Annotated in this window: 104 protein-coding genes, 1 other RNA gene, 1 pseudogene and 1 riboswitch (1 of these 107 running past the window's edge); of the genes and pseudogenes, 17 read left to right on the plus strand and 89 right to left on the minus strand. The window is 43.4% G+C overall.

What is annotated here, in order from left to right; all coding sequences use genetic code 11:
* Window positions 1-447 precede the first annotated feature (447 nt).
* From rpe to coaBC, 8 genes are read right to left on the minus strand one after another with little or no spacing between them, the layout of a single operon-like run.
* Complete coding sequence (rpe, locus tag HCJ66_RS01460) at window positions 448-1,104, minus strand: ribulose-phosphate 3-epimerase (protein WP_187131560.1); 657 nt, start codon at window positions 1,102-1,104, stop codon at window positions 448-450.
* A 1-nt stretch (window position 1,105) separates the two neighbouring features.
* Window positions 1,106-1,993: a ribosome small subunit-dependent GTPase A gene (gene rsgA, locus HCJ66_RS01465; protein WP_187131561.1), complete on the minus strand. Its 888-nt coding sequence runs from the start codon at window positions 1,991-1,993 to the stop codon at window positions 1,106-1,108.
* A 3-nt stretch (window positions 1,994-1,996) separates the two neighbouring features.
* Window positions 1,997-3,955, minus strand: coding sequence for a Stk1 family PASTA domain-containing Ser/Thr kinase (gene pknB, locus HCJ66_RS01470; RefSeq protein ID WP_187131562.1), 1,959 nt, complete (start codon window positions 3,953-3,955; stop codon window positions 1,997-1,999).
* Window positions 3,952-4,710, minus strand: coding sequence for a Stp1/IreP family PP2C-type Ser/Thr phosphatase (locus tag HCJ66_RS01475; RefSeq protein ID WP_187131563.1), 759 nt, complete (start codon window positions 4,708-4,710; stop codon window positions 3,952-3,954). Before HCJ66_RS01475 ends, pknB begins: the two co-directional genes overlap by 4 nt.
* Window positions 4,711-4,770: 60 nt before the next feature.
* Window positions 4,771-6,108, minus strand: a complete 1,338-nt coding sequence (gene rsmB / locus HCJ66_RS01480) for a 16S rRNA (cytosine(967)-C(5))-methyltransferase RsmB (protein ID WP_187131564.1) — start codon at window positions 6,106-6,108, stop codon at window positions 4,771-4,773.
* Window positions 6,105-7,049, minus strand: a complete 945-nt coding sequence (gene fmt, locus HCJ66_RS01485; RefSeq protein ID WP_187131565.1) for a methionyl-tRNA formyltransferase — start codon at window positions 7,047-7,049, stop codon at window positions 6,105-6,107. Before fmt ends, rsmB begins: the two co-directional genes overlap by 4 nt.
* A gap of 13 nt (window positions 7,050-7,062) precedes the next feature.
* Entirely contained in the window at window positions 7,063-9,465 is a 2,403-nt protein-coding gene (priA, locus tag HCJ66_RS01490; protein WP_187131566.1) for a primosomal protein N', read from the minus strand.
* Window position 9,466: 1 nt separating this feature from the next.
* Window positions 9,467-10,669: a bifunctional phosphopantothenoylcysteine decarboxylase/phosphopantothenate--cysteine ligase CoaBC gene (coaBC, locus tag HCJ66_RS01495; RefSeq protein ID WP_187131770.1), complete on the minus strand. Its 1,203-nt coding sequence runs from the start codon at window positions 10,667-10,669 to the stop codon at window positions 9,467-9,469.
* 211 nt (window positions 10,670-10,880) lie between these two features.
* Between coaBC and HCJ66_RS01500 the strand changes: the two genes are divergently transcribed.
* Window positions 10,881-12,260, plus strand: coding sequence for a hypothetical protein (locus HCJ66_RS01500; RefSeq protein ID WP_187131567.1), 1,380 nt, complete (start codon window positions 10,881-10,883; stop codon window positions 12,258-12,260).
* A 175-nt stretch (window positions 12,261-12,435) separates the two neighbouring features.
* On the opposite strand, the gene HCJ66_RS01505 is transcribed toward HCJ66_RS01500, so the two are convergent.
* Both HCJ66_RS01505 and HCJ66_RS01510 read right to left on the minus strand, forming a co-directional pair.
* Complete coding sequence (locus tag HCJ66_RS01505) at window positions 12,436-13,065, minus strand: nitroreductase family protein (RefSeq protein ID WP_187131568.1); 630 nt, start codon at window positions 13,063-13,065, stop codon at window positions 12,436-12,438.
* A 4-nt stretch (window positions 13,066-13,069) separates the two neighbouring features.
* Window positions 13,070-13,363: a putative quinol monooxygenase gene (locus HCJ66_RS01510; protein ID WP_187131569.1), complete on the minus strand. Its 294-nt coding sequence runs from the start codon at window positions 13,361-13,363 to the stop codon at window positions 13,070-13,072.
* Window positions 13,364-13,473: 110 nt separating this feature from the next.
* On the opposite strand from HCJ66_RS01510, the gene HCJ66_RS01515 reads away from it, so the two are divergent.
* Entirely contained in the window at window positions 13,474-13,758 is a 285-nt protein-coding gene (locus tag HCJ66_RS01515; RefSeq protein ID WP_187131570.1) for an ArsR/SmtB family transcription factor, read from the plus strand.
* A 324-nt stretch (window positions 13,759-14,082) separates the two neighbouring features.
* Here the strand turns inward: HCJ66_RS01515 and HCJ66_RS01520 are convergent, their stop codons facing one another.
* The 5 genes from HCJ66_RS01520 to HCJ66_RS01540 all read right to left on the minus strand — a co-directional run bounded on the left by HCJ66_RS01520 (window position 14,083) and on the right by HCJ66_RS01540 (window position 17,584).
* Window positions 14,083-14,706, minus strand: a complete 624-nt coding sequence (locus HCJ66_RS01520; protein ID WP_187131571.1) for a HEPN domain-containing protein — start codon at window positions 14,704-14,706, stop codon at window positions 14,083-14,085.
* Complete coding sequence (locus tag HCJ66_RS01525; RefSeq protein WP_187131572.1) at window positions 14,703-15,728, minus strand: ParA family protein; 1,026 nt, start codon at window positions 15,726-15,728, stop codon at window positions 14,703-14,705. Before HCJ66_RS01525 ends, HCJ66_RS01520 begins: the two co-directional genes overlap by 4 nt.
* A 119-nt stretch (window positions 15,729-15,847) precedes the next feature.
* Entirely contained in the window at window positions 15,848-16,048 is a 201-nt protein-coding gene (gene rpoZ / locus HCJ66_RS01530) for a DNA-directed RNA polymerase subunit omega (RefSeq protein WP_187131573.1), read from the minus strand.
* Entirely contained in the window at window positions 16,049-16,666 is a 618-nt protein-coding gene (gene gmk / locus HCJ66_RS01535; RefSeq protein WP_187131574.1) for a guanylate kinase, read from the minus strand.
* Window positions 16,667-16,708: 42 nt separating this feature from the next.
* Window positions 16,709-17,584, minus strand: coding sequence for a YicC/YloC family endoribonuclease (locus HCJ66_RS01540; RefSeq protein WP_187131575.1), 876 nt, complete (start codon window positions 17,582-17,584; stop codon window positions 16,709-16,711).
* Between the two features lie 141 nt (window positions 17,585-17,725).
* On the opposite strand from HCJ66_RS01540, the gene HCJ66_RS01545 reads away from it, so the two are divergent.
* Together HCJ66_RS01545 and HCJ66_RS01550 are read left to right on the plus strand one after the other, a co-directional pair.
* On the plus strand, window positions 17,726-18,163 hold the full coding sequence (locus HCJ66_RS01545) for a hypothetical protein (protein WP_187131576.1): 438 nt from the start codon (window positions 17,726-17,728) through the stop codon (window positions 18,161-18,163).
* Window positions 18,164-18,193: 30 nt separating this feature from the next.
* A complete protein-coding gene (locus HCJ66_RS01550; RefSeq protein WP_187131577.1) occupies window positions 18,194-19,894 on the plus strand; it encodes an Rqc2 family fibronectin-binding protein in 1,701 nt (566 codons plus the stop codon).
* Window positions 19,895-20,204: 310 nt separating this feature from the next.
* Here the strand turns inward: HCJ66_RS01550 and HCJ66_RS01555 are convergent, their stop codons facing one another.
* The 13 genes from HCJ66_RS01555 to HCJ66_RS01615 all read right to left on the minus strand — a co-directional run bounded on the left by HCJ66_RS01555 (window position 20,205) and on the right by HCJ66_RS01615 (window position 33,598).
* Window positions 20,205-20,375 carry a hypothetical protein gene (locus HCJ66_RS01555; RefSeq protein ID WP_187131578.1) on the minus strand — a complete coding sequence of 57 codons (171 nt, stop codon included), beginning with the start codon at window positions 20,373-20,375 and terminating at the stop codon, window positions 20,205-20,207.
* A 34-nt stretch (window positions 20,376-20,409) separates the two neighbouring features.
* Window positions 20,410-21,156, minus strand: a complete 747-nt coding sequence (locus HCJ66_RS01560) for a hypothetical protein (protein ID WP_187131579.1) — start codon at window positions 21,154-21,156, stop codon at window positions 20,410-20,412.
* Window positions 21,157-22,156: 1,000 nt separating this feature from the next.
* Window positions 22,157-23,380, minus strand: coding sequence for an ISL3 family transposase (locus HCJ66_RS01565; protein WP_187131580.1), 1,224 nt, complete (start codon window positions 23,378-23,380; stop codon window positions 22,157-22,159).
* A gap of 146 nt (window positions 23,381-23,526) precedes the next feature.
* Window positions 23,527-23,892 (minus strand): membrane lipoprotein lipid attachment site-containing protein, encoded by a 366-nt coding sequence (locus HCJ66_RS01570; protein WP_187131581.1) that lies wholly within the window; start codon window positions 23,890-23,892, stop codon window positions 23,527-23,529.
* A gap of 9 nt (window positions 23,893-23,901) precedes the next feature.
* Complete coding sequence (locus HCJ66_RS01575) at window positions 23,902-24,834, minus strand: trypsin-like serine peptidase (RefSeq protein ID WP_187131582.1); 933 nt, start codon at window positions 24,832-24,834, stop codon at window positions 23,902-23,904.
* 145 nt (window positions 24,835-24,979) lie between these two features.
* On the minus strand, window positions 24,980-25,240 hold the full coding sequence (locus HCJ66_RS01580) for a TfoX/Sxy family DNA transformation protein (protein WP_187131583.1): 261 nt from the start codon (window positions 25,238-25,240) through the stop codon (window positions 24,980-24,982).
* A 96-nt stretch (window positions 25,241-25,336) separates the two neighbouring features.
* Window positions 25,337-27,028, minus strand: a complete 1,692-nt coding sequence (locus HCJ66_RS01585) for a phospho-sugar mutase (protein WP_187131584.1) — start codon at window positions 27,026-27,028, stop codon at window positions 25,337-25,339.
* On the minus strand, window positions 27,025-28,092 hold the full coding sequence (locus HCJ66_RS01590; protein ID WP_187131585.1) for a BtaManbiosPhlase: 1,068 nt from the start codon (window positions 28,090-28,092) through the stop codon (window positions 27,025-27,027). The genes HCJ66_RS01585 and HCJ66_RS01590 overlap by 4 nt, the downstream gene beginning before the upstream one ends.
* A gap of 14 nt (window positions 28,093-28,106) precedes the next feature.
* Entirely contained in the window at window positions 28,107-29,030 is a 924-nt protein-coding gene (locus HCJ66_RS01595; protein ID WP_187131586.1) for a DUF1861 family protein, read from the minus strand.
* A gap of 11 nt (window positions 29,031-29,041) precedes the next feature.
* Entirely contained in the window at window positions 29,042-30,565 is a 1,524-nt protein-coding gene (locus HCJ66_RS01600) for an alpha-amylase family glycosyl hydrolase (protein WP_425489598.1), read from the minus strand.
* Window positions 30,566-30,580: 15 nt separating this feature from the next.
* Window positions 30,581-31,414, minus strand: a complete 834-nt coding sequence (locus HCJ66_RS01605; RefSeq protein WP_036060062.1) for a carbohydrate ABC transporter permease — start codon at window positions 31,412-31,414, stop codon at window positions 30,581-30,583.
* A complete protein-coding gene (locus HCJ66_RS01610) occupies window positions 31,401-32,279 on the minus strand; it encodes a carbohydrate ABC transporter permease (RefSeq protein WP_036060061.1) in 879 nt (292 codons plus the stop codon). Before HCJ66_RS01610 ends, HCJ66_RS01605 begins: the two co-directional genes overlap by 14 nt.
* Window positions 32,276-33,598 (minus strand): ABC transporter substrate-binding protein, encoded by a 1,323-nt coding sequence (locus HCJ66_RS01615; protein ID WP_187131588.1) that lies wholly within the window; start codon window positions 33,596-33,598, stop codon window positions 32,276-32,278. The genes HCJ66_RS01610 and HCJ66_RS01615 overlap by 4 nt, the downstream gene beginning before the upstream one ends.
* A 244-nt stretch (window positions 33,599-33,842) precedes the next feature.
* Between HCJ66_RS01615 and HCJ66_RS01620 the strand changes: the two genes are divergently transcribed.
* Window positions 33,843-34,844 carry a LacI family DNA-binding transcriptional regulator gene (locus tag HCJ66_RS01620; protein WP_187131589.1) on the plus strand — a complete coding sequence of 334 codons (1,002 nt, stop codon included), beginning with the start codon at window positions 33,843-33,845 and terminating at the stop codon, window positions 34,842-34,844.
* Window positions 34,845-34,892: 48 nt separating this feature from the next.
* Here the strand turns inward: HCJ66_RS01620 and pyrE are convergent, their stop codons facing one another.
* The 13 genes from pyrE to HCJ66_RS01685 all read right to left on the minus strand — a co-directional run bounded on the left by pyrE (window position 34,893) and on the right by HCJ66_RS01685 (window position 50,216).
* Window positions 34,893-35,522: an orotate phosphoribosyltransferase gene (pyrE, locus tag HCJ66_RS01625; RefSeq protein WP_187131590.1), complete on the minus strand. Its 630-nt coding sequence runs from the start codon at window positions 35,520-35,522 to the stop codon at window positions 34,893-34,895.
* Window positions 35,519-36,223, minus strand: coding sequence for an orotidine-5'-phosphate decarboxylase (pyrF, locus tag HCJ66_RS01630; RefSeq protein ID WP_036060054.1), 705 nt, complete (start codon window positions 36,221-36,223; stop codon window positions 35,519-35,521). The genes pyrE and pyrF overlap by 4 nt, the downstream gene beginning before the upstream one ends.
* Complete coding sequence (locus tag HCJ66_RS01635; protein ID WP_187131591.1) at window positions 36,220-37,134, minus strand: dihydroorotate dehydrogenase; 915 nt, start codon at window positions 37,132-37,134, stop codon at window positions 36,220-36,222. The genes pyrF and HCJ66_RS01635 overlap by 4 nt, the downstream gene beginning before the upstream one ends.
* Entirely contained in the window at window positions 37,131-37,895 is a 765-nt protein-coding gene (locus HCJ66_RS01640; protein WP_187131592.1) for a dihydroorotate dehydrogenase electron transfer subunit, read from the minus strand. Before HCJ66_RS01640 ends, HCJ66_RS01635 begins: the two co-directional genes overlap by 4 nt.
* 18 nt (window positions 37,896-37,913) lie before the next feature.
* On the minus strand, window positions 37,914-41,117 hold the full coding sequence (carB, locus tag HCJ66_RS01645) for a carbamoyl-phosphate synthase large subunit (RefSeq protein WP_187131593.1): 3,204 nt from the start codon (window positions 41,115-41,117) through the stop codon (window positions 37,914-37,916).
* Complete coding sequence (locus HCJ66_RS01650; RefSeq protein WP_187131594.1) at window positions 41,110-42,198, minus strand: carbamoyl phosphate synthase small subunit; 1,089 nt, start codon at window positions 42,196-42,198, stop codon at window positions 41,110-41,112. The genes carB and HCJ66_RS01650 overlap by 8 nt, the downstream gene beginning before the upstream one ends.
* 3 nt (window positions 42,199-42,201) lie before the next feature.
* Entirely contained in the window at window positions 42,202-43,479 is a 1,278-nt protein-coding gene (locus HCJ66_RS01655; protein WP_187131595.1) for a dihydroorotase, read from the minus strand.
* A complete protein-coding gene (locus HCJ66_RS01660) occupies window positions 43,467-44,378 on the minus strand; it encodes an aspartate carbamoyltransferase catalytic subunit (RefSeq protein WP_036060049.1) in 912 nt (303 codons plus the stop codon). Before HCJ66_RS01660 ends, HCJ66_RS01655 begins: the two co-directional genes overlap by 13 nt.
* A gap of 89 nt (window positions 44,379-44,467) precedes the next feature.
* Entirely contained in the window at window positions 44,468-45,763 is a 1,296-nt protein-coding gene (locus HCJ66_RS01665) for a solute carrier family 23 protein (protein WP_187131596.1), read from the minus strand.
* Window positions 45,764-46,085: 322 nt separating this feature from the next.
* On the minus strand, window positions 46,086-46,628 hold the full coding sequence (gene pyrR / locus HCJ66_RS01670) for a bifunctional pyr operon transcriptional regulator/uracil phosphoribosyltransferase PyrR (RefSeq protein ID WP_181675290.1): 543 nt from the start codon (window positions 46,626-46,628) through the stop codon (window positions 46,086-46,088).
* Between the two features lie 860 nt (window positions 46,629-47,488).
* The gene (locus HCJ66_RS01675; protein WP_187131597.1) at window positions 47,489-48,391 is read right to left on the minus strand and encodes an RluA family pseudouridine synthase; all 903 of its coding nucleotides are present in this window, start codon (window positions 48,389-48,391) and stop codon (window positions 47,489-47,491) included.
* Window positions 48,388-48,855 (minus strand): signal peptidase II, encoded by a 468-nt coding sequence (gene lspA, locus HCJ66_RS01680; RefSeq protein WP_187131771.1) that lies wholly within the window; start codon window positions 48,853-48,855, stop codon window positions 48,388-48,390. The genes HCJ66_RS01675 and lspA overlap by 4 nt, the downstream gene beginning before the upstream one ends.
* 77 nt (window positions 48,856-48,932) lie before the next feature.
* Window positions 48,933-50,216, minus strand: a complete 1,284-nt coding sequence (locus HCJ66_RS01685) for an NCS2 family permease (protein ID WP_187131772.1) — start codon at window positions 50,214-50,216, stop codon at window positions 48,933-48,935.
* A 207-nt stretch (window positions 50,217-50,423) separates the two neighbouring features.
* Here HCJ66_RS01685 and HCJ66_RS01690 point away from each other — a divergent pair, with 207 nt between their 5' ends.
* The 3 genes from HCJ66_RS01690 (at window position 50,424) to HCJ66_RS01700 (ending at window position 53,663) form a co-directional block, all read left to right on the plus strand.
* Window positions 50,424-51,776: an MATE family efflux transporter gene (locus HCJ66_RS01690; protein ID WP_187131598.1), complete on the plus strand. Its 1,353-nt coding sequence runs from the start codon at window positions 50,424-50,426 to the stop codon at window positions 51,774-51,776.
* A 73-nt stretch (window positions 51,777-51,849) separates the two neighbouring features.
* On the plus strand, window positions 51,850-52,362 hold the full coding sequence (locus HCJ66_RS01695) for a hypothetical protein (protein ID WP_187131599.1): 513 nt from the start codon (window positions 51,850-51,852) through the stop codon (window positions 52,360-52,362).
* On the plus strand, window positions 52,359-53,663 hold the full coding sequence (locus tag HCJ66_RS01700; protein ID WP_187131600.1) for a glycosyltransferase family 2 protein: 1,305 nt from the start codon (window positions 52,359-52,361) through the stop codon (window positions 53,661-53,663). Before HCJ66_RS01695 ends, HCJ66_RS01700 begins: the two co-directional genes overlap by 4 nt.
* A gap of 76 nt (window positions 53,664-53,739) precedes the next feature.
* On the opposite strand, the gene HCJ66_RS01705 is transcribed toward HCJ66_RS01700, so the two are convergent.
* The 20 genes and pseudogenes from HCJ66_RS01705 to HCJ66_RS01800 all read right to left on the minus strand — a co-directional run bounded on the left by HCJ66_RS01705 (window position 53,740) and on the right by HCJ66_RS01800 (window position 74,295).
* The gene (locus HCJ66_RS01705) at window positions 53,740-54,648 is read right to left on the minus strand and encodes a metal ABC transporter substrate-binding protein (protein ID WP_187131601.1); all 909 of its coding nucleotides are present in this window, start codon (window positions 54,646-54,648) and stop codon (window positions 53,740-53,742) included.
* The gene (locus HCJ66_RS01710; RefSeq protein ID WP_187131602.1) at window positions 54,645-55,484 is read right to left on the minus strand and encodes a metal ABC transporter permease; all 840 of its coding nucleotides are present in this window, start codon (window positions 55,482-55,484) and stop codon (window positions 54,645-54,647) included. Before HCJ66_RS01710 ends, HCJ66_RS01705 begins: the two co-directional genes overlap by 4 nt.
* A pseudogene (locus HCJ66_RS01715) lies at window positions 55,484-56,202 on the minus strand (metal ABC transporter ATP-binding protein). Before HCJ66_RS01715 ends, HCJ66_RS01710 begins: the two are co-directional and overlap by 1 nt.
* A gap of 557 nt (window positions 56,203-56,759) precedes the next feature.
* The gene (locus tag HCJ66_RS01720) at window positions 56,760-57,167 is read right to left on the minus strand and encodes a MarR family winged helix-turn-helix transcriptional regulator (protein ID WP_187131603.1); all 408 of its coding nucleotides are present in this window, start codon (window positions 57,165-57,167) and stop codon (window positions 56,760-56,762) included.
* 12 nt (window positions 57,168-57,179) lie between these two features.
* Window positions 57,180-58,679, minus strand: coding sequence for a lmo1851 family serine protease (locus tag HCJ66_RS01725; RefSeq protein ID WP_187131604.1), 1,500 nt, complete (start codon window positions 58,677-58,679; stop codon window positions 57,180-57,182).
* Window positions 58,680-58,851: 172 nt separating this feature from the next.
* Entirely contained in the window at window positions 58,852-59,061 is a 210-nt protein-coding gene (locus tag HCJ66_RS01730; protein WP_187131605.1) for a heavy-metal-associated domain-containing protein, read from the minus strand.
* Between the two features lie 53 nt (window positions 59,062-59,114).
* Window positions 59,115-59,816 (minus strand): nicotinamide riboside transporter PnuC, encoded by a 702-nt coding sequence (gene pnuC, locus HCJ66_RS01735; protein WP_187131606.1) that lies wholly within the window; start codon window positions 59,814-59,816, stop codon window positions 59,115-59,117.
* The gene (gene nadR / locus HCJ66_RS01740; protein ID WP_187131607.1) at window positions 59,782-61,056 is read right to left on the minus strand and encodes a multifunctional transcriptional regulator/nicotinamide-nucleotide adenylyltransferase/ribosylnicotinamide kinase NadR; all 1,275 of its coding nucleotides are present in this window, start codon (window positions 61,054-61,056) and stop codon (window positions 59,782-59,784) included. The genes pnuC and nadR overlap by 35 nt, the downstream gene beginning before the upstream one ends.
* A gap of 183 nt (window positions 61,057-61,239) precedes the next feature.
* The gene (locus HCJ66_RS01745) at window positions 61,240-63,441 is read right to left on the minus strand and encodes a heavy metal translocating P-type ATPase (RefSeq protein ID WP_187131608.1); all 2,202 of its coding nucleotides are present in this window, start codon (window positions 63,439-63,441) and stop codon (window positions 61,240-61,242) included.
* Window positions 63,442-63,463: 22 nt separating this feature from the next.
* Window positions 63,464-63,760, minus strand: coding sequence for a metal-sensing transcriptional repressor (locus tag HCJ66_RS01750; protein ID WP_187131609.1), 297 nt, complete (start codon window positions 63,758-63,760; stop codon window positions 63,464-63,466).
* Between the two features lie 122 nt (window positions 63,761-63,882).
* Window positions 63,883-67,926, minus strand: a complete 4,044-nt coding sequence (locus tag HCJ66_RS01755; protein WP_187131610.1) for an immunoglobulin-like domain-containing protein — start codon at window positions 67,924-67,926, stop codon at window positions 63,883-63,885.
* 175 nt (window positions 67,927-68,101) lie between these two features.
* Window positions 68,102-68,914, minus strand: a complete 813-nt coding sequence (locus HCJ66_RS01760; protein WP_187131611.1) for a M15 family metallopeptidase — start codon at window positions 68,912-68,914, stop codon at window positions 68,102-68,104.
* A 33-nt stretch (window positions 68,915-68,947) separates the two neighbouring features.
* Window positions 68,948-69,649 (minus strand): purine-nucleoside phosphorylase, encoded by a 702-nt coding sequence (gene deoD / locus HCJ66_RS01765; protein ID WP_187131612.1) that lies wholly within the window; start codon window positions 69,647-69,649, stop codon window positions 68,948-68,950.
* Window positions 69,650-69,651: 2 nt separating this feature from the next.
* Window positions 69,652-69,888 (minus strand): YozE family protein, encoded by a 237-nt coding sequence (locus HCJ66_RS01770; protein WP_036093474.1) that lies wholly within the window; start codon window positions 69,886-69,888, stop codon window positions 69,652-69,654.
* Window positions 69,889-69,909: 21 nt separating this feature from the next.
* Window positions 69,910-70,815 carry a Gfo/Idh/MocA family protein gene (locus HCJ66_RS01775; protein WP_187131613.1) on the minus strand — a complete coding sequence of 302 codons (906 nt, stop codon included), beginning with the start codon at window positions 70,813-70,815 and terminating at the stop codon, window positions 69,910-69,912.
* A 161-nt stretch (window positions 70,816-70,976) separates the two neighbouring features.
* Complete coding sequence (gene msrB / locus HCJ66_RS01780) at window positions 70,977-71,414, minus strand: peptide-methionine (R)-S-oxide reductase MsrB (RefSeq protein WP_187131614.1); 438 nt, start codon at window positions 71,412-71,414, stop codon at window positions 70,977-70,979.
* Window positions 71,415-71,420: 6 nt separating this feature from the next.
* Window positions 71,421-71,942 carry a peptide-methionine (S)-S-oxide reductase MsrA gene (msrA, locus tag HCJ66_RS01785; RefSeq protein ID WP_187131615.1) on the minus strand — a complete coding sequence of 174 codons (522 nt, stop codon included), beginning with the start codon at window positions 71,940-71,942 and terminating at the stop codon, window positions 71,421-71,423.
* Window positions 71,943-72,031: 89 nt separating this feature from the next.
* A complete protein-coding gene (locus tag HCJ66_RS01790) occupies window positions 72,032-72,637 on the minus strand; it encodes a YpmS family protein (RefSeq protein ID WP_246438506.1) in 606 nt (201 codons plus the stop codon).
* 15 nt (window positions 72,638-72,652) lie between these two features.
* Window positions 72,653-73,447 carry an SGNH/GDSL hydrolase family protein gene (locus HCJ66_RS01795; RefSeq protein WP_187131616.1) on the minus strand — a complete coding sequence of 265 codons (795 nt, stop codon included), beginning with the start codon at window positions 73,445-73,447 and terminating at the stop codon, window positions 72,653-72,655.
* 11 nt (window positions 73,448-73,458) lie between these two features.
* The gene (locus tag HCJ66_RS01800; RefSeq protein ID WP_181675268.1) at window positions 73,459-74,295 is read right to left on the minus strand and encodes a DegV family protein; all 837 of its coding nucleotides are present in this window, start codon (window positions 74,293-74,295) and stop codon (window positions 73,459-73,461) included.
* Window positions 74,296-74,529: 234 nt separating this feature from the next.
* On the opposite strand from HCJ66_RS01800, the gene trhA reads away from it, so the two are divergent.
* Window positions 74,530-75,159, plus strand: coding sequence for a PAQR family membrane homeostasis protein TrhA (gene trhA, locus HCJ66_RS01805; RefSeq protein ID WP_222717378.1), 630 nt, complete (start codon window positions 74,530-74,532; stop codon window positions 75,157-75,159).
* 55 nt (window positions 75,160-75,214) lie between these two features.
* Here trhA and HCJ66_RS01810 read toward each other — a convergent pair whose 3' ends face one another.
* Window positions 75,215-76,303 carry a low temperature requirement protein A gene (locus HCJ66_RS01810; RefSeq protein ID WP_187131617.1) on the minus strand — a complete coding sequence of 363 codons (1,089 nt, stop codon included), beginning with the start codon at window positions 76,301-76,303 and terminating at the stop codon, window positions 75,215-75,217.
* A gap of 155 nt (window positions 76,304-76,458) precedes the next feature.
* Here HCJ66_RS01810 and ccpN point away from each other — a divergent pair, with 155 nt between their 5' ends.
* The 4 genes from ccpN (at window position 76,459) to HCJ66_RS01830 (ending at window position 82,646) form a co-directional block, all read left to right on the plus strand.
* Window positions 76,459-77,076 (plus strand): transcriptional regulator CcpN, encoded by a 618-nt coding sequence (gene ccpN, locus HCJ66_RS01815; RefSeq protein WP_187131618.1) that lies wholly within the window; start codon window positions 76,459-76,461, stop codon window positions 77,074-77,076.
* A gap of 13 nt (window positions 77,077-77,089) precedes the next feature.
* Complete coding sequence (locus HCJ66_RS01820; protein WP_187131775.1) at window positions 77,090-77,893, plus strand: pyruvate, water dikinase regulatory protein; 804 nt, start codon at window positions 77,090-77,092, stop codon at window positions 77,891-77,893.
* A 25-nt stretch (window positions 77,894-77,918) separates the two neighbouring features.
* The gene (gene ppdK / locus HCJ66_RS01825) at window positions 77,919-80,555 is read left to right on the plus strand and encodes a pyruvate, phosphate dikinase (RefSeq protein WP_187131619.1); all 2,637 of its coding nucleotides are present in this window, start codon (window positions 77,919-77,921) and stop codon (window positions 80,553-80,555) included.
* A gap of 720 nt (window positions 80,556-81,275) precedes the next feature.
* A complete protein-coding gene (locus tag HCJ66_RS01830) occupies window positions 81,276-82,646 on the plus strand; it encodes an L-cystine transporter (RefSeq protein WP_187131620.1) in 1,371 nt (456 codons plus the stop codon).
* Between the two features lie 200 nt (window positions 82,647-82,846).
* Here the strand turns inward: HCJ66_RS01830 and HCJ66_RS01835 are convergent, their stop codons facing one another.
* The 6 genes from HCJ66_RS01835 to mntR form a co-directional block, all read right to left on the minus strand.
* Window positions 82,847-83,059, minus strand: a complete 213-nt coding sequence (locus HCJ66_RS01835; RefSeq protein WP_187131621.1) for a hypothetical protein — start codon at window positions 83,057-83,059, stop codon at window positions 82,847-82,849.
* 11 nt (window positions 83,060-83,070) lie between these two features.
* On the minus strand, window positions 83,071-83,559 hold the full coding sequence (locus tag HCJ66_RS01840; protein WP_187131622.1) for a dihydrofolate reductase: 489 nt from the start codon (window positions 83,557-83,559) through the stop codon (window positions 83,071-83,073).
* A gap of 11 nt (window positions 83,560-83,570) precedes the next feature.
* On the minus strand, window positions 83,571-84,515 hold the full coding sequence (locus tag HCJ66_RS01845) for a thymidylate synthase (protein ID WP_187131623.1): 945 nt from the start codon (window positions 84,513-84,515) through the stop codon (window positions 83,571-83,573).
* 23 nt (window positions 84,516-84,538) lie between these two features.
* Window positions 84,539-86,425, minus strand: a complete 1,887-nt coding sequence (locus HCJ66_RS01850) for an ABC-F family ATP-binding cassette domain-containing protein (RefSeq protein ID WP_187131624.1) — start codon at window positions 86,423-86,425, stop codon at window positions 84,539-84,541.
* A gap of 132 nt (window positions 86,426-86,557) precedes the next feature.
* Window positions 86,558-88,237, minus strand: coding sequence for a formate--tetrahydrofolate ligase (locus HCJ66_RS01855; protein ID WP_187131625.1), 1,680 nt, complete (start codon window positions 88,235-88,237; stop codon window positions 86,558-86,560).
* A gap of 195 nt (window positions 88,238-88,432) precedes the next feature.
* Window positions 88,433-88,861, minus strand: coding sequence for a transcriptional regulator MntR (gene mntR / locus HCJ66_RS01860; RefSeq protein ID WP_187131626.1), 429 nt, complete (start codon window positions 88,859-88,861; stop codon window positions 88,433-88,435).
* A 259-nt stretch (window positions 88,862-89,120) separates the two neighbouring features.
* On the opposite strand from mntR, the gene HCJ66_RS01865 reads away from it, so the two are divergent.
* Both HCJ66_RS01865 and HCJ66_RS01870 read left to right on the plus strand, forming a co-directional pair.
* Complete coding sequence (locus HCJ66_RS01865; RefSeq protein WP_181675255.1) at window positions 89,121-89,321, plus strand: cold-shock protein; 201 nt, start codon at window positions 89,121-89,123, stop codon at window positions 89,319-89,321.
* A 369-nt stretch (window positions 89,322-89,690) separates the two neighbouring features.
* On the plus strand, window positions 89,691-90,089 hold the full coding sequence (locus HCJ66_RS01870) for an RNase H family protein (protein ID WP_187131627.1): 399 nt from the start codon (window positions 89,691-89,693) through the stop codon (window positions 90,087-90,089).
* An 8-nt stretch (window positions 90,090-90,097) separates the two neighbouring features.
* Here the strand turns inward: HCJ66_RS01870 and HCJ66_RS01875 are convergent, their stop codons facing one another.
* The 10 genes from HCJ66_RS01875 to HCJ66_RS01920 form a co-directional block, all read right to left on the minus strand.
* Complete coding sequence (locus tag HCJ66_RS01875) at window positions 90,098-92,605, minus strand: MSCRAMM family protein (protein ID WP_187131628.1); 2,508 nt, start codon at window positions 92,603-92,605, stop codon at window positions 90,098-90,100.
* A 379-nt stretch (window positions 92,606-92,984) separates the two neighbouring features.
* Complete coding sequence (locus HCJ66_RS01880) at window positions 92,985-93,863, minus strand: 5'-3' exonuclease (protein ID WP_187131629.1); 879 nt, start codon at window positions 93,861-93,863, stop codon at window positions 92,985-92,987.
* 64 nt (window positions 93,864-93,927) lie between these two features.
* Complete coding sequence (locus HCJ66_RS01885; protein ID WP_187131630.1) at window positions 93,928-95,232, minus strand: nucleobase:cation symporter-2 family protein; 1,305 nt, start codon at window positions 95,230-95,232, stop codon at window positions 93,928-93,930.
* A 4-nt stretch (window positions 95,233-95,236) separates the two neighbouring features.
* Window positions 95,237-95,815: a xanthine phosphoribosyltransferase gene (locus tag HCJ66_RS01890; RefSeq protein ID WP_187131631.1), complete on the minus strand. Its 579-nt coding sequence runs from the start codon at window positions 95,813-95,815 to the stop codon at window positions 95,237-95,239.
* A gap of 111 nt (window positions 95,816-95,926) precedes the next feature.
* Window positions 95,927-96,028, minus strand: a riboswitch (purine riboswitch).
* Between the two features lie 292 nt (window positions 96,029-96,320).
* Window positions 96,321-97,841: a carboxypeptidase M32 gene (locus HCJ66_RS01895; protein ID WP_187131632.1), complete on the minus strand. Its 1,521-nt coding sequence runs from the start codon at window positions 97,839-97,841 to the stop codon at window positions 96,321-96,323.
* 18 nt (window positions 97,842-97,859) lie between these two features.
* Complete coding sequence (locus HCJ66_RS01900; RefSeq protein ID WP_187131633.1) at window positions 97,860-98,999, minus strand: THUMP domain-containing class I SAM-dependent RNA methyltransferase; 1,140 nt, start codon at window positions 98,997-98,999, stop codon at window positions 97,860-97,862.
* Window positions 99,000-99,169: 170 nt separating this feature from the next.
* Window positions 99,170-99,554: RNase P RNA component class B (gene rnpB / locus HCJ66_RS01905), an RNA gene on the minus strand.
* Between the two features lie 22 nt (window positions 99,555-99,576).
* Complete coding sequence (gene gpsB, locus HCJ66_RS01910) at window positions 99,577-99,909, minus strand: cell division regulator GpsB (RefSeq protein ID WP_036078358.1); 333 nt, start codon at window positions 99,907-99,909, stop codon at window positions 99,577-99,579.
* Window positions 99,910-100,313: 404 nt separating this feature from the next.
* Window positions 100,314-100,862, minus strand: coding sequence for an SLOG family protein (locus HCJ66_RS01915; RefSeq protein WP_187131634.1), 549 nt, complete (start codon window positions 100,860-100,862; stop codon window positions 100,314-100,316).
* Complete coding sequence (locus HCJ66_RS01920; RefSeq protein ID WP_425489599.1) at window positions 100,859-101,200, minus strand: YppE family protein; 342 nt, start codon at window positions 101,198-101,200, stop codon at window positions 100,859-100,861. The genes HCJ66_RS01915 and HCJ66_RS01920 overlap by 4 nt, the downstream gene beginning before the upstream one ends.
* Before the next feature lie 329 nt (window positions 101,201-101,529).
* On the opposite strand from HCJ66_RS01920, the gene recU reads away from it, so the two are divergent.
* Both recU and HCJ66_RS01930 read left to right on the plus strand, forming a co-directional pair.
* Window positions 101,530-102,132, plus strand: coding sequence for a Holliday junction resolvase RecU (gene recU / locus HCJ66_RS01925; RefSeq protein WP_187131636.1), 603 nt, complete (start codon window positions 101,530-101,532; stop codon window positions 102,130-102,132).
* A gap of 39 nt (window positions 102,133-102,171) precedes the next feature.
* Window positions 102,172-104,784, plus strand: a complete 2,613-nt coding sequence (locus HCJ66_RS01930) for a transglycosylase domain-containing protein (protein ID WP_187131637.1) — start codon at window positions 102,172-102,174, stop codon at window positions 104,782-104,784.
* Between the two features lie 85 nt (window positions 104,785-104,869).
* Here HCJ66_RS01930 and HCJ66_RS01935 read toward each other — a convergent pair whose 3' ends face one another.
* The 11 genes from HCJ66_RS01935 to HCJ66_RS01985 form a co-directional block, all read right to left on the minus strand.
* Window positions 104,870-105,364 (minus strand): YpoC family protein, encoded by a 495-nt coding sequence (locus tag HCJ66_RS01935; RefSeq protein WP_187131638.1) that lies wholly within the window; start codon window positions 105,362-105,364, stop codon window positions 104,870-104,872.
* The gene (gene nth, locus HCJ66_RS01940) at window positions 105,357-106,016 is read right to left on the minus strand and encodes an endonuclease III (RefSeq protein WP_187131639.1); all 660 of its coding nucleotides are present in this window, start codon (window positions 106,014-106,016) and stop codon (window positions 105,357-105,359) included. The genes HCJ66_RS01935 and nth overlap by 8 nt, the downstream gene beginning before the upstream one ends.
* A gap of 4 nt (window positions 106,017-106,020) precedes the next feature.
* Window positions 106,021-106,746 (minus strand): DnaD domain-containing protein, encoded by a 726-nt coding sequence (locus tag HCJ66_RS01945; protein ID WP_187131776.1) that lies wholly within the window; start codon window positions 106,744-106,746, stop codon window positions 106,021-106,023.
* A 194-nt stretch (window positions 106,747-106,940) separates the two neighbouring features.
* Window positions 106,941-108,233 (minus strand): asparagine--tRNA ligase, encoded by a 1,293-nt coding sequence (gene asnS, locus HCJ66_RS01950; RefSeq protein ID WP_187131640.1) that lies wholly within the window; start codon window positions 108,231-108,233, stop codon window positions 106,941-106,943.
* Window positions 108,234-108,244: 11 nt separating this feature from the next.
* Window positions 108,245-109,429, minus strand: coding sequence for a pyridoxal phosphate-dependent aminotransferase (locus HCJ66_RS01955; RefSeq protein WP_187131641.1), 1,185 nt, complete (start codon window positions 109,427-109,429; stop codon window positions 108,245-108,247).
* 29 nt (window positions 109,430-109,458) lie between these two features.
* Window positions 109,459-110,016, minus strand: coding sequence for a cell wall elongation regulator TseB-like domain-containing protein (locus HCJ66_RS01960; RefSeq protein WP_425489591.1), 558 nt, complete (start codon window positions 110,014-110,016; stop codon window positions 109,459-109,461).
* A gap of 47 nt (window positions 110,017-110,063) precedes the next feature.
* A complete protein-coding gene (gene dinG / locus HCJ66_RS01965) occupies window positions 110,064-112,841 on the minus strand; it encodes an ATP-dependent DNA helicase DinG (protein ID WP_187131643.1) in 2,778 nt (925 codons plus the stop codon).
* A 57-nt stretch (window positions 112,842-112,898) separates the two neighbouring features.
* Window positions 112,899-113,282 (minus strand): aspartate 1-decarboxylase, encoded by a 384-nt coding sequence (gene panD / locus HCJ66_RS01970; RefSeq protein WP_187131644.1) that lies wholly within the window; start codon window positions 113,280-113,282, stop codon window positions 112,899-112,901.
* 1 nt (window position 113,283) lies between these two features.
* The gene (panC, locus tag HCJ66_RS01975) at window positions 113,284-114,129 is read right to left on the minus strand and encodes a pantoate--beta-alanine ligase (protein WP_187131645.1); all 846 of its coding nucleotides are present in this window, start codon (window positions 114,127-114,129) and stop codon (window positions 113,284-113,286) included.
* Between the two features lies 1 nt (window position 114,130).
* Window positions 114,131-114,964, minus strand: a complete 834-nt coding sequence (gene panB / locus HCJ66_RS01980; protein ID WP_187131646.1) for a 3-methyl-2-oxobutanoate hydroxymethyltransferase — start codon at window positions 114,962-114,964, stop codon at window positions 114,131-114,133.
* Window positions 114,965-115,190: 226 nt separating this feature from the next.
* On the minus strand, window positions 115,191-115,343 hold the 3' portion of the coding sequence (locus HCJ66_RS01985) for a thioredoxin family protein (RefSeq protein WP_187131647.1). 267 nt of this gene lie beyond the right edge of the window; only the last 153 of its 420 coding nucleotides appear in the window; its start codon lies beyond the right edge, outside the window — the gene reads right to left on this strand; it ends in the stop codon at window positions 115,191-115,193.

A 115,343-nucleotide genomic window follows, 5' to 3' on the forward strand; every position in this document is an offset into this window, starting at 1 on the left:
TGGCTAGAACTTCGGAAACTGGAGCTGACGTGGTGGACTGATAATAATTTGGTGGTTATTCATAGTTCAGCAATCCTATGTGCGGGAACGCTCCGGTTTTTGACGTATCGTCGTTTCCAGATCTAGCTTTGTTGTGGTTCTTGAAAAGCGTCGTTTGCTTTTTTAGAACCTCAATATGCAGTGGAATGCAATGAGACTGCCTTCCTTTTGGCTAGAACTTCGGAAACTGGAGCTGACGTGGTGGACTGATAATAATTTGGTGGTTATTCATAGTTCAGCAATCCTGTGTGCGGGAACGCTCCGGTTTTTGACGTATCATCGCTTCCAGATCTAGCTTCAACGGCCAACTCCTCGAAAACTTCACGCCCTCCATAAAAAGCAAGATCGGCTTTTTACTGCGGCCGCTCCAGTTTTTTTCGGAGCTGAACGGGCCGTTTCAGCTTTTCACTATTCCCCCACAATCTCTCTCAATTTATCCACAGCTTTCTCCCTATCCTTGTTCCCGTAAATATAAGATCCGGCAACAAAGACATCGGCGCCGGCTGCGACGCATAGTGGGGCGGTTTTATCATCCACGCCGCCGTCTACTTCAATCTCGATGTTCAGGCCTTTTTCTTCAATCATTTGTTTCGCGGCTGTAATTTTTGGTAGCACTTCTTTAATAAAACTCTGTCCGCCAAATCCTGGGTTCACCGTCATAAATAGGATCAAATCGACTTCTTCCAACACGTGTTTGATCATTTCAATCGGTGTTGCTGGATTTAAAACCACGCCTGCTTTCACGTCAAAGGAACGGATTAACTGCAATGTTCGGTGTAAATGCGTGCAGGCCTCTACATGTACGGAAATGTAGTCGGCGCCGGCTTTCGCGAATTCTGGAATATATAAATCTGGGTTTTCAATCATCAAATGCACGTCTAGTGGTAGCTTCGTAACTGGGCGAATCGCTTTGACAACGCTCGGCCCAAATGTAATGTTAGGCACGAAATGTCCGTCCATCACATCGACGTGAATGTAGTCTGCGCCATATCCTTCCACTTCCTTAATATCTGCTGCTAAATTGGCAAAGTCTGCACTAAGTATCGATGGAGCTATTTTTCCCATGTTAATACCTCTCTTTTTTGTTTTTGACTTCGGTTAAAATTTGAATGTAATGTTTGTACCGGAAAGCTGCAATTTCGCCGTTCTCGACAGCCGTTTTCACAGCGCATTTCGGCTCATTTTCATGAACGCAACCGCGGAACTTACATTCGCCACGACGTCGGTCTATTTCTGGAAAGCAAAATTGGAGATTTTCAGTCGTTAAGTCGTCCATTTCAATCGAGCTAAAACCTGGTGTATCGGCAATGAAACCGTCACCGATTGTCATCAGTTCCACATGACGTGTCGTATGTTTTCCGCGCCCTAATACGAAGGAAATGACACCTGTCTCAATATCTAAATTCGGATTGAGCGCGTTCAGTAACGTCGATTTCCCAACACCGGATTGGCCTGCTATCACAGCGATTTTCCCAGCAATAACGTCAAGAACCGCTTTTTTATCGATGTCCGTATTCGTTAACAACACCTGATACCCCGCTTCTTCATAGATCGCTTGGTACTGGGCGATCTCCGCTTTTCGCGCTTCATCAGCCAAGTCCATTTTGCTGATACAAATAACGGGTTCCACATCTTCCAACTCAATCGCTACGAGGAATCGGTCTGCTAAATTAGCTGAGAAATCCGGCTCTACGGCTGAAAAAACGAGCAGGGCTAAATCTACATTCGCGATTGGTGGACGTACTAGCGCATTTTTCCGAGGAAGTAGCTCTAGCACGTAGCCTTCTTTTAAATTATCTGCTTGAAAAACGACATGATCGCCGACGAGTGGTGTCAATCCACGCTTTCTAAAATTACCACGCGCGCGACATTGATAGGTTTTGCCCTCGCAATAAACGTAATAAAAACCGCTTAACGCCTTCATAATTTGTCCTTCCAGAAAAGTCACCTTCATTTCTTATGAATTTGGATAATCAATGGTTTCCTCTAAAATGACGGTATTATCGCGAACGACTTTATACCCGCCTTGTGTGCCTTCTTCAATTTCAAAAGATAGCGTCTCGGTTGTATCTTTCGTGATATCCATTTCTTTGTAAGCTGTCGTCATACTGTTGTTCTTGTCTTGGATATAGATTTGAATATGCTGTGGTACGAGCGGATTTGCAGCTGGATCTTCCGGCTCATACTTGATCGTAATTGTCCGCTTGACCGTCTTCACTTCTTTTTCTTTCGGGCCTTTACTCATTACAACTGTCACTTTGTCGCCTTTATTTAATGAGGCTCCTGCTTCTGGTTTTTGTGAGATGACTTGGCCAGCGCCGACCGTATCGGAATATTCTTCACTGCCAACAGAAATGGTAATATTGTTGGAGCTCGCATAGTCGTCTAAGCCGACTTGGTTAAATCCAGATAAGTCTTTTAACGTCAACGGCTGCGCGCCTTTACTCACTACAAATGAAAATTCTGTATCTGCGGCAACGATTTCGCTTCCCGATGATGGGTCTTGCGAAATAATCACGCCAGAATCAACGGAATCGCTATATTCTTCGGTGTAGCTGACTTTTTTATAGCCTTGCTGATCTAGCACTTGTTTCACTGTGTCATATGTCTTACCGGTATAATCTTCTACTGTAATTTTCTTCGCACCAATACTCATATATAGATTGACCGTCGAGCCTTTTTCTTCGCCTGTTCCGATTTCAGGGTCGGTTTCGATGATTTTATCTTCCTCCACTTTATCGCTGTTCTTCTCAAACGTTTCTCCAACGACAAAGCCCGCGTCTTGCAGTTTTTGCACGGCGGTTTCTTTCGTATCATTCGCCACGTTTGGAATTTTCACCGTAGCTGGTGGACGGCCCATGAGCCAGAGCGCAACAATGATAATCGCGAATAAAAGAACAACCGCGGATATAATCCAGATTTTCTTTTTGTTGTTTTTCTTCTTTTTCGGTGGTTCAGTAGGTTCTTCCGGCTTTTCTGCGGCGCTAACCACCGTATTATCGAGGTTTTGCATCGCGCTTTTCGTTGCAATAATGGGAATCGTTTTCGTTTCGCCATCATCCATCGGGAATACGTATTTCGGCTCATTGCGCCGCTCTGGATCGAGCGCTGTTTTTAAATCGGCTTTCATCTCTTCCGCAGTTTGATAGCGTAAAAATGGATCTTTGGCAGTCGCGCGAATCACGATATTTTCCAAGCTCTGTGGAACTGCTTCGTTCTCATCACGAATCGATGGGATACTGGCTTGTAAATGCTTGATTGCAATCGAAACCGGCGATTCACCATCATGCGGAACTTTTCCAACGAGCAGTTCGTAGAGCACTATTCCGAGCGAGTAAATGTCGGATTTTTGCGTTGCCATCCCGCCACGAGCTTGTTCTGGTGACAAATAATGCACCGAGCCAAGTAGCGAATTGGTCTGCGTAATCGAAGTTTCAGAGAGTGCCATCGCGATACCGAAATCGGTAATTTTCACAACGCCGTCATGGTCGATTAAAATATTTTGTGGCTTCAAATCACGATGGACGATATGTGCACTGTGGGCTACCGCAACAGCTGAAACGATTTGGAGCATGATATCCACAGCTTTTTCGAATGGAATTGGATGGTTTTCATGAATGTACTGCTTTAAATCCATTCCTTCTACGTATTCCATTACGATGTAGTGAAGATCGTTCTCCTCTCCTACATCGTAAATGCTAACAATGTTTGGATGCACCAAGCTTGTCGCTGATTGTGCTTCTCGTTGAAAACGGCGTATCAAGTTACTTTCATCTGCTAAATCAATACGCAACACTTTCACGGCCACATTACGATCAAGAATCATGTCATGTGCAAGAAAAACATTGGCCATTCCGCCGCCACCGATTGCGCTGACAACTTTGTAACGGTCATTAATTCGCTTGCCGATCATCATGATACATCCCTACCTTTCTTCCCTAGATTCCGTTCCAAAAGCAACACCGTGATGTTGTCTTCTCCCCCATTGGCATTCGCTTTCGTTATAAAAATGTCCGCTTTTTCTGCGAGCGTTCGTTTACTAGTTAATATCGCTTCCATTTCCTGTTTGGTCAACATATTGGATAAACCATCCGAACAAAGCAGCAACTGGTCCTTCGATTGAAATGGTAAAATAAAGACATCCGTATCCACATTTCCTTCGATCCCTAGCGCGCGTAACAAGATATTTTTGCGTGGATGGTTTTCCGCGTCTTCTTTCGTAATTTCCCCTTTACGAAGTAGCTCATTGACGAGCGAATGATCTTCTGTGAGCTGTTCTAGTACGCCATTTTTCATAATGTAGCCGCGACTATCGCCAACGTTTGCCACGATGATTTGACTATTGGCAAAAACGGCGGCAACAAGTGTTGTTCCCATACCTTGAAGTGTTGGGTCTTGTTTCGCATGCGCCAAAATTTGCTCGTTCACAGCTTGAATAGCCTCGCGGAACCATGAATCAATCTCCGCAGCAGACTTCATATCCGCCACATCTCGCCACTTCTCGCTAAGCAAACGAACAGCCATTTCACTAGCAACATCGCCAGCTCTGTGACCACCCATTCCATCTGCAACGATGACTAACGGATTTCCGAGTTGATTTTCGAAAATGCCGCCGTTATCTTCATTATGATTTCTGATTCTGCCTCGATCTGTTCTAAATTCTGCATGCATATTACTTACACCTCACATTGCCGGGAAAATTTCAAACGTTAAAAACGGTCTTCCCATTGCTTATTTGTTGGTTACTTTGCGGAATGCGGCGATGAAGAAACCGTCACTTCCGATATCTGTCGGCACTAATTCGAGGTAATCTCCTTGTACGTAAGGAATCATTTTTTCAGGGACGTGTACTTGTTCTAATTGGAATTCCGGATGATTTCTGAGGAAGTTCTCCACAACACCGCGGTTTTCCGTTTGGTCAATCGTACACGTACTATATATTAATATACCATTTTCTTTGAGCAATGCGCCAACCTCAGCTAAAATTGCTTGCTGAATCCGCGCTAAATTCTCGATATCTGACTCTGTTTTACTATACTTAATGTCCGGTTTACGACGCAAAACGCCAAATCCAGAACATGGAGCATCCACCAAAACACGATCAAAGCTTCCCGGTGCAAAAAGTTCACTCGCTTTTCTGGCATCCAATACTTCCGTTGTGATATTCGTCAAATCAAGACGTTTCGCCGCTTTATTCACAAGTTTCGTTTTATGCGGATGGATATCAAGCGCGACAATTTCACCCGTGTTATGCATTTTTTCAGCGATATGCGTCGTTTTCCCACCTGGCGCCGAACATGCATCGAGCACACGTAAACCATCTTCGAGTTGCAAAGCATGCGCGACAAGCATCGAACTCTCATCTTGAATCGTACAGCGACCGTTATGGTAAGCTTGCGTTTCGGCAATCGAGCCGCGTTCCATCATGAGAGCTTCTGGAATATAAGCGTTTTGCTCCGTTTCAATACCTTGCGCGGAAAGCTCGGCTTGTAGTTCCGCAACCGTCACTTTATTTTCATTAACACGAATACTCTGCGACGGCGCCTCTAAAAAGGACAACCCGATTTCGCGCGTTTTCTCAGCACCGAATTGTGCGATCCAACGCTTCACGAGCCATGTCGGCAAACTAGATTCCACGGCGATTTGCTCCGTTTCGTTGCTAATATCCTCGATTTTTGGCACACCTTTACGAATCACATTCCGCAACACACCATTCACGAATTTCGTCACGCCATCATGCCCACGTTCACGCGCAATTTCGCCCGCCTCATGTAAAATCGCATGCTCCGGAACTTTATCGAGAAACTCTAATTGATACACTGATAACCGCAACAAATTCAAAACCCAATTTTCAGGAGCTTGTCGCAAAAATGGCGCTAAGTAAAAATCGAGCGTGATGCGTCGTTGCGTCGTACCGTAAACGAGCTCGGTTAGAAGCCCACGGTCCATTTGATTTAAATCACTATTTTTAAGCGCGTCGTTGATTAGTAAATGACTAAACGACTGGTTATTTTCGATTTTCTCGATTAAGTCCAACGCTATTTCGCGGACTGTTTCTGGTTTTTTCATATGTCACCGAACCTTGTTTCTAGATTTAGATGTTGCCCGGCCCCCGCCATATAGTCAGCAACAGCCATTTTTTGCTTACCTGCTGGTTGCACGATTTCCGGCACGATGACCGTTTTGTCACCTGTCGCAATCGCAAAATCGTGTTTTGTCGTCCAGACAATTTGTCCCGCCAACGCTTGTTTATCCGTCTCTTCAATGCGCGCCTGCCAAATTTTAAAAGGATTCCCTGCAAGCGTCGTGTACGCGACTGGCCACGGCGACAACCCACGAATCTGGTTGAAAATCGCACGACCATCACGCGTCCAGTCGATTTTTTCCTGCTCCCGCTTAATGTTCGGCGCAAACGTCACAAGACTCGCGTCCTGCGGCTCCGGCGTCAATTTTCCAGCGAGCAAATCTGGCAGTGTATCCATCAACAGCGACGCACCAACCGCGCTCAGCTTCTCGAACATCGTCCCGACATTATCCGCGTCCGTAATCGGAATACTGCGGCGCGACAACATATCGCCAGCGTCCAACTTCTCGACCATGTACATAATCGTCACGCCCGTCTCCGTTTTCCCATCCAGAATCGCATAATGCACCGGCGCCCCGCCACGATACTCCGGCAACAGCGACGCATGCACGTTGATACAACCATGTTTCGGCGACTCCAACAACGCATTCGGTAAAATCTGTCCATATGCCGCCGTCACAATCAAATCCGCGCCGAGTCCAATCAATTCATCCAATTCAGGCGAACTGCGCAACTTCTCCGGCTGGTAAACAGGAATCCCACGCGCAACCGCGGCCTCCTTCACTGGTGGCGGCGTCAACACACGCTTACGCCCCACCGCACGATCCGGCTGCGTCACGACCGCAATCACCTCATATTTATCCGCGACTTGCTCTAAAACAGGCACCGAAAAAGCCGGCGTCCCCATAAAAATTATTTTCGTCATTCTCATTTCTCCTTTACATCATCACAAACGGCTGCACGTCCATCGTGATCGTCAGTCCTTTAACTTGCTCTTTTTGATAGTGCAGTAAAATATTTTTCAGTTCAGCCTTCAGTTCCGGCTCCACTTTATATTTAATAATACATTGATAGCGATATTTATTCTTAATCCGCGCAATCGAACTCGGCACCGGCCCCAGAATAATCGCATCCGGACCCAACTTCCCTTGCAAAAATTGCGTAATCTCCTGAATCGTCCGCACCGCCTTCATTTCATCCTCGTCGCTCACATTAATCAGCGTCAAATAGTAAAACGGCGGATACGAGCCAATTTTTCGAACGCGCATCTCGTGGTTGTAAAAACCAATATAATCATGCGTCTTCGCAAACTGAATACTATAATGTTCCGGGTTATAACTCTGCACAATAACCTCACCCGTCAACTCATGCCGTCCCGCGCGACCACTCACTTGCGTCAACAACTGGAATGTTTTCTCCGACGCCCGAAAATCCGGCAAGTTCAGCATCGTGTCCGCATTCAGCACCCCGACAAGCGTAATATCCGGAAAATCCAGACCCTTCGCAATCATCTGCGTCCCTAAGAGCACATCCGCTTCCTTATCCCGAAACTGGTTCAGCAACTTCTCATGCGAGCCCTTTTTCGACGTCGTATCCACATCCATCCGAATCACACGCGCCTCCGGAATCAATTTTGCCAAACTCTCCTGCACCTTCTGCGTCCCCGTTCCAAAGTACCGAATCTGCTCACTTTCGCAACTCGGACAATGGTTCGGCACACCTTCTTGGTACCCGCAATAATGGCATTTCATCTGATTATGCGCCTGATGATACGTCAGCGAAATGCTACAATTCGGGCATTCCACAACATACCCACAATCCCGACACATCACAAACGACGAATACCCGCGTCGGTTCAGCAGCAACACAATCTGCTCCTTTTTCGCCAGCCGATCCTTGATTTTTTCCAACAACACTTGCGAAAATTCCGTCCGGTTCTCGTTGCGCAATTCCTCACTCATGTCGACCACTTCAACCTCTGGAAGCGCCGTATCGTTCACACGCGTTGGCAACTCAAGCAGCGTATACCGCTTTTTCCCAGCCCGCGCAAACGACTCCAAAGACGGCGTCGCACTACCAAGCACCACCGGGCAACCATACCGCTTCGCCCGCTCAATCGCCACGTCCCGCGCATGATACCGCGGATTATCCTCCTGCTTATAGCTCGTTTCATGTTCCTCATCAATAATAATAATTCCGAGCTTCAAAAATGGTGCAAAAACCGCAGAACGCGCCCCAACAACAACCTTGGCTTTCCCCTGCTCAATTTTGCGCCATTCATCGTATTTCTCACCCGCCGAAAGCGCACTATGAAGCACCGCGACCAATTTCCCGAAGCGACGTTTAAAACGCTCCACCATTTGCGGCGTCAGCGCAATCTCCGGAACGAGCACAATCGCCTCTTTTCCAGCCACAAGCACCGCCTCAATCGACTGCAAATAAATCTCGGTTTTCCCGCTCCCAGTCACGCCGTGCAACAAGAACGTCTCCTGAACGCCAGCCTCAGCCGAAGCCACAATCGCATCCCGCGCCGCCTGCTGATCTGGCAATAACGGTAACGGCGTACTCGCTTGGAAATCATGATGCTCATACGGATCCCGCGACACATGCTGATCCACTATTTCAATCAAGCCAAGCGCCGCCACCTTCTGAATCGTCACATCCGTCGTCTGAACGGTTTCCCGAAGCGCCTTCACGGAAATAAACTCCCCATCAAACACCTGGAAAAACTGCAAAATCTTGATCTGCGCTTTGGCACCTTTCGAAAGCCCCGCAATCGCATCCTCTAACTGCTGTACAGTCGCGCGCGGTTTCACGACACGCATCGTTTTTTTCGTCACCTTATTCTTAACCTGATACACCAATTCAACGAGACCATCCTTCATCCACTTTTGAAGCGTTGGCAAGACTCCGAGCTGTTCCGCCCGTTTCCAATCCATCGTCTCATACCCTTCAAAAAGCCGCTCCGCCTCATCATTTTCCGTATCCAACAACACAAAGTACTTCTCATATTTCGCGCGCAAAGCCGCCGGTAGCATCGCCTGATACGCCGTAATCCGGTAAGCCAGCGTCTCCTCAGAAATCCAATCCCCCAGCTCCAAAAGCTCCGCATTCAAAACCGGCGCCAAATCCATCATTTCCCGAATCTCTTTCAACTTGGCGAATTCGCTCGTGTCCGACGTTCCAACAACAAAGCCCTGCAACGCCCGATTCCCAAATGGCACCGAAACCCGCATCCCAGGCCGAACAATCTCCTGCCAAGCCTCCGGAATCAGATAATCAAATGGCCGATCCACCTGCATCGCCGGCACATCCACAATCACTTGAGCCACTTTTGCCATCTTATTTTTCCTCCAACAAACGCGCAGCCTGTTCGATAATTTCGCGCGCTACCTCTTGCTTAGACAACATCGGAAAAACCTTCTCCGCATCTTCCTGTCCATAAAAAGTCACCTGATTCGTATCCACGCCAAAACCAGCACCAATTTGCGCCACATTATTCGCTACAATCAAATCCGCATTTTTCGCATGCAGTTTTTTCAGCGCGTTCTCCTTCACATTTTGCGTCTCCGCGGCAAAGCCAATCACGACCTGACTCGCCAACTTATTCTGACCAATTTCTGCCAATATATCCTTCGTGCGCACCATCTCGATCGCGTAATCGCCCGGCTGCTTCTTAATTTTGTGCTCGTGAATCACTTTTGGCGTGTAATCCGCAACCGCCGCGCTCATCACAAAAACGTCCGCCGAATCCTGATGCTTCATCACTTCCGTGTACATCTCCTGCGCCGTCTCAATATAAACCGCCTGAACACCATGCGGCACCGCGAGTTTTGTCGCCGACGTCACCAGCACCACTTCCGCGCCATATCTCGCCGCCGTCTCCGCGACCGCAAAGCCCATCTTGCCCGTCGAATGATTCGTAAAATAACGCACCGGGTCCAATTTCTCCATCGTCGCCCCAGCCGTCACCACGACCTTCCGTCCAGCAAGCGCCGTATTCTTCTCCGCAAAAAAGTTCGTCAAATGCCCAACAATCCGCTCTGGCTCCTCCAAACGGCCGCGCCCAACATACCCGCATGCCAAATAACCCTCGCTCGGCTCAATAAAACGAACACCGTCCGCGTAAAGCTGATTAATATTTCGCACCACAGCCGGATGCGCAATCATGTGTACATTCATCGCTGGCGCTACCCAAACCGGTGCCTCTGTCGCAAGCAGCGTCGTCGTCACCATATCATCCGCAATCCCGTTCGCCATCTTCCCAATCACGTTCGCCGTCGCCGGCGCCACAATCACAAGATCCGCCCAGTCCGCGAGATTAATATGCGCCACCACACCAGAATCCTTCTCGTCAAACGTATCCGTATACACATCATTCCGCGATAACACCTGAAACGAAAGCGTTGGCACAAACTCCTGCGCACTTTTCGTCATCATCACCTTCACATTCGCGCCCGCCTGCGTCAATTTACTCGTAAGCGCCACAGCTTTATAAACAGCGATTCCACCAGAAACCGCGAGTAAGATATTTTTTCCATCCAACATCTAGGTCACCTCTTTCACCTTCCAGTCAATTATACCGTTTTAACGCGGGAAAAAACAGTGCTTGAGGTTAGAAAGGTGAAGAAAAAGCTAGGAATCAAGTTTATCATAATAATATGCGCCCTAGCCTCTTAAAGAAAGTAAATAACAGATTATATGTTATTATTGAATCTAAGCTTAGAATTTTTGTAAAGAGAAAGGAAAATATAACATGTCTAAGATAGTTTATTCATCTTATCAAATCAGCTATGCGGGGGATCTAGATGTATATTTCGAATATAAAAACTCCGTAGTTTTTACTTCTCCAAAAACTTCAGATAGGGGGGAGAACAACATAACCATAATAAATAAATCTTGTTTAAATGACCATAGTGGAATACACGAGCAAACAAGGTACTCACGCAGCGATATTTTATCTATACAAGGTATTCTCTCTTTTTTCTCAGGCATAGCTATTACTGTATATGAGAATATTAGTAGTGCCACCTCAATTAATCCCATTAAATATAAAAAGAAAAATACTCACCTAATAATTGATGGTTTGCATCATACGAGTGATTTAAAAAAAATCTTGATCAAAGTTGAAGAAGAACCACAACTCATGATTTCTTTATTAGATAGATGGCGCAAATCTGTGTACTTATTAGAAGAAAGTACTGATGCTAACTTATATTTTGATGAAGCTACATTAGGTTTTTTTCATATTTTTGAGATATTTGGCGAAAAAAATAGTCCTGAGCTTAAATCTAAGTTAGACAAAGATATCCAGTTATTTCTCTCTACCTACTATGAAAATTACTACCTCACCAATGATCAAAAAAAGGACAAAATAACTGAAAATCTGAAAACCTTCAAAAATCTACTTATTGGCAATCATTTAACTCTATCAGTTAAAATTAAAGATTTTCTCAAAAAAAATGATATGCTTGATGATAATGTAGCTTTCTTTATTGACAGTATGATAAAAATCAGAAATGCTATTGCTCACGGTAGAATTACCTACCAAGAAAAATTTATATGGCCACTATCTCCATTTTTCAATCTGTCAAAAGACTCCTACCAAAATATTAATTTTTTGTACATACTATCTGCAAAAATGATCTCTGCTTATGCAGGTATTAACAGATGGGATAACGAATGGCATACGGAAAAACAAAACTTGCTTCCTCCACTCAATACACTAGTTTCATTTTTAGTTAATCCCCATTCCTTTAAGCATTCGATAAGCAAGGAAGCACTCTTCCAAGGTAATGAATATAACATAACTTGGGTGACTATTTTTAACCATTATGTAAAAAACGCCAAAAAAATCCCAATCAAAACACTTGAAATGGGGCTTAAGGAATACTTTATATCAACAAATTTAAATGAAGATAATGCTAGCGACATATTCAATATATCTATAATTTTTTCTGACTCTGAAGATATTGAAATAAAAGGAAAAGCTATAGAGAATATTAAATCGACGATAAACAAAGGATGGCATAGGTGGGGAAATTTTAAAGACGCATATTCCTATTTAGAATTTTATAATTTACCCCCAGTATGGTATAAACAATTTTTAGACAACCTGAGTTATAAATCCTATTAACATCGTTTATATACTTCCTTACCCTTAAACAAAGCGAAAGTATTCCCACAGAGGTGCTGTTTTAGAAATCAATTATTACTCTATTAGTTTTATCTCTCTTCTGTATATAGAAAAGCAGGATGCCACAAACCTTTCCTTTGAAGAAAACGTGACTCCTGCTTCTCTATTCAAACTATTATTTCCAAAAAACCGTGTCGTCCGTACTCAACCGATACGAACCATACCCCGAATCTGTCGCTTTCCCAATCGACACAATCATAACTGGCACATAACGCTCCGCATCCATACCAAACGCCTCGGTAACCTCACGTCGCTCAAATCCACCAATCGGATTCGTATCATAACCATAAGCCCGCGCGACCAACATCAACTGCATCGCAACCAGACTACCATCAATCAACGCCACCCGTTCCAATTCCTCACGTGACGAATTCGCATAATAAGGCGTCAAAGCAGCCATTTGCTTCTCTTTCACATCCGCCGGCATCAATCCTTGCTCCACCGCACTGCTAAAAATTTTCTCCCCGTTATCAAAACTATTCACGTCACCAAAAATCACAATCATGGCAGACGATGAATCATTTTGTTGCGTATTAAAACGCACAAGCGGACGCAATTTCTCTTTCCCTTCTGGACTTTCCACCACAACAAAACGCCACGGCTGCATGTTCACCGATGATGGCGCACGCATCGCATCCGTCAAGATTTGCTCCATCTCTGCTCTACTAATTTTCACCGTATCGTCGTATCCACGAATCGAACGGCGGTTTTTGATTATATCTTCAAAATCATTATTTTTATACATAGTATTACTTCCCTTCTACTTTACTAAGTACTTGTATCGCTGGCGGTGCGCTCAATAAACTGCCAACGCCTGCCTGAAACGCTTGAAAATGTTCGCTTTTATTATGTGCTTCAATGGCAGCTACATCTTCCCACTGCTCTATCATGTAAAACTCAGTCGACTTTTCAACAGAACGCGTCAATGTGTAACCAGCGTTCCCTGCCTCGGCTCTTGATGCTGCAATCAACGGCTCTACTTCTTTTAGAAATGCCGCAATCTTATCTTCTTGGACTTCTAACTTCGCTTGAATAACTAGCATTTATTTGCCCTTCTTTCTGTGGTCGTATCGTTCGATTTTTTTCGAACAAACACACTATACCATATCAAATTTTACTAGGCAACTAATATGTAATGTGCTATGATATTTTTATGAAAAACAATAATCAAGATTCAGAACAGTTGCTACTTTTATTCCAAGCCTTGAGTGATCCGATTCGCCTCGACGTCTTTCGTTGCTTACTGCAAAAAGGAGAACAGCGCGTCACAAACGGCACCTACGATATTTCCAAGTCCACCATGTCCCACCATATTAAATTGCTAAAGGAGGCCGGGTTAGTCGATGTTCGCAAGGAAGGCACCGCGCACATTTATTCACCAAACAAAGAAGTGACCGCTAAATATCCCGGTTTCTTCGACATCTTCCAAAATAAATAAGCGATATAACTCCAAATCCCGGAATTATATCGCTTATTTATTTGAAACCACCAAACCTCTGTGGGACGACAAATGCTTAGTTCCTAGGAAAAAACGAGCACTGGAACAGAGCTTTTAACGACGGAAATGAGCGTTTTCTGTCAGGTGTGTCTGTACTCGTCCATGGATTTTGAAGGATTTAAATCTTTTAAATAACTTTATGAGGAAACGCAAAAATAGAGGAGTAGGAATCCAGATTGCAATTCTTACTCCTCTATTTCACAATTTTGACAACAATTAAAATAGCCTAGATATCTTTTTAAATACTGGTGAGGGTTCTGGAATTTATACTATAGACACATCTCCACTCACCAAATTATGAATAGAATCAACAATTTTTTCTATAAATATAATCGATTCCTCTACATCTTCAACCTTGATATTTTGCCTAGTTGTATCAATATAATCTGCTTCATGAACAATTTGATTCCTTCTTTGAGTACACAGCTTCAAGGTTTTCATAACTTCATCTTTTTCCATATTCAAGTATCCAGCAATTTCCTGCCATTTATGCTTCTCTTCCCATACATAAGAAAGTGCCTCTGAAATTTTTTCTGGTGTTTGAAACGATAAAAAGCCATGCCTTTTATTAATTTCTTTTTCCAATATATCCAAAGCGATACTTTTATTTTCTGGGCTATTTATGTCTTCAGCTACTTCAAGAGTTAGCGAAAATGAACGGTATCTTTTTGTACGTTCTCTTTTGCCCGAATAAATTTGTATTATTCCAATTTTAACTAATTCGTGTATATATAAATCTAATCCTGCAACCGCCTGAGCTAGCTGCCAACGAAGTATATCATTGTAGTCAAAAGGTGGTTTAACGGTAGTCTCTAAAAAGCTGTATAATGAGCCCAGCTGCTTCGTTTCATTAATTATATTATCAAAAATAAGCTTGGCCGATTTCATTTGACTAGTTCCACGATAACTGCTGCAATATTTTCAAAATGCGTATTAAAACGATCTCTAGCTGTTTTCATCTGCCCTAAAACTTTCCCTTTTTGTTCCATTTGATTGTCGCTTAACGCATACACTGGAACCTTATACTTATGCGATTTAGGAAGTAATGCCCCAAAATCAGAAATTTCAGCAAGACAATACCCCTCTACCAAACCTTTTTCTATCAACATAGTTATGTCGTATACCATCTCTACTTGCTCAAGTTTTGATAAAAAATCTCCTTCAATAAACGTTTTTATTTCTTTTATTTTTGGAACATATGCATTAGCAGCTTTCTTATTCCTCAGATTAAATCTTTGTATAATTTCTCCAATGAATCGCATATCTTTATTTGGCAAAGGATATGTTGCCTCTTCAAAAAAAGATCTAGAATCTTCGGCCCATTTTTTCCACCTTGGCAATATTTTCAACATCGTCTGCAGCGCCATAATGGAGAAGGGGTCTGGGTTTGTTGGTACAATAAATCCATCTGATGAGACAAATAGCGTTTGATTGATGGCACTTAATCCAGGGTTCATATCAACAAATACGTAATCAATATCATATTTTTCTGAGCATAGTTTGATTAATTCATAAAAACTTCCTGGCAAGTTTTGTAATGTAGAGATAGAATTATTGCTATTTAACGCCAAACTTAATGATGGATCATATTCAGATAAATCCATATGTCCAGGAATTAAATAGATATTTTCATTTTCAATAGGTGTATAACATTCGATAGGCTTAATAGGAACTGGTTTCCCTTCAAAAGCAGAGCGAACTGCATCTTTAATATTATTACCATTACCATCAGTATAATATTCTTCAAAATCATCTCCTAGTATTAAACCCGTTAAATTACACTGCGGATCTGCATCTACAAAAAGAACTTTCTTACCGATTTCTGCTAACTTCCACCCAATATTATATGTAGATGTTGTTTTACTAACTCCTCCTTTATGATTAAATATTGATATTACTTTTGCCTTCATATCCTCATCTCCCCGTCTGAATCCTAATGTACAACACCACCATTCTATCACAAAATATCCCATATGTAAATTTTTAACATGAAAAAAGCTATCACAAAATGATAGCTTCAAACAAAATTCTATTTCTCCTGTCCCATAACTAAGTTCCCTGCATAAATTTCTTCTAACGCTTTTCCTACCGCTTTATGCGATTTGAAATCATCCATTGTACCTGGATCGTGGTCTTTTTGCATTTGACGGGCACGACGCGCAGCTACGGTTACTAGCGAGTATTTTGAGTCAATAACTAACAACAAATTATCAATTGATGGATATAACATCTATTCCAACTCCTCTAACATTTTTTCATACTTATGAATGACGCGCTCTGTTTTTAAGTGCTCGGTCTGAACGATTCCCTTAATTTTTTGAACGGCATTATCTACTATATCATTAACGACGGCATAATCATAGGCGTTCATCATCTCAATTTCGCGGCGAGCCTCGCTCATGCGCTCTTCGACAACGTCCATAGACTCTGTACCCCGCCCTATAATGCGGTTTTTCAGCTCACTCAAGTCTGGCGGCGTTAGAAAAATAAATATTCCTTCTGGCATCGCCTTGCGTACTTGTAACGCTCCTTGAACCTCGATTTCCAGAAAAACATCTTTTCCTGCTACCAAAATTTCCTCTACATAATCAAGTGGCGTTCCGTAATAATTACCGACATATTGCGCGTATTCTAGCATTTTGCCGTCCGCAATCGCCTGCTCAAATTGCTCTTTCGTGCGGAAATAATAGTCCACACCATCCACTTCGCCTTCCCGAGCTTTGCGGGTTGTCATCGAAATGGAGTATTCAAATGAAGTTGTCGGGTCATCAAAAACTGCTTTTCTAACCGTTCCTTTCCCAACTCCAGAAGGACCAGATAAAACGATGAGAAGTCCTCGATCTGCCATGTTTGCGTTCCTCTTTTCTAAAATATCATACTGCTTGAAAAATTATTCGACATTTTGTATCTGTTCGCGCATTTTTTCAAGTGTTGTCTTTAATTCTACCACATGATTCGTAATTTCTAAATGGCTAGCTTTCGATCCAATCGTATTTATTTCGCGATTCATCTCTTGAGTGAGAAAATCGAGCTTTCGGCCAATCGGTTCTTCCAGTAAAAGTATGTGCGAAAATTGCTTCACATGGCTACCCATGCGTTCTAGTTCTTCATTGATGTCTGATTTCTCAAGCAAAATAGCAATTTCAGAGAGTACAAGTGCTTTATCGAAATCCTCGCCAACATAGCCAAGCAAACGGTTTTCGAGACGTTCGCGGTAGGTTACTTCCATTTCAGGGATGAAAGTTTGAATCTCGCCCAGTAATTTCTCCGTCGTCTCCAAATGATGTTTGAAATGAAGCGCCAACTCGTTGCCTTCTGTCGCCCGCATGTCGTCTAGTCGTTTTGCAGCGGATGCCGTTGCGCCTACTAGCAATTCTTCCAGCTCCGAATCCGGTTCATTGCTCTCTACAATTTCTAAAAAGCGCGGATCTAGCAGCAATTCTTGAATATTTAGCGCATCTTCCATCTGATAGCGCTGCGTTGCCTGGCGCATAAAGCGAATATATTCATCCGCCAAATCCCAATTGATGACCAATTTTTCTTTTGTTGCCTTGTTTCCTTCAATTGTAATCGCGCATTCCACCCGGCCACGTTTCACCAGTTCCGCGATGCTCTTTTTTAACTTCGCTTCCAGATAGGCGAACACCCGTGGCATCCGGAACACAGTTTCCAAATAGCGGTGATTCACAGCTTTTAATTCTACGGTTACTTTGAAATTCTCTGATTGCTTCCCTGCTCGCCCGAACCCAGTCATACTTTTTACCATCCTGATCAGCCTCTCGCATTCTAATTTCACCTCTTCATTATAACAAATATAAGGAAATAAAACACCTAAAAACAAGATTATCAGGCAAGTTTCACCGTTCTTATGGTACAATAAAAGAAAAAATGAAGAGAGGTTCGCAACATGAAGAAGAATGTCTTGATTTTCAGTCTCGTGCTGGTCGCGATTATCGCACTAGCTTTTGTATTACGTTTCGCAGTTTCCGCACCAAAAGAGGATTTTGTCGTCAGCGGAGATAATTATAGCGGCAGCACATCGTCTGAAATAACGGTTAGCAACGGTGGCAAGGTTGTTGCAACGATTCCAGCGCTGAAAAATGAAACGACGAAGGAAATAAATGTAGAGCCTTTTGACGTGAAATCTGGTGGGTTTGTCATTAGTTACATCGATAAGAGTGGCAAAAAGCATGATGATATTCAATTTGATGTGACATCTGGGAAATCCACGATGAATAGTACGCTTTACATCAGTGTCACCGAGGTAAAAGAGGATGGCACGATGAATATTGACTACAGTTATTCTTCGGTAAATGGGGAAGAAATTTCGAGTCAAACGAACTAAATAATTTTTTTAAGGGAATGAAACAAACGAATGGCATTTGATACAATGTTTTTAAAAGCAATGACCGAAGAACTGACCGAACAGTGCGAAACTGGGCGGATTATGAAGATACACCAACCGTTTGCGCATGAATTAGTGTTGCATGTTCGGAAAAATCGGGAAAACCAGCGGATTTTGATTTCGGCGCATCCGAGTTACGCGCGCATCCAGATTACGAAGGAAACGATGGAAAACCCTGCGCAACCGCCGATGTTTTGTATGTTGTTACGAAAATACATGGAGGGCGCGATTATTGAGTCGATTCGCCAAGTTGCGAATGATCGGGTTTTGATTTTTGGGATTCGTGGAAAAGACGAGATTGGCGAAACGCGTTTTTGTGATTTGTATGTGGAGATTATGGGGCGCCACAGTAATGTTGTGCTCGTGGATCGTGATAAAGAGACGATTGTGGACTGTATTAAGCATGTTTCGCCGGCTTTCAATAGTTATCGGACGCTTTTACCGGGTGCCGCTTATATTTTACCGCCGAGTTCGGATAAGCTTGATCCGTGGACTGTCAGCGAGGAAGATTTATTGGCAAAATTGGATTTCAACGCTGGCAAAATGTCGAAGCAGATTGTTTCCAGTGTCGCTGGATTTAGTCCACTGCTTGCGAATGAAGTGATTGCGCGGGCTGGGTTGGTGAATCGGGAGACATTACCGCAAGCCTTTTTTAGTGTGATAGCGGATTGTGCGAAACCAGCAGAACCGGTTTTATTTACGAAGAACGAGAAGGAAGATTTCTATTTCATGCGGCTTGCGGATACGGAAGTGACGGCGGAATCGGAGTCGCTTGGTGCTTTATTGGACCGGTTTTATGGTGGAAAAGCGACGCGGGACCGGGTGCATCAAATTGCGCATGATTTGGAGCGTTTGCTTGCGAATGAGATTGACCGCGACCGTTTGAAAATGGAGAAATTGGAGCAGACGCTTGTCGATACGGAACGCGCGGATGAATTTCGCGTTTTCGGTGAGTTGTTGACGGCGAACTTGCATTTGGTGTCGCGTGGTATGACGGAGATCGAGGTGCAGAATTTCTATGATGAGCATATGGGAACGGTGAAAATTCCGCTTGACATTCGGAAATCGCCGCCTCAAAATGCCCAGTTTTTGTTTAATAAATACCAGAAGTTGAAGAAAGCTGTGAAATTCGTCGAGGAGCAGATGCGCTTGACGGAGCAGGAAATTGCTTATTTGGAGACGGTACAGCAACAATTGGAGGACGCGTCGCCTGAGGATGTTCAGGAAATCCGGATGGAACTCGCGGAACAAGGCTATATCAAGTATAAGCAGAAAAAAGGAAGCCGGAAGCCGAATCAGAATCCAACGCTTGAGAAATATACATCGAGTACCGGGCTCTCCATTCTAGTCGGGAAAAATAATAAGCAAAATGATTATTTGACGAATAAAGTAGCGCGAAATTCTGATTTGTGGTTTCACGTGAAAGATTTACCGGGATCGCATGTGGTGATTCAAGACGCGAATCCGGATGATACATCAATTACGGAGGCTGCGATGATTGCGGCGTTCTTCTCTAAAGCTCGGCTGTCGGGATCCGTTCCAGTGGACGCAACGCTGATTAAGCATGTGAAGAAGCCAAGCGGTGCGAAACCTGGTTATGTGACGTATGATAATCAGACGACTTATTTCGTGACGCCTGATGAGGAAACGGTGAAGGGTTTGCGGAATTAGACTTAAAAAATGGTTGGCATGAGTTTCGAGTTCATGCCAACCATTTTAACTATTTCCCTAATACATTCTACGGAAATTTGCCCAGAATTCCCTTAAATGCATATTTTAGTTTTTTTACCCATTAAACGAGGTACGTCCCCAAAAAAGCGCCCAATTCCGTTTTCAATCCCTTTAGTCACCATTTTAAAAATGGATTTATGCTCAAAGGAGCTGAAATCTATTATTTAATTCAAACTTCTCAACATTTTCTATTAGTACTACCTCTATACTACTTAGTCCTATGTTTAAATTGCAAAAACTAACGGCTTAGTTAGTTTCTTTTTTCTGGTTTAATCCATACCTTAACAATTAATAATTGAACAGCATAGCCAAAAAAGGGCGCTAAAATAACATAATAAATCCAATCCTTTTCTGGGACCAATAACCAAGTAATTAAACATATAATCACTGTAATAATAGGTGCTATAAATGTATATTTCATATTATCATCCCCACTAAATCTGTACTCTATTTTATTAATTTTGTATTAATGAGTAGAAAGCCTTTGACTCTTTTGTTCCTCTCAAATTTTTATATGAAGAATCTGAATAATATCGAACTTGATTTTTAGTCCAAATCCAATTCGGGTTTGTATCTAATCTTGTTCCCACCCGAACTTTAAAGTAACCTACATGTACATTATACTGTATCCAAATCCCTGCTAATGCCGCCGCTGCCGCACCATACATTCCAAACTTTGCACCCAATACTCCTATAGCCGACTGAAGAGAATACTTCTGGGATGAAGTTATCTTTCGTGTCTGCCAACCCGACCATGCCCATGATCCTTTTTGAGCACCTAAGGTATACATCTCAACTTCATTCTCAGTAACTGTAGCAGCAGAATCATCAATACTAGAATTATTTATGCTATTTTCCAAAGCTATTATTTCATTTTGTGTCATATAATCACTTGTCACGCTAGTCATATTTGTCATGGTATTTGTAACAAACGTAATTGTACCCTCATCACTACTAATTTTATTTGTAATGATATGTTGTTGTTTAGTGACATCAAAACCATACACCTCTCCGTCTATATTTGCTGTTTCATGAATAGGCGAGTCAAATGTGATTTTTTGTAATAACATACCATTAGTTCCATCTCCAACCACATTAGCGTCATTTTCTTCAGCATTTACCACAATAGCAGGCGCTACAGATGCAAAAACTAACGATGTTGCTATAATTGGTGTTACTAATTTCACTGTGTTTTTATTCATGTCTTATTCCCCTTTTCTCTCTATTTGGAACCACTAATAAGCAAAACATTTCGTGAATTCCTTGTGCCAATTGTATATTTATGCTCTAGTAATGTCTATGCTAAACCGTTATATTTTCATACAAATTTTAGAAAGAAAGGGCGATTGTCAAAGAAAAGACACGTTCCCGATAAATTACGTCTTTTTTACACCTTGACTTGACAATTCAAGTCATAAATAAAAATAAAAACTACATTGTCAAAGAAAAGACATGACACTAATAAAATATGTCTTTTCTGCGCTATTAAAATAAGGTGAGCCATCATTTCTTTATTTTCAATTCCTTACCAAATAGCTCTTTTAAGAAAATGTTTGCCTTGTCCTCGATAGATTTTTATCCTCATAGCTAACGTTCACCAGCTGTCAACTTGCAGTCTCGCTCGCAAAACATAATGATTAATACTTTCAACCATTAATTTCATCTTCAAGATTTTTATCAACTACCAATAAAACATTCTAAAAATCTGGGTGCTTACTGATAAATTAAGCAGTTAGCTAACAGGACTAATTATCTACACTCCCGGCATTCCTCTCTTGGGATTCGCTTGAGAAGCATGTATCACATTATATTTTACATACTTTTCTTGATAAACCAATAGAAAGAGGTTTATTCTATAGGTACCATTGTAATTGTAGAACTCCCACTTTCTTCTCTTTTTATTTCTTATGTTGATATTGCGCTATCCTTTGTTGGGTTGTTAAGTCTTTGACAACCCAATACGCTTTTTTGGTGCCTATCGATTGTAGCGTTTATGCCAACCGAATTCAGCTTTTCTTCGTTGACTGCTCCGAGCTCTTTCAGTCCAGGTATTTTCATGTTTGTTACCTCTATTCACCTTCACTAAAAACAGTGATGAATAATCTATTTTCAGATTGCTCATCACTGTTTTTTGGCTCTATGTCAATTGTTGGGGTGAAATATCAAGGTGCGAGCTAGGGAGTCAACAGCTCGTGCCTTTTCTTAACCTACAGAGATGTCAAAATCTTTGATAAAGTGTTGTGCTAGTATTTTGGCTCGGAATCTTTCGAAGCATTGAAAGCCATAAGCGCCACGTTTTAAGACTTTGGTTCGATTGTTAATTCCTTCTACGAAGCCATTAGATAAATGTGGGTAAATAAAAGCGTTAATAATTTCTGTTTCCCAGCGTTGAAAGGTTCCGATAGCGGCAATGAACTCTGGAATATTGGCTTGTCGAACAAGTTCGTAGAAGTGATGTAACGCGTGGCGTACATTGGTTCGTTCTTGGGCTTTGTGTGTGTCAAACCAAGCCTGATAGGCTTCTTTGATGTCATAGGCTGTTTGTAAATCGGAGTCTAATTCTAAATAGCGCTGAACAAGCGTCCACTGCTCAGAAGTTAAGTCATGTTTCCGTTTGTAAAAGAGGCCCTTCATGCGTTTACAGCGTTTTCGATCATAGTCATGGAATTTTTGTTGTACCCGAATACGAACTTTGGTTAATGCCCAATAAATATAGCGGGAAAAATGAAAAGAATCAGCAATAATCAATGGGCTACAAAGGGCTTTTTGAACGGCGCTTTTAAAAGCGGGACTCAGATCCATAATCACAATTTCTACTTGTTGTCCGCGTTCTCTGAGATAGCGTTGGATGGTTTTTATACTACGATTTTCTAAAATATCAATGGGACGCCGAGTGATAGGGTCTGCAATAATCAACTGGAACTTGCCTTTATTTGTGTCTCCTTTAAATTCATCGATAGCGATGATCTTCGGTAAGGTGGCTGGAGGTGTTGAAAAAGCACCCATACGGGCATCAAATAAGCGAATGATTTTAGAAGCGGTCGTTCCATAGGCTTTAGCGGTGTAAGAGAAGGAAGCAGAGCTAATACTGTGAAAAAGAGCAGCCTGATGCCAAGCGATAGAGAAACGCTGATAGCGTGTGACAATTCCTTGATTTTTCTCATCAAATGCTTTACCACAAGGGCAGTGATAACGCCGTTTCCGATAATGAATATAGACCCGTTTCTCGGCCATTTTAAGGTGTTGAAACAAGTGCGTACGATAATCTTTCATACGATTTGTACGGGTTTGACAATGAGGGCACGTATGTTTCTTTCGTTTTAATTGAATATGAATATGGCAGGTATCCTTCTCTATGGAATGCTCGATGAGCTGGACGTTTTTATTTTCTAAACCGATGAGTTGTATGATAAAATGGTCTGGCATGGTAATATCGCTCCTTTGGATTGGGTTTTGTCACTTTTATCTTAACGGATGTTGATATTACTGTGTATTTTTTTGCCTTAAAATAAGAACAAAAAAATGTTGAGGCAGATTATTTTCTACCCCAACATTTATTATAGAACCTATATTTATTCAGATTTAACTATTTTCCTAATATATTCTGCAGAAATTTGTCCAGGATCTGTTTCTTTGACAACCACTTGAGGACTAAAATACACTTTAATTTTATCTCCTACAACTAAATCTTCTACTTTTATTTTATCTCCGTTCTGATCAAAGATATTATCAAAACTCTCCAATTCGTACTTTCCCTCCTGTAAATTTAATTTTTCTCCACTAACCCATTTTATTTTATTTATCCTCAAATTAGCATCATAAATGGTAGCACTATAGACAGCTTTTTTATTTTGACTAGTATTTTCCTTAGTCGATGCACTACTACATGCACCTAAAATCAACAAAATAACAATATATAGAAAAATTATTTTTTTCATTTAATCCTCCTATTTTATACTTGTGATCCAATTATAGAAGGCAGGCGTTATACGTACACCTTCGTTCACTCCAGATCCAAGAGTGTGAACACCAATAACAGTTTTACCATTTAATATCGGAGCCCCACTTTGACCTGGCGTTGTATCAATTGGATATACAATTTTTTGAGTACCTACCATTGCCTTACCTGTATGGTACCATTGCGAACCAGGTTTATCTCCTGGGTACCCCGAAATCATGGCATCGTATGACACATTTGCTGTTGGAGATCTATACGTTAAAAATCCAGTGCTCCCTATAGAAGCGCTTAATTTAACCAAACCAATATCATAATTAGAATTATTATTTTCTGTATATCCAGCCATAGCATATAGTTTTTTTGATGTAATGGCTTTCGGTGCATTATAATTAGTCATACCAGGTTGGAAAATAACAGTTGTAGCCCAGCTTTTCAATTTTGTGTCATAAAGGTTGTGAGCAGCAGTTAAAACAGTGTTTCCGCTTACAAGTGTTCCCGTACCAACATACCAAACCATTTTCCCTTTATTTATATAACCCATTTCCATGTACCCAATTTGCTTAAATGGCGATAGGGTCGTGTTTGCCTTTACTCTATTGTCCGCACCAACAATTGCTTTTAATAATTTCGGCTTATCAGCGACGGGCTCTGTGTTCACCACAGTATTTTCTGGATGTTCCTTATTATAGGCTTCAACAGCTTTTTCGCGAGCTTCCTTCGAACTATCATAGTTTAAGGCTATCTGCATTTCACTCATATCTGATGATAGTTCTGTTTCAAATGAACTAGTCTGAACAGCTAATTCCACAATTGAATTCTCCTCATTTTCTTCCGCTTTAACTGAAGAAAAGTTGACTCCACATACACTAATACCTACTGTGCATACTAACAAAGCCTTTATTAAATTTAATTTCTTATTCATACCTTAAATCCCTCTTCTTTATTTTTTGTATTACATAGTAATTATAACACAAAAAGATAAAGATTGTGAATTTATTCACTAAAGATTTACTATATTTTTGACGACAAGTAACTATCTCTTGATTTCTAAAGCTCTAGTTCGAATCCTACCGTTCTTTTTCATATTGGTATACTTGACTTAATTCTTCACGTTGTTGATCAGTTAAATCTTTTTTCGGGATATCTTGAATCGCGCCTTCCAGAGCATATAAGAAATGAAGACAAGCCGCGTCGTCCACTAAGTCCTTGACGAGCAAATAGGCTTTTTCTGTGCCTATCGATTGTAATTTTTCCGCTGATTTTATGCCAACAGAATTCAGTTTTTCTTCGTTTATTGCTCCGAGATTTTTCATATCAGATATTTTCATGTCTGTCCCCTCCATTCATGCGCGTGTACTTTATCTCTTTCATTATAGTAAAACAGTGATGAATAATCTACTTTCTGATTACTCATCACTGTTTCTTTATATATTTTCAATCGTTGCTAAAACTTGTTTTTCGAGGTTTCGTAAGCGCTGACTTGCCTCTTCTCCAGTTTCGCCAATACAACTAAAATAGATTTTACATTTTGGTTCGGTTCCTGATGGGCGAATGCAGAACCAGGAGCCGTCTGTCTGATAAAATTTCAATACGTCTGATTTTGGTAGCGCTATTTTTTGTTTTGAATTTGTTTGGTAATTGGTCTGTAATCCAGTTTTATAGTCTTCTTTTATAATAATGCCATCCATCGTTTTGTCGCGCATCGTTTGCATGATGGTCTGGATTCGCACGATGCCTTCTTCGCCTTTTGCGGTGATGGTGTGCAAGGATTCTTCGTAGTAGCCGAATTCGTCATAGATGGTTTGCAGGCCTTCGTATAGTGTTTTGCCTTGTAATTGGAAGGATAGCGCGACCTCTGCTGTTAAAAGGGCCGCTTGAATGGCGTCTTTATCACGGACGAATGGTTCGACGAGGTAGCCGTAGCTTTCTTCGTAGCCAAATAGGAATGTTGCTTCGCCAGAGACTTCCCATTCTGCGATTTTTTCGCCGATGAATTTGAATCCGGTTAGCGTATTATAAGTTTTCACGCCATATTTCTGCGCGATTTTTTCGCCTAAGTCGCTTGTCACGATGGTTTTGATGAGTGCGCTGTTTTCCAGGAGATTCGGCTGGGTGACTAAATAATGTAGCAATAGCGCGCCCAACTGATTTCCTGTCAAAATTTGATACGTTCCCTGTTCGTTTTTCACTGCAACGCCAATTCGGTCGGCATCGGGGTCTGTTGCCATCAAAATGTCGGCATCATGACTTGCTTCGATTGCCATCGTGAACGCGGCGTGGTCTTCTGGATTCGGTGATGCGACTGTCGGAAACGCACCGTCTGGAATCGCTTGCTCTTCCACAACGCGGACATTCGTGAAACCTGCCTGTGCCAAACTCTGCGTAACGAGTGGTCCGCCTGTCCCGTGAAGTGGCGTGTATACGATGGCAAGCTTGGCGCCGTGTTCGTTTGCTAATGCCGGATTCTGCGTCACTGCACGAACCTCCTCTAAATATGCCGCGTCCGCTTCTGCGCCAATTCGAACGAGTAAACCGTCCTCGATTAACGCCGATTCGTCGGCTACAGGAATCGCGAACAAGTCGGAAATTCCAGTCAAATACGCCGTTATTTTATCCGCAACATCCAACGTAATCTGACATCCATCTGCCCCGTAAACCTTGAAGCCGTTGTATTCTGCTGGATTGTGGCTCGCCGTAATCACGATTCCCGCGGCCGCCCCCCATTCGCGAACCATGAACGACAGCTCCGGAGTTGGGCGCAGTGCATCGGATAAATAAACCTTGATTCCCGCTGCACCGAGCACCCGCGCTGCTTCCAATGCGAACTCCGCCGAAAAATGGCGCGAATCATAGGCAATTGCCACGCCTTCCGTTTCGAGCCCCTGTTCTGCAATGTGCGCCGCGACGCCACTCGTAACCCAGCGAATCATGTATGTATTGATCCGATTGGTGCCACAACCAAGCTCACCGCGCATACCGCCAGTCCCAAATTCCAGATAACGATAAAAATGCTCGCGTCTCGTTTTTTCGTCAGATAATTCCGTCATTTCCTGTTGAAGCGCCGCATCGTCCTTCGACGCCACGCTCCATTTTTGCCAATTTTCCTGCCAATTCATCGGCTCTCATCCTCCAACTGCTGCAGAATCTCCGCCAAACTCATCTCGCAACAAGCCATCGACGTATCCGCAACACCGTAGTACATTTTGACAACATCGCCTTCTACAATCGTGCCACATCCAAAAACAACATCGCCGAAAAAGCCGTTTTTCTCATAGTCCGCTTCTGGTTCTAAAATTGGTGTTTCCGTCCGCGCCAGAACTTTCATCGGATCATTCAAATCGAGTAGGACCGCTCCCATACAATAGCGATGATCTTTCGTCGCACCATGATATAGCTCGAGCCAACCTTTTTCCGTCTTAATCGGTACCGCGCCACCACCAATTCGGCCGCTATCCCAATAACCATCGCGAATGCCAAGCAAATGACGGTGATCACCCCAACTATGTAAATCAGGCGAAGACGCAATCCAAATATCCAAATTCCCAATACTCTTCAAGCTTGGACGGTGTAACGCGTAGTATTTCCCATTCACTTTTTCAGGAAAAATCAGCACATCTTTATTTTCTGGTGCAAAAATATTTCCTTCGTACTCATAACTCACAAAGTCCTTCGTTGAAATCATCGCGTCGGCTACACCCATCTCGGATACCGCGCTGAAATTCACATAATAAACGTCATCGATCTGCGTCACACGTGCATCTTCAATACCGAACGTTTGATATTCGTTAAATGGATATAAAAACGGTTTTTCATCAACCGTAAAATTGTGTCCGTCCTTACTTCTCGCAATACGAATGTAAGAAAGCGACGTCAAATAGGCGAAACCTTCCATCTTGTCTTTCGTCCGAATCATCCGCGGATCTTCAAAATCATACGTCGGATCATCCAAACGAAACTCCAAAATATCCAATTGTTGCGTTTCCACATTGAAAACAGGCGCCTTCACAATATTCGGATCTTCACTGATTGGCTTCTCTGCCACACGTAAAAGCAGCAATGTCTCGTCTTTATATTGCGCAACACCCGCATTAAACGCGCCTAACACCTCAAAATCTGGTCGATGCGGTGCCACATCAGCCGGTGTAATTAATGGATTTTCCTCATAACGATAAATATTCATAATTCCCAGTCTCCCTATCCTTCAAATTTCATAAACGGATCACGAATCGTGCGTTTCTGCGCATCCGCGTCGCTTATTCCTACATATAAATCAGCTGTTCCAGAAGCATTTCGAATCAGTCCACCACTGAAAACAACATCTTCCAAATCTGGTCGCTTGCTCGGTCCAGCAAGAAAATCAGCGCGTTCTGCAACGATTTCCATTGGAGCTACAAACGTTGCTGTCGCCGGGTCTAACACACAAATTCCAGCGTAATAATGGCGATCACCTTTTTCATCAAAATTAGCAACATGGCTTAGTATACCAACGTGTCCATTTTTCAAAAGGTGCATCTCGTTCGCGCCACCCCATTCACCATCGGCAAAATGCGTCGGTAATAGTGGTGCTTCTTCAACTAGCTGTACAGTCAAATCCGTTAATTTTGGAATCAGACAAAAACCAATTTTGCCACGCCCACCTTTTTCACCTTGCGGACGCGTCAAAACCGCAATCTCGCCACTCGGCAACTGCTTCAATCGCAAGTCTTTCATCCCAACTGGACCTACAAAAATCAATGTCAAATCCGCAATCCCTTTGCCGCGGTACAAACAAGTCCGCCACGCCAATTTCTTGGGATCAGCCTCACTCGGGAAAACTTCCACACCACCGATAATCAAATCCCCATCAATACGCGTCATAAACGGATCTTGCAGCGCCAATTTTGGCATATTCGTAAGTAGTACCCACGCCAAATCCTGTTTTTCGAAAAAGCCGATTTCCGCCATTTCGCTGTCACGCGCTTCGATTCGCCCAGCAATCACTTCTTTGCCACCCACAACGAACGGCGCCGTAATGTTGTACACATCCTTGTCCCCAGCGCCAACAAACGCCAAGCGTTCTACTTTCGCGACCTCATTTCTCACCCGATACTCTTTCAATAAAATCGAAATCTCTTTCATAATTAACTCCTTCATATCTTAAAAATTACCGCTGCAAACGCTGGCAAAACAATTCTTTCCGCGTCCACAACCACATCCATATTCGCCAAAACAAGCGTCAAATCGCCCCACTTGTTCTCTACCTCACGTGTTTCCCCGAAATTGAGGCACACCAGATACTCGCCGCGAACATACGTCAAGAGCTCTCCAGCCACCTCAAAATCACGATATCCCGGCTCACAAAAATCCGCCGTTTTTCGCAAAGCAATCAGCGCCTGATAAAAAGCAAACATCCGCTGCCCGCGTTCCAAATCAGGCGTCACTTCACCAATCCAGGCCTCCGCTTTATCTGAGAACCCTTCTGGCCAAGTCATCGGCGCCCTCGCCTTGTCTCGCGTCTTCTCCTGCGCCACAAATAGCGCCTCCTGCTCCGACTTCCCGTCCTGCAAAGCCAGCTCATACGCATAAACGCCCCGCACATCACGCATCTCGCGCATCGATTCCGGCACAAAATCCGCCATCCCAATCTCCTCGCCAAAATACACAAAAGGAACACCATGCGCCGTCAACATAAGCATCGCAAGCAACTGCGCCACATCCTCGCGCCCGTCCGCCAACCGATTCCACGACCGACTCATATCATGACTCCCGAAAAACAACGTCGGCATCCGACCATCCGCGTACACCTGCTGCATCCGCGTAAGCTCTGCGGCAATCCCATCTCGATTCGGAACACTGCCAAAATTAAAGTTAAACGTCACATCCAGCCCATCAAGCCCGGCGTACTTTTCAATCTCCGCCAAATTATCCGAACTAATCTCACCAACCGTAAAATAATCGCCACGTGCACGAATCCGCGCACCAATTTTCGCCATCATTTTTTCCATTCCAGGTTGATCCTTATCAAAAAGATGCAACTGTTTCCCATTTTCCACCGGATTATCCGTAAAATCACGCGTCAACGTCAAATTATTAATCACATCGAGCCGAAAACCGTCCAATCCCTTATCCAACCAGAAATCGAACACCTTCCAAATCTCCTGCTCCACATCCGGATTAGCCCAATTCAAATCAGCCTGCTCTTTCGCGAAGCTGTGGTAATAATACTGCTCCGTCACCGCGTCCCATTCCCATGCCGAACCACCGAAAAACGATTCCCAATTATTCGGAGCATCACGCCACACGAACCAATCCCGCTTCGCATTCGTTTTCGATCTTCGCGATTCCACAAACCACGCGTGCTCCGTCGACACATGATTCACAACCATATCCGCGATCACCCGAATCCCGTGCCGATGCGCCTCCTCGACAAACGCCTCCAAGTCCGCCATCGTACCATAATCCGGGTCCACCGCGTAATAATCACTCACATCATAGCCATTATCCACTTTCGGAGACGGGTAAAACGGCGTCAACCAAATGCCACCGACACCAAGCTCAGCCAAATAAGGCACTTTTTCAAGCAAGCCCTTAAAATCACCAATCCCGTCCCCGTTACCATCCTTAAATGACGGCATATAAATCTCATAAAAAACCGTTTCCTGCCACCATTTCAACATCGTTCAAACTCCTTATTTCAATGTAAACTGCATGCCCTCTTGGAATTTTTTCGAGAAGAAGAGGAATAGAATAATCAGCGGTAAAGTCAGCACAACCGACGCCGCATACATCGGACCAGGATACGTTGCGTAAGGTCCAAACATTTGCGATATCAGTACGTTCAGCGTCACCGTACTATCACTTTTCGTCACGATTAAATCCCATAACAGGTTCGTCCAGCGATCCGTGAACAAGAACAAGAAGATAACCGTACTAATCGATTTCGACATCGGTAAAACAACGCGGAATAAAATTTTCAAATCGCTCGCCCCGTCCAATTTCGCCGCCTCAATCAACGTATCCGGAATCGCCTTGAAAAAGTTCGTGTACATAAAGATCGCCCACATACTCATCATCGTTGGAATAATCATCCCAGCATACGTATCCAGCAAACCAACATTCGTAATCATCAAAAATTGCGGAATCAATAAAATAATCGCTGGGAAAAACATTTGGAATAAAATCACGTTATTCACGAACATTTTCCCTTTAAATTTCACTTTTGCAAGTGCGTAACCGACCATAATTGCGAATAACAACATGAGTCCCGTTGCAATCGTCGCCACAATAATCGTATTGATAAACGCTTGAATCCAAGGTGCTGGAGCCGAAACCGATGCATTCCCGAACAACCAACTCCAAGAACGCGTCGTGAATTCAGTCGGAATCAACTTCCGATCGACTTGATCCCATGCCGCAAACGAATTGAGTACGAGATAAATAAACGGATAAATCATGACTAATAGAATCAATGTGGTTAACGTATAACGAACCGTCATGCCCCACTTACTTTTACGACCAACCATTTCTCTCGCCCCATTTCTCTAGTCCTTTTTTAATAACACCAATCGATGCAAACGTCACAACAGCCGCCACAAGCGAGATTGCTGAAGCATAGCCTGATTTCAAGTTTACAAAGGCTTGGTTATAAATCTCCATTTGCCACGTATTTGTCGCAAAGTTCGGCCCACCGCCAGTTAGCTGGTAAACCTCCGTGAATATCCCGAAACTCACGCCTACCGCCAAAACGATCACCGTGAAAAGCGCAGGATACATCATCGGAATCGTAATTTTCCAGAATGTGCGGAACCGACCCGAGCCATCCATCGCCGCCGCCTCATAGATTTCTTCGTTAATACTAGATAATCCTGATATCAAAATCAGTGCGTAATACCCTGACATTTTCCAAGCAATCATCAGCGAAATAACGAATAATGAAGTCATCGGGGTTCCTAACCAATCAATATTCAAGCCAAAATTGTCACGCAAAAAGATGTTTAGCGGACTGTTATAAGATAGCAAACCTTTCACGATCAAAGACGTAACAACGCCTGATGACAGATAAGGTAGGAAAAAAGCAACTAAGTATAACCCTTTGAATTTCGGTAATCCGTTCACAAGTACCGCAACGACCATCGACATAATAATCGCGAGTGGTACGAATACAATCAAGAACTTATATGTCACCCAAAACGATGCTTTCACCGCTGGGCTTGCAATCGCCTTTGTGAAATTATCCAGCCCGACAAAATTAATATCTGGACTCATCATGTTCCAATCCGTCACGGAGAGCCAAATCGCCCAAACGAGTGGGATTAGAAAGAAGATAATTGTGAAGATAACATAGGGGCTGGTGAAAGACCAGCCCAATTTATTGTTTTGCTTCTTCATTTCTGAAGCACCTCATCCTCAGCTTTCTTCATGTCGTTCCAAGCTTTCGCAGGTTTCTTCTCACCACGAACGACTGGATTCCATGCTTGTTCACCGATGATTTGTTGAATGTCATTGTAGTCAGCGTTATCCATCGCTGGAATCGCGTATGGTACGTTTTCTGCATATACTTTTAGCGCTGGATTTGCTTTGAAGAATTCAGTGAATGTTGCATTTTGCGTCGCATCATCACGCGCTGGAATTAAGTTTGTTGTTTCTAAGAATTTCAAGTCATTTTTATCGTTGCTGTAAACGAAATCTAGGAATTTAACTGCGGCTTTTTTCTCCGCATCTTTCGCTTGTGCGTAGAACACGATTCCTTTTGCATCCGAATACGTATTTACATTTTCAGCGTCTTTTAAAGCATCAGGAACTGGCGGTGTCGTAACCGTGTATGTTTCGCCATTTTTTAACTCTGGGAATTTCTCTGCCCAGTTTGGGAATGACCATGGACCAAGATCAGCCATGATGCTCGTTCCTGTTTCAAATGGATCTGTTGCTTGTCCTGCTAATAGAAGGTCATTTTTTTGTAGCTCAGACATGAATGTAAGCATTTCTTTTCCAGCTTTGTTATCCGCTACAAATTTGCCATCTTTTACAAAAGCATTACCTTTAGATGCTGCATTGTACAATGGGAAGAAGTCAAACCAACGCATCCAAGCTGTCGGATCAGCCAAGTCTGCTTTTGCCCAAATCACTTTGTCGGGATATTTCGCTTTTAGTTTTTTACCAGCAGCGAGCACATCACTATATGTTTTTGGCGTTTCAGTCACACCAATTTCTTTCAAAATATCAGTACGCCATGCGAAAAGAATCGGGTTAGAGTAAACTGGGAACACATATTGGTTACCATCCGAGAATTTCCAAGCGTCAAGGCTATCAGTCATTTTACGTTTTTCAGCTACTTCTTTCATGCCGTCGATTTCATTGATTGGCACGATTGCTTTACTATCCGCGAGTTGTGCGGCAAAACTACGATTTATATTTTCCGAAATAGTTGGTGCTGTTTTCGACGCGATGGCCGCTTGCACCGTTGCTTCAGAAGATGGACTTTCTTTCATTTGTGATACTTCTACTTTAATATCTGGATTTTCTTTCTCAAAAGCTGTTGCCATTTCTCCCCAAAACTTCATTTGTGTTGGATTTGGCGCGGCCCAAAATGTTACCTTCGTCTTGCCATCAGCTGACACATCATCCTTACTTCCCGAACCACATCCCGCCAGCAAACTCCCTACCATTGCTACGGATAAAACAGAAAACACCACTTTTTTTAATTTCATCTTTCATGTCCTCCTAGTTAGATCATATTGTAATTTTGTAAGCGCTTGAATTACAATTACATTATTGCATTACATTTTTGTAATGTCAACAATTACTTTTTCGTATTAATTGCATTATAATACTTAAACAGCAATAATAGCGTTATTTACAATTACATTACAAATAGAATTACTTTTCAATTGCTTTCTATCGTTATTACTCTTATAATGAAATGAGAGAAAGTCCCATCTAGGAGGAAAATGAATGAAAAAAGTCACAATGCAAGATATCGCGGACGCTTTGCAGATTTCAAAAAACTCGGTATCGCAAGCCTTAGGGAATAAGAACGGCGTTGGCGAGCAAACAAAGCGGCTCGTTTTACAAAAAGCAGATGAAATGGGCTACCAATACAAAAAAGACGTGGTTTACACGCCTACCGATAATCAATTCGCGCTTGTTGCCACGGAATTTGCCTTATCGCAAAAAAGTTTTTTTGGTGAAATTTGTTTGAGTTTGGAGCAGGAAATGACAGCGCGAGGCTTTTATTTAACGACGCTTGCGGTGGGACCAGAAGCTATCGCTACGAACCGTTTGCCACGTGAATTAGAAGAGAAAAATTGGCGGGGAATTTTTATTTTATCGCATATTAGTGATGTTTTTGTGAAGCGGATTTTGGAATTGGGCGTACCGACTGTGATGATTGACCACCATGATCCACATTTGCGGACAGATACGATTTTGTCGCAGAATAAAGATGGTGCTTTTGTGGCTGTGGAACATTTGATAACGCTTGGGCACGAACGGATTGGCTTTGTTGGCGATGTTGATTTTTCGCCGAGTTATGAGGAGCGTTTTGAAGGATATTGCAAGGCGATGCGGCATTATAAGTTGCCGGTGAATTCGCACTATACCATTACGAGTATCAAAGAGGAGCAGGCCGCGTTGTTTCAGGCATTGGAAGGCTTGGAGGAATGGCCCAGCGCGTGGTTTTGCGTGAACTCGGGGCTAGGATTTATTTTGAATTCGTATTTTCAGTCGAAGGGATTTGCGATTCCAGAGCAGGTGTCGATTGTGTGCTTTGATAATACGGAATTCGCGATTTTGGCACAACCACCGCTGACGACAATGTGCACCGATTTGCGATTTATGGGGAGAAAAGCCGCGGAAACGATGGAATGGCGATTGCGGAATCCGAGTGCGCCTATTGTGAATGTGGCGATTGGGACGGAGTTGGTTTTGAGAGAGTCGACTGGGAGATTAATTTGAAAATAGAGAAGAAATCTCTTTCAAAAAAGGGACTTCTTCTCTATTTTTTTAATTTCCCCACTTCTCGGGGTCTTTATTCCACTCTTTCAACGTTGCCATGTCGCCTTCTGATACGTAACCTTCATCCAGCGCGACTTCAAGCAGCGTTTCATAATTCGTAAGTGCTGCAACTTCCACGTTTGCTGCGCCAAGCAATGTTTTTCCTTTTTCTAATCCGTATGTAAAAATAGCGGCGATTCCCAAGACTTCGCATCCGGCTTCGCGCAAGGCTTCTACGGCTGTAATCGAACTTCCACCAGTCGAAATCAAGTCTTCAATCACGACTACTTTTTGGCCTTTCGCGATTGGTCCTTCGATTTGGTTGCCTTTGCCGTGTTCTTTCGCTTTGGAACGGACGTAAACCATTGGCAGGTCTAGGATATCACTTGCCCATGCGGCGTGCGGGATGCCTGCTGTTGCGGTTCCTGCTAGTACTTCCACATCAGGAAATGCGGTTTTGATTTTTTCTGCAAGTGCTGCCGCGATGAATTGACGGGTTTTTGGGAATCCTAATGTTAGGCGATTATCGCAGTAGATTGGTGATTTGATGCCGGATGCCCATGTGAATGGATCGTTTGGTTGAAGGAATACGGCTTTGATTTTTAGTAATTGCTCGGCAACTTGTTTTTCGGTTGTCATTTGTTCCACTCCTTTAGAATCGTTTCGTATGCTTGGTACGGGTCGCTTGCTTTCGTGATCGATCTGCCGACAACGATTGCAGTTGCGCCAATTTCGCGGGCTTGATGTGGCGTTACGACGCGTTTTTGATCGTCCTTCGTATCAGTGTCTAAGCGGATTCCTGGTGTCACACGTAAGAATTCGGGACGGGTGATTTCTTTAATTTTGCCAGCTTCAAGCGCGGAACAGACGACACCATCGAGGCCTGCTTCATTCGCCAAGTTGCTGTAGTGCAAGACGGAATCCATTAGACTTGCTTGGATTAGTTGATCGGACTGCATTTCGGCTTCACTGGTACTTGTTAATTGCGTAACAGCGATAAGGCGCGGACGGCGAGAGGAGCTGGAGCCGATTTCGAGACCTTCAAGCGCGGCTTCCATCATCGCTCGACCTCCTGCTGCGTGTACGTTGACCATATCGACGCCCATGCGAGCGAGGCCAATCATCGCGCTTTTGACGGTATTCGGAATATCGTGCAATTTGAGATCGAGAAAAATTTCGTGACCTTCGTGTTTGAGGCGCTCGACTAAGTGCGGGCCTTCTAAGTAGAAGAGTTCCATGCCGACCTTGACGGACAGCGTGTCTCCTTTTGGAAATCGTTTTAAAAATGCTTCGACTTGACCGTATGAGGCGAAATCGAGCGCGATAATTGGTTTTGTCATGCGTTTGTTCTCTCCTTTTTTAAGTTGGCTAAAGTCGTGATTCCTAGTTCGTCCATGCGGGCTGGCAAGGCGTCGATTAGGTTCGGACAAATATATGGCTCGGTAAAATTGAGCGTGCCTACTGCGACGGCATCTGCGCCTGCGATTAGGAACTCGAGGACGTCATCTACGGTTTGGACGCCTCCCATGCCGATGATTGGAATGTTGGAAACGGCGCGGACTTGGTGGATTAGGCGAATCGCGACGGGCTTGATAGATGGTCCTGATAAGCCGCCAGTGCCATTTGCCAAAATTGGTTTGCGCGTTTTGAGATCGAGACGCATGCCTAGAAGGGTATTAATCATCGTGAGTCCATCGGCGCCTGCTTCTTCGATCGCCTTCGCAATGGGGACGATGTCGGTTACGTTTGGCGAGAGCTTCACGTAGATTGGAACGCTCGCCACAGCTTTGACGGCTTTCGTGAGTTGGTAGGCGACTTCTGGATCGGTACCGAATGCGATGCCGCCATGCTTCACGTTGGGACACGAAATATTGAGTTCGATTGCCTTCACGTTTGGTGCATCACCGATTCGCGCGCAAATTTTGACGTAATCTTCTTCGGAGGCACCGGCCACATTTGCGATAATTGGCGTGTCAAAGCGCTCTAGCCATGGCATTTCGTTCGCCATCACGTGATCGAGGCCTGGATTTTGAAGGCCAATCGCGTTCAGCATGCCGGATGGTGTTTCTGCCACACGCGGCGTTGCATTGCCGTAACGCGGTTCTGGCGTCACCGCTTTTGCCATGATTGCCCCGAGTTTGTTCAAATCGTAAAACTTGCTGTATTCTTTGCCGAATCCGAAACAACCGGACGCGGGCATGATTGGATTTTTCAAAGATAAACCTGGTATTTCAACGGCTAAACGGTTCATATGACTACCTCCCCAGCTCGGAAAACCGGGCCTTCATCGCATGCTTTATAGCTTTTCGTCGGGTCATCGGTGCGCTGACAAACACAGGCATAGCAAGCTCCTACACCGCACGCCATCCGTTCCTCCAGCGACAAAAACGTCCGCTTATTCGCAAATCGTTCGGAAACCACGCGTAACATCGCAGTCGGCCCACAACTGTACACCGTATCTGGCGCAAAATCAAGCGCGTCCGTCACTGTCGTTACAAAACCTTGCGTGCCTCGCGTTCCGTCCACCGTTGCGACAAAACAATCGCCCAGTGCTCCCATTTCTTTTTCATAAAAAACATCTTTTGCCGAGCTAAAACCTAAGACAAACGTCACTGTCGACCCTTGCGCTACCAGCTCTTTTCCGAGTTGATAAAGCGGCGGAACCCCAATTCCACCACCGATTAATAAGGCATGTTCGCCAAGCTTCGTTTCTGTTGGTGCGAAGCCATTTCCAAGCGGGGCAATGACATCAATCGCGTCACCGCTCACCAGCTCCGCAAAATCCGCCGTCCCTTCTCCGTCCACGCGGTACAATAACGTACACTGCGCCGCCTCCTTATCAATCGCACAAATACTAATCGGGCGTCGCAAAAGCAAATCCGCTCGCCGAGGTTTGAGCTGCATAAACTGCCCCGGATTCATCTCCAGCACAATATCCCCTTTTAAAACCAGCTCAAACACCCGATCCGCGATTAACTTTTGACTGACTACTTCCATCTTTGTTTGCCTCACGTTCTCCACCCCGTTCTCTTAAACTGTTTCGATCACTCGAGCAGGTTGCATAGCTTCCATTTCAAACGACCGTGATTCGAGCACCCGCAAAATTGCTTCTGCTGTGTCTAGCGATGTACAAACTGGCACACCATTTTCGACTGATTCCCGACGAATTTGGAAACCGTCACGCTCTGGTTGTTTTCCAGTTGTTAATGTATTTACAACAAGCGTCACCTGTCCGTTGCGAATGTAATCAATCAATGTTTCTTGATTTTCGCCGATTTTCTTCACTTTGGAAACTGGAATGCCCTGCTCTTCTAAAACAAGCGCCGTTCCAGCTGTCGCCATAATTGTGAAGCCGATATTTTTAAAGCGTTGCGCCAGTGCCGTCGCCTCTGCCTTATCACGATCCGCGACCGTCAATAACACCGTTCCGTAATCAAGCATTTTCACGCCACTTGCCACAAAACCTTTGTACAGCGCCTTTTCAAGCGTACGATCTTTCCCCATGACTTCTCCAGTTGACTTCATTTCAGGGCCAAGCGAGGTGTCGACGCTACGCAATTTCGCAAACGAGAACACCGGCACTTTAACAAAAATCTCTTGTTTCTCTGGCGCCAAACCTTCTTTATAGCCAAGTTCCAACAACGTTTTTCCTAAAATGACTTTCGTCGCCACATTCGCCATCGGGATGTCGGTAATTTTGCTCAAGAAAGGTGCAGTACGGCTTGATCTCGGATTGACTTCAATCACGAAAACCTCTTCATCCGCCACAACGTATTGGATGTTCAGCATGCCGATGATCTTCAGGCCTTTCGCAAGTCGCGTCGTGTAGTCAACGATCAAATCCTTGACATGTTGCGACAAACTTTGCGCAGGATAAACCGCAATCGAGTCACCAGAATGGACGCCCGCACGTTCGATATGTTCCATAATACCTGGAATCACAACGTTCACACCGTCACTAATCGCATCCACTTCCACTTCCTGCCCTTGGACGTAACGATCGACAAGCACCGGGTGTTTCGGATTCACTTTGACCGCGTTGTTCATGTAATAACGCAGCGCTTCTTCCGATTCCACGATTTCCATGGCACGACCGCCGAGCACGTAAGAAGGGCGCACCAAGACTGGGTAGCCAATATTCGTTGCAACTGCAATCGCCTCATCAATCGATGTCGCTGTTTTTCCAGCAGGTTGCGGAATGCCAAGTTCCACGAGCGCCTTCTCAAACTTATCACGATTTTCCGCACGATCGATGTCCTCAAGCGATGTTCCAAGGATTTTCACGCCGCGTTCTGCCAAACCATCTGCCAAATTGATCGCCGTTTGACCACCGAACTGTACCACAACGCCTAGCGGTTTTTCCAGTTCAATCACATGCATCACATCTTCCAGCGTCAGCGGTTCAAAGTACAACTTGTCGGAAATACTGAAATCCGTCGATACTGTTTCCGGATTATTGTTGATGATAATTGCTTCATATCCCGCTTGCTGAATCGCCCAAACCGAATGCACCGTCGCGTAATCAAACTCAACGCCTTGTCCAATCCGAATCGGCCCAGAACCAAGCACAATCACGCTTTCCTTCTCTGTGCGAATCGATTCATTCTCATCCTCGTAGCTACTGTAGAAGTATGGCGTTGTCGACTCAAATTCGGCCGCACACGTATCTACCATTTTGTAAACCGGAATAATTCCCGCTTCTTTACGAATATCGTACACTTCAAAAGTCGTCATATCCCAAAGTTTCGCGATGGCTCCGTCACTGAAACCGTTCCGCTTCGCCGCGCGTAATACTTCCAAATCCCCAACATTCGCCGCGATTTCCGACTCTTGTTTGATAATTTTCTCCAATTTATACAAGAAGAACAAGTCGATCTTCGTTTTCGCGTGCAGATCCTCAATCGTCCAGCCTTTACGGAGCGCCGCGGCTAAGAAGAATAACCGATCATCTTCAGGGAAGCAAATTTTACGTTCCAATTCTTCCAAACTCGCATTCTCCGCCTCGTCCAAATACAGATGCGTCGTCCCAATCTCAAGCGACCGAACCGCCTTCAAAAGTGACTCCTCCAAATTCCGACCAATCGCCATGACCTCGCCAGTCGCCTTCATTTGCGTACCTAAACGACGATCCGCTTTTTCAAATTTATCAAAAGCAAAGCGTGGAATTTTCGATACAACATAGTCAAGCGCTGGTTCAAAATGCGCATACGTTGTTCCCGTTACAGGATTCTTCATCTCATCTAGCGTCAAGCCCACCGCAATTTTCGCAGCGAGTTTCGCAATCGGATAACCCGTTGCCTTCGATGCTAGCGCCGACGAACGACTCACACGCGGATTTACTTCAATCACGAAATACTCGTAACTATCCGGATCAATCGCGAGCTGCACGTTACAGCCACCCTCGATTTCAAGCGCGCGGATAATTTTCAGCGACACATCACGAAGCATTTGATATTCGCGATCCGACAGCGTCTGACTTGGCGCCACAACGATTGAATCCCCCGTATGAATCCCGACTGGATCGATGTTTTCCATATTACACACGACCATCGCGTTATCATTCGCATCGCGCATCACTTCATATTCGACCTCTTTAAAACCAGCGATACTGCGCTCTAGCAAACATTGCGTCACCGGGCTCAGCTTCAAACCACTCGCCACAATCTCCGCCAAATCCGCGTCATTCAAGCAAATCCCGCCACCAGAACCACCGAGCGTATAAGCCGGGCGAACAATCACCGGGTAACCAATTTTTGCAACAAAGTTCTTCGCTTCTTCCAAGCTATGGATAATGTCACTTTCAGGAACCGGCTCCCCAAGCTCATGCATCAAATCACGAAACGCCTCGCGATCCTCCGCCTTCTTAATCGCGACCAAATCCGTTCCCAGAACTTCCACACCGCACTCTTCCAAAATACCCGCTTCGGCAAGCTCCATCGCCATATTCAGGCCAGTCTGACCACCAAGCGTCGGCAAAATTGCATCCGGGCGTTCCTTCCGAATAATCCGCGATACGAAATCGAGCGTAATCGGCTCAATATAAACCTTGTCCGCCATCTCTACATCCGTCATAATCGTAGCTGGATTCGAGTTCACAAGCACCACCCGGTACCCTTCCTCTTTCAAACTCAGACACGCTTGCGTCCCCGCATAGTCAAACTCCGCTGCTTGTCCGATAACAATAGGACCAGAACCAATTACTAAAATAGTTTGAATATCCTCACGTTTAGGCATTTTGTTCCGCTCCCTCCTTCTCCATCATTGCTATAAATTGGTCAAACAAATAATTCACGTCACTCGGTCCAGGATTCGCTTCTGGATGATACTGTACCGTATAAGCAGGAAACTCCTTGTGCGCCAATCCTTCTACCGTTCCATCATTCAATTCAACATGCGTCGCCACGATGTCTTTCCCAGTTAGCGAATCAGCATCCACCGCATAGCCATGATTTTGCGCCGTAAAATCAACGCGTCCCGTCGCCAGCTCCTTCACAGGATGGTTCGCCCCGCGATGTCCGAATTTCAGCTTAAACGTATCCGCCTCATTTGCTAAAGCGAAAAGCTGATGTCCTAGGCAAATCCCGAACAACGGCACCTTCCCTTGCAACCCGCGAATCATCGTGATCGCTTCCGGCACATCTTTCGGATCTCCCGGTCCATTCGACAGCATCACGCCATCTGGATGCATCGCTAGAATCTCTTCAGCCGTCGTATTATAAGGCACGACTGTAATATCGCAATCACGTCTGTTCAACTCGCGCATAATGCTACTTTTCACACCATAATCCACCAGCACAACCCGCTTGCCTTCTCCCGGATTCGTAAATGCCTTCGAACAAGAAACTTCACGCACTTGGTCCACTGGTAAGCGCACCGAACGCAGATGATGCAATAAATCTTCCCGATTCGCCTTTTCCGGAGCCAAAATCCCTTTTAGCGTTCCTTCCTTGCGAATAATTTTCGTCAATTTCCGCGTATCAATTCCCGCAATCCCAGGAATATCTTTTTCCTTCAAAAACTGATCCAGCGTCAATTGGTTGCGCCAGTTCGAAGCAAATTCTGCCGCCTCACGCACCACCACGCCTTTCACAGCTGGGTGAATTGATTCAAAGTCGTCACGATTCACGCCATAATTCCCAACGAGCGGATATGTAAACGTGATGATTTGCCCGTAATAACTCGGATCCGTAATCGTCTCCTGATATCCCGTCATGCCCGTATTAAAAACAACTTCCCCAATCGTTTCGCGGTCACTGCCAATTGCCTCACCGATAAAAAAGTTCCCATCTTCCAACATCAAAATCCGTTTTGCCATGCGTTATTCCACCCCTTCTTCAAAAACAAGTGCGCCTTCTGCAAACGTCGCGACTGGCCAACCAACACAATTCCAACCAGTAAACGGTGTATTTCTACCTTTTGATGCAAAATTTTCCGGATCAATCTTGGCTTCTTTTTCCAAATCAATGACCGTCACATCCGCGATACCGCCGATTTCAAGTACACCATACGGAAGATTAAAACACTCCGCAGGTTTCACAGTCATCCAATCGATCAATTGTTTCAGCGTCCACTCACCCGTTTTCACAAAATGCGTATAAAGTAGCGGGAAAGCCGTCTCCAAGCCAACGATTCCAAACATCGCTTTTTCCATTGGCACGTTCTTTTCCTCCGCTGAATGTGGCGCATGATCCGTCGCGATAAAATCAATCGTCCCATCAAGCAACCCTTCCAAAAGCGCCGCATGATCCTCTTTCGCACGAAGCGGTGGGTTCATTTTCCAATTCCCGATATTACCCGGAATATCCGTCTCATTCAGAATCAAGTGATGCGGTGAAACCTCCGCTGTTACCCGAATCCCAGCCCGTTTCGCATCACGAACCGCACGAACCGATTCCTTCGTCGAAATGTGGCAAACGTGATAATGACAGTTCGCCGCCTCAGCTAACAACACATCGCGTGCAATTTGAACCGACTCCGCAATATTCGGAATCCCTGCCAGACCTTGCTCTGCCGCAAAAATCCCGTCATGCACGACCCCGCCATACACAAGCGAATTATCCTCACAATGCGCCACAATCGCCATGTCCAGCGCCGCAGCTTCCTTCATCGCCTCATACATCATGCCCGCCGTCTGCACACCAACACCATCATCCGTGAACGCGAACGCACCAGCCGCCTTCAGAGCCGCAAAGTCCACCAACTCGTCACCCTTCAAACTCGACGTAATCGAAGCGTATGGCAACACGCGAACCGCCGCTGTTTCCTTAATCCGATCCACAACCTGCGTCATCACTTCCGCCGTATCCGGCACCGGTTTCGTATTCGGCATCGCACAAACCGTCGTGTACCCACCACGAGCCGCAGCAGCCGTCCCAGTCGCAATCGTCTCCTTGTGTTCCCCGCCTGGTTCCCGCAAATGCACGTGCACATCCACAAGCCCCGGTACAATCAATTTTCCAGCCACATCAATCACTTTTGCGTTCTCGTTTTCAATCCCGTCACCAATCGCCGTCACGCGACCGTCCTCAATCGCCACGTCCTTCACAACCAAATCCCCAGTTTCCGTCAACACTTTTCCATTTTTCAATACGTACATGTCGTCACCCTCGTTTCTTTATCTTGGCAAACTGCCTCTAAAATAGCCATCCGAATATATACACCGTTCGTCATCTGTTCCACAATTCGCGATTTCTCGCATTCCACCAAACTATCCGCAATCTCCACATCCCGATTCACAGGACTTGGATGCATGATAATCGCGCGCTCCTTCATCAATGCCGCCCGCGCTTCCGTCAAGCCGTACTTCTCGTGATAATCCGATTTCGTAAAACTAAGCAACCCGTCATGACGCTCCTCCTGCACACGCAAAAGCATAATCACATCCATCTGCTCCACCAAATCATCCATCGGCATATACGTCCCAAGCTCCGAACAGCTCTCACGCATCCACTCCGGCGGCCCTGCGAAAAATACCTCCGCACCAAGACGTTTCAGCGCCTGCATGTTCGAATTCGCCACCCGACTATGCACGATATCCCCCACAATCGCGACCTTCAAGCCCTTAAAACCGCCAAACTCTTCCTTGATTGTGAACAAGTCCAAAAGCGACTGACTCGGATGTTGCCCACAGCCATCGCCCCCGTTCACAACCGCAATCCCCAACTTGCGAAGTGGCTCATAATACTCCTCATCCGAATGCCTGATAACCGCCACATCCACACCGATTGCCTGCATCGTCAGCGCCGTATCGTATAACGTTTCCCCTTTGGTCACGCTCGATTTAGAAGGATCGAACGAAAGAACATCGATGCCAAGCTTCTTCTCAGCCATTTCAAAACTATTATGCGTTCGCGTGCTTGCCTCAAAAAACATATTCACCGCATACATTTGCTTTTTCGGAGTCCAAATTTCTCCTTGCTTGAAACGCCCAGCTTGGTCTAATAACTCACCAATTTCCGCTACAGAAAGCTCTTCCATCGACACTAAATCCTTCATTCGAACCGCCACCTTTTCTAAAAATTAGATACTATTTATAGGAAAACCTCTAAAAAATTGCGCTTTTTCAGAGGTTTTCTTAGATGTTATTATTTTGCAGTATGTTTTTCAGGTATAACAAGGTTTAAAATAATCCCAATTAACGCCGCCATCGCCATTCCTGAAAGTTGGAACGAACCAATGTTTATCATCAAACCACCGATTCCGACAACCAAGACAACCGACGCGATAATCATATTGCGATTCACGCTAAGGTCCACGCGACTCTCAACCATCATCCGCAAACCACTCGTTGCGATAACTCCGAACAAGAGTAAGGAAATCCCGCCAAGCACCGCAGTTGGTACCGATGTAATCACCGCATTCACGTATCCGATGAAACCGAACGCGATGGCAAACACCGCAGCCCCTCCGATAACGAACACACTATACACTTTCGTAATCGCCAGCACCCCGATGTTCTCACCGTAAGTCGTCACAGGCGGTCCACCAATGAGCGAAGCAATGATCGACGCCGTCCCATCCGCCGCAAGCGAACGATGCAAACCCGGATCTTTAAAAAAGTTACGATTCGTAATTCTATTCAAAAGCAACTGATGCCCCATATGCTCCGCCATCGTGACAAAAGCAAGCGGCGCCATCGAAAGCACAACCGTCAGCGTCACCACTGGATCCATATTCACAAACGGAATCGTGAAGTCCGGCACTTGGAACAAGCTCGCATTTTGAATCAATGTATAGTCAACGAGCCCAAACGCCATACTCACTAAGTAGCCAATGACAAAGCCGCATAGTATCGGAATAAGTCCGAAGAATCCTTTGAAAAACATCATCGCGATAATCGTCACAACTAAGGTAATCAGCGCTACTAGCAAAATTTTGTAATCATACTCGCCACCATTATTCGTCCCCATCGCCATCGCCGCAGCGCTTGGTGCAAGTGACAAACCGATAACCATAATCACCGGCCCAACCACGATCGGCGGTAACACGCGTTGAATCCATTCGATTCCCACGTAATAAACAATCAGCGCCACAATCGCGTACACAACCCCGACCGAGAACGTCCCGACCATAACCGCCCCAGGCCCCCCGCCAGATTTTGCGGTGAGTAGCATCGTTATCGGCGCTATAAACGCAAACGATGAACCTAAGTAAGCCGGAATTTTACCTCGCGTTATAATTAAGTAAGCAAGCGTTCCAAGCCCACTCGATATCAGTGCCACACTTGGATTCAAATGCGTCACAGTTGGCACAAAGATCGTCGAGCCGAACATCGTGAACAGATGCTGAATGCTAAGCACAATCCATTTATTCCAAGCCGGTTTCTCGTGAATATCCAGTACCGGTTTTACGTAATTTTCAGGTGTCGTTTCTTCTGTCATTATTCTCCCTCTTTCCGACTCTAAGTCATAAAAAATACCCCTTGCCAAATTGCGACAAAGAGCAGCTATGTACCGGATTATAGGCTAGACCTATTTCCCGTTCATCACCCTTTATCAGCCTCTCTGGACTGTTTTAAAAAAGCGTTCTTCCAGCGTATCGACAAACACTCAGCTCCGTCGTTAAAGTCTGCGCGCCGTTGCTCACATACCCAAGTATGCTCCGCGCCAGTGCTCAACTTTGCCTAGGATCTAAGCATTTGTCGACACGCTGGGGTTCGGCGAATAGTCTACGAAAACTGGTTTTTCAACATTCTGGATTATCCTATTTTATTATTGTAACAGCATCCGCCGCATGGTCGACGTCCGCCAAATGTACCTCTACCCGTTCCTCACTCGAAGTCGGGATGTTTTTACCAACAAAATCCGCTCGAATCGGTAGTTCCCGGTGTCCCCGATCCGCCAAAACCGCTAGCTGAATCCCAGCCGGGCGTCCTACATCCATCAGCGCGTCCATTGCGGCACGCACCGTTCGGCCTGTATACAGCACATCATCGACCAACACAACCTTTTTCCCATTGATATCAAAAGGAACATTCGTACCATTTAGCGACGGCTCAGAAGACTCATTTTTAAAAGTTAAGTCGTCTCTATAAAGCGTGATATCAATGTCACCGACCGGAATCGTTACATCTTCAATCTCCTTGATACGAGCCTGCAAACGATTTGCTAGGAAAATACCTCGTGTTTTGATACCGACAAGCGCCAAATCCTTCGTTCCCTTATTACGCTCGATGATTTCGTAACTCACCCTCGTAAGCGCCCGTTTTATCGCCGCCTCATCCATCACAACCACTTCTTCTGGCATTCTCTTCCCCTCCAAGCATCAATTAGACAAAATAAAAACCCTCTGCCAAGAGCGCGGCAAAGGGTATACGTACAGAATCCAATTGGGTATAGAAACACCCAACTCACGTTACCTTCTTAGCCTCTCTGGACTATGTTAAAGGACTGTTATTTAACTAGGTTTAGTTTATCGTAGTATCAGGGGTTTGTCAACTAGTTTTATCGAACACCGTAAAAAGTTCATATCAGGGGTTGAAACACTGTAAAATTAATTAAAATACGACTTTGGAAATAAGCCCCTTTTCTATTAATTCCTATGCTATAATAGGCGCACGGAAGTCTTTAGGGCGGATAAACGTTGTTGTGGGTCTTAGGAAATGTATTGTATTTCCTTAGAGCCTCAATATGAGTGCGAGCAAAGAGAGCATTCGTTCATTCTTAGCAAACTATTTCTCTTAATCTCGAACAAGACTGTTCTGCTTAGGCGTTGTCGTATGACAGTATCGGAAACATTGGCACTTCTTGCTTTGCTTTTCACGGGTGGACTTTTTCTACTCGCACTATTGATCCAGCTCCACACGCCAGACTCTCGAAAATTTCGTGACCTCCGCAAAAACCAAAGGAAGGTTTTCACTGCGCCCCCTAACAATTTCTTTCGAGCCTAACGGGCGTGTTCCACTTTTCAATCAGACATTTTTCTTGCATTTATTTGGGCAAAAAAAATAATCCCCCTAGGCCTACGAACTTAGTGGATTATTTCTCATCACGAAACGTTGTCCGCCTTAAAGCGGATTCCGTACCGCTAGTCGAAATCTGGACTAGCGGTTCTTTTTATTTCCTTTACTATACCACATTTCTCAAAAAATGTGTACCTCAACAACTTCATTCTTTCAAAGACTCTAATGCTTCCTGAAAAATCGCAGGTAATGGCGCCTCAAATTTCATTCTCTCTTGTGTTGTAGGATGCGTAAATCCAAGCTCAGCCGCGTGCAAAAATTGCCCCTCACCTTTAATTGTATTCTTCAAACCATATTTTGGATCTCCCGCAAGTGGATGCCCAATATACTTCAAATGTACACGAATTTGGTGCGTACGCCCAGTTTCTAAACGACACTTGATCAGCGTATATCCTTTAAATCGTTCCAACACTTCAAAATGCGTCCGCGACTCTTTCCCATCATTCACAACGCCCATTTTTTGACGATCTTCTTTAGAACGGCCAATCGGAGCGTCAATGGTTCCTTTTTGATGCTTAATCACGCCATGTACAAGCGCAATATATTCACGATCACTTGTTTTATCGTAGAGCTGCTCCGCCAATGATTCATGTGCTTTATCATTTTTAGCAACCATCAAGAGACCAGATGTATCTTTATCAATACGGTGCACGATGCCCGGACGAATTTTGCCGTTAATACCTGAAAGATCGTCACAATGAAATAACAAGGCGTTCACAAGCGTACCAGACGTGTGGCCTGCTGATGGATGAACGACCATACCTTGCGCTTTATTCACGACAAGTACATCGGCATCTTCATAATAAATATCAAGTGGAATATCCTCCGCAACAATATCTAGTTCTTCTGGTTCGCGAACGATATACGTGATTTCATCGCCCGTTTTACATTTGTAGTTGGCTTTCGTTTTCTCGCCGTTAACTAGGATAGCCTCGTCTTTTAGCAAGGTTTGGATGCCAGAACGAGTCATCCCAAGCAATTCTGCGAGACCTTTGTCCAAGCGTTCGTGATTTAGTTTCTCCGGAATAATTACGGTATTTTGCGTCATTTTTTCGTTCCTTTCGATTTGCGATCATCCAAGAACACGTAGACAATGAGTAAAATCACGCCTATCGTCAGACTTGCATCCGCGACATTAAAAATTGGGAAGTAATAATTTCCCCAAATTGTTTGTACAAAGTCGACCACTTCTTGATGGAGCAGACGATCGATAAAATTCCCAATCGCGCCCCCTAAAACAAATGCTAAACTTACACCTAAAAGTTTACTATTTTTCGCGTAACGTTGCATGAAGTAAATAAGTACGCCGATAACAACAAGCGTAATCAGATAGAAAAACCACATTCTTCCTTCCAAAACACCCCAAGCAGCACCAGAATTGCGATGCGAGGTGATATTTAAGAAACCAGGAATGATTTCCACAACTTCCCTTAGGTCTAAATTTTGCACGATTAGCCATTTTGTGAACTGGTCAATGACGATAATTACAAGTGCTATTAAGTAATAATAAATCACATGAATTCCTCTTTTCCTTATTTTATGTAGATAATCTGGGCCCAGAATTTTTTCTAGACCCAGATTACACTGTATCACTGCACGATAAATTGTATCAAAAATAGCGCGGCAATGATATACATGAGTATCGGTGTACGCGTGCGATTTTTTGAAAATAGTCTCAAAATCGGGTACGCGATAAATCCGACCGCAATTCCGTCGGCGATACTGTACGAGAATGGGATAATGATGACGATTAAGAGTGCTGCAAAAGTGTCGGCCGCATTGCCAAAGTCCATCTCTTTTATTTCCTGCAACATCGAAATCCCGATTACAATTAGAATCGGTGCGATCGCGCTGTTTGGAATAAATGAAATGTACGGCATCAATACGAGCGAACCTAAGAAAAAGATAGCCACCGTTACAGATGCCAGACCTGTTCTTGCCCCACTTGCCGACATCGAACCGCTTTCTAGTGCCGAAATCGTTGGGCTTGTTCCAAATAGGCCTGACAAGAAAGCTGTAAAACTACTCGCCTGTAGTACGCGTGGTAATTTCTCCGTTTGACCAAGTTGCTTCGTCTGACCAAACGTTAATCCTACCGTTTCGAACACGAGTACCATTGTTAGTGAAAACACGCTCGTCCAAAATGCCACTTGTCCTACACCAGAAAAATCAGCTTGAAACAGCACATCTTTCCACGGCGCCAAACTCATCGCATCCTTCGAAACTTCGCCATGTACGCCGAACAGAACACTAACGAGCGTTCCAATCAGTATGCTCCATAAAAACGCACCTGGTACTTTGCGCACAAGCAAAATCATCGTTAGCAAAAGCGTAATCAGCGTGGCCAGCACAAATGGATCATGCATATCGCCAAACGCTAAGATGGAATGCTCTCCGCGCGACACGATTTGTCCTTTTTCGAGACCTAGCAATACTAGAAAAAGCCCTAAACCGACTGTAATTCCTTGTTTTAAGATCAATGGAATCGTGTCGTTTAACTTTCTAGCTAGTGGTGTAAATGCTAAGATCATGAATAAGAAACCACTGACGACAACGACTGCTAGTGCTTGTTGCCATGATAATCCAAGCGTCTGCACGAAGTTGTACGCAAACAGCGCGTTGATTCCCATACCCGGCATTAAGATTAATGGCGCATTTGCCCAAAAACCCATCACCAAACAGCCTACAACCGATATAAAAATCGTTGCAAGAATGGCGCCTTGATACGGTACTCCCGCTTCTGCCAAAATCGAACTATTGACAACAATAATGTAGACAACGGTGAAGAAACCTATCATTCCAGCTAAAGCTTCCGTTCGAACCGATGTCCGATGCGCTTTCAACTGAAAGATTTTGTCCAAGAATTTTTGCATCATAATTCCTCTTTATTCAATTATCCCTCTCCCAACCCGTAGAGTCTCGCCCCTACCACGAACCCTTATTATAACAGACGCAAGCGGATTCGCATAGAGCTTTACGTTCTAGTCCAGAAAAAAACACTAACTTTCCGTGACGATGACCTATTTCCTGTGCTATAATCGGGTGTCGAACTATACATAATTAAAAGGAGGGTCACCATTTTGGAACAAACATTTACGCCGAGTGAGAAATGGCGCCAATTCTTCATTATATTTACACCTGTCGTGATTTCGCAATTAATGCTGTTTTCGATGGCTTTAATTGACACCATGATGTCTGGGCATTACTCGAACGAAGCGCTCGCCGGAACTGCCATTGGGAATTCCTTATGGGGTCCCTTTAACGCGAGCTTATCTGGCTTGTTGATGGCTGTGACGCCAATTATTTCGCAATTGATTGGACGCGGAGAAAGTCATGATATTAAAAGAACCGTGAGTAACGGGTTGTATATAGCAGTCGGTTTGGCCGCTCTACTGCTGGCGCTTAACTTTCTATTCGTGCCTTCGATTTTGAGCGCAATGGGACTCGATCCTGCCGTTGCAGATATTGCGAAACATTTTTTAAATGGGATTTGTTTTGGTATCCCAGCCTTTTTCTTTTATTCCGTTTTGCGTGCTTTCATTGATTCGCTTGGCCTGACGCGGGTCACCATGATGATTACACTAATTACGGTACCGGTGAATATTTTCTTGAACTACTTATTGATTTTCGGAAATTGGGGATTTCCTGAGATGGGTGGTGCCGGAAGTGGCTATGCGACGGGAATTACGTATTGGATCGTACTCCTTGTGACGATTATTCTCATTCAAAGTCAAAAACGATTGCGCGACTATCATATCTTTGCTGGATTCGCTAAAGTAGATTGGGAAAAAATAAAGGAGATTATCAAACTTGGCGTACCGAACGGTTTGACAATTCTTTTTGAAGTGAGTATTTTCTCGGCGGTCACTGTTTTTATGGGGCGCTTTGGGACAGACACAATTGCGGCGCATCAATCCGCTATTAGCGTACCGACGTTGCTTTACGCATTTCCGTTAAGTATCGCGGCGGCATTGACGATATTAGTTGGATTTGAGACAGGAGCGAAACGCGTGGCAGATGCTAGAAAGTATCGCCATATCGGCATGATTTCAGCGATTTCCATCGGCATATTGAATGGTATACTATTGTTCCTTTTCCGCGATCAAATCGCATTGCTATATACCTCAGATCCAAAACTTGCGGATTTGATTACGCATTTCTTAATTTACGCTATTTTATTCCAGTTTGCAGACGCCCTGTTATCCCCAGTACTCGGCACTTTGCGTGGCTACAAGGATGTTACAGTCACATCCATCGTTGCCTTTATTTCTTATTGGGTCATCGGTTTACCACTCGGACTCGCATTATCATACACCCAACTCGGACCATTTGGGTTCTGGATTGGACTTAGCGCTGGCCTATTCATCGCCGCGTTCATCCTATCTATTCGCGTCCGAATAACAGAAAAACGTTTACTAACCCAACTTAAATAACGTTTACGCTCACCTTTTTAGGGAAAAAGTATACTAATCTTAGTATGCTTTTTTGCATAGGAAAGGCAGGTTCATGATGGTACAAAAAGCAGTTCGAGACGAGGTAAGTGAACAGTTTATTGAAGATGAATTTTTTGAAAAAGGACATGTCGGTTTGAAAATACGACAATTTCTGATTACGATATTAGCGTGGATTGGTTTCTTCTTACCATTCTTACTCGTCCTATTCCCCATTTTATTTTGGCATAATTGGGCCATTGTTTTTGATGTTTTTGATTTGGCTATTCGGATTTTCAAAATCATGGACGACTTCTTATTCATTGCATTACCGCTTATTCTCATTTACTTGATTCTACTGACATTCAAAAACAACCGGCGCTACAAAAAGGTGTTACAAAAAGAAATAACATATGATGAGGAAACTTTAGAAATCAGAAAAGAAGTTGTGGAAGCCTTTATGACCGAACGATTTGGAGATAAAGCATTTCGCCAATCTCAAAAATTCGTTTCTATACCCGAAGAAAAAAATCTGAGCGATACGTGCATCAGGGATTTGTATAAAGATAGTGGGGTTGATTTGAAATGACAATTATCGATACTGGCATCCCCCTTTTAAATACCATCATCACATTCTTATTTGTCATTCTCCTTACTTATCCGATTTTAGGTGGTTTTGCGTGGTTTGTCGGCGCTTTCTGCTATACGTTTCTTTTCAAATATAGGCAAAAAGGATGGACGGATATTCCAACTGAAATAGAGCCATTCATTACCGTCATGATTCCCGCTCATAATGAGGAGATTGTTATTGAGGACACCATTGAATATTTGATGAATAAATTGAACTATACGAATTACGAAATCCTTGTCACAGATGACGGTTCAACCGATAGCACACCCGAAATTCTAGCAAGGCTCATGGAAAAATACGATAATCTGCGCGTTGTTCGCATCGAAAAAAACAAAGGAAAGGCTCATGCATTTAATATCGGCGTACATTTTGCGAAAGGCGAGTTGATTCTTAGTAATGATGCAGACACGGTTCCAGAGCCAGATGCCTTGTGGAAATATGTGAATTATTTTATCAATCCTGAATCGAGAAATATAGCTGCTGTCACATCAAATATGGACGTTCAAAATCGTTCCACACTTGTCGGGAAATCCCAAACCGTCGAATTTTCCAGTATTGTTGGCATCATTAAACGTACGCAAGCTAGCGCATTCGGTATTATTTATGCATACAGTGGCGCCAACACGATGTATCGAAAAGACGCTTTAATGGATGTTGGTCTGTTCCGTCAAGATCGCGCGACCGAGGATATTAGTATCGCTTGGGACCATCAATTTGAAGGTTGGCTCTCGATTTTTGCGGCCGATATCATTTTCTTTATGGAAGTTCCTGAGACGATGAATATGCTCTATAAACAGCGGAAACGTTGGGCAAAAGGCGGCACCGAAGTATGGCTGACCAATTTCCGCCGAGTCGTAGCACACCCCTTCAAAAACATTGGCCGGACATCTCTATGTGTCGATCAAACGTTAAGTATTTTTTGGACGTTCTTTTTCTGGATCTCTAGTTTACTTTTTGTTCTCAAGCTTTCGTATCACATTTACTTAGGTGATAAACACGATGTTTTATTCATGATTGCCGTAGCCTTTGTGTTCGTCTGCTTTGAGATGCTCGCTGGAGCCATCCAATTACTTGCAGCACTGGCAATAGACGACAAAGGTAAGAAAATGAAATACTTCCTGTTCGCGCCACTCTACTTGCTTTTTTATTGGATGATGAATGCCATAACTATCTTGATGACATTTATTCCCGCTGTAAAAACAATTCTCGGTTTCGGCACTGGTGTGTGGGTCAGCCCAGAACGACGGAAAAAACAATAACCGAAAAATGCGTATCAAAAATCGGCTAGAGATTCTTGATACGCATTTTTGGTACGCTCCAAAAGAACGACTTTTCTTAGTTTTTTAACCCCTCGTAGATTTTATCCAAATTCCAACGCATCATCTCCAAATACGAATCTCCCTCCTTGCCAATTTTCGCAGTAGAATCCGTGAATAATTTGGCTGAAATCGGTACATCCGTCTCGCTTGATACGCTTTCCATACTTCTCGGATCGACACTTGTCTCCACGAATAAAACCGGCACTTTCTTTACTCGTATCGTCTCAATAATCTTCTTCATTTGATCTGGCGTCCCTTGATTCTCCGTATTTATTTCCCAAATATAAGCTGCATCTAGCCCATACGCCGCGCCAAAATACTTAAATGCGCCTTCACTTGTCACAAGCGTTTTATGCTCCAAATCTGCAAATTTTGTCTTCGCTTCCTCATCGAGTGCATTCAGCTGTGCGATATATTTCTCAGCGCGATCCTTATAATAATCCGCATTATCCGGATCTTTTTTTACCAACGCATCTCGCGCATTTTCCGTATACTTGATGCCGTTCTGCAAATCCAACCAAGCATGAGGGTCCGTCTCACTTTCCTTCCCCTTCGCCGTCAAAAATTTCGGTGCCACGCCTTCACTCAGCGCTATGGCCTTTTTTTGACCAGAGGAAGCCATCAACCGATCAAACCAGCCATTTCCAGTCTCCAGATTGAGCCCATTATTAAAAACTACATCCGCGTCCGCCATTTTTTGCACATCTTTCGGCAACGGATCGTACTCATGCGGGTCCGTCCCAGTTGGCACAATGCTATATAAATCAATTTTATCGCCGCCTACCTGTTTCACAATATCATACAAAATCGAATACGTCGTCACCACTTGCAACTTATCCGAATTCGCCTTCTTCTCGTTTCCACCACACGCCACAAACAAACCGACGCACAATACAATCATCCCGGCTAAAACTGCTTTCTTCATTGTTTCACGCTCCTTCTTCCAAAAATAATGCCTTGTTTTGGTGAAAATAAAAACACGATAATAAATAAAGCTGTTGCTGCGAGTACAATCGACGCTCCCGATGCCAAGTTATACATATAGCTAAAATACAATCCAATCACCGCGCTCACCGCACCAAATCCCGCCGCCAGAAACAGCATGACAGAGAGACGATTCGTCAGCAAGTACGCCGTCGCTGCAGGTGTAATCAACATCGCGACAACAAGAATTATCCCCACAGTTTGCAGCGACGCAACCGTCACCAGCGTCAACAACGTCATTAGAAAATAATGCAACATCCGCACTTTTAAGCCATAACTTTCTGCCATCGTCGGATCAAATGAACTAACCAACAATTCCTTATAAAACAACGCGACCAGCAGAATAACGAGCGTACCGATTCCAAACGTGATCCACATATCACTACTCCTAACCGCCAGCACATTCCCAAACAAAATATGATATAAATCCGTCGAACTCTGCGCCAGCGAAATCATAATAATCCCGAGCGCAAAAAACGAACTAAACACAATCCCAATTGCCGTATCATTTTTAATCCGGCTATTTTGATTCACAAAACCGATGCCAAGCGCTGCCATAATGCCAAAAGCGGTCGCACCTAGAAAGAAATTGAGCCCCAACATATATGAAATCGCGACCCCAGGTAAAACTGCATGAGAAATCGCGTCCCCCATTAATGACATCCCCCGTAAAATGATAAAGCTCCCAATTACACCAGAGACAACGCCAACAACAACCGAAGTTAACAACGCCTTTTGCAAAAATTCATACTGCATCAAACCTTCTAAAAATAACATCACTGAGCGCCTCCCCATCCGAATCCTTGTCCGTAAGTTTTTAAAATATTCGCTTCCGTGAACGTTGCTTCCGTTTCGCCATATGCCATTAATTGTTGGTTTAACAGAATACATCGTCAAAGTATCGCGCCACCTTGTGAAAATCGTGGTGGACGACAATCATTGTTTTACCTGCATCTCGCAATTTTTTCAATACTTCGACAATCAATGCTTCACTTGTCATATCAATGCCAACAAATGGCTCATCTAATAGAAAAATATCCGCCTGTTGCGCGAGCGCCCGTGCGATGAAAACCCGCTGCAATTGACCGCCTGAAAGTTCGCCAATTTGACGTTTTGCAAAATCTAGCATTTCGACTTGTTCCAGTGCTGTCCGCGCAATTTCGCGTTCTTTTTTCCTTGGTAGCTTGATGAGGCCAAGTTTTGGATAGGTGCCGATGAGAACGGTATCCTGCACCGTGATTGGGAATGTTAAGTCTACTGTATTTCTTTGGGGAACGTAAGCGATTTTGCCACGTATAGCCTCGATTGGGCGCCCTCCCCAAGTTACTTCACCCGATTCGCGGGGGATTAGCCCGATTAAGCCTTTTAGAAATGTTGATTTTCCTGCGCCGTTTGGTCCGATGATTCCTGTCATTTTTCCTAGCGATATTTGAAGGGAGATGTTCTCCACGACACGTTTCTGGCCGTATGATATGGATAGATTTTCGACTAGCATTGGCATCACCTTATTTCTATCAGATTATTTTAGTCAGAACTAAAAATGTTTCCTTAGAGCAACTTTATGATTAGTATAGCCTATATTTTTGGTTTTGTAAAGGAGGTTTATTGCAATTTATTTAGAAAATTGGATATAAAAAAGGATGAGAACCGATCTTTCGTTAGAAAGGGCGGTTCTCATCCTAGGAATGTATTTTGTTGTGGCTCTTATGAAGCATTTTCTGCTGAATTAGAGCCTCAATATGAGTACTGTATTCGTTCGTTTAGCGCTAACTCCTTGGTCGGGCTAGCTCCTCGAAATTTTCGGGCCCTTCACAAAAAACAAGTGCGGTTTTTTATTGCGGCCCCTAACAATTTTTTCGCGAGTTACTTACTACTCACTGTTTTTCATCGTTCCTAACTCGGCGTTCGTTTGGCGCTAACTCTTTGATCAGGCTAGCTTCAAGAGCCAGCCTCTCGGAATTTTCGTGGCCTCCGCAAAAACCAATCATATAATTTTATTTTTTTAGCTGTCTATTTGACAGGGAGCAGTTTAAAGCGGGCTCTTTCAGCTTTTCAGTTTTCAGCTAACTTCTTCAGCAATTTCTGAAACTGCTCGCGTTCTTCTTCTGTAAAAACCGAGAAGCGGCGGACGATCATTTCTTTTTTCTTCTGTTCAATCGAAGCTACAAATTCTTTCGCTTCTTCTGTTAGTTCTAGCACCACAATGCGGCGATCCACTTCGGAGCGGTGTCGTGTGATGAAATTATTAGCAACAAGGGAATCTGTAATCGCTGTAATGTGGCTTGCTGAGACGTCTAATTTCTTCGATAAATCCGTCGTGCGATTTACCCCGCTTGAGATTAGGCTGAGTACACGGAACTCACCACCAGTCAATTTCCGGTCCAAAATGCCATCTACTTCATGGCGAAAACTATTAAAAACTCGCTTCACAGATGTTTCGATTTCAAGAAAATTATCCATGTAAAGCCCTCCTTACTTCCATTGTTCTTTCACTAATTCCACCGCTTTTTTCTGTTGTGGATCGTTGGCTTTTAATTCTTTCTGGATAGCCGTAATTAAAGCATCTGTTGTTGCGCCAGTTACAATACCGTCCACTTTTAACTTGCTTGCTTCTTGGAACGCCTTCACGCCATCTGTTGTATCCGCATCAAATAAACCGTCTACTTTTCCAACGTTATATTTAAGCGCGGCAAGCATGGTTTCAATCGTTTTCACATCGTCGCCAAAACTGCCTTCTTTATATGTTTTTGCTGCGTCTGGAATTGCCATCGTCGCATAAGCTGGTAACGCCACCGCCACGTCTGGTTTAATGCCTTTTTCATGAATCCATTCGCCGTCTGGTGTTAACCACTTGGCAATCGTCAATTTCAGCAATGAGCCATCGCTAAGTGGTAACGCCGTTTGTACCGTACCTTTTCCGAATGATTTCGCGCCAACTAGCTTGATATCACCTGATTCACGCGCTGCTGCCGCCAAAATTTCAGAAGCACTCGCGCTACCTTCATCAATTAGCATCGTGACAGGAACTTTCACTTTATAACCATCATGCGCACTACTATCCGCCTTGATTGTTTGTTTCGAACCATCTTTCACTTGTTCTTGAACGATAACTTTACCGTCTGGTAGGAACAAGCTCGCGATATCCACCGCTTGGTCAAGTAAACCACCAGGATTTCCACGCAAATCTATAACTAAACCTTTCATTCCTTTTGATTCCATATCTTTCAATGCTTTTTCTAATTCGCTATACGTATTTTCTGAGAAAGTGGTAATTTGAATCGTAGCAACCTTATCTGTGCCCATTTCCGCATAGACCGTTTCAATTGGAATCTCGTCGCGAACAATTTTCACATCAAACGGTTTATCCGTACCAGGACGTGAAATTGTCAGCGTGACACTCGTTCCTTTTTTGCCGCGAATTTTTGTTGTTGCTTCTGTGGAAGAAATGCCTTTAATCGACTTGCCGTCCACTTCGATAATTTTATCATTCGGGCGTAAACCCGCCGCTTCTGCCGGAGAATTCTTAATTGGCGATACAACAGTTATGTAGCCATCTTTCTCCTGAATTTCTACGCCAATACCCGAAAAACTTGAAGAAATCGTATTATCAAATTCCTCTGCTTCCTTCGACGTCATAAAGGAGGAGTACGGGTCACCAAGAGATGCTACCATCCCGTTGATCGCGCCTTCCATCAGCTTATCTGTATTCACATCTTTATAATATTTATTCTGAATCTCATCGTACACATCATAAAGCTTCGTGAATTCCTTGCGTTCAGGAATTGCCACCTTCACATGTTTGTCCCCGCCCACAGACATCACGAGCGCCGTTACTAAAGCTGTTGCAAAAACACAGCCGAATAACAGCATAACAAATGGGAATATCTTCATTTTTACAAAGCCTTTTCGTGATGTAACCTCTTGCTTCTCTTCTTTTTTCGGCTCATTTGGATTTGTCGGTCCTTCTTCCATTCCTACGTTCACCACTTTCTCACTAAACACCCTAGTATGATATTTTCAACTTTCCTTTATTCTATCAGCTTTTGCTCCGATTGGGTAGCTTTTGTTGCTATACCTGTAAAAAAAGACGAGCCCACCGGATTCAGCTTTGCGGCCTTCCCAGTTCGACTCGTCCTCTCGTCCTTTATGCAACGACTTCGTAACCTGCTTCATCAACGGCTTCCGCGATGGCATCTTGGATCTCTTTCCCATCGTCATACGTCACTTCTGCCGTACCTGCTTCAAGTGAAATCACCGCTTTTTCAACACCCTCGACAGACTCAATGGCTTCGCGAACTCGTTTCTCGCAATGCTCACAGCTCATACCTTCCACTTCTACTACCAATTTAGCCATTTCTCGTCACTCCTTTGTTATCTTATCAACCTTATTATACCCCACCTAGGTAATTATTGCACCGTAGACGCCTGCTCTTTTTTCGCCTCTGATTCATGCCATTCCAACAACCCATAAATCGCATTAAAAAGGTAAATCGCATATTGCGTCGCGATAATCGGATTTTTCGTATAAATATTAAGCGAAATCACCAAAATATTCATGATAATCCACAAATACCAGTTAAAACTAAAACGCGCAATCATTAAAAATTGAGCCGTCACACCGAGCGCGAAAATGAAATTATTCAGCATCAATTGGTATGGATCATTCACCACACCAAGAATCCCCGTCAAATACATATTCACAAAAGAAGCACCAATAATAAACAAAATCGCAATCCCAAAATGGCGTTCCGTCAACTTACGTGGTTCCAACGTAGCCTCGGCATCCATATGTTTCTTCCATGTCACCAATCCAAAAATATGTGTGACGAAATAATACAGACTTGGCAATGCGGCCCCAACATTTCGTCCTAAGAAATTCCCACTCATCTCACCAAACGCTGCCAACATCCCAAATACATTGCCGCTGTTCTTCCCTTTTGCCAATAAAATCACGCAAATTAATCCACAAATCGCGCCCACATAAGATAATAGATACCTCCATTCAAAATGGACCAGCGGATTTGTCGCTAAAAAAGCGATGGTAACGAGTAAAACACTGATATAAGGGTAGACTTTATTCCGACCTATCTTCATAACGACTGATTTCATCTGAATTCTCCTTTTTATCGTTCAGTAATTGTTCCACAAGTTGGATACTCTCCAAGTACCGCTCCTCGTAATTTCCAGACGTAATCGCCACATATGGAATATCATTTTCCGTCAATAAATGCGCCAACAAATCCTGAAATTCCTTGCGCTTTACCTTACTACCAAGGTGGCGCAACCCATCATTCACCCACGGCGTATTATTCTCTAACAAAATAACCAAATCAAAGCGCTGCGTCTCAATCATCGCCTGTACAAACGGATGCTCCCGCCCTTCATACGTCATACAAAACGCTTGCGTCGTCACATAATCCGTATCAATAAACGCAACCTTATTCGCATATTTCACCGCGAAATCAATATACTGCGCCTGCCCCAACGAAATTTTATCATAATCGGAAAATTGTAGCGCCTTCTCATTCCCACCAAGATGTGAAAAAACATAATCCCGTCCGTACTCCCAAGCACTTGTCGTGTTAAACGTATTCGCAAGCTTATTAACCAGCGTTGATTTCCCACTTGACTCACCACCTAGAATCGCCACTTTCCGCACGAAAAACGGCTTTACCTCAGTCGGAATGTAGTCCCAATAATGAAACGGCTCCTGCCTAATTTGCGTCGCACTAATATTCATAAACGACCGCTGTGCATCAACGACCACCGTATTCACATCTAGCAACTCCTGATAGCGAATCGCATCCTTTGGTTCACTCGAATAAATCGCATTCGCCTGAATATGATTATCCGCAAGCAACTTCTTCGCCCGAATCGCCCATTCATCCCAACCATCCGGATACGGCGGAATCCCATCTTCCGACAAATCATGAATCTTAATATTGTCCTGATATTTAAACGTCTGCAACAACCAGCGCCAGCGATCCTCCACAGTAGGCTGTTTCGTCATGGAACTCTTTTGAAAAAGCTCAAAATCGCGCACATCATCATGGCAAAGAATCACATGCAGTTCATCGACTTGGCTCGCCGCTCGCTGAATTAAATAAATATGTCCCGTATGCAACGGATAAAATTTTCCGAACACAACACCAATGTTTTTTTCGCGCGGAGGGTATTCTAGATGGAGCACCTCATGCAACGCCTGCAGTTTTTGGGCGCTGGGTTCCTTGATTTTGTTGTTTATCAACTGGCTGAGGTATCCTTTCGTAACACCAATCCGATCCGCCGCTTGTTGCAATGTCAACCCGTTTTCTTTTAAAGCTAGTTTTAAATATGTATACCGCTGCATCTTTATCACTCCTCATCTGCATTTGTTTATTATATTAAACATTTATCTTACAAAAGTCAATACTAAATAAAAACCTGCCCTAATTTTCGCAACATTACTTTGCGAAGTTCATTGCGGTATATCAATTAAACCATACAAAAAATGCTTAGAAATCCGGAAATAGATGTCTAAGCATTTTTCCTATTATTTTAACTTCACACGTTTCAATCGTAACGCATTCGCCACAACCGAAACCGAACTCCCAGCCATCGCAAGCCCTGCTACCCAAGGCGCTAACAAGCCAATCGCCGCAATCGGAATCCCCGCACAGTTATAAGCCAATGCCCAGAAAAAGTTTTGCCGGATATTTCGCATCGTCGCTCGGCTTAATTGAATCGTTTGCGGAACAAGCGTCAACTGATGGCCGACAAGTGTCACATCGCCCGTTTCAATCGCGATATCCGTCCCTGTCCCAATACTAATTCCCGTATCCGCCGTCGCAAGCGCTGGTGCATCATTAATCCCATCACCAACGAACGCCACTACATGTCCTTGTTTTTGCAATCCAGCAACTAAATCACTCTTATCATTCGGTAATTGTTCCGCATAAACAGTATCAATACCAAGCTCCGCCGCAATATTTTCCACAACGACGCGCTGATCGCCTGACGCAATCGCCGTTTTAACACCAAGCTCCCGAAGTCGTAAAATCGCTTCCTTCGCCTCTTTTCGCGGCGTATCCAGCAAGCCAAACGCCCCTGCAAAAACACCGTCGATACTCATCGCCACAATCGTTTGCCCCGCCTGCATCCATTGCTGCATCGTGTCGTCGGCCTCTTTCTCGATATCAGCAGATTGCACGATAAATCGATACGATCCAAGAGATACCTTCGCGCCATTCAACACACCGACCATTCCGTGACCCGCTTTCGCTCGAATTTTATCCGCGTGCACATTTTCTATCTCCACATCGTCTAAATAAGCCAATACGGCCTTGGCAATCGGGTGTTCCGACTGCTCTTCCATTACTGCAACAAATCGTTTGAAGTCCGCATGATTTTCCAACATATTCGTCACGCGTAACTTCCCTTCCGTCAGCGTCCCCGTCTTATCAAAAATCACCGTATCCACTTTTGCCGTCCGTTCTAAATGCTCGCCACCTTTAAAAAGAATACCGCTTTCCGCGCCCTTCCCAGTTCCCGACATAATCGCGGTCGGCGTCGCTAAGCCAAGCGCACAAGGACATGCAATCACGAGTACCGCAATCGCCACCTGCAGCGACTGATCCAGTACACCACCCGTCGCAATCATCCAAATCACGAATGTCACGACCGCAATCACCAACACAATCGGTACAAAAATCCCTGAAATCCGATCCGCCAAACGCTGAATCGGCGCCTTCACACCCTGCGCCTCTTCCACTAACTGAATAATCGTCGAAAGCACCGTCTCGTCCATCCGTTTCGTTACTCTCGCTTGGAATGCCCCATCGAAATTCACCGTCGAACCAATTACCGCGTCGCCCGCCTTTTTCTCCACAGGCACCGGTTCCCCAGAAATCATCGACTCATCAATGCTCGTCTCACCAGTCAACACGACCGCATCAATCGGCACTTTTTCACCAGGTCGCACTAAAATCACATCGCCAATTGCGAGCTCGTCCACCGGCACCTTCCACTCCTGATCCTCCCGCAAAACAACCGCTTCCTTCGATTGAAGTTTAAGCAAGCCAGCAATAGACTGCGTTGTTTTCGATGTCGCATAGCTCTCCAACAATTTCCCCAGTAATATCAACGTGATCAAAATCGCACTCGTCTCAAAATAATAATGCGCCTCGATATTTGGATTAACCAACTGCCTCACATACTCCGCCAAACTATAAAAGTAAGCCGCGGAAGTCCCCAATGCCACAAGCACATCCATGTTCGCGCTCTTACCACGAAGCGACTTATACGCCCCATCATAAAACCGCCAACCAATATAAAACTGAATCACCGTCGCAAGAATCAGCTGAATTGTAGGGCTAATAATCGCATCCACACCCATCGCAAACGCCGTATGATGCAAATACGGAATATGCGTCACCATCGTCAAAAGTAGCGGCAAAGCCAAGATAGCAGATAAAATAAACCGCCGTACTTCCCGTTTAAACTGCTTATCCAAAATCGCATCTTTCTCTTCTTTTGACATTTTTTCCGCAGCATCGTAGCCCGCATGCTTTACAATATCAATCAATTGTTCCGCACTTATTTGATCAGGGTCATAATAGACCGCTGCACTTTCCGTCACTAAATTAACATTAGCCTTCTCCACGCCAGCCGCCTTATTCAGCGACTTTTCCACACGCGTCGAACAAGCAGCGCACGTCATACCAAACACATTTAAATCTTGTCGTTTTGCTTCCATTTGAAAATACCCCCTTTACAAATTACGTCTTTGAGAATTGACGAATCACTTTTAACAACTCATCCATTATTTCATCCGATTCACCATTTTGCGCCGCATCAACTACACAATGTTTCGCGTGATGCTCTAGCACCTGCAAACCTACTTTCTTAAGCGCTGAATTTGCTGCTGAAATTTGCACTAAAATATCCACACAGTAACGATCCGCTTCCACCATTTGTTGAATGCCACGAACCTGTCCTTCCACACGCCGTAAACGATTTAAAATCTGTTTCGTATCTTCATCCGAGCGCGGTACAATTGGTTGATCATGCGTCATATTTGCCCACTCCTTTATTATTTATATTATCATTATACCTATAGGGGGTATTATAAGTCAACTAGTTAAAACAAAAAACGAGAATCTCCTCAAAAAGCAGGAGTTTCTCGTTTCCAATTTATCTATTTCTTTCTACGCAAGAATAATGCACCTAGAGCAGCTAATAGTCCACCAATAACAAGTGTATTAGTTTCTGATTCGTCTCCTGTTTTTGGTAAAGCTTTACTTGGTGTTATTTGCGCTACTTGATTTGCCACCGGTTGAATTGTTTTACCTGGTTTGGATACAACTGGTGTACTTGTAGCAACTGGCACTACAGGTTTTGCTGGCTTAACAGGTTCCACTGGTACAACTGGAACGATCGGCTGTGCACCGACAAGAACAGTAATCGTGTATTGTGTTTCATTACCATCTGAATCGACGACACTGTAAGTCACATGATAAATCCCAGCTTGATTTGGATTCACATCATTTGAAATAATTGTAATGCTCCCTGTGATGTCTCCGTCTTCTAAGTCAGACGCGGTAACCCCTGCCATCGGATCAAATGCTTGTCCGTATGTCAGCGTTTGGTCACTTGCATGGATAACAGGTTTTTCGTTTGTTAGAACTGTTACTGTGTAAGTTTCTTCTGTTGTGTTTCCATCGCTATCGGTAACGCTATATGTCACATGATAAACACCTGCTATTTCTGGATTCACATCATTCGATACGACTGTAATATTGCTTGTAATATCGCCATCTTCCGCATCATTCGCACTAATACCCGCTAATGGATCAAAAGTACGGCCAGCTTTAAACTGACTATCTTGTCCTGTGATAACTGGTTTTTCATTACTTAAAATTGTCACAGTAATTGTTTTTTCTGTTACATTGCCATCCGAGTCAATAACACTGTACGTAACATGATATTCTCCAGGTACGTCTATGTTTACGTCATCTGCAACAACTTTGATACTGCCTGTGATGTCTCCATCTTCTAAATCAGATGCCGTTACATTTGCCATCCGATCGATTGGACGATGCGCTTTACGCGTTATATCGTTAGCATCAATAACTGGTTTTTCATTCGTCAACACAGTCACAATAATGGTTTTTGTGGTGGTATTATCATCAGAATCTGTAACGCTATAGGTGACATGATACGTACCGGCTTTCGTTGCATCAACATCATCAGCTATAATTTTTATCTCATTTGTGATATCACCATCTTCTGTATCACTTGCGGTAATTCCGGCTTTCACATCAAATACAGCACCTGCTTTAAACGCGAGATCATTTGCGTGAATGACTGGCGCATCATTCGTACGAACATAAACGTGACGGGTGATCTTGGTTGTATTATTATCACTGTCCGTTACGCTGTACACGACTGTATACATTCCAGCCTTCGACATATCAACATCATTACTGTCCACTTTAATTTTGCTAGTTAAGTTACCATCTTCCGTATCATTCGCAGTAATTCCGTCCATTGGATTGAATACATCTCCAATTTTTAGATAGATATCACTTGTTGTTAGAATTGGTGCGTCATCAGTCAAAACTGTCACTGTGATTGTTTTCGTTGTCGTATTACCATCAGAATCTGTCGCTCTATAGGTGACATGATATACGCCAGCTTTCGCGATATTCACATCATTTGCGACGATTTCTAGTTTATTCGTAATGTCACCATCTTCTGTATCTGTAACAACAACCGCTTCTTTAACATTGAACGGTTTGTTCACACGCATTGTAATATCTGACGCCTGGATAACTGGTGCATCATTGCTCGTTACTGTTACTGTAATCGTTTTTGTGGTTGTATTTTTATCGCTATCCGTCACGCTATACGTGATATGATATGTGCCTACTCGATTCATGTCTACATCAGTAGCCGTAATACTAACCTTAATGGAAATATCACCATCTTCTGTGTCCGTTGCCGTTACACCAGCATAAGGATCAAAACTCATACCTTTTTTCATCGTTTTATCTGTTGCATGAATAACCGGAGCATCATTGCTTGTTACTGTAACCGTGATTGTCTTAGTAGTCGTGTTATTATCACTGTCCGTCACACTATATGTTACATGATACGTACCAACCTTCGACGTGTCCACATCATTTGCTGTCACCTTAATTTGGTTAGTAAGATCACCATCTTCCAAGTCAAATGCGCTCATACTTGTTAATGGATTAAACGCCGTACCCTTTTTAAGCGTCTTGTCAACTCCTGTAATAGAAGGCGCCGCATTACTTGTTACTGTAACTGTGATCGTTTTTGTCGTTGTATTGTTATCACTATCAGTAACGCTGTAAGTTACATGATATGTGCCTACTTTAGTAATATCGACGTCGCTGGCCGTGATTTGAATTTTGCTCGTTACATCACCATCTTCTGTATCATTTGCCGTCACCCCAGCCATTGGATTAAATGTCAAATCCTTTTTCACTGTTTTATCCGTAGCTGTAATAACTGGCGCATCATTACTTGTAACTGTAACCGTGATTGTCTTAGTAGTCGTATTATTATCACTGTCCGTCACACTATACGTTACATGATAGGTACCAACTTTGGATGTATCTACATCATTCGCTGTTACTTTCACTTTACTTGTTACATTACCATCTTCTGTATCAGTCCCACTTACACCTGCCAGCGGATCGAATATTATACCTTTTTTCACAGATTTATCTACTGCATTAATAATTGGTGCATCATTACTGGTTACTGTTACTGTAATTGTTTTCGTTGTTGTATTATCGTCACTATCTGTCACGCTGTATGTCACGTGATACGTCCCGACCTTCGATGTGTCTACATCATTTGCCGCGATCTTAACATTATTCGTCAAATTGCCATCTTCTACATCTTCCGCACTGACGCCAGCCATAGAATCAAATGTCGCACCTTTTTTCAGACTACTATCACTAGCCGTTATGACTGGTTTCTCACCTGGGATTCGAAGGACAATAGACCCAGCTGCTGTATATTTCACGCCATTCACTTTACCTGTAGCAGAAATCTCTAACTTGGTGCCTTTTGGACTAGCATCTGGTCGAACTTTCACATCATATGTTAGTGTGAACGTATTTGATGGATCAGCAAATGGTAATTGTACTTCATTATTTAATAGCTGCTCTTTCGTCACCGTATAAATCTGGCCATCATTCCGTTTCAACTCTATATTGGACACAGTATCTGCATCAAATAATGGATCGAGTTTCACACCATATTGTAAATTAAAAGGAGATGCATCGTTTGTTTCATTCGAAATAGTTGTGCCTACACTAACTACCTCAGACGGCTCTGCTTTTCCATTATTGTTTCCGTTTTTATCACTTATTTCCATCTTCATTTTTGGGGAAATACCGTTCACTTGAAGTTCTGTAATCTCCACTTGTTGCAATGTTTTATATGTTCCAGTTGAACCTGTAAATCCAAAAATAACCTCTGTTCCACCAAAAGTGGCTTGCAAGTCATTGACAACATAACTTCCAGTATATGCACCATATGCATAGCTTAAGGTTTTCGTTTTCGCATCCCAATCAAAGCTAATAGGATGATATTGTCCATCAGCAAAAATTTCATCTGTCCCTAATCGGCTCATCGCTTCATGAACAGGTCTAGCTGCTGTTGGTACAGTAATCGCAATATGGTTAGCCTTGCCTAACCCGTAATCAAAAGTATCTGCATTATCATAGCTATCGACTTCTATTGCCAATGCATTTTTAATGTAATTTTGTCCATAGACGCCCAGTCCGCCGCCGTCTTGACCTAAAGCATTTTTACCACGACTATCATTCTGCATGACAAAAGCAATACCATCTGCACTTTGTGGGCTATTCCCCATATAGAGGTCAGCAGCTAAATGAAAGTTTTTCGTTAAATCTACTTTATTTTCTTCGCTTGACCATAAACCACCTTTTTGCCAAGAAGCATCTGGTGTGATTGTAACGGTGTTTTTATCAACGAATGAATTAGCTCCTGGAACCACTGAGAAATAGTCCGTAACATCAGAAAAAGACCCCTGATTATCTGCCTCACTTGCTCTTAGTTTATTTTCTGCTTTCATTGAATAATTCTGCGGATTTTCTGCTGCCATCACATAAGTCTGCACCGGTAAGCTCACACACATTAACAAAGCAGCTGTTGCAACACCCATTTTTTTAATTACCATTTTTTAATTTCCTCCTAAAGTATCTTTTATTTAAGACCACTTTAACAGCCTACCATCCTATACAATAATAAAAAATACAGTACTTCCGATTTTGAGAGTTTATTTATGACTTTTTCGACATATTTAAAAATAAACCACAAAAAAGAACCCCCACATCACGTGAGAGCTCCCTATCTTATTTCGCCGTTCCACCATCAATTTTCTTTTGCAAAGCCTGCACATGCTGGAAAAATTCCTCAAGCGTCCAATCATTTTCATAAATAATCGTCGCTGCATCCTTGCCAACATAGCGATAATGCCAAGATTCATATTGATATTGCGTCACAGCTTCCTTGCCTTTCATATACCGTAAAATAAAACCGTAATTATGCGCGTTCTTCTGTAACCATTGCCCCTCAGGCGTTTCACCAAAAGCCTCCGTCAAATTAAAACCTTGATCCCGCGACGAAATATCCATCGCAAGGCCCGTTTGATGTTCACTCGTTCCAGGAACAGCCACCGCCTCTTTCGCCTTAGCCTCGCCCTTCGCAGCAACTTCTGCACCGAAAACTTCCTGTTGACGCTTATAAGAACGATAGCCAGAAACAGCATAGAGCGTTAAATCATCTTGCTTCGCCGCTGTAAACATCGCTTCCAACTGCGACGCCGCTTCCTTACGCATCTGCGCTTTTTCCACCTGCTCATCGCCAAACGAGAACGTCACATTCGGACGTACTAAATCAGGCGGTGAATAAGACGATTGCAAAGAATATTCCTTATTCGCAAGTACCAATATATTTTCGGGATTCGTAATATATTGAACACCATCTTTTTCTACCAATTTATTCTGTTGGGCAATGTACGGATAAAGCGGATCATTTTGATAATCCTTACTTCCCGTTGTCGCCGTTTCTGCGGCTGGTTTATCCAGATTTCCCGCTAAATAATCAGCTGACGTATGAAAACCAGCTAAACTCAGTGCTATCATGAATGAAATAAAATGCATCATCTTGTTTTGTAACCTTCCTTCGCTAGATTCTCCCTACTTCAACGTAGATTCTAACGCAACCACAATCATATCGTTAAAAGTCGTTTGGCGCTCTTCCGCCGTCGTTTCTTCCCCAGTAAAAATATGATCACTCACCGTCAAAATCGCCAGTGCTTTGCGCCCAAATTTCTGAGCAATCGTGTAAAGCGCTGCCGCTTCCATCTCGATTCCAAGCACACCATGATCCGCTAATTGTTGCTTATCCAACTGCTCATTATAAAAACGATCCGCCGAAAAAACATTCCCCACACGCATTGCTAAGCCTTTTTCAACACCTGCATCATACGCATTTTTTAACAAACCAAAATCAGCCACTGGCGCAAAATCAACGCCAGCAAACGTATTACGATTAATTTGTGAATCCGTCGAAGCCGCTTGCGCAATAACCACGTCGCGAACCTTCACGTCTTTTTGAATCGCGCCCATCGTACCAACACGAATCAAATTCTTCACATCATAACTCTGAATCAGTTCGTTCACATAAATCGAAATCGACGGAATCCCCATACCAGTTCCCATCACCGATACCCGCTTGCCTTTATATGTCCCCGTGTATCCAAACATATTACGAACCTCATTAAAACAAATAACGTCCTCTAAAAAAGTCTCCGCAATGTATTTCGCACGCAACGGATCTCCCGGTAAAAGAATCGTTTCTGCTATCTCGCCTTGTTTCGCCTCAATATGAATACTCAATTTTAACGCCTCCCATTTTTTTCTTCATCCAAAATATAATTACCCCATAAATCATCAAATAACGTCATGCTCGGAATATACGAAGCGTTCAGCTCCAAATACTCACATAACTCATAATAATCAGTAGACTGCTTCGGAAAACTATGATCCTTAAAAGCATCATTCGCAAATTTCGTCGCCGCATCACGTTTGATCGTATCGCGGTAAGTCATTAAATAGTGATAAAACGATCGTCCCAAGCTGCCCATTCCTCTCTTTTGTTAACGCTCCACATGTTGCAAAATTTCTTCACAAATCCGATGCGTTTCAAGCGCAGATTTTTTCGAAACAGGTTCCGTTTTTCCTTCGCGTACCGCGTCCAAAAAGGCGATAATGATCGACTCGAATCCACGTTTATAAAGCGTCGTTTCCCAATCACCAAATCGTACAACCGAATGACCCGTGCCTTCATACACATGAAGCTCCGTCACATGCTCCACTTCCCATTTTGCATCTGGCGTGAAAATCGTCAAACGCTCCTCGCTCGTACCATTTTCCCGATTCATAATCGCTGTCGCCGTCCGACCATTCGCCAAAAATTGCACCGTAATAGCCGATAATAAGTCCCCATTCATCGTTGGAAAAACCGTCATCTTCTCAACAGGCGCGTCCAACAAATGCAAGACCGTATCCACAACATGAATAAAATCATCAAAGATAAATACCCGAGGCTCACTTGCCTGCGCTTTCCGGTGCTTTTGCATCAAGATCATGTTCGTATCCGTTTTCTCCGCCAAAGCAGCATATCTAGGCGCAAAACGACGATTAAAACCAACCATCAACAACGTATTTTTCGCCTCGGCTAGCTCAATCAATTCCTTCGTCGTTTCATAATCATCCGCCACTGGTTTATCCACGTAAACCGGAATCCCAGCTTCCAAAAACGCACGAACAATCTCTGGGTGACTTGCCGTCGACGTATGTACAAACGCCGCATCTACCTGCGCACGAATCATCGAATCCACCGAATGATGCGTATTATGAAAACGATATTTCTCACTAATCGCCTTCAACTTCTGAGAATCTCGCGTAAACAAATGGACTTCCACATTATCTAAGTGCGCAAACACCGGTAAATAAGCCTTCTGCGCAATGCCACCTAAACCAAGCACAGCAATTTTTTGCATCCTCATTCCTCCTTGAAAAAATACAAACTAATACCCCTACCAATTCTATCATAGATTAGTAGGGGTATTCAATAATGACGGTACATAAGCTAAATAAATAAGGACAGTAATCTTCGGCTTTATTTAAGCTTTTGTCCAAACCTCATTAAAAATACGAACCATTACGCAAAAAATGGTAAATATTCGCCGTATCCTTCTTCTTCGAGCGCATCTTTCGGCACAAAACGTAGCGCCGCCGAGTTGATGCAATAACGCATACCGCCCGATTCACGTGGCCCATCTGGGAAAATATGACCTAAATGCGAATCAGCCTCGGCCGACCGCACCTCCGTCCGAATCATCCCGTGAGACATATCTCGTTTTTCCAACACTTCCAGCGCGTCAATCGGTTTTGTAAAACTCGGCCAACCGCATCCCGCATCGTATTGATCGAGCGAGGAGAACAACGGCTTTCCAGAAACGATATCCACATAAATCCCAGGCTGGTTATTATCCCAGAATTCATTTTTAAATGGGCTTTCCGTTCCTTGTTCTTGCGTTACTTTATATTGTAAATCATCCAATTCTTTTAAACGTTTCGCTTTTTCCTCTGGATTCATAGTCGGTCACCCTTTCCAATTAGCGTTGATAAATGGATCGCGTCCTGAATGGCTGCGATAATTCTTATAATGATTCGGGTCCTTCTTATAAAAATCTTGATGGTATTCCTCCGCCACATAAAACGGTCCAGCCTTCTCGATTTGCGTCACGATAGGTCGCTTAAAACGGCCACTTGCATCCAAATCCGCCTTCGATTTCTCCGCTATCACGCGTTGCTCCTCTGACGTATAAAAAATAACTGGCCGATACGAGGAACCACGGTCTACAAACTGACCACCTGCATCCGTCGGGTCCGTCTGTTGCCAATAAACCTCCACTAACTTCTCATACGGAAAAATCTCTGGATCAAATGTAATCTCGACAGCTTCCGTGTGCCCAGTCGTTTCACTACAAACCTCTTTATACGTAGGATTCATCGTGTGTCCGCCCGTGTAACCAGCAACCACACTTTCAATACCAGGTTGCGTATCAAATGGTTTGATCATACACCAAAAACAGCCACCTGCAAAAATTGCTTTTTCACTCATCTTATAGCCTCCCCAAGTAGTTTTATGTTGCTATTAAATTGTAATACACTTGACATTGCTTTTCAAATAAAGCGCTTGCTCACTATTTCTTAACTTGTTGGTACTAAAAGCGTGAATGAAATATCGTCTTTCTTCAAATCAAGAGCATCCACACGCACTTTCATGTCACCTTTTAATTTCAGTTTATTCATATCAAGATAAATTTTCTTTCGTTTTGGAGAAACCGTCACCCAATCAGGCAATTCCACCTGACTCTGAACATACTTCATCGCGACAGAAACCGGCAATGGTAGCGCCCCAATTCTCAAATCAACTTGCTGCAAAACAATCACGCCATCCTTGCGCAAAGTAGGCGTAAAATTAAGTCCAAGATCTACAGGCTGCCCTAAAAAATGTGCCTCTGCAGTAAAAACAACATCGTCCGCTAAATACACATCATATTTTATATCCGCATCATTATCTTTCTGAAAATCTTGTAAATAATGCGCAATCAATGCATTCAAATCCGCCTTATTCGTCGATGTTGGAAATTCAACCATATCCTTCGTGCTCACCTTACGCCCAGCATCTTCCGGCACATGTGGTGAAAACCAGAAAATCGACATATAAAGCCAAGCCACGCTGAGCACTAATATCCCGACAAATGCCAGAAACACCCATTTCCAATAGTTTGTTTGCTTATCTTTTGACCCCAACAGCCGTCACCTTCTCTACTCTATATTTCCTTTTTGTATCGATGTCACCATTTGTTCGTATAAAGCTTCTGCCATTTTTTGATATCCACTATGATTCGGATGAAATAAATCAGATGACAGGTTTGGATTCGCCTTCCCCGTTTTCGTTGCCGCACGCTCTTCCAATTGCTTATTAACCGAAATAAAGTGTGTATCATTCACTTTCGCCAACGTCTCTTTTGTTGAGGCATTCCAATCAGCAATAATGTCATCCAACACTTTCATCTCGCTAAAATAAGTCGTATACGGATTGTAAATGCCAAACACATAAATCGGCGCATCCGGATTTAAATCACGAATTTCATCTAAAAATTTCGTCAAATTGGCATCGAATTTCGCATTTGCCTTCGTAAAATCGGATTTCTTCGCATCTAGCAGCTTAGAACGAATGACTTTCACCACATCATTTCCACCAATCGTAATCGAAATCGCATTGGCATCTTTGACATCCCTTTGAAAATCAGGCTGTGTATCTAAACGTTTCAACAACTGGTCACTCCGGTTTCCACCAACACCGTAATTTTCCGTCGTCACGCTTCTGACGTCTTCGCGCTTGGCCAGTTTGGATTCAATGATACCAACATAGCCACCATCATTTTCCTCATCGCCAGAACCTTCTGTTAACGAATCTCCCATCGCGACTAGATTGATTGCCACACGCGCCTCTTCACGCTTCCTGTCCTGCTCTTTTTGGATAAAATAAAAGGTAAGAATGGCCGCGAGGATGATGATAGCAATCCCCGCAAGCCAATATTTTTTCTTATTCAACATCTTCACCTAACCTACTCTGTATAGTAAATCATCGCAAACGCACCGTTTCCAGCATGTGTTGAAATAACCGAATCGGCATTTAACAATAATACTTCCGGCAAGTGGAAAATTTCTTTGGCATGTGCTCTGATTTCTTCGGCCATTTGCAACCCATTCGCGTGTACCACATTGAGTTCCTTGACCTTCTTCGTTTCCGCTTTTAAAACATCTACTAAATAGTCCATCGTTTTTTTCTTACTGCGAATCTTAGCTTCTTCAACAAGCGCGCCATCTTGCAACTTGGCAATCAACTTGATGTTCAAAAGACTGCCGATAATACCTTGCATCCGGCCTACACGTCCACCTTTAATCAGGTTTTCGAGGGTCACGACACAAATATACAGCTTTGTTTTCGCGCGAATAGATGATATTTTGGTTAAGATGTCTTCTACCGTACTAGTTCCAGTTTGGGCCATTTTTGCCGCTTCAATGACTTGGAACGCCAAGGCACGCGCGATATAATCGGAATCAATGACCGTTACTTCGCCATCTACCATGTCCGCAGCTTGTTGTGCCGTTAAAACGGTTCCGCTTAATTTCTCCGTCAAATGAATGGCCAATACTTCACTACCATCCGCTGTTAATTCCTCAAATAAGGCTACAATATTGCCAATTGCTGGTTGTGATGATTTCGGAAGCTGTTTCGAAGTTGCCATTTTTGCCATGAAATCAGCTGGCTCAAGTTCTGTCGCATCGTAAGTTTCCCCATCAATTTCGACAGTTAATGGTAGAATATGAATGTTATATTTCGCCACTTCTTCAGGCGTTAATCCTGCAGTTGAATCAGTCACAATTTTTATTTTCGTCATTACTTCCACATCCAATTCTAGATTTCTTCTTTCTATTATAGCAAGAAAATCACAATAGTACTATTCTAATAGCTAAATATCAGGCGGAAGTTGTACCTAGGGACAATCGTTTTCGTATTCTTTACACTATCTTAAACTTTCAAGGTCTTTTCTCACTTTCTATTTCTTCAAAAAAAGCGTATGATAAGGATAATAATCGAAAATTTAATTTTTCAGAAAAGTTTGGTGATAAATATGCACGAAGCGTACAATTGGAAAGAAGAAGTGGCGAATGCGGTCACACATGGTGTTGGTTTTTTACTTAGCATTCCTGCCCTTGTCATGCTCATTATTTTTGCGATACAGCGGGATAACCCGATTTATTTAGTCAGTTTTTTAATTTACGGCATTTCATTGATGTTGCTGTATTTCTGCTCGACGATGCTACACAGTTTCAAGCCTGGAAAAGCCAAGCAGCTATTTAATATATTGGATCACGTTGCCATTTATGTTTTGATTGCCGGATCTTATACGCCACTTGTTTTGATTACATTGCAAGGATCGCTCGGCTGGACCTTATTCGGTGTCATTTGGGGACTTGCTGCAGCAGGAATCGTATATAAATGCTTTTTGCTCGGAAAATGGAAACTAATTTCGACGCTTTTCTATCTATTGATGGGCTGGCTCGTTATGATCGCCATTAAACCGCTCTATCTAACACTAGAGCCCGTTGGATTTTGGTTACTTGTAACCGGGGGCATCATGTTTACTGTTGGCGCCGTTTTTTATAGCATTCCAAAAGTTCCTTATATGCACGCGATTTGGCATCTGTTCGTGATCGCAGGCACCGGTTTTATGTATTTCTGTATTTTGTTTTACGTATAGGTAACAAAAAGGCATCCCGCGAAAAACAGGATGCCTTTTTGCTTGGAAAGCCATTTTATTTCGATGTCATCATCCCAAAAATGAGGAAAAAGATGCATAATACCAACAATACGAGCGCGGGAGAAAGCACTACAAACCAGACAAGAACGAATAACCCTGTGAGTAAACCGATAAACAAGGCCAAGTGTATCCAGGCCAGCCGTTCCTCTGGGACCCGATATAAATGAAATGTTCCCGAAAAAGCAAGAACATACACCAAAACCGAGCTAAACAGGAAGAAAACAACGAAATGATATGATACATCTGGTAAAATGAGCATTTTGATACCTGCAGCGGTTGTTGATAGCGATAAAAAAATAAATAAGTGGCCATAAATAATCAGTTGCCCTGCTGTCTGCTGTTCTTTGTCCAATTTTTTCTCTAAGTTATCAAAATACTGCCACCAAATCAGCAATACTAAGATAATAGCGCAGGCCGCGTAAAAAATCAGGCCAAGATCCATCACTTCCGTCGATAGTACAGAAATAATCGCGACAATCGATTCTCCTAGTAATATGATTGTAAACAAACCAAAGCGTTCCAACAAATGCTCCGTATGAATCGGAACTTGACGTAATCGCTTGCGGCCTATTAGCGGCACTAAAATATCCAATACGATTCCTACATAAAGCATGATATAACGCCATTCTCCGTCTAAAAACAAGGAGATGGAAGATACTAAAATCCCAATCCAAAAGTATTTACCTAGAAAAAGCGCCACGTTCCTGCGAGCTGCTTTTTCTTTTTTTGCAGCAAAAAGATATTGAATCGCCGTAATCATTCTCAATCCGATATACCCTATAAAAAAAGTGATATACGTTTCGTCAAAATGAATATTAAAACTAGATATCATCAATAATACGAACATAATCTCTAGTCCGATGAGCAGTCGTTGCGGTAACAAATCATTGCCATAGCGATTGATAAATAACGTCTGCCCTGTCCAAGCCCACCATAGCGGCACAAACATGAGAACAAACTTCCAAAAAATGCTCGCATCGATTGCACCATCTTCCATATATAGTAGCACATGTGTGACTGACGCAATTGCCCCAACAAATAATAAATCAAAAAATAACTCTAACCATGTTACCTTTTTCGGCACAAGAGAACGCCCCCTTTTCTTTCGCTAATTATAACGAAGCTGTGTGAGGGAAGCAAAAAATGAGATTATTACTTTTTATTAGTATGACACATTAATCATTTGCATTCTATTATGTCATACTATATAATAAACAGCATATCCTATATCGAAATGAGGTGGGCCAAATAAAGCTCTCAGCACGACAACTAGCCATCATTGAATTTGTGAAAGTAAACGAACCTGCAACAGGCGATCAAATCGCGCGTTCTTTAGAGTTAACCCGCGCCACGATTCGCGCTGATTTATCAATTTTGACGATGACTGGTATTTTAGATGCCCGTCCGAAAGTCGGTTATTTTTATTCGGGACTCGATTTAAATCCTACCATCTATGAAGATATTCGCCATTTGAAGGTAGCTGAAATTATGACGATACCTGTATTTGTAACGAAGGAAACCTCGATTCACGATGCAATTGTCACCCTTTTTTTAGAGGATACTGGCAGTTTATATGTAATCGAAGCGTCAGAGCTGATTGGTATTGTCTCTCGCAAAGATCTGCTAAAAGGCGCGCTTGCTGACACCGATAAAAAGGCGACACCAATTGCGACGATTATGACGCGGATGCCTAATATTTTAACCGTCACAAAAACAGATTCTGCCCTCTACGCAGCGCAACAACTCGTGATTCATCAAATTGACTCTCTGCCTGTTATGGAAGGCAAAAAAGCAATTGGAAAAGTTTCTAAAACACGATTGACGCAACTTTTCGTGGATACGTTCAAAAATGAATAAATCGGAGGTAAAAATGAAGTCTACTGTCATCATTTATGTTATTTCAGACGCCATCGGAGAAACCGCACAACATCTTATTCGCGCTTCCACCGCTCAGTTTACATTAGAAGGCGGTGCTGATATTCGCCGTCACGCCTTTGTTCGCGACGAGGAAGCCTTGCTTGAAATTTTAGAAGAAGCAAAAAAAGCGGACGCAATTATCGTCCAAACCTTGGTACAAAAGAAGTTAAGCACTATTTCCAGCGACTATTGCGCCAAGCACCACCTGCCCTGCATCGACCTTGTATCCAACCTCACCACCGCTATCGAACAGAAAACGGGGCAACAATCTAAAGAAGATCCTGGAAATATGCGCAGGTTAGATCAACATTATTTCGACCGGATTGCGGCCATCGAATTTGCCGTTAAGTATGATGATTGCAAGGATCCACGCGGTTTATTGGAAGCAGATATCGTGCTGATTGGCATTTCCCGTACTAGTAAAACACCACTTAGCAGCTATCTCGCCAACCAAAACTACAAAGTGGCCAATGTTCCGCTCGTTCCAGAAGTTCCGATTCCAGCAGAGCTCACCCAGATTCCGAGAAATCGCATCATCGGTCTAACAAACAGTCCAGAAAAACTCTCCGCCATCCGCAAAGTTCGCCTAAAATCGATTGGTTTGGATGAAACAAGCAGTTACTCGAGTGAAAACCGTATTTTAGAGGAACTTGACTACGGATATCGTATTTTTAAACAGCTCGGATGCCGTATCATTCAAGTAGAAGACAAAGCTATTGAAGAAACCGCAGCCCTAATCATTGAAAACGTGAAATAAAAATCTAATGTTAGAGGTGACTATTTTGAGAAAATTTGTGTATCATTTTAATGAAGGTTCGAAGGAAATGAAGTACTTATTAGGTGGAAAAGGTGCCAATTTAGCCGAAATGACAAATATTGGACTGCCTGTTCCGCCTGGCTTTACGATTTCAACGGAGGCTTGTAAAGACTACAATGAGCACCATCAATACTTATCGGACGATATTTATGCTGAAATGATGACACATCTACACATTTTGGAGGAAGAGACTGGGAAGAAATTTGGCGATACGACAAACCCTCTCCTCATCTCCGTGCGTTCCGGTGCTCCTTTTTCAATGCCCGGGATGATGGATACGATTCTAAATCTAGGGCTGAACGATCAGTCGGTTCTCGGACTTGTGAAAGCTACCAATGACGCGCGTTCTAGCTATGATTGTTACCGCCGTTTTATCCAGATGTTCGGCGATGTTGTTTTTCAAATTCCTAGTTATCGTTTTGAGCAAGCGCTTACCGATTTAAAAGAACAGAAAAATTATACGCTGGATACAGAACTTTCCGCTGACGATTTGCAAGATTTGATTGCCACATACAAAGCGCTTTACGTCAGTGCTTCTGGGCGCGATTTCCCGCAAGATCCCTTCCAACAATTACGCCTATCGATTACCGCTGTTTTTGATTCATGGGAAAATCCGCGGGCTGCTGTTTATCGTCGCCTCCATCATATTGATAACCAACTTGGAACCGCTGTCAATATTCAGTCGATGGTGTTTGGAAATACTGGTGATACGAGTGGGACAGGCATTGCTTTTACACGAAATCCTTCGACTGGCGAAAATCTCTTTTTCGGGGAGTATTTGTTGAATGCGCAAGGTGAGGATGTCGTTGCTGGGATTAGAACACCAGAGCCGATTTCACATTTGGAAGACATGATGCCCGAGGTTTATAAACAATTGCTCGAAGTCGCCGCCCTACTTGAGTTACATTATTTGGACATGCAAGATATTGAATTCACGATTGAAAAAGGCGAACTTTTTGTACTGCAGACGCGTAATGGGAAGCGGACGGCGCAAGCGGCCATCAACATTGCGGTGGATCTCGTACATGAAGGGAAGTTAACAAAAGAAGAAGCAATTATGCGGATTGACACGGCTCAAATTGACCAACTACTCCACCCTTCTTTTGATGAAACAAGCCTTCATGCAGCGACATCACTCGCAACTGGCCTCCCTGCTTCTCCTGGTGCAGCGACGGGTCAAATTTATTTTAATGCCGAAGATGCGGTTGATGCTGCTGAACGCGGTGAAAAAGTCGTACTTGTACGCAATGAGACATCACCGGAGGATATCGAGGGGATGGCAAAAAGTGTTGCGATTTTGACGGCGCACGGTGGCATGACATCGCACGCGGCTGTTGTCGCTCGTGGTATGGGAAAATGTTGCGTTGCGGGATGCGATTCGATTGCGATTGATGAAACGAAAAAAGTGATGCAAAGTGCTACAGCTACGTTAAAGGAAGGCGACTTTCTCTCACTGAACGGTTCGACTGGGAGTATTTATCTTGGTGAAATCCCACTTGTCGAGACAGAAATCGGTGGTCATTTTGAAGAATTGATGAGCTGGGTGAACGAGGCGAAGAAACTCGTTGTTCGTGTGAATGCGGATTCTCCTGATGATTTGGAAGTCGGATTGCATTTTGGCGCAGAGGGTGTTGGACTTTGCCGAACGGAGCACATGTTTTTCCAAGAAGACCGAATTCCGCACGTACGTCAAATGATTATCGCGGAGACGAAGGAAGAGCGGATGATTGCTCTCGCCCATTTGAAAGAGATGCAAAAAGCTGATTTTGTAGGCATTTTCCGAGCTGCTAATGGAAAACCCGTGAATATTCGCCTGCTGGATCCACCGTTACATGAATTTTTACCGAAAACCGATCGTGATATTGAAAAATTGGCGCGAGAAATCGGGAAACCTGCGGAGGAAATTAAGCAACGCATACATGATTTAGCGGAAACGAATCCAATGCTTGGACATCGCGGTTGTCGCTTGGCAATCACATTCCCGGAGATTTATATCATGCAAGCCGAAGCGATTATTGAAAGCGCGATTCACATTCATGACGAAGGTATTGCGGTGTACCCTGAGATTATGGTTCCTCTTGTTTCGAGTAGAGAAGAGATCGCGATTATTAAGAACCAGCTGAAAGAAGCGATTCAAACGATATTCCGAAAAGAGCAATTGGTGTTGCCATTCGATATTGGGACGATGATTGAAATTCCGCGCGCATGTGTTACGGCTGATGAAATTGCTGAGGAGGCACAATTTTTCAGTTTTGGAACCAATGATCTAACGCAATTGACGTTTGGATTTTCTAGAGATGATGCGAATAAATTCTTATACGCGTACCAAGAACAGAAAATTTTGCCGACAGATCCGTTCCAATCGATTGATCAAAAAGGCGTTGGAGCACTTGTGACCACTGCTGTGCAACGCGGGCGAATGACAAATCCAGCGCTTAAAATGGGCGTTTGCGGAGAGCATGGTGGCGATCCTGCTTCGATTCAGTTCTTCCATCGGTTAGGATTGCAATATGTTTCCTGCTCGCCATACCGGATTCCGATTGCTCGGATTGCAGCGGCTCAAGCGTCGATTTTGGAGGAGCGGGAGAAAGTGACTGTATAGAAGATGAGGCCCTGGGTGGTGATGGGATATCGCTGCTTGGGGCTTTTGTTGAGGATTTTTATGAAGTATTTCTTGCTGAATTAGATCCTCAATAGGCATGCGAACGCAGTGAGCAGGTAATCCATCCGTGGATCTTATGCGCAAAACTAAGACGCCGCCCTGCCACTCGAATATTGAAACACCTTGGTTTTTGCTTGTTGTCCTGCTTAGAATCGGTTGCTTTCTAGAACATTAATGTGGAATGAACCCCCTTTTTTGTTGATCCGCTCGAAATTTTCGTGGCCTCCGTAAAAGTCAAAGGAGGACTTTTATGTTATGGCTCTTATGAGGCATCATTCGCCGATTTAGAGCCTCAATACGAGTGTGAGCAAAGCGAGCATTCGTTCCTTGTACTCCAACAAATCTGGACGGCGGACTAATAATGATTTGGCAGTCATTCATAACCTGGCAATCTTATTCGCGGGAACGCTCGGTGCTTTGACTTATCATCGCCTCCAGATCTAGCTTCAACGGCCAACTCCTCGAAAACTTCACGCCCTCCGCAAAAAGCAAGAGCGGCTTTTTACTGCGGCCGCTCCAGTTTTTTTCGGAGCTGAACGGGCCGTTTCAGCTTTTCGTTCTTGACAAACCTCCTTTTTCCATGTAATCTAATACCAACAAATCTTATCGGAATTATACGTTTTCGTAATTTCTGGATTTAAAAAGGGAGGATTTTTTTATATGGATACAGCATTTTTAATTATTAATTTAGTCGTGGCTGCCATCATCATTTTCATTTTTGGTTGGCTTGCGAAGCGTCATGTTTCATTTTCAAAACGGGTGCTACTAGCGCTTGGTATCGGTATTGTCGCTGGTTTTGTCTTGCAATTTATTTACGGCGCGGCGTCCAGTGTCACAACGCAGACGACGGATTGGCTGGGGATCATCGGTGGCGGGTATGTCAAACTGCTACAAATGATCGCTATCCCACTTATCTTCATCTCCATTGTTACTGCTTTTACGCGTTTGCAATTAAAAACCAATATTGCAAAAGTCGGTATGTGGATTATCGGCACGCTAGTCATCACGGCTGCCATCGCGGCTTTCGTTGGTATCGGGGCTGCCCTTCTATTCCATCTTGACGCCAGCAATATTTCACAAGGCGCTACCGAAGCGGCTCGTGCAACGGAACTTCAAGATAAATTTGCAGGAATCAGTGATTTATCGTTCCCGCAAAAAATCGTGGAGCTCTTGCCTGCTAATCCATTCCTTGATTTCACTGGTGCACGCGCGACTTCCACTGTTGCCGTCGTTATTTTTGCAGCATTTATCGGGGCCGCTTTCCTTGGTGTACAGCGCAAGCAACCCGAAGAAGCTGCTACATTCGCAAAGGGTGTCGACGCGATTTATGCGATTATTCTTCGTATCGTGAAGCTGATTCTTCGCTTAACTCCATATGGTGTTTTTGCGATTATGACAAGCACCGTTGCCCTAAGTGATACGTCCGCGATTTTAAAACTTGGGAATTTCGTCCTTGCATCTTACGCAGCGCTCATCGCGATGTTTATTATTCACCTCGTGATTGTCGCTTTCACAGGAACAAGTCCGATGACCTATATTCGCAAATCATTACCTGTTCTAACGTTTGCTTTCACTTCTAGAACGAGTGCTGGTGCGATTCCACTGAATATTGATACCCAGAAAAAATTAGGCGTGCCAGAAGGTATTGCGAATTTTGCGGCATCATTCGGTTTATCCATCGGGCAAAATGGCTGTGCTGGGATTTATCCGGCAATGCTTGCGATTATGATTGCTCCAGCGGCTGGTATTGATCCATTTTCTTGGAAATTCATTTTAACCGTCGTGCTCGTTGTTGCAATTAGCTCATTTGGTGTTGCTGGTGTTGGTGGCGGTGCAACTTTTGCCGCGATCATCGTACTCTCCACGCTGAACTTGCCAATCGGTCTGGCTGGTGTATTAATTTCCATCGAGCCACTGATCGATATGGGTCGTACAGCGCTGAACGTAAGTGATAGTATGGTTGCCGGACTTGTTACAAGCAAGGCTACCGGTGAGCTAAAAGAAGAAGAACAAACATTGGCAGAAGCATAAACAAAAAATGGCGTTAAATCAAGGACCCAAACCTTGACTTAACGCCATTTTTATATTGTTTTTCTGGTTTTCAGTGTCGGTACAATCAGTCCTGCTAAAACGAGGCAAATCGCTAAATAGGTAAATGTTATCGCGTAAGAACCTCCCGAAATATCAAGTAATATGGGTTGTCACACACCAATCGATAAAATAAACAAGAGCTACAAATGAGCCCTTGCTATCCTGACCATAATTAAAAACAAGCTGACAATCAAACTCAATATCATATATTTTGCAAACGAGAACAGCGCCGTCACAATACTATCTGAGACACCGCTTGCCCCCAACATTAGGCCAGCACCGACAAATAATAAGCTCACCAAAAAATAGCCTAATACGTGAAACCTCAATCGCATTTCCTTTGTCGTATCCATTCGCTAAAACCTCAATTATTTCCTATTTTTTCATACCAGCCATACCAGAAATCAAGCTCATTTTTAGCATCTCGAACGCCGTCCACACGCTTCGTTAACTTCCAATCCGACCACTGAATTGCTGGAAAACGTGTATCTCCACCACAATTCGCCTCGACATGCGTCACAATAAGGGCATCAGCATCTTCTAAAAACAAGTGATAAATTTCCGCGCCGCCAGTAATAAACACGTTTTTCTCGGCCGCCAGCTCCAATATTGCCTCTTTCGAATGCACCACTTTTGCGTCTGGTAAAGTGTAGCTCGTATCACGTGTCAAAACGATGGTTTCCCGGTTCGGCAACGCTCTTCCAATCGATTCGTACGTTTTACGCCCCATCACGATGGTATGCCCGTTCGTTTCCCTCTTAAAATGTTGCAAATCAGCAGGTAAACGCCACGGCATCGTATTACCCTTGCCAATGTAGCCATCCCTATCCTGCGCCCAAATAAACGTTAACATCGTCGTCCTCCTCAAACTGAAATCGGTGCTTTAATCGCTGGATGAGGATCGTATCCCTCAAGCGTCACATCTGCCACATCAAAATCAAAAATCGATGCCGGTTTGTCCGATAAAACAAGTTTTGGCAATGTGCGAGGCTCACGCGTCAACTGCTCCTTTACCTGCTCGATATGATTATTGTAAAGATGCGCATCTCCCATCGTGTGCACAAACTCACCGACAGCAAGACCCGTTTCCCGTGCAATTAAATGCGTCAAAAGCGCATAAGAAGCAATATTAAACGGCACACCTAAGAAAATATCCGCGCTTCGTTGGTACAACTGACAACTGAGTTTCCCATCCGCCACATAAAATTGAAACAGCGTATGACACGGTGGTAACGCCATGCTCGGCACATCCTCTGGGTTCCAAGCTGATACAATCAGACGTCGCGAATTCGGGTTCGTCTTAATCATCGCAATCAAATCCGCCAGCTGATCAATCGTTTCCCCAGTCGACATCCGCCATTCCCGCCACTGTTTTCCGTAAATATTTCCAAGCTCACCGTATTGCGCCGCAAAAGCATCATCCGCCAAAATCCGCGCCTTAAAGCTCGCCATTTCTTCCAAATAAACCGCCTTAAACGACTCATCAGATTCTGCACGCAAACCAAAATCCGTCATGTCTGGACCATTGTAATCCGCGCTCTTCACCCAACGCTCAAACGCCCATTCATTCCAAATATTATTATTATGCTCCAAAAGGTAACGAATATTCGTGTCCCCATGCAAAAACCATAACAATTCACTGACAACCAATTTAAAAGGAACACGCTTCGTCGTCATGATTGGGAAACCTTCCGCCAAATCATAGCGCATTTGGTAACCGAATGTACTAATCGTTCCAGTCCCCGTCCGGTCCCCTTTTTGCGTGCCATTCTCCAACACAAACCGCTCCAACTCCAAATATTGCTTCATTTATTCATGCCCCCACTTCTCACTTAATCAGCAAACTGCGACAAATATTCCCAACGTTCCATCAAACGTTCTAACTCTGTTTCAGCCTCTAAAAGCGCACTATTTAACTCATTCGCCTTCGTAAAATCCGAACCAACCGTTTCCAAATCAGCATTAATCGTCGTAATCTTAGCCTCTTGCGCCTCAATCAAACCTTCAATTGACGCCCACTCACGCTTCTCTTCGAATGTATGCTTGACCTTTTCTTTCGGCTTCTCCACAACAACTTCCTTCTCCGGCTCCATCGCGAACATTTTCGACTTTCCTTTGCGCGACTCATAATCCGTCAAGAAATCACTATACTCACCTAGATACGTCTCAATCTGGCCAATCCCCGTGAACACCAACAGCTTCCGAGCAATCTTATCCAAAAAGTAGCGATCATGGCTGACCGTAATAACCGTACCGTTAAACGTCTCCAAATAATCCTCTAAAACCGTCAGCGTCTGTGTATCCAAGTCATTCGTCGGCTCATCTAGCAAAAGCACATTCGGACGCTCCATCAAAATTTTCAACAAGAACAGACGACGCTTCTCGCCTCCCGATAAACTCCCGATTTTCTTCCCGTGCGTGATTGGTGGAAATAGGAATCGTTCCAACATATTAGAAACCGAAACCACTTCACCGTCCGATGTTTTCACCACTTCACTCGCTTCTTGCAAATACGCAATCATCCGTTGATCTGGGTCCATTTCCTCATTTTGTTGCGTATAATAACCGATTCGAACGGTTTGCCCAGTTGCGATTTCACCAGTATCAGGCGTTACACGACCAGCTAGCATATTGAGCAATGTCGATTTCCCAGTCCCGTTATTTCCGGTAATCCCGATGCGCTCACCAGGCTGAATAATCAAGCTGAAGTCCTGCAAAACATGTTTCTCCGCAAAACGTTTATCCACATTTTCGAGCGTAAATACCTGTTTACCCAGCCGTGACGTCGCAAAATCAAGTTGCAATTCCGTATCATCCGTCTTTGATTTCACTTTCCCCTCCAAGTCAGAGAAGCGATCTTGACGCGCTTTTTGCTTCGTAGAACGGGCTTTCGCACCACGACGCATCCAAGCAAGCTCTTTCCGGTACAAGTTACGATTTTTCTCGCCTTCACGCATTTCATTTTCCATCCGAATCGCCTTGGACTCCATAAATTTCTCATAGTTTCCAACATAGCGATACGCCGTGCCGCGGTCAATTTCCAACATGTGATTCGTGACACGATCCAAGAAATACCGATCATGCGTCACAAGTAAAACCGCACCACGAAACCGATTCAAATAATCTTCCAAGAAGCGAATCGATGTAAAATCAAGATGGTTGGTAGGCTCATCCAAAATTAGCAAATCAGGCGTTTCAATCATCACTTTTGCAAGACCCACACGCTTACGCTGTCCACCAGACAACGATCCAACTTTTGCCGTCAAATCCGTAATCCCTAAGCGATCTAGAATCGTTTTCGCATCCGTGTTCACATCCCAGGCATTCGTCGCGTCCATCGCATGCTGCGCCTCCGTAAAACGATCGTGCAATTTCGTATCATCCGGATCAATCGCCATTTCAAGCAACACCTGCTCATACTTCCGGACAGCTTGAAGCGCCCGCGTCTCCCCTTGGAAAACCTCCTCAAGCACCGTATGCTCATCCATCAAGACTGGATCCTGCGCCAAGAAACCAATCGTGTAGTCCTTCGCCTTGGTAATCGCGCCCTTATCGCCTTCTTCCATTCCTGCAATAATCGAAAGCAGCGTCGATTTCCCAGTACCATTCACTCCGATAACTCCGATACGCTCGCCTTCCGTAATCGCAAACGTCACATCTTCAAAAAGACTTTTCTCGCCGTATGTCTTCGTCAAATTTTCTACTTTTAATTGTTTCATTACTTCCCATCCATTCCGTATATGTCTCTTCTATTTTAGCGAAGTTTGGACAAGGAAGCAATCAAAGAATTTACGCGCAAAAAAGCCGGGAAATCCACATTCAGATTCCCAGCTCATTCTTAACCTATAAAATTAGAACAACCCCATCGCATTTCCTTTTTCATCGACGTCCATATTGAGCGCCGCCGGTTTCTTCGGAAGTCCTGGCATCGTCATCACGTCACCCGTTAAAGCAACGACAAATCCTGCACCAAGCTTCGGAATAAACTCACGAATATGAATCACGAAATCCGTTGGCCGACCAAGCATCGTCGGATCATCCGTCAAGGAATACTGCGTTTTCGCCATACAAATCGGGTAACGATCCCAGCCATACTTCTTGAACTCAACGATTTGCTTTTGTGCTTTGCTCGAAAGTTCCACGCCACGGCCACCGTATACTTTGGTAACAATCGCGTTCAATTTCTCTTCCATCGAATCCGCATTATCATACATACGCGTGTAGTTCGCTTTACCACTTTCCACCGCCGCGATGACTTTATCCGCAAGTTCAGCGCCACCAGCACCGCCCTTTTCCCAAACTTCCGTCAAGGAGAACGGGATATCGTATTCTTTACAAAGCGCTTCCAGTTGTGCAACTTCCGCATCTGTATCCGTGATAAATTTATTAATCGCGATAACATAAGGAAGTCCAAATTGCGTTACTGTATCCACATGTTTTTGCAAGTTCGCAAAACCTTTAATCAGTGCCTTCACATTCTCCGCACCAAGTTCCGTTTTCGCAACACCGCCGTGCATCTTAAGCGCGCGAATTGTCGCTACAATAACGACACAATCCGGAGCTTTATCAAGCGCTGGCACCTTAATATCAAGGAATTTCTCCGCACCAAGATCCGCACCAAAACCAGCCTCTGTCACGACATAATCCGCTAACTTAAGCGCTGTTTTTGTTGCCGAAATACTGTTACAACCATGCGCAATATTCGCAAAAGGTCCACCATGAACAATTGCCGGCGTGTGCTCGAGCGTCTGCACCAAGTTTGGCTTAAGCGCTTCCTTCAATAACAATGTCAGCGCGCCCTCATAGCCCATTTCACCAACCGTCACTGGCTCACGATCATAATTATAACCAATCACGATTTCACTCAAGCGATGTTTCAAATCCTTCAAATCACTCGCCAAGCAAATAATCGCCATAATTTCAGATGCTACCGTGATATCAAAACCATCTTCGCGCGGCACACCTTGAATCGGTCCACCAAGCCCAACAATCACTTTTCGTAACGCACGATCATTCAAATCAACCACTCGTTTCCAAACGATGCGACGTTGATCTATACGAAGCTCGTTACCTTGTTGCATATGATTATCGATAAACGCTGACAACGCATTGTTTGCCGCCGTTATTGCATGAAAATCACCAGTAAAATGAAGATTAATATCCTCCATCGGAATAACCTGAGCATAACCGCCGCCAGTCGCGCCACCCTTAATCCCCATGGTTGGGCCAAGCGAAGGTTCACGAAGCGCAATCATTGTTTTTTTCTTTTTCGCAAGAGCGTCTCCGAGTCCAACCGTTACCGTCGATTTTCCCTCGCCCGCAGGTGTTGGATTGATCGCCGTCACCAGCACCAATTTGCCATCCTCTTTGTTCACAAGCGAGTGAATCGTGTCATAGCTCAGTTTCGCCTTATACTTACCGAACAACTCCAATTCCTCTACACTTAATCCAATTGCCTCTGCAACCTCTGTGATTGGTTTGATTTCTGCTACGGATGCGATTTCAATGTCAGACTTTACTTTGTTTGCCATTTAAATTCCCCTCTCAATATGTAACTATTAAAAAATTCCTGCCAATACCGCATCTCGACAACATACTTGTCCAATCGCAATGTAACGGCTTTCTTTTTGTTGTACCGGAAATAAACCGGCTTAGTGCTAGTCTTGAGCCTTCTACAAAAATTGCGCGTAAAAGCCATTAGCACTGACAGGAAATCTTTTCAAAAATTAATCTTCTGGATATCGCGATACATGTTGCATTCCTTGAAGTTTAGCAAGGGCATCCGGGTTCTCTTCAAAAAACTGGACGACATCACCAATTCGGTTAATCGAATTCCAGCTCAAATGATGCTCAATTCCTTCCACATCTTCATAAATGCGTGCCTCTTCCACACCAATAATCCCAAGAAAGTTCTCAAGCAACGCGTGCCGTTCTAGCAACCGTTTCCCAATCATTTTCCCCTTTGGTGTTAAAATTAAGCCACGATATTTCTCATACACTAGATATTCATCCTTATCCAGTTTCTGAACCATTTTTGTAACAGAAGACGGATGCACTAAAAGCTCCTCCGCAATATCTGATACTCGAGCATAACCTTTGGATTCAATCAATGAATAGATTTTCTCGATATAGTCTTCCATGCTTGGTGTTGGCATTTTCATTTTCCTCCAACCTTGATTTCTTTCACCTCTCCATTCTAACATACCCTGCCAGAAATCGCCTCTCCAAAGGGTTCATTTTTCCGAAAAAAGACGAATCCATGTAAACGCTTTAGAAACAACTTGACGTAGCCACAGCCACAGGTTTATTATTAACATATCATACTCGCTTGTCTCCACGTCCTGCCGTATGAAAAAAGGTCTACTCTAGTTTCTCTTACTAGCCATTTGACCAAACTTAGGAGGAATTCATTCGATGCAAAATGGAAAAGTAAAATGGTTCAGCAATGAAAAAGGTTATGGTTTTCTAGAGATCGAAAATGGCGAGGACATCTTCATTCACTTCACCGCTATTCAAGGAGACGGCTACAAATCACTTGATGAAGGCCAAAGCGTAACATTCGAAATCGTAGAAGGCAACCGCGGCCCCCAAGCCACAAACGTACAGAAAGATTGAGTTGAGTATACACCAAGTAAATCGGCGACAAGCGCTCGCATTGTTGGGACTGTTCGAAATGCAATGAGTTACAGTCCCAATATGCATGAGAGCAACGCGAGCATGTAATCCATTATTGTTTGGCGGACTTCCGGTTCTTCTGCGCTGCGCTTTGTTGTGGTTCTTTGAAGCAAGGCGAATTAGAACCTCAATATGCAGAGGAACGCAGTGAGTCTGCCTTCCTTTTTTCCACCAAACTTATGGAATACAAACGCTTTCGCTCGATTTGTGTAAAGCAGGATTACAGCCTACCCAGTAGTGTCAAGCTGGGAGGCATATCTTACTTAGAGTTTTGTCACAATATTTTCTATACATATAGGAGGTCATATTTTGGAAATTTACGTCGATGGTGCTAGTTCTGGCAATCCTGGTCCTAGTGGGGTCGGGATTGTGATTACTGCGGATGGTATTTATGAACAGGTAAGTATTCCGTTGGGTATTTTGAGTAATCATGAAGCAGAATTTATTGCGATTAAACTAGCGCTAATGCAGGCCGTTCCTTATGAGCCAACTTTCATTCGCCTCTATTCCGATTCCAAAGTGGCAATTGAAGCCATCGAAAAACGCTATGCAAAAAATCCACTATTCCAACCGCATTTAGATGCCATCCTTCCATTAATAGAATCGATCGACCTCTTCTTTATTCAATGGATTCCTAGCGCTTCTAACAAGAAAGCCGATGATTTGGCCCGCCAAGCTATCCAGAAAAGTAAGAAGAAGTCGCGCTAATTTATATCCTATTTACTACTCTTGCGGAATGCAAATAGGCAAAGTGCTAATCCAGAAAGAAGTATTGCAATGTCACTTTTCGTTGTATCACCAGTGCTTGGTAGCTTCTCTGATGAAGTCGGTGTCACTGATTTTTCTGTTACTGTTTTAGTTGGAGTTTTTGACACATCAATGACTTTTGACGGCTTCTCGCTAATTTTTGATGGTTTTGGTGTTTTCTCTGGTTGCTTCGGTGGCGTCACAGGTGTGATTACTGGTGGATCAATGGGTGGCGCGATAATTTGTTTTGCTTTCTTTGTATTCAGCTTTTCTACTTCCACACTATCCGCATGCATCCATTCGATTCGGAAGGTTACCGGCTCCATGTCTAATTCATAGCCATCAGGAGCCAATGTCTCGATAAATTGGTACTCTCCTGGCAATAAATTCGATACAATAATTTGGCCTGTTGCATCCGTTTTCAACCCCGTTTTAATAACAAGTCCATCCACTTTTTGCAAAGTAAATGTTGCCCCCTCTAAAACTTCCTTTGTTTCCCTATCTCTTTTTGTCAGGACAACGGAACCCGTCATCGCCTTATTTGGCATAGTTATAGCTACTTCTTGACTCTCAGTTCCCGAAAAAGTAACTTCTTTTTTCTCATCGGAGAGTATATATCCCGCTGGTGCCACGTTTTCCGTTAACGTGTATGTGCCAGGAACTAAATCCGCAAAAATTAAATTCCCATCCTGATCCGTCGTCCCGGTTAACACGACACTCGAATCCTCATTTGAAACCAATTGAAATTCGGCTCCCGAAAGTTTGGCTCCCGTTTCCTCGTCTACTTTTTGAACCACGAGTTTTCCGCGAATCAATTTCTCATTTTTAGCCCACAAAGCGATTGTTTGATAAGAACTCTCTGTCACGGTGAAAGGAATAGGCGTTGTGTCCAGTTTATAGCCATCTGGTGCTTGAGTCTCCACTAACTCATAATTGCCTGGCGCTAAACCATGTAAAGCCAATTTACCGTCCACCTTTGTTGCCCCAGTATACAACGTTTTCCCATCACTATTGGTAAGTTGGAATACCGCACCAGATAAAACCTTTGTTGCGTCATCTTTATCCACCTTATTCAATACAACTTCCCCGCTAATTTTTTTCGTCTGCACAACATTAGAATCATAATACTCACCGCGAAGCATAATCGAAGCCTTATTCGGTACCGTGTCCCCAACTGCTAATTTACTAGGATCTACAGCAAAAACAAGCGTCTTCCCTTCACCAATCGGAATGTCTTTTCTCACCGTAATCGTCAATTCATTATTTGTCTCCTGAATATCAAATGTCCCCTCTGCATCATCCACGAGATTTTTGTATGCAAGTCGATTATCTAATGTATCCACAAACGTTTGGCCAGCTTTAATCGTTCCAGTAATCGCATTCAAAGTCAATGAATACTGTAAATTCTTATCGTTCACGGTCACTATTTTTTTATCGACCTCTTTTTTCAATACTTTGTTAAAATTCGCATCACCATCAATCCGCAATGTACTACTACTTGATTTCGTAAATTCATCACTCGTCATTGTCGCTGTATTCAAATACGAATCATAAATGTGTGTCACGCCCACTTTGTACTCGATTAGCAACATCTCGTCTTTCCCGATATGATCAAAATGGACATTCAAAGTTTGCGATGTTGCGTCAAAATGAATACTGTTTGCATATTTTGACGTCACATATGTACGATTTCCGTTCGCATCATAACTAATAATACGAATACCGTCCACTGTTGATTTATCTGTTGCATCAATTCCTGATGTCAGCGCTGGGTTAGGGTCTACTTGCAATCCATCTGGCATTTTGTCCGTGATTGTTACATTATTTAATTCCACATTCTTATATATATTGAGCGCCAATTGGAACGTATTATATTGCGACTCCACAGGGTCTAGCAGGTTTATTCCATCTTTATCAACGCTTGAATGCCACCACTTTTCAAACAATGTCGGTGTCCCAATTTGCTGCGGTTTTATTTGCAATGTTTCGCTAACCACCTGCCCAGCATATGTTGCTTTAAAAAGTTGATCCGTAGAAATCGTCGTATCCGCGCGTATTAACACCGCTTGAAAGGATATTGAAAATGACGCTGACCATGCCTTGCCCACATTAAAATTAGCATCTGGCTTCACATAAAGTAAAATATGCGTCGGATCTGTCGTTTTATCCGTATGATCATACGTGAAAGCATCACTATTTAATTCCGTCAAATTCCCAGCTGAATAAATTTCTTTTGGAATACTAACTTCGATCAAACCATTTTCATCTACAATCGCGTCTGCCGAAGCATCCAGCGTAAAATTCATCGTTACTTTTCCCGAACTCACAATTGGATTATCATGTACTTGCATACTCAATTTAAATTTCCCATTTGTCGCTCCAACCTTCGTTACTGAAGTATCAGCCTTTGTTGTCGCACCTAGTAAAACGCTACTCGCTATCAAGATAATCGCCATAACATATATCATTTTTTTCATCTCGCATCTCCTTTTTAATGTGCTATATAATATTTAGAAAGAAAATTATAATAATAATTTGTCCTACTGTAAAAAAATCACCCCTTCTAGAAAGTATCCGCTAACTTCTTAGATGTACTTATTCCTCCTTCTCGCATCTAGCTAGTTTCGCTATTTAGTCTATCATACGAAAATCCTTTTTCCTAGTCCGTTTTTTTACGTTTTGCTACAAAAAAATGCCACTCTTTATTTCATGACTTTGCGCTTTGATTTTATGCCATATTTACTACAAAAAGAGGCTTAAAATTGGAAAAAGCAGAAATCTTGCATACGCCATTCTTCTTAAATGGCTGTATACAAGATTCCTGCTTTTCTGTTATTAGCTTTTCAATTCTAAATTTTATAACATAATATCTCGTCTTAACGATTTCAAACCGAATTGTTCCACAATATCGATCGCCTCTGGTAATAGACCACGATACACACATTGCGCGATATCAAATTCTAGCGGTACACTAGTATGAATCTCCGCTAACTGCCTAGATAAACGCAACATTTCTAAGTCTTCCTTCAATTTCGTCTGCTGACCTGGTTTTAATTCATCCACATGAGAAAGAATACCATCAATTGTCTCGTACTGCTGAATTAATTTTAAAGCCGTTTTTTCACCGATACCGCGAACACCTGGATAACCATCGCTCGTATCGCCCATCAGCGCCTTCACATCAATAAATTGCGTCGGCGTAATGCCCCATTCCTCGACAAAAACCGCTTCATTATATTGTTTATAATTGCCGTACCCTTTTTGCAAAATCCATACATCGTTGGTCGGCGCAATCAGCTGTAACAAATCCTTGTCGCCGCTCAAAACCGTCGTATCAATGCCTGTCCCTGCCATTTTCACCGTCACCGTACCAATACAATCATCCGCTTCAAAGCCAGGCACACCCACATTAATAAAGCCAAATGACGCTGCGACTTCCTTCACTAAATCAAATTGCGGTATCAACTCTTCAGGTGGTGCCTTACGCTCCGCCTTATATCCGCTGTACAACTCGTTACGAAACGTCTGCGAACCCATATCCCAACAAATCAGCGTATGCGTCGGGTTATTCTGATCAATTGCGGCAAAGAGATGCTTCATAAAACCTTGCACACCATTTGTCGGCACACCATGTTGATTGACCATAAATTGCTTAGAAACCGCCGTCGCAAAAAAAGCACGAAATAATAAAGCCATGCCATCCACGACTAATAAATTATCTTTTTGATTCGTCATTATCGTTCCCCCTAGATTTCTATGTAGCCATTATTATACCATAGAAATCCACAGTAAACGACCGCTATAAATCAATGCGCGCAGGCTCCACCGCTCCTTTTTCTTTACGATGTGGAATGATGTTAAAAATAATATTTAGAACAATCGCCGTAATACTTCCAGCCACAATTCCATTGCTCGTAAACAATTGAATGAAGTCCGGTAATACTTTGAAAAGATCCGGAACAACTGTCACACCAAGCCCAACACCAACCGAACAAGCGATAATCAACAAGTTCTCCTGTGATGTAAAATTAACCTTGCCGAGCATCTTAATACCTTGCGCAACAACCATGCCAAACATCGCAACCATCGCTCCACCAAGAACTGGCGTTGGGATAATCGTCGTCATCGCGCCCACTTTCGGCAATAAGCCCAACACAATCAAAATCCCCGCTGTCACGTAGATCACTTTTCGAGTTTTAATACCAGATAACTGCACTAAACCAACATTTTGCGAGTAAGCCGTATACGGAAATGTATTGAAAACACCACCTAAAATAATGGCCAAGCCTTCTGCCCGATAACCTTTCGTCAAATCCGATTTTTCCAGCTTTCGTTTCGTAATATCAGAGAGCGCAAAATAAACCCCTGTTGACTCCACCATACTCACCAGCGCAATCAAGATCATCGTCAAAATCGCCGCCCAATTAAAGGTCGGCATCCCAAAATAAAACGGTGTAGGCATGTGAAACATCGGCGCATCTACAACAGGCTGCATCGAAATACTACGATAAATTGCCGCAAATACTGAACCCGCAACGAGTCCAATCAACACCGCAATCGCCTTACTGAAGCCACGACCAAAGCGATACACTAAAATAATCACGAATAATGTCCCAAATCCAAGCCCCAGATTGTAAAGCGAACCAAAATCCGCAGAACCTTGTCCACCAGCTAAATTATTAATCGCTACTGGAATCAACGTTAAACCAATAATCGTGACAACCGATCCTGTAACGACTGGCGGGAAGAATCGCACAACCATCGAGAAAAACGGTGCAATCAGAACGACAAAAATCCCAGAAACGATAATCGACCCGTAAATCGCGCCAATCCCGTATTGCTCACCAATCAAAATAATCGGTGCAATCGCCTGAACCGCGCACCCTAGCACAACTGGCAAGCCAATTCCAAAAAAGCGATTCATCGTCAGCTGCAAGAGCGTCGCAATCCCACACATAAAAATATCAATCGAAACCAAGTATGTCATCTGCGCACTCGTAAAACCAAGCGCACCACCAATCAAAAGCGGTACAATAACCGCCCCGGCATACATCGCCAATACATGTTGAAAACCAAGTGCCGCAATTCTCCCTTTTCCTAACATCGCGCTACTCCCCCTCCACAAAACGAATTTGCTCATTTTCTAAAGAGGAAATTCGCGCTAAGGAATAAATTGGATAACCCGTTTTTTCAAGTAGCGATCGGCCTTGCTGAAACGATTTCTCAATCACAATCCCTATTCCCACGACTTCCGCTTCCGCCTGTTCTGCTACTTCCAACAAGCCCAGAATCGCCTGTCCGTTCGCCAAAAAATCATCAATCAGCAAAATTTTATCCGTTTTGCCTATGAAGTTTTTTGACACCGAAATATCGTTGGTCTCTTGTTTCGTGAACGAATAAACACTACTCGTATATAAATTTTCCGTTAACGTCAGTGATTTTTTCTTCCTCGCAAAAACAACAGGAACCCCAAGTTCAAGTCCAGCAAAAACGGCTGGCGCGATGCCCGAAGACTCAATCGTCACTATTTTTGTAATGCCCAAATTTTGAAACCGATTGGCAAATTCTTTTCCAACAGCTTGCATTAAGACGGGATCAATTTGATGGTTCAAGAAAGAATCGACTTTCAATACGTTACCGGGCAGCACAGTACCTCGACTTTTGATATGTTCTTCTAATAATTTCACAGCTTGATGACCCCTCTCCGATTTAAAGAGCGCGGGAACGAAAAAACGCCCACCACTCATACTAATAATGAGAAGTAGACGTAAAAAGGCAGCATCCAGCCACCTTCCTTATAAAACGTTACTCTCACTCATAGTCCAGTCATTTACGGTAACTGGGTAGAAACTTGCTGTCCATATTACAGCTTTTATACAAGTGAATTTTTCTAATGTAGAGCATAACCCAAGTAAATTGGCGGCAAGCGCTCGCAATCAAGAGATTTGCCAGACTTCCGGTTCTCATGTACAGTCGTACACTCCGCTTCCGGCTTCCGGCTTCCGGCAAATCTCTTGATTACAAACGCTTTCGCTCAATTTGTGTAAAGCATAATCTTCGCCCTACCCATAAAAAATTAGTGAGCAGAACTCTGTATTATGCTTAGCGTTTGTCTCGATTTCTTCAAGTTATTTCATTATTATAGCTTTCAAATGAGGGCGGGTCAACCTTATTTTTAGATGTAAACGCTTTTCACGCCTCATTTAAGTTGTAAATAAAGTTGTAGCGGTCATTTAGTAACTGAATTAAATAATCTGGATTTAGGCCTTCACCTGTTGTGTCTGTCAAAATTTCTAGTGGTTTTTTCAGCATCCCGTACTGATGCACGTGCTCCGTTAGCCATTCGCGAATCGGAGAATAGTCATCGCTTGTCAGAATTTCTGATACGTTTGGGATCTCCTTAGACAAAGTCGCAAACAGTTGCGCCGCATACATGTAACCTAGCGCATAGGACGGGAAGTAGCCGAAATCGCCACCAGACCAGTGAATATCTTGCAAAATCCCATCTGCATCCGTTTTCGGCCGAACACCCAAGTAAGCTTCATACTTATCATTCCACGCCTCACGCAGTTCATCCACACCAATTTCTCCGTTCATAATCGCTTTTTCAAGCTCATAACGAATCATGATATGCAGTGGATACGTTAATGTGTCTGCCTCAATCCGAATCAAGGAACTCTCCGAAAGATTCACCTCACGATAAAATTCCTCCACCGAAACATCATCGAATTCAGGCGCCGTAATCTCTTGGAAATCCTTATAATTACTCTGCCAAAATTCAAAACTCGAACCTAAAATAATCTCATAAAACAACGATTGCGACTCGTGAATCCCCATCGAAGCACCATTTGCAAGTGGTGTACCAACCAATTTCGGACTAATATTTTGCTCATAAATCGCATGTCCACCTTCATGGATAATACCAAATACAGCCATTTTGAAATTCGCTTCATCATAACGTGTCGTAATCCGCACATCGCCAATATTGAGCCCCGTTGCAAACGGATGAACCGTGTCATCCAAACGCCCAGCCTCAAAATCAAAGCCCATTTTCGTCAATATACGCTCACTAAATTCTTTTTGTTTCGCTTTCGAGATTTTTTTATGAAGTAATGTCGCATCTGGCTGATAGCTCGCAGCCTCTACTTTTTTACGCAATGCTAAAATCGCTTCTCGCAGCTTTGCGAAAACATCGTCCAAAACAGCCACCGTCATGCCCGGCTCATACTGATCAAGCAACGTATCATACGGGTTTTCCTGATATCCCCAATATTCCACAAATTTACGCTTACTCGCAATAATTTTCTCCAAATAAGGCTTGAATAAATCATAGTCATTACTCGCGCGCGCCGTTGTCCAAATCGTTTCTGCTTGCGCCACCAATTTCGTATAGGCTTCATATTCCTTCGCTGGAATTTTTTTATTCAAATCATATTCTTTTTTACACGCTTCCAAAGAACGGCACGTCACATCGGACAAATTCACTTTTTCTACCCAAAGCCCCGCGATAAAAGCTGCCATTTCCTCTGAAACCTTCATTTTGAAAATTTCACCACTCAGCGTTCCTATCACTTCCGATCGCTGCGCCGCCCCTTTTTCTGGTGCACCAGTCCGCAGATCCCAATAAACTAAGCTAAGCGCCTCCTCAAACGCACTAATTTTCTTCACATAATCCAAAAATTCTTGTTCTAGTTCTTGTAAACTCTCCGACATCCTGATTCCCCATTTCCTCTAATCTCTACGTGGTGGTCTTGGCCCCCAATATTGGTACAAATCCGTTCGCAAATAACCATTATATAGTTTCCGCTTCTTCGTCGCTCGTTTGGCGTACACTTCCTCAAACATCTCATAACTCGTCAGCACATACACCGACCACGTTGGCATATTGCGATACACCGCACGCATTTCACGATACAGTTCACGAACCGATTCCTCATCTTCCAAACGCTCTCCGTATGGCGGATTCGCAACGATAACACCATACTCTTTCTCCGTCGTAAAATCAGCCACTTGCATCTGTTTAAACTCAATCACATCTTCAAGACCAGCCTCAAACGCATTCTGCTCCGAAATTTCAATCATCCGATGATCAATATCCGTCCCCATAATATCTAACGGTTGGTCATGATTTGCCGCAGCTTCTGCTTCTGCACGAGCCTCTTTCCAAATATCCGCAGACATCCAGTCCCACGTTTCACAAACAAAGTCCCGACGCAAGCCCGGCGCAATATTCCGTCCAATCCAAGCCGCCTCAATCGGAATCGTTCCAGAACCACAAACCGGATCATAAAACGGGCGATCAGGATGCCAACTCGTAAGCAACACGAGTGCCGCAGCCATCGTTTCCTTCAATGGCGCCCCACCTTGACCAACACGATAACCACGTTTATGTAACCCAGCTCCACTCGTATCAAGCGTAATCGTCACTTCATCCTTCAAAATCGAAACCTCAAGCTTAAAAAGAGCACCAGACTCCATCAAGCGCCCTTGTCTGCGATACTTCTCACTCAATCGACTCACAATCGCTTTTTTCGTAATCGCTTGGCAATTTGGCACACTAAACAATGTCGATTTCACAGATTTACCAGCTACCGGAAAATTGGCGTCGAGTGGCAATAAATCTTCCCAAGGTAAAGCCTTCGTTTGTTCAAATAAATCATCAAATGTTGTCGCAGTAAACCGTCCAACAACAATCTTCACACGATCTGCCACTCGAAGCCATAAATTCGCCTTCGCAATCGCCATTTCGTCCCCTTTAAAATACACTTTTCCGTTATCAACTTCACATTCATAACCTAGTCGACGTACCTCTTTTGCCACAATCGCCTCAAGCCCAGCCGCAGCCGTTGCCACTAATTCAAATTCCCTCATAATCGCCATCCTCACCTCATTAATATCTAAAAAAAGAGCCATTCCAAAAGGCACACGCTCCTAGCCACACACACGGTGCACTAAGTTATGGCATCTCTTAGCATAAGAAATCCGCCATACGTCCGACTTTGAAACAGCCCTCACTTTTTTAATTCATCCTGATAGTAGCGTTTTGTAAGCCATGTTCTGTACTTCTGTGATTACAGGATCACACAAAAGTGGTAATTATCTATCTGCACATAACGGTGAAGCTATGTACCTCGTCCCTCGTTGTTATTCCTCGGGAAAAGTGCCCCTACCAATATTTGGGTTTCTCGCTCGTGGGGTTTACCTCGTTCCACTTCCACCATTTCTGATGAAACTTCGTCACTGTGGCACTTTCAAGGTTCGAACACCATATCCGAAGACTTAGGTGGGTCACCTGCCGTCAAACCGGAAAACCGGAGTGCCCTGGCTTATTGTTTCACCAGGCACGATCACTACGGGCAATTTCAGCGCCGTGCGAGCATGGACTTTCCTCTGTTTTCATAGGGAAAACAGCAATTACCCAAACGCTACCTCAATCATTCTATCACGTTTATTGGTTGTCGTCTAGCTTATTCCCAAAAACATGTTTTTCGAGATTGCTTAGTCGTTTTAGAATATCGAAATTAGTCGTTCCAGCAGGTTGCGTTGTTTGTTGAAAACTCGGTGCAACCACTGCTTTCGGAGCATCTTCTAATTCAGCACGTAGACGCAAATTCTCTTGTTGTAGAGCCTCAATTTCTTGTGAAAAAGTACTATAATCATTAATGACTTTATCTAGAAATTCATCTACATCTTCAGGATTATAACCACGAAGACCTGTTTTAAATTCTTTTTCTAAAATCTCTTTACCTGTCAAATTATATTCGAATTGTTCAGAAGCCATTTAACTTCACCTCTATATCTAGTTTCTGTATGCCAACGTCACCCCAGCGTGTCGCCAAATACTTATCTTCGTCGTTAAAAGTTCCGTTCCAATGCTCACCATACACTAGTATGCTCCGCGTTGGTACTCACTTTTGCCTAAAATCTAAGCATTTGGCAACACGCTGAGGGTTGGCAAATACTTATCTTCGTCGCTAAAAGTCCCGTTCCAACGCTCACATACACTAGTATGCTCCGCGTTGGTACTCGCTTTTTCCTAAAATCTAAGCATTTGTCAGCGCGCTGGGGTTTGGAGCTATGAATCAAATATTGTAAAAATATTCATCACCTACGTTACATACTTCTATTTTTTCAAAGTTCGGCTCATTTGTCAATTTATAATCCTTCGTTTGCTAAAAAAGGACATTAAAAATCGGCATTCAGTGAATCCACAACTTCTTGTAACTCATAAAAATCGATCATGAAAATTGGATAATCACCATTCTCCGCGTATATCTTTGCTTTTTCATAGAAAAACTTAGGGGCGCCTTCTCGCTCCGTATCATATACAAGCAATGTCCCGTCCGTGTGATCTAGCACGAATTGATCCTTTAATTGAAACTGCCGCGGATTTTCATACTCCCGTTTCGTCACAGCCGCCACGTAGTCCGCTGCACCAACAATCTCATTGTACCACAGCTGATTGCCCTCGTTCCAATTACTCTCCTGATTCAAAAAAGGCGTTAAAACCGCTAATTTCAACGTATACTCCTCTTTTTTTAGCTCCGTCACCACTTCACCAGCCCATAGCTCCACGCCCATTTGCCCCGAAATAATCACCCACTCCAAACCATCGTCCATAAGCCCAATCAGCCGCCGCTTGATCGCTTCCTTGATAAATCCAGCTTCTGGCGCATCTCGCTTAAAAATGCCCAACTCAAAATTCTTATAGCCCGAAACAAAAATCGATTTCATGGCGCCTTCTCCAACACGCGTTTCAACGTGTATTCCACTGACTGATAATGATCATTGAAATGCTTATAAAAGGATTTCCCATTAAAAGCACTGACCGCGATCATCTGAATATTATCTGCTACTTGTTGCAACTGCGACTGTCCAAGGTAAGTTGGACGCGCCGTATTCACCCACGGAATCACAAGCGCTAGCCACTTATCACACGTCTCTTTGACCCCATCCACGAACGGCTTCATATCTTCATAAAAATCAAACGTCTGCTGCTCTGCCCGATTTGCTAAGTAAAGCTCCCAAATCGCCTCATTATGATGTAACATTTCTATCGTTATATCCTTCATTTCACTCATAAAAACCAATTCCTTCTATATAAAAGTATGAGAACAGCATACCATATTTGATGGCAATCGCCTACTTTTCTAATGAGTAACGTATTAAAAATCACAGTGAAATCCCTGAAATGAAAAAAATATTGAATTTTTTCTACAGTACAGAATCCAATGCGAAGGTACGTTCTATCTTGGTTTTCACCGATTTCCCAAATTATCACACCCCCCTTATAGGCAGATTTCCCCTATCATTTTCATTTAAATTTGTTATAATAGGTGTTAGTCCAAATTAAGAATGGCTAGTTCTGCCGTTCTATCGATTTAAAAGAGGTGAATGACAGATGGCCATACGATATCCTAATGGAAAAAAGTATCAGCCGAATACACCTGCTGCCTCCACCGCACAAAAAAAGACAGTCTCTTACGGAAAACGCGGCATGTCACTCGAGCAAGATCTCAATGACACAAACGCCTACTATTTAACCCATGGGCTTGCCGTCATCCACAAGAAACCTACCCCTGTGCAAATCGTTGGTGTTGATTATCCAAAAAGAAGTAGCGCAAAAATAAAGGAAGCCTACTTCAAAACACCATCAACCACGGACTATAACGGTGTTTACCAAGGAAAGTATATTGACTTTGAAGCAAAGGAGACCAAAAATACAAGCTCATTTCCTCTTAGCAACTTTCACCAACATCAGTTAACTCATATGGAAGGTGTCCAAAAACAAGACGGTATCGTTTTTGTTATCATCGCTTTTCAAACACTTGGAGAGGTCTATCTCATCCCCTTTGAACATTTTCAGCCATTTTGGCAACGAATGCTTGACGGCGGAAGAAAATCAGTAACCCTTCAAGAATTAAAACACGTAGCGGACCAGATTCCTTATGGTCTAAATCCGAGGCTAGACTATTTAAACATCATTAGAAAACATTATTTCTAAGCTCAGTCGCCCCTCAACATTAAAGGAGAGAAATTTTCTATGGCAGATAAACCGCAGACAAGATCTCAGTACCGCAATAGCCAAGCAACACAACCTGAGACAAATAAACCAACAGGGAAAGGCAAACGTATCACTGGAAATGTTTTTAAAGTGGTATTCTTCACCGCACTCTTTCTCGCATTTGCAGGCATTGCTGGTGGCGCAACCGCATTTTATTCGTATGCAAAAGAAGCGCCAAAACTGACAGATTCAAAATTGCGTGACCCTCTTTCATCTAAGATTTTAGATAAAAATGGAGATGTCTATGCAGAAATCGGTAAAGAACGCCGGGAATATATTGAGTATAAAGATATCCCAAAACAGCTAGAAAACGCAGTTCTATCAACGGAGGATTCCCGCTTTTACGAGCATAATGGAATGGATCCGATACGACTTGCGAGCGCTGCAGTCGGTAATATTACGGGTGGCTTTGGTTCCCAAGGTGCCAGTACCTTGACGCAGCAGATCATTAAGATGTCCTACCTAGATTACACAAACAAAACACTAGATCGTAAAGCGCAGGAAGCATGGATGGCTGTGAAACTGGAACAAAAATACAGCAAACACGAACTTCTAGAAATTTACATCAACAAAGTTTACCTATCCGACGGTATCCATGGTATGGAGACAGCCGCTGAGCATTACTATGGCAAAAAACTAAAAGATTTGAATTTGGCACAAACAGCTCTAATCGCTGGTATGCCTCAAAGTCCTAACCGTTTTAACCCATTTGAAAATCCTGATTTAGCGAAAAAACGTCGCGATATCGTGTTAACCTTAATGTACAACAACGATAAAATTTCGAAATCAGAAATGGAAGCTGCCCAATCGGTAGCCATTGCGGACGGTTTAGTAGATGAAGCAACGCGTAAACAAAAAACATACGCTTATGATACGTATGTCGATCAAGTTATCGATGAAATTGGTGACAAATACAATCCATTTACAGACGGTTTAACAATCTATACCGCGCTTGATCCAAGTGCCCAAAAGTACACGGAAAAGATGTTGAATACAAATGAAATCATCAACTATCCAGACGCGAAATTCCAAGCTGGGGTTGTTGTTATGGATACAGAAACTGGTCGTGTACAAGCCCTTGGTGGCGGACGCGATACTGGCGAAAAGAAAGTATCACGCGGACTTAATCGTGCAACGGATATTAAACGCCAACCCGGTTCCACTATGAAACCTATTTTAGGCTATGCACCAGCTATTGAATACCTAGATTGGTCAACAGCACATATTTTCAATGATGCTCCTTATCAGTATGCAAGTGGTCAAGAATTGCGAAATTATGATTCCGGTTATCTTGGGGAAATCTCGATGCGTCATGCGCTTTATTCCTCGCGTAATATTCCTGCCGTAAAAGCTTCCAAAGAGGTAGGCTATGATCGCGCGAAAGATTTTGCGAATAATCTTGGTTTGAATTACAAAGAGGTGTACGAATCAACAGTAATTGGTAGTGGTGAAGCTTCTCCGATTCAGATGGCTGGAGCATATGCAGCATTTGGTAATGGTGGCGTCTATAACAAACCCCATACCGTTACAAAGATTCTACTTTCAGATGGCGAAACAGAAGTAAATATGGAACCTGAATCTGTTGTAGCGATGAAAGCATCCACTGCCTACATGATTAGCGATATGTTAAAAGACGTTCTAACAAAAGGGACTGGTACTAGAGCAAATATCCCAGGCTGGAATATTGCAGCTAAGACTGGTACAACTAACTACGATGAGAGCGTTCGTATCAAAAATGGTATTCCAAGTGACGGCACACCCGATTCATGGTTTGTCGGCTACTCTCCTCGTTACACGGTATCCATTTGGACTGGTTATGATGAGCCAAACAAGAACTATCTATCACCAAGCGAAACTCGTATTGCAGCCTATATGTTCAAAGCGACAATGGAGCATCTCGTTTCCGGCGAGAAAAATCCAGACTTCAAAAAACCTAGCAACGTGAATGAGATTCCAATTATCGTTGGAAGTAACCCAATTACACGTGCAGGATCTGGAGCAAGTGGTGGAAATATCTCCTATGAACTATTCCTAGATGGTACCGTCCCAACCAGATCCGCAGCTGAAAAGAAAACCGAAAACAAAACAGATGAAGACAAAGAAGCTGAAGAAGAAGCAGCTAAGAAAGCAGCGGAAGAAAAAGCGAAAAAAGATAAAGAACAATCTGAGTCTGATAAGCTAAAACAACAGCAACAGCAACAGCAACAGCAACAGGAAGCAGCAGCTAAGAAAGCGGCGGAAGAAGCTGAACAAACGGCATTACAAGCACCAGGTGGCTTAAATGGCTCTTATAATGCCGCTAATAAAACGATTTCAGCAAGTTGGGCATCAAACGGCCCTGGCGTCACCTATGATGTCAGCGTCAACGGACAAACCCAAAACTACGGTACAACATCCATTACTGTGAGTGGTGGCTCACCTGGATCGAGTGTTGTCATTATGGTGGTTCCAGTAAAAGATGGTAAACGTGGCTCACCAGCGACAACAACCGTTACCATTCCACCTGAGCAAACACAGCAAGAAACACCAGCTTCAGATGGCACTGGTACTACGGACAGCACACAAAACAATACAACCCCACCGGCCAACTAGAATAAAACGCGACCACTCTGCAATATGCGGAGTGGTTTTTTATTTGCAAAAAAAAACGCATCCCAATTTGAAATGCGTTTCTTTGTCAGGTCAGCCCTTTTAGCACTAACTTCCTTTGCTCCTGCACTAATTCATTCAACTGCTTAAAAGCTGGATATGTCTCTGATTTTCCCATAATAAAAGCTAACCGTTCTTGCAAATTCATTGGAATAAGTTCTAACGTCTCGATATGCTCATCCAGTTCATTTAGCTGTACAGGCCTTCTATTGCTCCAAAAAAGCATGGAAAGGTAAATGCCTAATCCATCACGAATAATCGATACATCAGGCTCCTCACGCAATTTAAAGGAGGCATCCAACTCTTGCGCAATATTCCGCCACTGCTTTGCCATACGTCGGCACGCTTGCTCTGGATCCGTATGCCACGGCATCTCTCCACGCCCACGTGTATAAAAAAGTTGTTCTTGCCAAAATGGTAATCCAGTTACAAAAATCGATGCTTCGTCTATTTCCTCCACAGCAACATGGGGTGTCCTAAATAAAGGATGTTCCAATTCTTTCGCATATTGAAAATCAGCCATCAAAACCTCTCACTTTCGCTTGTTTTTTACCTTCTCGGCAAAGGTATAGGAGCGGACATCTCGCACATTCCGGTGTTCTCGCCTTACAATGATAACGCCCAAAGAAAATCATATCATGGTGCGCATCGGACCACATCTCTTTTGGAAGTTTCCGCATGAGTGTATTTTCAACTTCGGTCACAGAATCCTTCCATCGACAAATACCTAATCTTTTAGAAACACGCTCAACATGCGTATCGACAGCAATCGCCGGGACTCCAAAACCAACAGAAAGCACGACATTAGCGGTCTTTCTCCCAACCCCAGGTAAACTCTCTAACTCTGCATGTGTTGCCGGTACCTCTCCATCAAACTCGTTTAGGATTTTTTGAGATAGGGCTTGGATATTCTTCGCTTTATTTCGATATAAACCGATGGACCGAATATCATTTTCCAGCTCCTCCACAGGTACCTTGATATAATCTTCTGGCTTGTGATATTTCTCAAAAAGCGATGCGGTGACGCGGTTAACCAAAATATCAGTACACTGCGCAGAAAGTACAACAGCCACCAGCAGTTCAAATGTATTCTTATGCTCGAGTTCACAGTGAGCGCTCGGAAACATCTCCGCCATTGTCTCGATGCATATCACAGTTTCTTTATTTGTTAACATGTGTTCACCCTTTTCTCTTATCTAGCCAATCATAGAGCGGAATCGAATTCTCACTTTTCTTTACCCTCGTCACGTTCCCTTTCTCGTCAATACTACCTGCCGCCTGCTCATGAAAAGCAGCGGAAGCCGAACGTGCCTGCTCTGGCGTTTTGATATTTTTACGATTCCAATTGAGTAAAATTCTGTCCATATAGCGAAAACTTAATTTTTGAGAGAGTACTGCTTCCTTCAAAGCCTCCCGAATGAGCTCCGGACTATTATGATCCTGATCCACCCAGGCAGACAGCATTTCGGCTTCCATCGGAGATAATGGACGCCCAAACTCCTGCTCAAACTGCGAATATAAACTCATTTGTTCCGTCTCACGCGACATCATTTTTTGCTCTTGATGTAAGTTCTCGAAAAAGACCATCAGCTTCTCCCAAAGTGGATCAAGCGCGTAACTCTCCGTGTAAACTCGCTCGCCTTCGTTCACTTGCTTAATCATAATCAGCTTTTTGTTAACAAGCGCCTGAATGATTCGAAAAGCCTGTTCCGTGCTAAGGGTTGTACGCCCGGCGATTTCTTCCATCGATGGAAAATAGACTCCTTTTTCAAGAAAGGACTGTAGCTGTAAAACAACGACAAATTCTTGCTCATTCATTCCGATTTTGGCGTAGTTCTCCACTAATACTTGCGGCAATGTCACATTCCCCGCCTCTAACCATTTTTGCATTATTTTATTATCCATCATGAAACACCTCATTAGAAATTATACCATGAAAAACAAGGGGAACGTGATGAAAAAACATTTTTGGGAGAGTTTTTATGTTTTTGACTATAGAAAAACAGCCAGTACACCGCAAAAAATGAATTTTGTGGGGACTGGCTGTTCTTTAACACGTAGTAAAATTTAACACCTAAACTAATTGGATTCGTCCTTCATTACGGATACAATCGATTCAATAGTCTTGGGAATGGAATCGTTTCACGCACGTGTTCTGTTCCTGAAATCCATGCGACTGTGCGCTCTAAACCAAGTCCGAAACCGGAATGCGGTACAGAACCATAGCGAGCTAAGTCTAAATACCAGCTATACGCTTCTAAATCTAGATCAAATTCTTTCATACGTGCTTCTAAAATCGCTAGTTCATGAATACGTTCTGATCCACCGATAATTTCGCCATATCCTTCTGGCGCAATCAAATCGGCACATAATACGACTTCACTGTTATTCGGATCTTCTGGCATATAAAACGGTTTAATTGCCTTTGGATAATGTGTAATGAAAACTGGTTTCTCAAAATTATCCGCAATCGCTGTTTCATGAGGTGCTCCGAAATCGTCGCCCCATTCGATATCCTCAAAACCTAATTTCTTAAGTAATGTAATTGCCTCTGTATATGTGATTCGTGGGAACGGTGCAACCATTTTCTCTAAATGAGAGATGTCACGGCCTAAACGATCCAATTCTAAACGACAATTCTTAAGTACAGCAGCGACAAGGAATGCCACATAATTTTCCTGTACTTTTAGGCTGTCTTCTAATTTATAAAATGCCATTTCGGGCTCAATCATCCAGAATTCAATTAAATGACGGCGTGTTTTTGATTTTTCTGCACGGAAAGTTGGTCCGAATGAGAAAACCTTACCAAATGCCATTGCTGCAGCTTCCATATATAGCTGACCACTTTGTGACAAAAAGGCATCTTCTTCAAAATATTTCGTGTGGAAAAGCTCCGTTGTCCCTTCTGGTGAGCTACCAGTCAAAATCGGTGGGTCAATTTTTAAGAAGCCTTCTTCGTTAAAGAATTCATATGTCGCGCGAATAATTTCGTTACGAATCTTCATAATCGCGTGTTGACGATTAGAACGCAACCATAAATGACGGTGATCCATCAAAAATTCCGTTCCATGTTCCTTCGGCGTAATCGGGTAATCAACAGACTCACTGACAACTTCAATTCCAGTTACAGCCATTTCATAGCCAAACGGGGAACGCGTATCTTCGTGAATCGTCCCAGTGACATAAAGACTAGTTTCTTGAGTCATACCTTTTGCCGTTTGAAAAAGCTCTTCGCCTACTTCTTCTTTCACTACAACACCCTGCATAAAGCCAGTTCCATCGCGCAGTTGTAAGAAGGCGATCTTACCACTCGAGCGTTTATTGCTGAGCCATCCACCAATCTTCACTTCTTTATCCACATATTTTGCTGCTTGATTAATCGTAATTTGCATGTTTACACTCCCTAATTTTTCATAAAATCTTTCATTCGGTCAAGCGCTTGTTCAAACAATGCTGGGTCTGTCGCGTACGATATCCGTATATAATCTGGCATACCGAAACCTGATCCTGGAACAACTGCGACAAAAGCATCATCTAACAAACTTTTTGCAAAAGCATCCACATCTGCAAAACCTTTCATACGTGCGGCCTCTGCTACATCGATGAAGAAGTAGAAAGCCCCACTTGGTTTCTTCGGTCTAAATCCAGGAATAGATTCTAGTACTGGATAAAACCGCTCCATCCGCTCTTCAAAAGCTTTGTACATGCTCTCAGGAACCGCTTGATCCCCATTATACGCTTCAACAGCGCCATACTGAGCATTCGCTGTCGGATTACTCGTCATATGATCGGCGAGCCTTCCCATACTTGCAATAATCGGTTCCGCCGCAGCCGCATAGCCAATACGCCAACCAGTCATCGCATACGCTTTCGAAACGCCGTTAATCACGATCGTCCATTGATATAACGCATCGCTTAAAGAAGCAATCGAAACGAGGTCTTTTTTGTCCCCATAATACAACTTCTCATAAATTTCATCCGAAACGATATAAATGCCATGTTTCTCCGCCACGTGTCCAATCGCAACCAGTTCCGCTTTAGAGTATGTCATACCCGTCGGATTGTTTGGCGAATTAAGCACGATAGCTCGCGTTTTTGGCGTCACAGCTTTTTCAAAATCAGTGGCTGTGATTTTAAAATCCGCATCAAAACCAGTCTCTACAAAAATTGGTACACCGCCAGCAAGTTTAATTTGCTCCGGATAAGTCACCCAGTAAGGTACAGGTACAATGACTTCATCACCAGGGTTCAGAATCGCTTGGAAAGCACAGTAAAGCACATGTTTTGCTCCAGTTCCCACAAAAATCTGATTTGGCTTGTAGGCTAAATTTTGATCTTGTTGCAACTTCCCAATAATGGCTTGCTTTAATTCTGGAATTCCCGTTGTTGCTGTATACTTGGTATATCCTTTGTTCATTGAATCCACAGCAGCATCCATAATGTTTTGCGGCGTATTGAAATCTGGTTCTCCAGCTCCAAGCCCAATAACATCAATCCCAGCCTGCTTCATTTCTCTTGCTTTTGCCGTAATCGCAAGTGTTGGCGATGCGGCAATTTCTTGGACACGTTTCGATAGCGGTAGGTCCATGCACGTTCCCTCCTAAATTTTAAAAAGTCTTATAAATTCTCAATTGCTCGGTACCATTCGCCTGTTTCAAAATCCAAATCATAATAATTCAAGTTATTATTCTCATCCAAATAGGAAACTTCCCAAATGGGTACACCTTTATCCATACCAAGTGTCACATTCAGAATCTTAGCAGGATTCTTTTCCTGTTTCACTTTAGCAATTGCCTCATCTTTAGAAATACCATCTTTTGCATACTTGACGACTACCGTCCCCTTCTTGCTTTTAGGAACCCAGACAATGATTTCTTTCTTTTTACTATTCGTTCCTGTTAGCACGTAATACACACCATTCGAACCATTGTACAGATAAAAATCCTCTTGCTCTTTCAAATCTACCTTACCGTCAATGCGTGCGAGTGCTGTCTCTTCATCTGCGCGGACTGGCTTCTGAGCGCTGTAGAAAAACGTGAAGAAACCTGCTATCACAACGACAAGAACGGCAACACTAATCCAAATCCACTTCCAGTAACTTTTTCGATTACTTTTTCGCAACATATCTACTCTCATTTCTATTAGCTTTACGCTGTTGTCGCCAATTTCAGGCATAGTTTTATTATAGCAATACCATCACGATATTTGAAGCGAAAAAACAGTTATTCAAAAAATTTCTTCACTTCTTCCAATAATTCCTGTTCCCGCCCTTTCACAATAGGTACTTTAGGAATCGAGTTCAAGAATGCTTTTCCAAAATTAGTTGTATCCATACGATTATCGAAAACAAACACAATCCCACGATCGGTTTCCCGTCGAATTAGTCTTCCAAAGCCTTGTTTAAAGCGAAGAACGGCCTCTGGTAACGAATAAGTTTGGAACGCATTTAGCCCCATTTTTTTACGCAAAGCAATCTGGGCTTTCGTATAAGGATCCTCAAGCGGCGCAAATGGTAAACGTACAATGACCAAACACGATAAATCATCGCCTGGAATATCGACCCCTTCCCAAAAACTCATCGTTCCGAGTAAAATAGCTTTATCAAAGGCAAGGAATTGTTTCGTTAACCGTGCTGGACTCCCCGATGACACACCTTGCGCTAAAATCCGATATTCCGCAATAGAATCATCTTGGTTCATTTTGCGGTATGTTTTTTGCAGCATATCATGCGCTGTAAAAAGCACAAGCATGCGACCCGATGTTTCTTTTGCAATCGCGCTGAGATAGGCTGCTAACTTGCTCGTATATTCCTCCACAGGCGTCCCTTTAACCGGCAACATGTCAGAAGGAATGAGAATCCGCGCATTTTCCCCATAATCAAATGGCGACTTAATCTGTTCAGTCTTAGTATCTGCATCCAAGCCTAATTCAGCCCGAATATAAGCAAAAGAATCGTCTACTGTGAGCGTTGCAGATGTCAGAACAACTGATTTTTTAGTGTCAAAAAAGTCCTTCTGCAGCGTATGATTTACCTGCACAATATCCGCTCTGAGGCGTACACTACTAAGCGCCTTATTTCGATCTGCTTCAATATAAAGCATCATCGCCTCTTCCTTCTCATAAAGCATTCGAGACAATTGGCTCTCCGCACGCTTCCAATCGATCACAAACGAATACACTTCCTCTAAAAATACCGATTCTCCTTCACTAAAGTTCTCCGCCTCCCGCTTTCCATATTCCAAGACAAGCTCAAGCGCTGTACTCACTTCACGCATCAATAATAGTACCTTCTCCCCTGCAAAAAAGAGGGCTGCGTCTAACTTTTCATCGATGACATTCTCCACCAATATTAACTCCGTGGTATTCTTACTCGCTCTCAATAGCTTCTGTGCCAGCAATAAAAATAGATTCTCGAGCGCCTCTTCTAGCTTTATGATAGCAATCTCAATATCAAAAAGCTGGTGTTGCTCAGGAAACATAAGCTCTAAGCGTTGTAACATCGCTTCTTTTCCTAATGTTCCTAACCGATTGATGAAAAATTTCATCCGACGATAAGAAAAAACAAAACTCTGCTGTGCTCGCGCGGCATCCGTGAAATGATGCGCCTCATCGATTACGGCATATTCATAATCAGGTAACCATTTTCCACCGCCAAAATGATCTTGTAGAAGTAACGCGTGGTTCACAATAATTAAGTCCGCCGCTTTGGCCTGCCTTTGATTAAACAAATAAAAATCATGGACAAGCCACGGATCTTTTTGTGGAGATAAGAACCAACCTGTGTGCTTCATCCGATTCCAGAAAAGCTGGCCACCACCAGATAAGTTGACTTCATCAATATCCCCCGTCGTCGTTTCCGTCAACCAGACAAGTACCTGCATTTTCGTTAGAACAACATCATAGGTTTTATCAACTTCCGATAGCAATTGTTCAAATTTAAACAAATTGATATAATGCTCTCTGCCCTTTAACACAACAGCCTGTATCTCAAAATCCGTCAGCTCGGCAAGTAGCGGAATATCCTTATGAAATATTTGAGACTGTAAAAGGTTCGTATATGTACTAATCACGATTGGAATTTGGTGTTCCTTCGCAAAATAAATTGCCGGTAACGAATAGCCTAATGTTTTTCCAATCCCGGTTCCTGCCTCAATAAGCACATTTTCCTGTTTCTCCCACGATGCCATCACCGTATCCATCATGATAAATTGACCAGATCGAGGTATTAAAGTCTCATCTGTTGCCTTAAAAAGCGTCGTTTTCTCTTCATCCGTATCGGGATAATGTCTCGTATCGGCACGACTATATTGCACTTCTTGTATACTTTTTTGGCGAATCACGAGTCCCCTATATTCCGTCCATTTCGTATCAAGCATTGCCAATTCTCGCTCTTTCCGCATTTCTGTCTCAAAAAGTAACTCCGCAAGATATCCCGTCAAATGCTGCGAAAGCGTCGTTAGTTTACGAATAGTCGCAAGCGGTAATGTCTCCAATTTCTCTAGAAAAAGCAACATCAATTCAGCCGTCACACGTGCGTCACTATCTGCCCGGTGAGGAGCATCGTGACCTAGTCCAAACTCATCCGCTAAGTCCTGTAATTTAAAACTATCCACAGTCGGATACATGATACGCGCGAGCTCCACCGTATCAAGAAGCTTCATTTTGAGTGGCACTTCACCCGCTTCATGCATTTCTTTTTGTAAGAAGGTCCAGTCAAAACTCACATTATGCGCCACAAAAATTCCACCATCAATTAGCGAATGGATGATAGACGATACATCTTCAAATAATGGCGCATCCTTCACATCTTTTTCAGATATTCCTGTTAGCTCTTTAATAAAAGGAGGAATCCGCTTCTCTGGATTCAGGAAAGTAGAGAACTGATCTATAATCTCACCATCCTCCACAATACACGCCGAAAATTGAATAATTTTATCCGCCTTATTCGCTTGGTTTCCCGTAGTCTCCAAATCAACGACGATATATCTTTTATTTTTCACGATTATCCCCCCTTTACTCAAATCGGGAAGCTAGATTCGAAACCTAGCTCCCTCCTATCACAGTGTTGTTCGTGCTTTTTCTTCTGGCAAAGTCTGGACAATACGATTAGCTTCATTTAGAACCACTATTTTAGGCTGGTGATTCACAATCTCTTCTTCCGAAAAAATACCATAAGCCATAATAATAATCGTATCACCCACCTGCGTCATTCTAGCCGCCGCACCGTTCAAACAAATAATACCACTATTTCGCTCGCCAGGGATAATATAAGTCTCCAAACGAGCACCGTTATTATTATTTACAATCTGTACCTTCTCATTCGGCAGCATATCGACTGCTTCTAGCAACGCCTCGTCAATCGTGATACTACCAACATACTGGAGGTTGGCTTCCGTTACTGTAGCTCGGTGAATTTTGCCATGCATCATAGAACGCATCATGTCATGCACCTCCTATGATTTCATTATCGATTAATCTAGCTTTCGAATACTGCACACAAATCGCAATAATAATAGGCTTTTCCCAATCTTCCACTGGTTCAAACGAAGGATACTGATACATATCCAGATAAACAATTTTTTCATGTGTTTTTTTCTGATTCACAATTGCTCGAATATTAGCCAACACACTCGTTTTATCCTTCTCCTCCAATTCCATTCGAGCTCTGCGCAACGCCAAATGAATCACCGGCGCATCTGCACGCTCCTGCTCTGTCAAATACACATTACGTGAACTTTTAGCTAGCCCATCCTGTTCTCTAACAGTTGGAATCACCCGAACCTTTAATGGCAAAAAATAATCTGCAACAAATCCTTGTACTACAGCTACTTGCTGCGCATCTTTCTGACCAAAATAGGCGCCATCAGGTTGAACAAGATGAAATAATTTCGCTAACACTGTCAAGACACCATCAAAGTGTCCTTCTCGAGTCGCTCCATCTAGTACCGAAACTCGCTTTTGCGCGTGAATTGTTGCTGTTAAACTTTCTGGATACATCGTTTCGACAGACGGCAAAAATAAAATATCTACACCATTTTTCTCTGCAAGTGATGTATCACGAACCTCGTCACGAGGATAACTTTCAAAGTCTTCATTTGGTCCAAACTGTGTCGGATTCACAAAAATACTCATCACCACGATATCATTTTCCGCCTTAGCTGCTTTCACAAGTGCCATATGACCTTCATGCAAAAATCCCATCGTCGGCACAAAACCAATCGTTTTTTGCTCTTTCTTATTGGATGCAACAGCTACTCGTAAAGCCTCTATATTACGTATAATTTTCATGTCATTCGCCCCCATAAAGACCTTTCAGCGTTCCTTCACTCATCGTAAAGGTATGCTCTAGAGCAGGGAAATTTCCGGATTTCACATCATGAACATAGGCTGATAAAGCAGTATCAATCACTCTATCTACATCCGCGTAAGTCTTTACAAATTTGGCCACCCGGTCCGTTCCATATTGAATCACATCATGATACACAAGCACTTGTCCATCCGTATCGATCCCAGCGCCAATACCAATCGTTGGAATCGTAACAGATGACGTTACTTCTTTTGCAAGCTGCCTTGGAATAGCTTCTAAAACGAGCGCAATCGCACCTGCTACCTCCGCTTCTTTCGCCTGTCTCAACAAATCGCGTGCTCCTTCTTTCGACTTACCTTGCACTTTGTAACTGCCCGTTAAGCCTACCGTTTGCGGCGTCAATCCCAGGTGTGCCACAACGGCAACTCCACCAGCGCTCAAATGCTTGATTTTAGTGAATACATCACCCGCACCTTCTAGTTTCAGTGCATTCGCCCCAGTTTCCTGAATAAGTTCCCTTGCGTTTCGAATTGTTTCCTCTATCGAACCATGGTAACTAAGAAATGGCATATCCGTAACGATAAACGTGTCCGGGGCACCGCGTCGCACAGCTTTCGTATGATGAATCATATCGGCAATTGTCACAGGAATCGTGGAATCGTATCCTAAAACAACCATTCCTAACGAATCTCCTACAAGAATCATATCGACCTCCGCCTTCTGGGCGTTCTTTGCTGACGGATAATCATAAGCTGTTAACATCGTCATTTTCTCCTGATCTTCTTTCATCTTAAAAAAATCCACAGGTTTTTTCATTTCAATCGGCTCCTCTTGTCTCTGTCCTTATCGGATCAAAGCAAAATATTTTTCTTCAAAGAAAACATGTGCCGTTCTTATTAAGATACAGCCAGTCGTTGCTTTCCTCCTTGTTATAGTAACACATTTCAAGCTGTTTCGAAAGTTCTTAAACTGACTATAATTGACAGCATTAGAAAGAAAAGCGCATGCCTACCGAAATACTTCGTGACATACGCCTCCCCCTTTATTTACTGTATTTTTCAAACCAAGCTTTCAGCGCGGCTTTATCGTCATTTCCATCATATCGTGCTACTTCTTTGCCATTCTCCAAATAGAAAATAACGGGAACTGTCTTTACCTTCATATCTTGTAAAAATGTTTTTGTCTCGTCTTCTGC

Source organism: Paenilisteria portnoyi (assembly GCF_014322795.1).
Classification (GTDB): Bacteria; Bacillota; Bacilli; order Lactobacillales; family Listeriaceae; genus Listeria_A; species Listeria_A portnoyi.

Coding starts and splice junctions, on each gene's coding strand:
- HCJ66_RS01510 (WP_187131569.1), bottom strand. CDS start 13,363: ATGCTAGTTATTCAAGCGAAGTTAGAAGTCCAAGAAGATAAGATTGCG.
- HCJ66_RS01730 (WP_187131605.1), bottom strand. CDS start 59,061: ATGGCTAAATTGGTAGTAGAAGTGGAAGGTATGAGCTGTGAGCATTGC.
- HCJ66_RS01800 (WP_181675268.1), bottom strand. CDS start 74,295: ATGACGAAAATAAAAATTGTGACTGATTCAACTGCAGGATTAACGCCT.
- HCJ66_RS01850 (WP_187131624.1), bottom strand. CDS start 86,425: ATGAAACAATTAAAAGTAGAAAATTTGACGAAGACATACGGCGAGAAA.
- HCJ66_RS01830 (WP_187131620.1), top strand. CDS start 81,276: ATGGATACAGCATTTTTAATTATTAATTTAGTCGTGGCTGCCATCATC.
- HCJ66_RS01515 (WP_187131570.1), top strand. CDS start 13,474: ATGAAAAACAATAATCAAGATTCAGAACAGTTGCTACTTTTATTCCAA.
- HCJ66_RS01525 (WP_187131572.1), bottom strand. CDS start 15,728: ATGAAGGCAAAAGTAATATCAATATTTAATCATAAAGGAGGAGTTAGT.
- HCJ66_RS01915 (WP_187131634.1), bottom strand. CDS start 100,862: ATGAAATCGATTTTTGTTTCGGGCTATAAGAATTTTGAGTTGGGCATT.
- HCJ66_RS01710 (WP_187131602.1), bottom strand. CDS start 55,484: ATGTTATTTTTAGAAGGTTTGATGCAGTATGAATTTTTGCAAAAGGCG.
- nadR (WP_187131607.1), bottom strand. CDS start 61,056: ATGCAGCGGTATACATATTTAAAACTAGCTTTAAAAGAAAACGGGTTG.
- panC (WP_187131645.1), bottom strand. CDS start 114,129: ATGAAAATTATACGTAATATAGAGGCTTTACGAGTAGCTGTTGCATCC.
- HCJ66_RS01820 (WP_187131775.1), top strand. CDS start 77,090: ATGAAGTCTACTGTCATCATTTATGTTATTTCAGACGCCATCGGAGAA.
- fmt (WP_187131565.1), bottom strand. CDS start 7,049: ATGACGAAAATAATTTTTATGGGGACGCCGGCTTTTTCGGTGCCTGTT.
- HCJ66_RS01505 (WP_187131568.1), bottom strand. CDS start 13,065: ATGTATAAAAATAATGATTTTGAAGATATAATCAAAAACCGCCGTTCG.
- HCJ66_RS01855 (WP_187131625.1), bottom strand. CDS start 88,237: ATGGCAAACAAAGTAAAGTCTGACATTGAAATCGCATCCGTAGCAGAA.
- HCJ66_RS01945 (WP_187131776.1), bottom strand. CDS start 106,746: ATGGATAATAAAATAATGCAAAAATGGTTAGAGGCGGGGAATGTGACA.
- HCJ66_RS01580 (WP_187131583.1), bottom strand. CDS start 25,240: ATGAAAATATCTGATATGAAAAATCTCGGAGCAATAAACGAAGAAAAA.
- HCJ66_RS01540 (WP_187131575.1), bottom strand. CDS start 17,584: ATGGTAAAAAGTATGACTGGGTTCGGGCGAGCAGGGAAGCAATCAGAG.
- gpsB (WP_036078358.1), bottom strand. CDS start 99,909: ATGGCTTCTGAACAATTCGAATATAATTTGACAGGTAAAGAGATTTTA.
- HCJ66_RS01660 (WP_036060049.1), bottom strand. CDS start 44,378: ATGAAGGATTTAGTGTCGATGGAAGAGCTTTCTGTAGCGGAAATTGGT.
- mntR (WP_187131626.1), bottom strand. CDS start 88,861: ATGCCAACACCAAGCATGGAAGACTATATCGAGAAAATCTATTCATTG.
- HCJ66_RS01920 (WP_425489599.1), bottom strand. CDS start 101,200: ATGAAGGATATAACGATAGAAATGTTACATCATAATGAGGCGATTTGG.
- HCJ66_RS01775 (WP_187131613.1), bottom strand. CDS start 70,815: ATGCAAAAAATTGCTGTGCTTGGTTTAGGTGGCATTGCGCAGAAGGCT.
- HCJ66_RS01695 (WP_187131599.1), top strand. CDS start 51,850: ATGATGGTACAAAAAGCAGTTCGAGACGAGGTAAGTGAACAGTTTATT.
- asnS (WP_187131640.1), bottom strand. CDS start 108,233: ATGCAAATTACGATTAATCAAGCAGCAAAATATGTGGATAAAGAAGTG.
- HCJ66_RS01620 (WP_187131589.1), top strand. CDS start 33,843: ATGAAAAAAGTCACAATGCAAGATATCGCGGACGCTTTGCAGATTTCA.
- HCJ66_RS01705 (WP_187131601.1), bottom strand. CDS start 54,648: ATGAAGAAAGCAGTTTTAGCCGGGATGATTGTATTGTGCGTCGGTTTG.
- HCJ66_RS01615 (WP_187131588.1), bottom strand. CDS start 33,598: ATGAAATTAAAAAAAGTGGTGTTTTCTGTTTTATCCGTAGCAATGGTA.
- HCJ66_RS01745 (WP_187131608.1), bottom strand. CDS start 63,441: ATGGAAGCAAAACGACAAGATTTAAATGTGTTTGGTATGACGTGCGCT.
- panB (WP_187131646.1), bottom strand. CDS start 114,964: ATGAAAAAACCTGTGGATTTTTTTAAGATGAAAGAAGATCAGGAGAAA.
- HCJ66_RS01935 (WP_187131638.1), bottom strand. CDS start 105,364: ATGGCTGATTTTCAATATGCGAAAGAATTGGAACATCCTTTATTTAGG.
- HCJ66_RS01720 (WP_187131603.1), bottom strand. CDS start 57,167: ATGGATAATTTTCTTGAAATCGAAACATCTGTGAAGCGAGTTTTTAAT.
- HCJ66_RS01545 (WP_187131576.1), top strand. CDS start 17,726: ATGAAGAAGAATGTCTTGATTTTCAGTCTCGTGCTGGTCGCGATTATC.
- HCJ66_RS01555 (WP_187131578.1), bottom strand. CDS start 20,375: ATGAAATATACATTTATAGCACCTATTATTACAGTGATTATATGTTTA.
- trhA (WP_222717378.1), top strand. CDS start 74,530: ATGCACGAAGCGTACAATTGGAAAGAAGAAGTGGCGAATGCGGTCACA.
- recU (WP_187131636.1), top strand. CDS start 101,530: ATGGCCATACGATATCCTAATGGAAAAAAGTATCAGCCGAATACACCT.
- pyrR (WP_181675290.1), bottom strand. CDS start 46,628: ATGCCAGAAGAAGTGGTTGTGATGGATGAGGCGGCGATAAAACGGGCG.
- HCJ66_RS01755 (WP_187131610.1), bottom strand. CDS start 67,926: ATGGTAATTAAAAAAATGGGTGTTGCAACAGCTGCTTTGTTAATGTGT.
- HCJ66_RS01930 (WP_187131637.1), top strand. CDS start 102,172: ATGGCAGATAAACCGCAGACAAGATCTCAGTACCGCAATAGCCAAGCA.
- HCJ66_RS01520 (WP_187131571.1), bottom strand. CDS start 14,706: ATGAAATCGGCCAAGCTTATTTTTGATAATATAATTAATGAAACGAAG.
- HCJ66_RS01570 (WP_187131581.1), bottom strand. CDS start 23,892: ATGAAAAAAATAATTTTTCTATATATTGTTATTTTGTTGATTTTAGGT.
- pnuC (WP_187131606.1), bottom strand. CDS start 59,816: ATGAAATCAGTCGTTATGAAGATAGGTCGGAATAAAGTCTACCCTTAT.
- HCJ66_RS01590 (WP_187131585.1), bottom strand. CDS start 28,092: ATGAATATTTATCGTTATGAGGAAAATCCATTAATTACACCGGCTGAT.
- pyrF (WP_036060054.1), bottom strand. CDS start 36,223: ATGACAAAACCAATTATCGCGCTCGATTTCGCCTCATACGGTCAAGTC.
- gmk (WP_187131574.1), bottom strand. CDS start 16,666: ATGGCAGATCGAGGACTTCTCATCGTTTTATCTGGTCCTTCTGGAGTT.
- msrA (WP_187131615.1), bottom strand. CDS start 71,942: ATGAGTGAAAAAGCAATTTTTGCAGGTGGCTGTTTTTGGTGTATGATC.
- HCJ66_RS01795 (WP_187131616.1), bottom strand. CDS start 73,447: ATGTTGAATAAGAAAAAATATTGGCTTGCGGGGATTGCTATCATCATC.
- HCJ66_RS01835 (WP_187131621.1), bottom strand. CDS start 83,059: ATGGATACGACAAAGGAAATGCGATTGAGGTTTCACGTATTAGGCTAT.
- rsgA (WP_187131561.1), bottom strand. CDS start 1,993: ATGAAGGTGACTTTTCTGGAAGGACAAATTATGAAGGCGTTAAGCGGT.
- panD (WP_187131644.1), bottom strand. CDS start 113,282: ATGATGCGTTCTATGATGCATGGCAAAATTCACCGAGCTACAGTAACG.
- HCJ66_RS01665 (WP_187131596.1), bottom strand. CDS start 45,763: ATGACAGAAGAAACGACACCTGAAAATTACGTAAAACCGGTACTGGAT.
- msrB (WP_187131614.1), bottom strand. CDS start 71,414: ATGAATCCAGAGGAAAAAGCGAAACGTTTAAAAGAATTGGATGATTTA.
- rsmB (WP_187131564.1), bottom strand. CDS start 6,108: ATGAAAAAACCAGAAACAGTCCGCGAAATAGCGTTGGACTTAATCGAG.
- HCJ66_RS01675 (WP_187131597.1), bottom strand. CDS start 48,391: ATGACGCAAAATACCGTAATTATTCCGGAGAAACTAAATCACGAACGC.
- HCJ66_RS01875 (WP_187131628.1), bottom strand. CDS start 92,605: ATGAAAAAAATGATATATGTTATGGCGATTATCTTGATAGCGAGTAGC.
- rpoZ (WP_187131573.1), bottom strand. CDS start 16,048: ATGTTATATCCATCAATTGATAATTTGTTGTTAGTTATTGACTCAAAA.
- HCJ66_RS01575 (WP_187131582.1), bottom strand. CDS start 24,834: ATGAATAAGAAATTAAATTTAATAAAGGCTTTGTTAGTATGCACAGTA.
- HCJ66_RS01655 (WP_187131595.1), bottom strand. CDS start 43,479: ATGTACGTATTGAAAAATGGAAAAGTGTTGACGGAAACTGGGGATTTG.
- nth (WP_187131639.1), bottom strand. CDS start 106,016: ATGTTAACAAATAAAGAAACTGTGATATGCATCGAGACAATGGCGGAG.
- HCJ66_RS01585 (WP_187131584.1), bottom strand. CDS start 27,028: ATGAATTGGCAGGAAAATTGGCAAAAATGGAGCGTGGCGTCGAAGGAC.
- HCJ66_RS01500 (WP_187131567.1), top strand. CDS start 10,881: ATGTCTAAGATAGTTTATTCATCTTATCAAATCAGCTATGCGGGGGAT.
- HCJ66_RS01955 (WP_187131641.1), bottom strand. CDS start 109,429: ATGGACCTACCGCTATCGAAACGTGTCCAAGAAATTGCCGCATCGCCA.
- HCJ66_RS01550 (WP_187131577.1), top strand. CDS start 18,194: ATGGCATTTGATACAATGTTTTTAAAAGCAATGACCGAAGAACTGACC.
- rpe (WP_187131560.1), bottom strand. CDS start 1,104: ATGGGAAAAATAGCTCCATCGATACTTAGTGCAGACTTTGCCAATTTA.
- HCJ66_RS01865 (WP_181675255.1), top strand. CDS start 89,121: ATGCAAAATGGAAAAGTAAAATGGTTCAGCAATGAAAAAGGTTATGGT.
- HCJ66_RS01895 (WP_187131632.1), bottom strand. CDS start 97,841: ATGTCGGAGAGTTTACAAGAACTAGAACAAGAATTTTTGGATTATGTG.
- pyrE (WP_187131590.1), bottom strand. CDS start 35,522: ATGACAACCGAAAAACAAGTTGCCGAGCAATTACTAAAAATCAAAGCC.
- HCJ66_RS01845 (WP_187131623.1), bottom strand. CDS start 84,515: ATGAAGCAATATTTGGAGTTGGAGCGGTTTGTGTTGGAGAATGGCACG.
- HCJ66_RS01885 (WP_187131630.1), bottom strand. CDS start 95,232: ATGTTAGGAAAAGGGAGAATTGCGGCACTTGGTTTTCAACATGTATTG.
- HCJ66_RS01595 (WP_187131586.1), bottom strand. CDS start 29,030: ATGAAAGAGATTTCGATTTTATTGAAAGAGTATCGGGTGAGAAATGAG.
- HCJ66_RS01635 (WP_187131591.1), bottom strand. CDS start 37,134: ATGAACCGTTTAGCCGTTGAAATACCAGGTTTATCTTTGAAAAATCCA.
- HCJ66_RS01685 (WP_187131772.1), bottom strand. CDS start 50,216: ATGCAAAAATTCTTGGACAAAATCTTTCAGTTGAAAGCGCATCGGACA.
- HCJ66_RS01650 (WP_187131594.1), bottom strand. CDS start 42,198: ATGGCAAAACGGATTTTGATGTTGGAAGATGGGAACTTTTTTATCGGT.
- HCJ66_RS01605 (WP_036060062.1), bottom strand. CDS start 31,414: ATGGTTGGTCGTAAAAGTAAGTGGGGCATGACGGTTCGTTATACGTTA.
- HCJ66_RS01880 (WP_187131629.1), bottom strand. CDS start 93,863: ATGACGAATCAAAAAGATAATTTATTAGTCGTGGATGGCATGGCTTTA.
- HCJ66_RS01760 (WP_187131611.1), bottom strand. CDS start 68,914: ATGATGCATTTTATTTCATTCATGATAGCACTGAGTTTAGCTGGTTTT.
- HCJ66_RS01900 (WP_187131633.1), bottom strand. CDS start 98,999: ATGAGGGAATTTGAATTAGTGGCAACGGCTGCGGCTGGGCTTGAGGCG.
- HCJ66_RS01725 (WP_187131604.1), bottom strand. CDS start 58,679: ATGGAAGAAGGACCGACAAATCCAAATGAGCCGAAAAAAGAAGAGAAG.
- HCJ66_RS01475 (WP_187131563.1), bottom strand. CDS start 4,710: ATGCATGCAGAATTTAGAACAGATCGAGGCAGAATCAGAAATCATAAT.
- pknB (WP_187131562.1), bottom strand. CDS start 3,955: ATGATGATCGGCAAGCGAATTAATGACCGTTACAAAGTTGTCAGCGCA.
- HCJ66_RS01700 (WP_187131600.1), top strand. CDS start 52,359: ATGACAATTATCGATACTGGCATCCCCCTTTTAAATACCATCATCACA.
- priA (WP_187131566.1), bottom strand. CDS start 9,465: ATGGCAAAAGTGGCTCAAGTGATTGTGGATGTGCCGGCGATGCAGGTG.
- HCJ66_RS01750 (WP_187131609.1), bottom strand. CDS start 63,760: ATGACGCATGATCAACCAATTGTACCGCGCTCGGATGAAGATACGAAA.
- HCJ66_RS01565 (WP_187131580.1), bottom strand. CDS start 23,380: ATGCCAGACCATTTTATCATACAACTCATCGGTTTAGAAAATAAAAAC.
- HCJ66_RS01840 (WP_187131622.1), bottom strand. CDS start 83,559: ATGTTAACGTTTATTTGGGCGCAGGATAGGGATGGCTACATTGGCAAG.
- HCJ66_RS01610 (WP_036060061.1), bottom strand. CDS start 32,279: ATGAAGAAGCAAAACAATAAATTGGGCTGGTCTTTCACCAGCCCCTAT.
- carB (WP_187131593.1), bottom strand. CDS start 41,117: ATGCCTAAACGTGAGGATATTCAAACTATTTTAGTAATTGGTTCTGGT.
- HCJ66_RS01560 (WP_187131579.1), bottom strand. CDS start 21,156: ATGAATAAAAACACAGTGAAATTAGTAACACCAATTATAGCAACATCG.
- HCJ66_RS01960 (WP_425489591.1), bottom strand. CDS start 110,016: ATGCCTGAAATTGGCGACAACAGCGTAAAGCTAATAGAAATGAGAGTA.